General features: G+C 71.0%; 107 protein-coding genes, 2 pseudogenes and 1 riboswitch (2 of these 110 cut by a window edge). Of the genes and pseudogenes, 56 read left to right on the forward strand and 53 right to left on the reverse strand.

Going from position 1 to position 111,653, the window contains the following annotated elements; genetic code table 11:
- The 3 genes from ACIQWG_RS24665 to ACIQWG_RS24675 all read left to right on the forward strand — a co-directional run.
- Positions 1-209, forward strand: the 3' portion of a protein-coding gene (locus tag ACIQWG_RS24665; RefSeq protein ID WP_404099573.1) for a glycosyltransferase family 2 protein. The gene continues 772 nt to the left of window position 1, outside the view; 209 of the gene's 981 nt are visible here — the last part of the coding sequence; its start codon lies beyond the left edge, outside the window; the stop codon is at positions 207-209.
- A complete protein-coding gene (locus ACIQWG_RS24670) occupies positions 209-1,567 on the forward strand; it encodes a polysialyltransferase family glycosyltransferase (protein WP_404099575.1) in 1,359 nt (452 codons plus the stop codon). Before ACIQWG_RS24665 ends, ACIQWG_RS24670 begins: the two co-directional genes overlap by 1 nt.
- 175 nt (positions 1,568-1,742) lie before the next feature.
- Positions 1,743-2,924, forward strand: coding sequence for an acyltransferase family protein (locus ACIQWG_RS24675; RefSeq protein ID WP_404099578.1), 1,182 nt, complete (start codon positions 1,743-1,745; stop codon positions 2,922-2,924).
- A 152-nt stretch (positions 2,925-3,076) separates the two neighbouring features.
- On the opposite strand, the gene ACIQWG_RS24680 is transcribed toward ACIQWG_RS24675, so the two are convergent.
- Both ACIQWG_RS24680 and ACIQWG_RS24685 read right to left on the reverse strand, forming a co-directional pair.
- Positions 3,077-4,420 carry an alpha-2,8-polysialyltransferase family protein gene (locus ACIQWG_RS24680; protein ID WP_404099581.1) on the reverse strand — a complete coding sequence of 448 codons (1,344 nt, stop codon included), beginning with the start codon at positions 4,418-4,420 and terminating at the stop codon, positions 3,077-3,079.
- Positions 4,417-5,403: a glycosyltransferase family 2 protein gene (locus ACIQWG_RS24685; RefSeq protein WP_404099584.1), complete on the reverse strand. Its 987-nt coding sequence runs from the start codon at positions 5,401-5,403 to the stop codon at positions 4,417-4,419. Before ACIQWG_RS24685 ends, ACIQWG_RS24680 begins: the two co-directional genes overlap by 4 nt.
- Positions 5,404-5,663: 260 nt before the next feature.
- On the opposite strand from ACIQWG_RS24685, the gene ACIQWG_RS24690 reads away from it, so the two are divergent.
- From ACIQWG_RS24690 to ACIQWG_RS24700, 3 genes are all read left to right on the forward strand, one after another.
- Positions 5,664-6,680: a helix-turn-helix domain-containing protein gene (locus tag ACIQWG_RS24690; protein WP_404099587.1), complete on the forward strand. Its 1,017-nt coding sequence runs from the start codon at positions 5,664-5,666 to the stop codon at positions 6,678-6,680.
- 77 nt (positions 6,681-6,757) lie between these two features.
- Positions 6,758-7,567, forward strand: coding sequence for a helix-turn-helix domain-containing protein (locus ACIQWG_RS24695; RefSeq protein WP_404099589.1), 810 nt, complete (start codon positions 6,758-6,760; stop codon positions 7,565-7,567).
- Between the two features lie 85 nt (positions 7,568-7,652).
- Positions 7,653-8,135: a hypothetical protein gene (locus tag ACIQWG_RS24700; RefSeq protein WP_404099592.1), complete on the forward strand. Its 483-nt coding sequence runs from the start codon at positions 7,653-7,655 to the stop codon at positions 8,133-8,135.
- Between the two features lie 10 nt (positions 8,136-8,145).
- Here the strand turns inward: ACIQWG_RS24700 and ACIQWG_RS24705 are convergent, their stop codons facing one another.
- Positions 8,146-8,796 carry a TetR/AcrR family transcriptional regulator gene (locus tag ACIQWG_RS24705; protein WP_404099595.1) on the reverse strand — a complete coding sequence of 217 codons (651 nt, stop codon included), beginning with the start codon at positions 8,794-8,796 and terminating at the stop codon, positions 8,146-8,148.
- Between the two features lie 86 nt (positions 8,797-8,882).
- Between ACIQWG_RS24705 and ACIQWG_RS24710 the strand changes: the two genes are divergently transcribed.
- The gene (locus ACIQWG_RS24710) at positions 8,883-10,280 is read left to right on the forward strand and encodes an FAD-dependent oxidoreductase (protein WP_404100348.1); all 1,398 of its coding nucleotides are present in this window, start codon (positions 8,883-8,885) and stop codon (positions 10,278-10,280) included.
- 19 nt (positions 10,281-10,299) lie between these two features.
- On the opposite strand, the gene leuE is transcribed toward ACIQWG_RS24710, so the two are convergent.
- Positions 10,300-10,947, reverse strand: coding sequence for a leucine efflux protein LeuE (leuE, locus tag ACIQWG_RS24715; protein ID WP_404099597.1), 648 nt, complete (start codon positions 10,945-10,947; stop codon positions 10,300-10,302).
- Between the two features lie 49 nt (positions 10,948-10,996).
- Positions 10,997-12,577 carry a methylmalonyl-CoA mutase gene (locus ACIQWG_RS24720; RefSeq protein ID WP_404099599.1) on the reverse strand — a complete coding sequence of 527 codons (1,581 nt, stop codon included), beginning with the start codon at positions 12,575-12,577 and terminating at the stop codon, positions 10,997-10,999.
- A gap of 122 nt (positions 12,578-12,699) precedes the next feature.
- Here ACIQWG_RS24720 and ACIQWG_RS24725 point away from each other — a divergent pair, with 122 nt between their 5' ends.
- Entirely contained in the window at positions 12,700-13,545 is an 846-nt protein-coding gene (locus tag ACIQWG_RS24725; protein ID WP_404099602.1) for a L,D-transpeptidase family protein, read from the forward strand.
- A 201-nt stretch (positions 13,546-13,746) separates the two neighbouring features.
- Here the strand turns inward: ACIQWG_RS24725 and ACIQWG_RS24730 are convergent, their stop codons facing one another.
- The 6 genes from ACIQWG_RS24730 to ACIQWG_RS24755 form a co-directional block, all read right to left on the reverse strand.
- Positions 13,747-14,835, reverse strand: a complete 1,089-nt coding sequence (locus ACIQWG_RS24730) for a hypothetical protein (protein ID WP_404099604.1) — start codon at positions 14,833-14,835, stop codon at positions 13,747-13,749.
- The gene (locus tag ACIQWG_RS24735) at positions 14,835-15,497 is read right to left on the reverse strand and encodes an RNA polymerase sigma factor (protein ID WP_404099607.1); all 663 of its coding nucleotides are present in this window, start codon (positions 15,495-15,497) and stop codon (positions 14,835-14,837) included. The genes ACIQWG_RS24730 and ACIQWG_RS24735 overlap by 1 nt, the downstream gene beginning before the upstream one ends.
- A gap of 443 nt (positions 15,498-15,940) precedes the next feature.
- Entirely contained in the window at positions 15,941-16,792 is an 852-nt protein-coding gene (locus tag ACIQWG_RS24740; protein ID WP_404099610.1) for an ABC transporter permease, read from the reverse strand.
- A complete protein-coding gene (locus ACIQWG_RS24745) occupies positions 16,789-17,769 on the reverse strand; it encodes an ATP-binding cassette domain-containing protein (RefSeq protein WP_404099612.1) in 981 nt (326 codons plus the stop codon). Before ACIQWG_RS24745 ends, ACIQWG_RS24740 begins: the two co-directional genes overlap by 4 nt.
- A gap of 168 nt (positions 17,770-17,937) precedes the next feature.
- Positions 17,938-18,570: a PadR family transcriptional regulator gene (locus ACIQWG_RS24750; protein WP_404099614.1), complete on the reverse strand. Its 633-nt coding sequence runs from the start codon at positions 18,568-18,570 to the stop codon at positions 17,938-17,940.
- Positions 18,571-18,771: 201 nt separating this feature from the next.
- On the reverse strand, positions 18,772-19,203 hold the full coding sequence (locus ACIQWG_RS24755) for an ester cyclase (protein WP_404099616.1): 432 nt from the start codon (positions 19,201-19,203) through the stop codon (positions 18,772-18,774).
- Positions 19,204-19,429: 226 nt separating this feature from the next.
- On the opposite strand from ACIQWG_RS24755, the gene ACIQWG_RS24760 reads away from it, so the two are divergent.
- Positions 19,430-20,272, forward strand: a complete 843-nt coding sequence (locus ACIQWG_RS24760; RefSeq protein WP_404099618.1) for an NAD(P)H-binding protein — start codon at positions 19,430-19,432, stop codon at positions 20,270-20,272.
- 16 nt (positions 20,273-20,288) lie between these two features.
- On the forward strand, positions 20,289-21,017 hold the full coding sequence (locus ACIQWG_RS24765) for a class I SAM-dependent DNA methyltransferase (protein WP_404099620.1): 729 nt from the start codon (positions 20,289-20,291) through the stop codon (positions 21,015-21,017).
- Positions 21,018-21,080: 63 nt separating this feature from the next.
- Here ACIQWG_RS24765 and ACIQWG_RS24770 read toward each other — a convergent pair whose 3' ends face one another.
- The 4 genes from ACIQWG_RS24770 to ACIQWG_RS24785 all read right to left on the reverse strand — a co-directional run bounded on the left by ACIQWG_RS24770 (position 21,081) and on the right by ACIQWG_RS24785 (position 24,677).
- The gene (locus ACIQWG_RS24770; RefSeq protein WP_404099622.1) at positions 21,081-22,709 is read right to left on the reverse strand and encodes an FAD-binding oxidoreductase; all 1,629 of its coding nucleotides are present in this window, start codon (positions 22,707-22,709) and stop codon (positions 21,081-21,083) included.
- A gap of 77 nt (positions 22,710-22,786) precedes the next feature.
- Positions 22,787-23,248, reverse strand: coding sequence for a nitroreductase family deazaflavin-dependent oxidoreductase (locus ACIQWG_RS24775; RefSeq protein ID WP_404099624.1), 462 nt, complete (start codon positions 23,246-23,248; stop codon positions 22,787-22,789).
- Between the two features lie 111 nt (positions 23,249-23,359).
- On the reverse strand, positions 23,360-24,202 hold the full coding sequence (locus tag ACIQWG_RS24780) for a BTAD domain-containing putative transcriptional regulator (RefSeq protein WP_404099626.1): 843 nt from the start codon (positions 24,200-24,202) through the stop codon (positions 23,360-23,362).
- Between the two features lie 40 nt (positions 24,203-24,242).
- Positions 24,243-24,677, reverse strand: a complete 435-nt coding sequence (locus ACIQWG_RS24785) for a SnoaL/DnrD family polyketide biosynthesis methyl ester cyclase (RefSeq protein ID WP_404099628.1) — start codon at positions 24,675-24,677, stop codon at positions 24,243-24,245.
- A 202-nt stretch (positions 24,678-24,879) separates the two neighbouring features.
- On the opposite strand from ACIQWG_RS24785, the gene ACIQWG_RS24790 reads away from it, so the two are divergent.
- A complete protein-coding gene (locus tag ACIQWG_RS24790; protein ID WP_404099630.1) occupies positions 24,880-25,740 on the forward strand; it encodes a class I SAM-dependent methyltransferase in 861 nt (286 codons plus the stop codon).
- 548 nt (positions 25,741-26,288) lie between these two features.
- On the opposite strand, the gene ACIQWG_RS24795 is transcribed toward ACIQWG_RS24790, so the two are convergent.
- The 6 genes from ACIQWG_RS24795 to ACIQWG_RS24820 all read right to left on the reverse strand — a co-directional run bounded on the left by ACIQWG_RS24795 (position 26,289) and on the right by ACIQWG_RS24820 (position 31,669).
- The gene (locus tag ACIQWG_RS24795; RefSeq protein WP_404099632.1) at positions 26,289-27,326 is read right to left on the reverse strand and encodes an acyltransferase domain-containing protein; all 1,038 of its coding nucleotides are present in this window, start codon (positions 27,324-27,326) and stop codon (positions 26,289-26,291) included.
- On the reverse strand, positions 27,323-28,429 hold the full coding sequence (locus ACIQWG_RS24800) for a ketoacyl-ACP synthase III family protein (protein WP_404099634.1): 1,107 nt from the start codon (positions 28,427-28,429) through the stop codon (positions 27,323-27,325). Before ACIQWG_RS24800 ends, ACIQWG_RS24795 begins: the two co-directional genes overlap by 4 nt.
- Positions 28,426-28,704 (reverse strand): acyl carrier protein, encoded by a 279-nt coding sequence (locus ACIQWG_RS24805; protein ID WP_404099635.1) that lies wholly within the window; start codon positions 28,702-28,704, stop codon positions 28,426-28,428. The genes ACIQWG_RS24800 and ACIQWG_RS24805 overlap by 4 nt, the downstream gene beginning before the upstream one ends.
- Positions 28,705-28,797: 93 nt before the next feature.
- Positions 28,798-30,021 carry a ketosynthase chain-length factor gene (locus tag ACIQWG_RS24810; protein WP_404099637.1) on the reverse strand — a complete coding sequence of 408 codons (1,224 nt, stop codon included), beginning with the start codon at positions 30,019-30,021 and terminating at the stop codon, positions 28,798-28,800.
- The gene (locus tag ACIQWG_RS24815; protein ID WP_404099638.1) at positions 30,018-31,289 is read right to left on the reverse strand and encodes a beta-ketoacyl-[acyl-carrier-protein] synthase family protein; all 1,272 of its coding nucleotides are present in this window, start codon (positions 31,287-31,289) and stop codon (positions 30,018-30,020) included. The genes ACIQWG_RS24810 and ACIQWG_RS24815 overlap by 4 nt, the downstream gene beginning before the upstream one ends.
- The gene (locus tag ACIQWG_RS24820; RefSeq protein ID WP_404099640.1) at positions 31,286-31,669 is read right to left on the reverse strand and encodes an antibiotic biosynthesis monooxygenase family protein; all 384 of its coding nucleotides are present in this window, start codon (positions 31,667-31,669) and stop codon (positions 31,286-31,288) included. Before ACIQWG_RS24820 ends, ACIQWG_RS24815 begins: the two co-directional genes overlap by 4 nt.
- A 238-nt stretch (positions 31,670-31,907) precedes the next feature.
- Here ACIQWG_RS24820 and ACIQWG_RS24825 point away from each other — a divergent pair, with 238 nt between their 5' ends.
- Genes ACIQWG_RS24825 through ACIQWG_RS24850 form a run of 6 tightly spaced genes read left to right on the forward strand, consistent with a single transcriptional unit; the run spans position 31,908 to position 38,420 of the window.
- Complete coding sequence (locus ACIQWG_RS24825; RefSeq protein WP_404099642.1) at positions 31,908-32,693, forward strand: SDR family NAD(P)-dependent oxidoreductase; 786 nt, start codon at positions 31,908-31,910, stop codon at positions 32,691-32,693.
- A gap of 47 nt (positions 32,694-32,740) precedes the next feature.
- Complete coding sequence (locus tag ACIQWG_RS24830) at positions 32,741-34,093, forward strand: SRPBCC family protein (protein ID WP_404099644.1); 1,353 nt, start codon at positions 32,741-32,743, stop codon at positions 34,091-34,093.
- Between the two features lie 42 nt (positions 34,094-34,135).
- On the forward strand, positions 34,136-35,458 hold the full coding sequence (locus ACIQWG_RS24835) for an activator-dependent family glycosyltransferase (RefSeq protein ID WP_404099645.1): 1,323 nt from the start codon (positions 34,136-34,138) through the stop codon (positions 35,456-35,458).
- Positions 35,459-36,076, forward strand: a complete 618-nt coding sequence (locus tag ACIQWG_RS24840) for a dTDP-4-dehydrorhamnose 3,5-epimerase family protein (protein ID WP_404099647.1) — start codon at positions 35,459-35,461, stop codon at positions 36,074-36,076.
- Positions 36,040-37,011, forward strand: coding sequence for an NAD-dependent epimerase/dehydratase family protein (locus tag ACIQWG_RS24845; RefSeq protein WP_404099648.1), 972 nt, complete (start codon positions 36,040-36,042; stop codon positions 37,009-37,011). Before ACIQWG_RS24840 ends, ACIQWG_RS24845 begins: the two co-directional genes overlap by 37 nt.
- 56 nt (positions 37,012-37,067) lie before the next feature.
- On the forward strand, positions 37,068-38,420 hold the full coding sequence (locus ACIQWG_RS24850) for an NDP-hexose 2,3-dehydratase family protein (protein ID WP_404099650.1): 1,353 nt from the start codon (positions 37,068-37,070) through the stop codon (positions 38,418-38,420).
- Between the two features lie 97 nt (positions 38,421-38,517).
- Here ACIQWG_RS24850 and ACIQWG_RS24855 read toward each other — a convergent pair whose 3' ends face one another.
- The gene (locus tag ACIQWG_RS24855; RefSeq protein ID WP_404099652.1) at positions 38,518-39,627 is read right to left on the reverse strand and encodes a DegT/DnrJ/EryC1/StrS family aminotransferase; all 1,110 of its coding nucleotides are present in this window, start codon (positions 39,625-39,627) and stop codon (positions 38,518-38,520) included.
- Positions 39,628-39,828: 201 nt separating this feature from the next.
- Here ACIQWG_RS24855 and rfbA point away from each other — a divergent pair, with 201 nt between their 5' ends.
- Entirely contained in the window at positions 39,829-40,704 is an 876-nt protein-coding gene (gene rfbA / locus ACIQWG_RS24860) for a glucose-1-phosphate thymidylyltransferase RfbA (protein WP_404099653.1), read from the forward strand.
- Between the two features lie 12 nt (positions 40,705-40,716).
- Here the strand turns inward: rfbA and ACIQWG_RS24865 are convergent, their stop codons facing one another.
- Together ACIQWG_RS24865 and ACIQWG_RS24870 are read right to left on the reverse strand one after the other, a co-directional pair.
- Positions 40,717-41,433 (reverse strand): class I SAM-dependent methyltransferase, encoded by a 717-nt coding sequence (locus ACIQWG_RS24865; RefSeq protein ID WP_404099655.1) that lies wholly within the window; start codon positions 41,431-41,433, stop codon positions 40,717-40,719.
- Positions 41,434-41,494: 61 nt separating this feature from the next.
- The gene (locus ACIQWG_RS24870) at positions 41,495-42,274 is read right to left on the reverse strand and encodes a cyclase family protein (protein ID WP_404099657.1); all 780 of its coding nucleotides are present in this window, start codon (positions 42,272-42,274) and stop codon (positions 41,495-41,497) included.
- A gap of 209 nt (positions 42,275-42,483) precedes the next feature.
- On the opposite strand from ACIQWG_RS24870, the gene ACIQWG_RS24875 reads away from it, so the two are divergent.
- From ACIQWG_RS24875 to rfbB, 5 genes are all read left to right on the forward strand, one after another.
- Positions 42,484-42,918 carry a nuclear transport factor 2 family protein gene (locus ACIQWG_RS24875; RefSeq protein WP_404099658.1) on the forward strand — a complete coding sequence of 145 codons (435 nt, stop codon included), beginning with the start codon at positions 42,484-42,486 and terminating at the stop codon, positions 42,916-42,918.
- A gap of 45 nt (positions 42,919-42,963) precedes the next feature.
- Entirely contained in the window at positions 42,964-43,734 is a 771-nt protein-coding gene (locus tag ACIQWG_RS24880) for an SDR family NAD(P)-dependent oxidoreductase (RefSeq protein ID WP_404099660.1), read from the forward strand.
- Positions 43,735-43,757: 23 nt separating this feature from the next.
- Complete coding sequence (locus tag ACIQWG_RS24885) at positions 43,758-45,095, forward strand: P450-derived glycosyltransferase activator (protein ID WP_404099662.1); 1,338 nt, start codon at positions 43,758-43,760, stop codon at positions 45,093-45,095.
- 64 nt (positions 45,096-45,159) lie between these two features.
- Positions 45,160-46,488 (forward strand): activator-dependent family glycosyltransferase, encoded by a 1,329-nt coding sequence (locus tag ACIQWG_RS24890; RefSeq protein WP_404099663.1) that lies wholly within the window; start codon positions 45,160-45,162, stop codon positions 46,486-46,488.
- Positions 46,476-47,447: a dTDP-glucose 4,6-dehydratase gene (rfbB, locus tag ACIQWG_RS24895; protein ID WP_404099665.1), complete on the forward strand. Its 972-nt coding sequence runs from the start codon at positions 46,476-46,478 to the stop codon at positions 47,445-47,447. The genes ACIQWG_RS24890 and rfbB overlap by 13 nt, the downstream gene beginning before the upstream one ends.
- A gap of 191 nt (positions 47,448-47,638) precedes the next feature.
- Here rfbB and ACIQWG_RS24900 read toward each other — a convergent pair whose 3' ends face one another.
- Positions 47,639-48,628 carry a Gfo/Idh/MocA family protein gene (locus tag ACIQWG_RS24900; protein ID WP_404099667.1) on the reverse strand — a complete coding sequence of 330 codons (990 nt, stop codon included), beginning with the start codon at positions 48,626-48,628 and terminating at the stop codon, positions 47,639-47,641.
- Positions 48,629-48,789: 161 nt separating this feature from the next.
- On the opposite strand from ACIQWG_RS24900, the gene rfbH reads away from it, so the two are divergent.
- The gene (rfbH, locus tag ACIQWG_RS24905; protein ID WP_404099669.1) at positions 48,790-50,094 is read left to right on the forward strand and encodes a lipopolysaccharide biosynthesis protein RfbH; all 1,305 of its coding nucleotides are present in this window, start codon (positions 48,790-48,792) and stop codon (positions 50,092-50,094) included.
- A gap of 16 nt (positions 50,095-50,110) precedes the next feature.
- On the opposite strand, the gene ACIQWG_RS24910 is transcribed toward rfbH, so the two are convergent.
- Positions 50,111-50,929: a BTAD domain-containing putative transcriptional regulator gene (locus ACIQWG_RS24910; protein ID WP_404099671.1), complete on the reverse strand. Its 819-nt coding sequence runs from the start codon at positions 50,927-50,929 to the stop codon at positions 50,111-50,113.
- Positions 50,930-51,163: 234 nt separating this feature from the next.
- On the opposite strand from ACIQWG_RS24910, the gene ACIQWG_RS24915 reads away from it, so the two are divergent.
- From ACIQWG_RS24915 to ACIQWG_RS24925, 3 genes are all read left to right on the forward strand, one after another.
- Positions 51,164-51,376 carry a hypothetical protein gene (locus ACIQWG_RS24915; protein ID WP_404099673.1) on the forward strand — a complete coding sequence of 71 codons (213 nt, stop codon included), beginning with the start codon at positions 51,164-51,166 and terminating at the stop codon, positions 51,374-51,376.
- The gene (locus tag ACIQWG_RS24920) at positions 51,373-53,640 is read left to right on the forward strand and encodes a TOMM precursor leader peptide-binding protein (RefSeq protein ID WP_404099675.1); all 2,268 of its coding nucleotides are present in this window, start codon (positions 51,373-51,375) and stop codon (positions 53,638-53,640) included. Before ACIQWG_RS24915 ends, ACIQWG_RS24920 begins: the two co-directional genes overlap by 4 nt.
- A 342-nt stretch (positions 53,641-53,982) precedes the next feature.
- Entirely contained in the window at positions 53,983-55,125 is a 1,143-nt protein-coding gene (locus ACIQWG_RS24925; protein ID WP_404099677.1) for a sensor histidine kinase, read from the forward strand.
- Between the two features lie 52 nt (positions 55,126-55,177).
- Here ACIQWG_RS24925 and ACIQWG_RS24930 read toward each other — a convergent pair whose 3' ends face one another.
- The 3 genes from ACIQWG_RS24930 to ACIQWG_RS24940 form a co-directional block, all read right to left on the reverse strand.
- Positions 55,178-55,783, reverse strand: coding sequence for a response regulator transcription factor (locus ACIQWG_RS24930; RefSeq protein WP_404099679.1), 606 nt, complete (start codon positions 55,781-55,783; stop codon positions 55,178-55,180).
- Between the two features lie 335 nt (positions 55,784-56,118).
- Entirely contained in the window at positions 56,119-56,808 is a 690-nt protein-coding gene (locus tag ACIQWG_RS24935) for a hypothetical protein (protein WP_404099681.1), read from the reverse strand.
- Positions 56,809-57,104: 296 nt separating this feature from the next.
- Positions 57,105-57,722 (reverse strand): RNA polymerase sigma factor, encoded by a 618-nt coding sequence (locus ACIQWG_RS24940; protein WP_404099683.1) that lies wholly within the window; start codon positions 57,720-57,722, stop codon positions 57,105-57,107.
- 301 nt (positions 57,723-58,023) lie between these two features.
- Here ACIQWG_RS24940 and ACIQWG_RS24945 point away from each other — a divergent pair, with 301 nt between their 5' ends.
- Positions 58,024-58,911, forward strand: coding sequence for a septum formation family protein (locus tag ACIQWG_RS24945; protein ID WP_404099685.1), 888 nt, complete (start codon positions 58,024-58,026; stop codon positions 58,909-58,911).
- 241 nt (positions 58,912-59,152) lie between these two features.
- A complete protein-coding gene (locus tag ACIQWG_RS24950) occupies positions 59,153-61,789 on the forward strand; it encodes an FG-GAP-like repeat-containing protein (RefSeq protein ID WP_404100350.1) in 2,637 nt (878 codons plus the stop codon).
- Between the two features lie 78 nt (positions 61,790-61,867).
- Here the strand turns inward: ACIQWG_RS24950 and ACIQWG_RS24955 are convergent, their stop codons facing one another.
- Positions 61,868-62,251, reverse strand: a complete 384-nt coding sequence (locus ACIQWG_RS24955) for a hypothetical protein (RefSeq protein WP_404099687.1) — start codon at positions 62,249-62,251, stop codon at positions 61,868-61,870.
- Positions 62,252-62,415: 164 nt separating this feature from the next.
- Between ACIQWG_RS24955 and ACIQWG_RS24960 the strand changes: the two genes are divergently transcribed.
- On the forward strand, positions 62,416-62,727 hold the full coding sequence (locus ACIQWG_RS24960) for a DUF1877 family protein (RefSeq protein ID WP_404100352.1): 312 nt from the start codon (positions 62,416-62,418) through the stop codon (positions 62,725-62,727).
- Positions 62,728-62,748: 21 nt separating this feature from the next.
- Here the strand turns inward: ACIQWG_RS24960 and ACIQWG_RS24965 are convergent, their stop codons facing one another.
- From ACIQWG_RS24965 to ACIQWG_RS24975, 3 genes are all read right to left on the reverse strand, one after another.
- Positions 62,749-63,360 carry a hypothetical protein gene (locus ACIQWG_RS24965; protein ID WP_404099689.1) on the reverse strand — a complete coding sequence of 204 codons (612 nt, stop codon included), beginning with the start codon at positions 63,358-63,360 and terminating at the stop codon, positions 62,749-62,751.
- A 117-nt stretch (positions 63,361-63,477) separates the two neighbouring features.
- The gene (locus ACIQWG_RS24970; protein ID WP_404099691.1) at positions 63,478-63,981 is read right to left on the reverse strand and encodes a hypothetical protein; all 504 of its coding nucleotides are present in this window, start codon (positions 63,979-63,981) and stop codon (positions 63,478-63,480) included.
- Between the two features lie 88 nt (positions 63,982-64,069).
- Entirely contained in the window at positions 64,070-65,677 is a 1,608-nt protein-coding gene (locus ACIQWG_RS24975) for a glycoside hydrolase family 20 protein (protein WP_404100354.1), read from the reverse strand.
- Positions 65,678-65,892: 215 nt separating this feature from the next.
- On the opposite strand from ACIQWG_RS24975, the gene ACIQWG_RS24980 reads away from it, so the two are divergent.
- From ACIQWG_RS24980 to ACIQWG_RS25010, 7 genes are all read left to right on the forward strand, one after another.
- Complete coding sequence (locus tag ACIQWG_RS24980; RefSeq protein WP_404099693.1) at positions 65,893-66,468, forward strand: 2-oxo-4-hydroxy-4-carboxy-5-ureidoimidazoline decarboxylase; 576 nt, start codon at positions 65,893-65,895, stop codon at positions 66,466-66,468.
- Between the two features lie 188 nt (positions 66,469-66,656).
- Positions 66,657-67,037, forward strand: a complete 381-nt coding sequence (gene sdhC, locus ACIQWG_RS24985) for a succinate dehydrogenase, cytochrome b556 subunit (protein ID WP_078504082.1) — start codon at positions 66,657-66,659, stop codon at positions 67,035-67,037.
- Positions 67,038-67,042: 5 nt separating this feature from the next.
- Complete coding sequence (locus ACIQWG_RS24990) at positions 67,043-67,525, forward strand: succinate dehydrogenase hydrophobic membrane anchor subunit (RefSeq protein WP_404099696.1); 483 nt, start codon at positions 67,043-67,045, stop codon at positions 67,523-67,525.
- Positions 67,526-67,547: 22 nt separating this feature from the next.
- Positions 67,548-69,302 (forward strand): succinate dehydrogenase flavoprotein subunit, encoded by a 1,755-nt coding sequence (sdhA, locus tag ACIQWG_RS24995; protein WP_404099698.1) that lies wholly within the window; start codon positions 67,548-67,550, stop codon positions 69,300-69,302.
- Positions 69,302-70,063 carry a succinate dehydrogenase iron-sulfur subunit gene (locus ACIQWG_RS25000; protein ID WP_404099700.1) on the forward strand — a complete coding sequence of 254 codons (762 nt, stop codon included), beginning with the start codon at positions 69,302-69,304 and terminating at the stop codon, positions 70,061-70,063. Before sdhA ends, ACIQWG_RS25000 begins: the two co-directional genes overlap by 1 nt.
- 245 nt (positions 70,064-70,308) lie before the next feature.
- Positions 70,309-70,785, forward strand: a complete 477-nt coding sequence (locus tag ACIQWG_RS25005; protein ID WP_404099702.1) for a hypothetical protein — start codon at positions 70,309-70,311, stop codon at positions 70,783-70,785.
- 21 nt (positions 70,786-70,806) lie between these two features.
- Complete coding sequence (locus tag ACIQWG_RS25010; protein ID WP_404099704.1) at positions 70,807-71,181, forward strand: hypothetical protein; 375 nt, start codon at positions 70,807-70,809, stop codon at positions 71,179-71,181.
- A 5-nt stretch (positions 71,182-71,186) separates the two neighbouring features.
- Here ACIQWG_RS25010 and ACIQWG_RS25015 read toward each other — a convergent pair whose 3' ends face one another.
- Entirely contained in the window at positions 71,187-72,098 is a 912-nt protein-coding gene (locus ACIQWG_RS25015) for a hypothetical protein (protein ID WP_404099706.1), read from the reverse strand.
- A gap of 182 nt (positions 72,099-72,280) precedes the next feature.
- On the opposite strand from ACIQWG_RS25015, the gene ACIQWG_RS25020 reads away from it, so the two are divergent.
- From ACIQWG_RS25020 to ACIQWG_RS25040, 5 genes are all read left to right on the forward strand, one after another.
- Positions 72,281-72,691, forward strand: a complete 411-nt coding sequence (locus ACIQWG_RS25020) for a VOC family protein (RefSeq protein ID WP_404099708.1) — start codon at positions 72,281-72,283, stop codon at positions 72,689-72,691.
- Positions 72,692-72,812: 121 nt separating this feature from the next.
- Positions 72,813-73,220, forward strand: coding sequence for a hypothetical protein (locus tag ACIQWG_RS25025; protein WP_404099710.1), 408 nt, complete (start codon positions 72,813-72,815; stop codon positions 73,218-73,220).
- 11 nt (positions 73,221-73,231) lie between these two features.
- A complete protein-coding gene (locus ACIQWG_RS25030) occupies positions 73,232-73,756 on the forward strand; it encodes a thiol-disulfide oxidoreductase DCC family protein (protein WP_404099712.1) in 525 nt (174 codons plus the stop codon).
- 192 nt (positions 73,757-73,948) lie between these two features.
- On the forward strand, positions 73,949-74,983 hold the full coding sequence (locus ACIQWG_RS25035) for a trypsin-like serine peptidase (protein WP_404099714.1): 1,035 nt from the start codon (positions 73,949-73,951) through the stop codon (positions 74,981-74,983).
- A gap of 37 nt (positions 74,984-75,020) precedes the next feature.
- The gene (locus ACIQWG_RS25040; protein ID WP_404099716.1) at positions 75,021-75,791 is read left to right on the forward strand and encodes a TetR family transcriptional regulator; all 771 of its coding nucleotides are present in this window, start codon (positions 75,021-75,023) and stop codon (positions 75,789-75,791) included.
- Between the two features lie 18 nt (positions 75,792-75,809).
- Here the strand turns inward: ACIQWG_RS25040 and ACIQWG_RS25045 are convergent, their stop codons facing one another.
- Positions 75,810-78,224: an MMPL family transporter gene (locus ACIQWG_RS25045; protein WP_404100356.1), complete on the reverse strand. Its 2,415-nt coding sequence runs from the start codon at positions 78,222-78,224 to the stop codon at positions 75,810-75,812.
- A 166-nt stretch (positions 78,225-78,390) separates the two neighbouring features.
- Between ACIQWG_RS25045 and ACIQWG_RS25050 the strand changes: the two genes are divergently transcribed.
- Positions 78,391-79,080 carry a response regulator transcription factor gene (locus ACIQWG_RS25050; protein ID WP_404099718.1) on the forward strand — a complete coding sequence of 230 codons (690 nt, stop codon included), beginning with the start codon at positions 78,391-78,393 and terminating at the stop codon, positions 79,078-79,080.
- Entirely contained in the window at positions 79,077-80,549 is a 1,473-nt protein-coding gene (locus ACIQWG_RS25055; RefSeq protein WP_404099720.1) for an ATP-binding protein, read from the forward strand. Before ACIQWG_RS25050 ends, ACIQWG_RS25055 begins: the two co-directional genes overlap by 4 nt.
- Before the next feature lie 14 nt (positions 80,550-80,563).
- On the opposite strand, the gene ACIQWG_RS25060 is transcribed toward ACIQWG_RS25055, so the two are convergent.
- The 4 genes from ACIQWG_RS25060 to ACIQWG_RS25075 form a co-directional block, all read right to left on the reverse strand.
- Complete coding sequence (locus ACIQWG_RS25060) at positions 80,564-80,971, reverse strand: ATP-binding protein (RefSeq protein ID WP_404099722.1); 408 nt, start codon at positions 80,969-80,971, stop codon at positions 80,564-80,566.
- A gap of 96 nt (positions 80,972-81,067) precedes the next feature.
- A complete protein-coding gene (locus ACIQWG_RS25065) occupies positions 81,068-82,624 on the reverse strand; it encodes an ABC transporter substrate-binding protein (protein WP_404099724.1) in 1,557 nt (518 codons plus the stop codon).
- A gap of 195 nt (positions 82,625-82,819) precedes the next feature.
- Positions 82,820-84,136 (reverse strand): metallophosphoesterase, encoded by a 1,317-nt coding sequence (locus ACIQWG_RS25070; RefSeq protein ID WP_404099726.1) that lies wholly within the window; start codon positions 84,134-84,136, stop codon positions 82,820-82,822.
- 57 nt (positions 84,137-84,193) lie between these two features.
- Entirely contained in the window at positions 84,194-84,433 is a 240-nt protein-coding gene (locus tag ACIQWG_RS25075) for an SCO4848 family membrane protein (protein ID WP_404099728.1), read from the reverse strand.
- A 91-nt stretch (positions 84,434-84,524) separates the two neighbouring features.
- Between ACIQWG_RS25075 and ACIQWG_RS25080 the strand changes: the two genes are divergently transcribed.
- Positions 84,525-85,811: a D-alanyl-D-alanine carboxypeptidase family protein gene (locus ACIQWG_RS25080; protein ID WP_404099730.1), complete on the forward strand. Its 1,287-nt coding sequence runs from the start codon at positions 84,525-84,527 to the stop codon at positions 85,809-85,811.
- Here the strand turns inward: ACIQWG_RS25080 and ACIQWG_RS25085 are convergent.
- The 3 genes and pseudogenes from ACIQWG_RS25085 to ACIQWG_RS25095 all read right to left on the reverse strand — a co-directional run bounded on the left by ACIQWG_RS25085 (position 85,759) and on the right by ACIQWG_RS25095 (position 88,035).
- Positions 85,759-86,787, reverse strand: coding sequence for a YihY/virulence factor BrkB family protein (locus ACIQWG_RS25085; RefSeq protein WP_404099732.1), 1,029 nt, complete (start codon positions 86,785-86,787; stop codon positions 85,759-85,761). The two genes, ACIQWG_RS25080 and ACIQWG_RS25085, sit on opposite strands and share 53 nt — an antisense overlap.
- Positions 86,775-87,035, reverse strand: a pseudogene (locus tag ACIQWG_RS25090) (GtrA family protein); the annotation flags it as partial. The pseudogene ACIQWG_RS25090 and the gene ACIQWG_RS25085, both read right to left, overlap by 13 nt.
- A 109-nt stretch (positions 87,036-87,144) precedes the next feature.
- Positions 87,145-88,035: pseudogene (locus tag ACIQWG_RS25095) on the reverse strand (decaprenyl-phosphate phosphoribosyltransferase).
- 379 nt (positions 88,036-88,414) lie between these two features.
- On the opposite strand from ACIQWG_RS25095, the gene ACIQWG_RS25100 reads away from it, so the two are divergent.
- Together ACIQWG_RS25100 and ACIQWG_RS25105 are read left to right on the forward strand one after the other, a co-directional pair.
- On the forward strand, positions 88,415-89,776 hold the full coding sequence (locus tag ACIQWG_RS25100; RefSeq protein ID WP_404099734.1) for an FAD-binding protein: 1,362 nt from the start codon (positions 88,415-88,417) through the stop codon (positions 89,774-89,776).
- Positions 89,777-89,873: 97 nt separating this feature from the next.
- Positions 89,874-90,629, forward strand: a complete 756-nt coding sequence (locus ACIQWG_RS25105; protein ID WP_404099736.1) for a decaprenylphospho-beta-D-erythro-pentofuranosid-2-ulose 2-reductase — start codon at positions 89,874-89,876, stop codon at positions 90,627-90,629.
- A gap of 268 nt (positions 90,630-90,897) precedes the next feature.
- Here ACIQWG_RS25105 and ACIQWG_RS25110 read toward each other — a convergent pair whose 3' ends face one another.
- Both ACIQWG_RS25110 and trpS read right to left on the reverse strand, forming a co-directional pair.
- Positions 90,898-91,476, reverse strand: coding sequence for a 2'-5' RNA ligase family protein (locus tag ACIQWG_RS25110; protein ID WP_404099738.1), 579 nt, complete (start codon positions 91,474-91,476; stop codon positions 90,898-90,900).
- 214 nt (positions 91,477-91,690) lie between these two features.
- A complete protein-coding gene (gene trpS / locus ACIQWG_RS25115) occupies positions 91,691-92,704 on the reverse strand; it encodes a tryptophan--tRNA ligase (protein ID WP_404099740.1) in 1,014 nt (337 codons plus the stop codon).
- 89 nt (positions 92,705-92,793) lie between these two features.
- On the opposite strand from trpS, the gene ACIQWG_RS25120 reads away from it, so the two are divergent.
- From ACIQWG_RS25120 to ACIQWG_RS25135, 4 genes are all read left to right on the forward strand, one after another.
- Positions 92,794-93,396, forward strand: a complete 603-nt coding sequence (locus tag ACIQWG_RS25120; RefSeq protein ID WP_404099742.1) for an RNA polymerase sigma factor — start codon at positions 92,794-92,796, stop codon at positions 93,394-93,396.
- A complete protein-coding gene (locus tag ACIQWG_RS25125; RefSeq protein ID WP_404099744.1) occupies positions 93,383-94,393 on the forward strand; it encodes a hypothetical protein in 1,011 nt (336 codons plus the stop codon). The genes ACIQWG_RS25120 and ACIQWG_RS25125 overlap by 14 nt, the downstream gene beginning before the upstream one ends.
- A 282-nt stretch (positions 94,394-94,675) precedes the next feature.
- Positions 94,676-95,293: a hypothetical protein gene (locus ACIQWG_RS25130; protein ID WP_404099746.1), complete on the forward strand. Its 618-nt coding sequence runs from the start codon at positions 94,676-94,678 to the stop codon at positions 95,291-95,293.
- Positions 95,290-96,006: a hypothetical protein gene (locus ACIQWG_RS25135; RefSeq protein WP_404099748.1), complete on the forward strand. Its 717-nt coding sequence runs from the start codon at positions 95,290-95,292 to the stop codon at positions 96,004-96,006. The genes ACIQWG_RS25130 and ACIQWG_RS25135 overlap by 4 nt, the downstream gene beginning before the upstream one ends.
- A 24-nt stretch (positions 96,007-96,030) precedes the next feature.
- Here ACIQWG_RS25135 and ACIQWG_RS25140 read toward each other — a convergent pair whose 3' ends face one another.
- Positions 96,031-97,479 carry a glycine hydroxymethyltransferase gene (locus tag ACIQWG_RS25140; RefSeq protein ID WP_404099750.1) on the reverse strand — a complete coding sequence of 483 codons (1,449 nt, stop codon included), beginning with the start codon at positions 97,477-97,479 and terminating at the stop codon, positions 96,031-96,033.
- Positions 97,480-97,510: 31 nt separating this feature from the next.
- Positions 97,511-97,608, reverse strand: a riboswitch (ZMP/ZTP riboswitch).
- Between the two features lie 161 nt (positions 97,609-97,769).
- Between ACIQWG_RS25140 and rocD the strand changes: the two genes are divergently transcribed.
- Together rocD and ACIQWG_RS25150 are read left to right on the forward strand one after the other, a co-directional pair.
- Positions 97,770-98,984, forward strand: a complete 1,215-nt coding sequence (rocD, locus tag ACIQWG_RS25145; RefSeq protein ID WP_404099752.1) for an ornithine--oxo-acid transaminase — start codon at positions 97,770-97,772, stop codon at positions 98,982-98,984.
- Between the two features lie 258 nt (positions 98,985-99,242).
- Positions 99,243-100,226, forward strand: coding sequence for an AraC family transcriptional regulator (locus ACIQWG_RS25150; RefSeq protein WP_404099754.1), 984 nt, complete (start codon positions 99,243-99,245; stop codon positions 100,224-100,226).
- A gap of 119 nt (positions 100,227-100,345) precedes the next feature.
- On the opposite strand, the gene ACIQWG_RS25155 is transcribed toward ACIQWG_RS25150, so the two are convergent.
- Together ACIQWG_RS25155 and ACIQWG_RS25160 are read right to left on the reverse strand one after the other, a co-directional pair.
- On the reverse strand, positions 100,346-101,530 hold the full coding sequence (locus tag ACIQWG_RS25155; protein ID WP_404099756.1) for a glutathionylspermidine synthase family protein: 1,185 nt from the start codon (positions 101,528-101,530) through the stop codon (positions 100,346-100,348).
- Between the two features lie 54 nt (positions 101,531-101,584).
- Positions 101,585-101,932 carry a hypothetical protein gene (locus ACIQWG_RS25160; RefSeq protein ID WP_404099758.1) on the reverse strand — a complete coding sequence of 116 codons (348 nt, stop codon included), beginning with the start codon at positions 101,930-101,932 and terminating at the stop codon, positions 101,585-101,587.
- A gap of 128 nt (positions 101,933-102,060) precedes the next feature.
- Here ACIQWG_RS25160 and ACIQWG_RS25165 point away from each other — a divergent pair, with 128 nt between their 5' ends.
- Positions 102,061-102,921: a hypothetical protein gene (locus tag ACIQWG_RS25165; RefSeq protein ID WP_404100358.1), complete on the forward strand. Its 861-nt coding sequence runs from the start codon at positions 102,061-102,063 to the stop codon at positions 102,919-102,921.
- Positions 102,922-103,167: 246 nt separating this feature from the next.
- Here the strand turns inward: ACIQWG_RS25165 and ACIQWG_RS25170 are convergent, their stop codons facing one another.
- Positions 103,168-104,556, reverse strand: coding sequence for a PLP-dependent aminotransferase family protein (locus tag ACIQWG_RS25170; RefSeq protein ID WP_404099760.1), 1,389 nt, complete (start codon positions 104,554-104,556; stop codon positions 103,168-103,170).
- Between the two features lie 47 nt (positions 104,557-104,603).
- Between ACIQWG_RS25170 and ACIQWG_RS25175 the strand changes: the two genes are divergently transcribed.
- A complete protein-coding gene (locus tag ACIQWG_RS25175) occupies positions 104,604-105,119 on the forward strand; it encodes a carboxymuconolactone decarboxylase family protein (protein WP_404099762.1) in 516 nt (171 codons plus the stop codon).
- Between the two features lie 61 nt (positions 105,120-105,180).
- Positions 105,181-105,933, forward strand: coding sequence for an isocitrate lyase/phosphoenolpyruvate mutase family protein (locus ACIQWG_RS25180; RefSeq protein ID WP_404099764.1), 753 nt, complete (start codon positions 105,181-105,183; stop codon positions 105,931-105,933).
- 3 nt (positions 105,934-105,936) lie between these two features.
- On the opposite strand, the gene ACIQWG_RS25185 is transcribed toward ACIQWG_RS25180, so the two are convergent.
- The 5 genes in view from ACIQWG_RS25185 to ACIQWG_RS25205 are tightly spaced (at most 55 nt apart) and all read right to left on the reverse strand, a layout consistent with a single transcriptional unit that may run on beyond the window.
- Entirely contained in the window at positions 105,937-106,896 is a 960-nt protein-coding gene (locus ACIQWG_RS25185) for an ABC transporter substrate-binding protein (protein WP_404099766.1), read from the reverse strand.
- 1 nt (position 106,897) lies between these two features.
- On the reverse strand, positions 106,898-108,847 hold the full coding sequence (locus tag ACIQWG_RS25190) for an ABC transporter permease (protein WP_404099768.1): 1,950 nt from the start codon (positions 108,845-108,847) through the stop codon (positions 106,898-106,900).
- The gene (locus ACIQWG_RS25195) at positions 108,847-109,968 is read right to left on the reverse strand and encodes a glycine betaine/L-proline ABC transporter ATP-binding protein (protein WP_404099770.1); all 1,122 of its coding nucleotides are present in this window, start codon (positions 109,966-109,968) and stop codon (positions 108,847-108,849) included. Before ACIQWG_RS25195 ends, ACIQWG_RS25190 begins: the two co-directional genes overlap by 1 nt.
- The gene (locus ACIQWG_RS25200; protein ID WP_404099772.1) at positions 109,968-111,497 is read right to left on the reverse strand and encodes a GMC family oxidoreductase; all 1,530 of its coding nucleotides are present in this window, start codon (positions 111,495-111,497) and stop codon (positions 109,968-109,970) included. The genes ACIQWG_RS25195 and ACIQWG_RS25200 overlap by 1 nt, the downstream gene beginning before the upstream one ends.
- Positions 111,498-111,552: 55 nt before the next feature.
- Positions 111,553-111,653, reverse strand: partial view of an aldehyde dehydrogenase family protein gene (locus ACIQWG_RS25205; RefSeq protein WP_404099774.1) — the 3' end only. The gene runs 1,426 nt beyond the window's last position; the window shows 101 of its 1,527 coding nt (coding positions 1,427-1,527); its start codon lies beyond the right edge, outside the window; the stop codon is at positions 111,553-111,555.

The raw sequence follows: 111,653 nt of genomic DNA on the forward strand, positions 1-111,653 counted from the left end.
ATTGCGCGATCATGGCTCATCACCTCGGACAAATCGAGAGGTTCGAACCCGCCGTGGCTCGAAAACTGCGCTCGATGAGCGCCGCCGCCCTGAAAAGGATGCCGCAGGACGTGCTCGCGGACGTCATGGACTCGATGGACGCGCAGCGAGCGGCCCGCCTGCGACGCGTGCGCCGCAGGGCGGTCGGGTCCCGGACGGTGGCCGCCTGATGCCTCGCACCACCCAGATCTTCTGCGCCTCCACGCTGTACGGCGCCGCGACCCTGGCCGCCGCCCTGGACGCCGGGCTGTTCGAGCCGGCCGACCGCCGGCTGCTGCTGGTCACCAACAACGCGACCAACCCCGAGATCACCCCGTCCGTCGACACGATGCCGGGCTTCGCCCAGCTGCGCGGGCGCTTCGACGAGGTGCTCTCCTGGAACGAGACCATCTCCCCGTTCCACCCCAGCGGCTGGTCGCCGCGCGAGAACGACATCCCCATGTGGGAGCGGTACGTACGGCTGCTGTGGAACCTCGGCGACGACGAGATCCAGCTGGCCGTGGAGTCCGTTCAGGTGAATCCGGCCCTGGCGTTGTGCCAGCTGTTCACCGGCGCTCCCGTCGATGTCTACGCGGACGGCCTCATAAGCTATGGCCCCACGCGCGACAAGATCGACCCGCTGGTCGGCACCCGGGTCGGCCGGCTGCTGCACCTCGATCTCGTCCCGGGCCTCACCCCGCTGCTGCTCACCGAGTTCGACGTCCCGTCCGAACTGGTGCCGTCCGAGGTGTTCCTGAAGGTGCTCGGCGAGCTCGCCGAGGCGGAGGCCGAACTGCCCACCGGCTCCGGCGGCGACCAGCCGGCGCTGCTGCTCGGCCAGTACCTCTCCGCGCTCGGCATCCTCACCGACGCCGAGGAGGAGGACCTGCACCTGGAGATGGTGCGCGGCGCCGTGGCGCTCGGCCATCGCAGGCTCGTCTTCAAGCCGCACCCGGTCGCGCCCGCCCGCTGGTCGAAGCTCCTGGAGGACGAGGCGAGCAGGCTGGGCGCGGAACTCATCCTCCTGGACCGGCCCGTGCTCGCCGAGGTCGCCTTCCAGCGGCTGCGTCCCGCGCTGGTCGTCGGCTGCTTCTCGACCGGGCTGTTCACCGCGGCCGGGCTGTACGGTCTTCCGGTCGCGCGGGTCGGCACCGATGCCGTGCTGGCCCGGCTCGCGCCGTACCAGAACAGCAACCGGGTGCCGCTGACCATCGTCGACGCGCTGCTGCCGGACATCGCGGACGCCGCCGCGGTGAACGGCTGGACGATGCCCGCGCGCGAGCGGGTGGACGAACTGGCCGCGCTGCTCAAGGCGGTCGGCTTCGCGATGCAGCCGAAGATCTACCCGGGGCTGCGCGGCGCCGCCGAGTCCTACCTCTCCAAGCATCTGAACCCGCACACCTGGCGCTACTTCAAGCGCAAGCGCCTGACCTCGCTGGCCCTGCCCGGGGCCGTGCCGGCCCAGCTGTCCTTCATCCCGCGTAACGCGACCGTGCGCCGCCTGGCGCGTCGGGCCCGAGCCCTGAAGCAGGTGACCGGCCGAAAGTAAACAGAAACAAGGGGTGGTTGTTCATCCGTGTGACACCTTTGCGCTCCCTGAGCGTCAACCGTCACTCACCTTTCACCCGTCCGAGGGACATAGCGTTCGGTCATCGTATGAAATGGCACCGTCCATCACGTACGACTGAACCAAGCCCCGAGGCTCCCAGGAGAAAGGCCCCAGGATGAGCGCGGCTGACCAGGCCACGGCCGGACACGTCACGGCCGACCAGGCCACGGCACCGCCGGGAACGTCGAAACCCCGGCTGAACCAGGTCATCGCCGCGCGGCCCCCCGTCCGGCCCCGCAGAGAGAGCCGGCTGCGCGCCCTGGACGGGCTGCGGCTGATGGCCGCGCTGATGGTGTGCATGTACCACTTCACCGGCAAGAACGGTGAAGTGGAGAACTCCTGGCACCAGTCCCCCGGGGAGATGTTCCCGACGCTGTCGCAGTTCTCCACCTACGGCAGCCTGGGCGTGCAGTTCTTCTTCGTCATCAGCGGCTTCGTGATCTGCATGAGCAGCTGGGGCCGCACCCTGGGCGACTTCTTCCGCTCCCGGATCTCCCGCCTCTACCCGGCGTACTGGGTGGCCATCGTCATGGTCACCGGCGCCGCGGTGCTGCTGCCGGTGGTCGTCCACCCGGTCCGGCCGGACGAGCTCCTGGTCAACCTCACGATGATGCAGCAGCCGCTGGGCGTGCCGCGGGTGCTCGGGGTGTGCTGGACGCTCTGGGTGGAGCTGAAGTTCTACGTGCTCTTCGCCCTGTTCGTGATCTGGAAGGGCGTCACCTACAAGCGCGTCGTCACCTTCTGCATCCTGTGGGTGCTGGCCAGCGCCTTCGCCCGGGTCGCCGACAACCCGCTCACCGACGAACTGGTCATGCGCGACCACGCCCCGTTCTTCATCGGCGGCCTCGCGCTGTACCTGATCCACCGCTTCGGCAGCGACCTGCTGCTGTGGGGGATCGTCGGTATGTCCTTCCTGCTGGGCCAGCGCTACTCGGTGACCGCGCTGTGGCACCCGGGCGCCCAGGGCGACTTCCACCGCAACCCGTACGTCATCCAGGCGATCGTCTTCTGCGCCTTCGCCGCCGTCGCGGTGGTGGCCCTGGGCTGGACGCACTGGGCCAACTGGCGCTGGCTGACCGTGGCCGGGGCGCTGACGTACCCCTTCTACCTGATCCACGAGCACCTCGGCTGGTTCTTCATCCGGGTGCTGCACCGGGGCCTCGGGCTCGGCTCCTACGAGACGCTGGCCCTGTCGGTGCTGAGCCTGTTGGTGCTGGCCTATCTGATGCACCGGTTCGTGGAGAAGCCGTTCGGGCCACGGCTGAAGCGGGCACTGCCGGCGGTGAAGCTCCGCTAGGGAGGCCCGAATCCGCTGCGGGCCGGTGGGGGCTGGTCGCGCAGTTCCCCGCGCCCCTTGCGGGGAGGCGCTGCGCGCCCCCGCCACAAAAAATGCGTTCGGCGCGTCCCCCGGATCGAGGGGACGCGCCGAACGCTTTTCGGGACCGTCCGTTACTTCTTGGTCGTCTGCCTCAGCTGCCGTACGGCCCTGCGGACCGCCGGGTGCCGGCGCAGTGCCTCCGCGCGGACCGGGCTGCCGCCGGGCAGGCGCAGGCTGGTGAGGCGGCGGCGCTTGAAGTAGCTCTGGTGCTGGGCCAGGTTGGCGGTCAGCCAGGCGGTGACCTCGTCGCGCAGGCCGTGGTGCTTGCGGGACTGCATGCAGTAGCCGACGCTGCGCACCAGCGGGGCCAGGTCCTCGGCCATGCCGGACAGTTCGAGCGGCGAGCCGAGCTCGGCGTTCTCCGCGTCGGGCAGGGCCGCGTCGATGATGGTCAGCGGGATGCGGTTGCTGTTCTCGTACGGCGTGATGCGTTCGAGGAGCAGGTCCGTGCCCACGCGGGCGACCGGGATGCCGTAGAAGGCGGCGGCGGTCATCAGGGCCGTCGAGAAGCAGCCGATGACGAGCTTCGGCTTCAGGTACGCGAAGACGGTCTCGGCGAGGACGGGCTCGTTCAGGACCGTGAGCCGTACGTCGAGTTCCTTGGCGACCGCTTCGAGGGACTCGTTGAACACCGCGGGCGCGCTCGGGTGCGGCTTGAACAGCACGTCCCGGTGACCGGCGCGGGCAGCGGCACGCAGGAAGCGGATGTGCAGCTGCTCCTCCTCGTCCTGGGTGATCAGGTCGATGGCCGAGAGGTACTGGCCGAGCAGGACGGCGGTGGGCGCGCCGTCGGCCGGGAGGCGCTCGGCGAGGATGCCGGCGCCGGACTCGCCGATCTGCGCGAGGACGTCGACGATGGCCTCGTTGGGCACGGCCTCCGGCTCGACGCCGTACTCGGACAGCAGCATGGGCGTCAGGCCCGGCACCAGGTCCAGGTGGAGGACGCGCTTGATACGGCTGCTCATGCCGTGCGGGATGCGGTTGCGGGTGGGGCCGTAGCTCATCAGGCCGTCCGCGTACACATGGAGCGGGCTGTCCGCGAAGATGTCCGCGACCGCGCGCGAGGGGTTGGCCTGGATGGACTCACAGGCGATCTGGACGGGCTCGTCGCCCAGGTTCCAGGCGAGGCGTACGGCCTTCTCCCACAGCAGGGTGTCCTGCCCGCGGGGCGACCAGCCGGCCGGGTGGTGCGGGGAGATGAAGTCGTTCCAGGAGCGCACCTCGTCGAACTCGGGGGCCAGCTTCTCGAAGCCGGCCATCTTGTTCAGCGGGGTGCCGACCTCGGGGACGGTGGCGGTGTTGCTGACGACCAGGATGCGGCGGACGCCCTCGCGCGGTCCGAACTGGCCGGCGCGTATGGCGGCGGTGACCGTCGCGGCCGCGTACTGCGTGGCCGAGAAGAAGATCTGGATCATGCCGCCACTCCCTTCATGCCACCCCGTATGCGGCGCAGCATGTACACGCGCTCCTCGCCCATCCCGACGAGAGCCTCTTCCAGCTCGTCCTCCGACATCCTGCCCAGCGCCTCGGAGGCCATCTGCTTCAGTTTGGCGGCGATACTGCGTTCGAACCGGCCCCGGCTGAGCAGCTGGTGGGCGATGACCACGCAGTAGTTGCGCAGCGCCTTCTTGCGCAGCCTGTCCACCTCGGGGTCGTCGGCGAGCTCGGCGAGGACGAGGTTGAAGGAGCGGAAGAAGTCCAGCTGGCGAACGTCACCGATCTGAGTGAGCGAGCTGGCCACACCCCGGCGGTAGAAGACGCCGCGCAGACTGGCGACGGCGTAGGACTCGGCCCTGCGGTGCAGGTCCCAGATCCAGGGGCGGTCCTCGGCGGTCTTCAGTCCGTCGTGGAAGCGCAGCATGCCCTTGTCGAGCAGGCGGCGGTGGTAGACGCCGGCCCAGGCGTAGGGGTAGTCGACCATGGTGGTGTCGTCGACCGGGAGGATCGAGGTGCGCGGGTCGAGCGGGGTGTGGCGGCGGCCCTCGGGAGCCCGGTGCACCTGCCGCTCGATGCCGGTGACCTGGACGTGGTCGGTGCGCACGAAGTCGACGTCGTATCGCTCGATGGCGTCCACGAGATCCGCGAGATAGCCAGGGGCCAGCCAGTCGTCGCCGTCGAGGAAGGTGAGGTAACGGCCTTCCGAGGCGTCGATGCCGGTGTTGCGGGCGGTGGCCAGTCCGCCGTTCTGCTCGTGCCGTATCACCCGGCTGTTCTTGAGTCTCTTCGACAGCGTCAGCAGCGCTTCGTACGTCTTGTCCTTGGTGGACCGGTCCTCGACGAAGATGAACTCGAAGTCGTCCCGTTCGTTGTTGACCAGGCTGGTCACCGTCTCGGGGACATATGACTCGATGTTGTAGCAGGGGACGATCACGGACAGTGTCGGGGGGCGGTTGGTCACGCGTACACCTGGGCTCTCTCCGGGGCGGATCCCTGCGACCGTAGGAGACCTTCGACGCCGGACATTGTCTCCCCGGCAGCCATCAGGTGAACGAAAAGTAACGTCCCGACCTCCTTTTTCGAGAATCAACCACCCGGCACCGTACTGGCGTCCCCATACGTATGATCGTCGATCTTCTGTTCGACGAATGAAACGTGACGGGTGCCGGGATCCAGGGGGAATTCGTGATCAGTACGGTGTTCGACAGCGGGGACTTACCGGTGGCCGAACGACTGGCCCGCTTCGACGACTTCCTGCGCCACAGCGATCATCCGATGGCGGTGACCAGCCACGCACCCGAGCTGTTCCGGGCGACGGCGCGGGCGGCGGAGCTCGGCCCGGTGAGCGTGGCGGAGCTGACCCTCTCCCCCGCCGTCGTCCGGCGCACCGAACGGCTGATCCAGCGGTCGGACCCGGAGCTGTGCTGTGTGGTCTTCCCCCGGCAGGGGGCCCTGCGCGTGGCGCACGCGGGTCGCGAGGCGGTACTGAGCGGGCGGGACTTCGCGCTCTACGACAGCTCGCGGCCGCTGCGGGTGGGGATCGCCGGCGGGGGAACGGCGACTCTGGTGCGGGCCCATGTGCCCCGTGCGCTGCTGCCGCCGAGGGCGAGACGGGCGCAGGGGCTGCTCGGCCGGCCGCTGACCGGGAGGAGGGGGGTGGGGGCCCTGCTCACCCAGTTCCTGGGCGACGCGATGCCGGGGGCCCAGACCGTGACGGGGACGGGCATGACTCCGGGGGGCGGGACCGGGGCACCGGACCCCGGCGACGGGCCGGACGCATCCCAGGAGCCCGCGCCACGACCGTCCGACGACACGGCACGCCTCGGTTCGGTGGCCGTCGACCTGCTGGCCGCGACCCTCGCCCATCACCTCGACGACGACACCCCGGTGCCGGAGCACTTCGGTCCCGGCGTGCTGCTGCTGCGCATCGACGCGTTCATCGAGGAGCGGCTACCCGAGCCGGACCTCTCGCCGGGGGTCGTCGCCGCCGCGCACCACATCTCCGTCAGCTATCTGCACCGTCTGTTCCGCACCCGCGAGACCACGGTCACGGAACTCATCCGGCGCCGGCGCCTGGAGCGGGCCCGCCGTGATCTCGGGGACGGGCGGCTGCGGGACCTGCCGATCCACCGCATAGCGGCCCGCTGGGGGTTCCGGGACCACGCCTCCTTCACCCGCGCGTTCCGCACCGAGTACGGGATCCCGCCCCGGGAGCACCGGCGGCAGAGTTCCGTCTGATGCAATCCCCCGTTCACCTTCGATACCTGGATGAACCCGTATGTTTCCCCACAACTGGGGATTCTGTGGGGGGATTCATGGGAAGAGTGACGGCCCCGTTCGGGGCTCGGCCTGTCGAACTCGGTGCCGTGGCGGTGTGGTGCGCGAGCACCGGGCCGCTGACCGTCCGGCGCCGGCCGTCCGCGCGGGACGCCGGCCGGCGCTACCACCTGGTGCTGCTGCCGGACGGCGAGGCGACGGTCGTACCGGCCGGCGCGGCGACCGTCCTGCCCGCGGGCGCCTTCTGCGTCGGCATACCGGAGGCACTGTTACCCCTGCCCCGGGGCAGTGCGGACGCGCTGCTGGGCCGCCGGCTGTCTAGCCGGGACGGGGTGGGGGCCGTCCTGGCCCGGTTCCTCGCGCAGCTCACCCGGGACGCGGGCGCGTTCCAGCCGTCGGACGGGCCGCGGCTGGGCACGGTCCTGTGCGATCTGGTCGCGGCCCTGTTCACGCTCGCACTGGAAGCGGGTCCGGCCCTGCCGCCGGACCCCCATCGGCGGACCCTCGTGTCCCGTGTCGAGGCGTTCGTCCAACGGCATCTGTCCGACCCGGAGTTGACTCCGACGGCCATCGCCGCCGCGCACGGCATCTCGCTGAGCTATCTGCACCGGGTCTTCCAGGGCGAGCACGAGACCGTCGCCGTCCTCATCCGCCGGCAGCGCCTGGAACGCGCCCGCTTCGACCTCGCCGACCCGGCCCAGGCCGGCACGCCCGTGCACACCATCGCCGCGCGCTGGGGCTTTCCCCGCGCGACCGACTTCGCCCGCGCCTTCCGTGCGGCGTACGGCATCCCGCCGACGGACTACCGGCGCAGCGCCACCGACCGCGGTGGACGCATTGCCACATGAGTGTGCTCTGCTCGCCAACGTCTCAACTGCCGCGCCCGGCAATGCTGTTGCTCGGTTCACTTCCTGCTCCTGAGAGAGGTTCGTGATGAGGAAACTGCGACTTGCCACCGTCACCGCGGTCAGCGCGCTTGCCATGGGGGCCGGCCTGGTACTCCCCTCAACCGCACAGGCGGCGCCCGCGTACTGGCAGTTCCAGAACGAGGAGTTCCGCACCTGCCTGACCGGCGGGTCCGGGTCCGCGTTCGCGACGAACTGCAACGGCAGCGACCGCCAGGACTGGGACTGGGTCGGTGGCGGCACCTGGAAGCAGCTGAAGAACCGGGAGACCGGTCTCTGTCTGATGACCGACAACAAGACGGACGTCAACGCCGTCTGGACCAGCGGCTGCGACAGCTCCGCCACCGGCCAGCTCTTCTACTACAGGGCCGACAACAAGCTGCTTCAGGGCCTGCTGGGCGGAAGCGACGAGTCGCTCGTGCGGACGAGCGACGTCAGGGACGCCGTCTACGCCTCGGACGCCGGCCAGGTCACCGGCTCCTACTACCGCTGGACCGGCACCCACAGCTGATCCGCCGGTCTCACCTGACTCCGTACCGCGCCTCAATCCCGGCGATCACCACCGCCAGCCCCTCTTCGAAGTGCCGGTCGTAGTCAGCGAAGATCTCCGCGCCCGCCTGAGCCGACAGTGGAAAGTCGGCCAACAGGCGGGCGCGTTCGCTTATGTCGTAACCCTCGCGGCGCTCGCCCGGCAGCGGTTCGACGCCCTGCTCCTCGGTGACGAACCCGAGGGTGTAGAGGTACGTCGTCGAGGTCGCGCGGACCGCCTGGGCGAGGGAGAAGCCGGCCGCCGTGAAGAGCCGCAGGGTGTCCTCCATCTGCTCGGCGTGCACGACGGCCGTGAACCGTGAGCCGCTGAACACCTTGGCACCGTCGCGGTAGCCGAGCAGCGCCGCGCGCAGCCCGCGGTTGGCCTTCAGCAGCCGCTCCCGCCAGGTGTCGTCGGGGTCGAGGGGTGTCCCGGCGATCATCCGGCGGTACATCTCGGTCGCCATCTCGTCGAGCAGCGCCTGTTTGTCCTTGAAGTGCCAGTACAGGGCCGGCGCCTTGACGTCGAGCTCCTTGGCGATGGCGCGGAGGGTCAGGCCGTCCAGGCCCACCTCGTTCAGGAGCCGCAGGGCGGTGTCGGCCACGCGGGTGCGATCCAGGGGCGCTCGTCGTTCCGTAGTCACGCTTGACAGCTTAACGGCGTTAAGGGCACTCTCGGAACCGACAGCACTTAACAGCGTTAAGGAGTTATGGCATGAACACAGACGGTATGCACGCGGACGTACTGATCGTCGGGGCGGGCCCGACCGGGCTGGCGCTCGGCATCGACCTCGGCCGGCGGGGCGTGGACGCGCTGGTCGTGGAGCGGGACGGGAGCCTGTTCCCCGGCTCGCGCGGCAAGGGCATCCAGCCGCGGACCATGGAGGTCTTCGACGACCTGGGGGTGCTCGACGCGATCCGCGCGGCCGGCGGCAGCTACCCGGTCGGGATGATCTGGCAGGACGGGAAGCGGACGGGCGAGCACCAGATGTTCGACCCGGCGGAGGCGACGGAGGACTCCCCCTACAGCGCGCCCTGGATGGTCCCGCAGTGGCGGACCCAGGAGATCCTCTTCGCGCGGCTGGCGGAGCTGGGCGGGAAGGTCGCGTTCGGCCGGGAGGTTGTCGGGCTGACACAGGAAGCGGACGGGGTGACGGTCGGCTTCGCCGACGGCACCAGCTTGCGCGCGCGGTATGTCGTCGCCGCCGACGGCGGGCGCTCGGCGGTGCGGCGGACCCTCGGCATCACCATGACCGGGGAGACGGTCGACCCGAACCCGGCGCTGGTGGCGGACGTCCGGATCACCGGCCTGGACCGGGACAACTGGCATCTCTTCCCGCCGCGGGGCGAGGGCGACGGCTTCCTCGCGATCTGCCCCCTCGCCGGCACGGAGGACTTCCAGGTCGCGGCCCAGTTCCCGGAGGGCTCGTCGGTGGACGTCTCCTTGGAGGGCGTGCGCAAGGTGGTCGCCGCCCGTTCGCATCTGGCGCCGCAGGACGTGACCGAGGTGCGGTGGGCCTCGAACTTCCGGCCGCGCGCGGCGCTCGCGGACCGGTTCCGGGACGGCCGGGTGTTCCTCGCGGGGGACGCCGCCCATGTCCACTCACCGGCCGGCGGCCAGGGACTCAACACGAGTGTGCAGGACGCCTACAACCTGGGCTGGAAGCTGGGCGCCGTCCTGCGGGACGGGGTCGACGAGGCTCTGCTGGAGACCTACGAGGAGGAGCGGCGCCCGGTCGCGGCCGGCATGCTCGGCCTGTCGACGAGCGTGCACCGCGGGGAGGTGCGGCGCGGACAGGCGACGCGCCAACTGGGCCTCGGATACCGGGATTCCAGCCTCACCGAGGAGACCCGCGAGACACCGGGCGCGATACACGCGGGCGACCGCGCCCCGGACGGGACGGTCGGCGGCACCCGGCTCTTCGACGCGTTCCGGGGACCGCACTGGACGCTGCTGGCGCTCGGTGCCGAGGCACCGGAGCTGCCGGAGGCGGTCGGCGTGGTCCGGGGGGTGGCGCAGGAGCCGTACGGCACGGGCCTGTTCCTGGTGCGGCCGGACGGCTATGTGGGCTGGGCCGGCGAGACGGGCGACGGACTGGCGAAATACCTTCGGCGGGCCGGCCTCTAGTCGCCGGCCGGGGCACCGGTCATGAACCGGCGAGCGACAGCTTCACCGCGAAGCCGAGGAACAGCGCTCCCGCCGCCGAGGTCGCGCCGGCCGACAGCCGCTTGCGGCGCCGGAAGGCGCTCGCCAGCCTGGTACCGCTGAAGATCAGCGCGCTGAGGTACAGGAAGCTCGCGAGCTGGGCGAACGCCCCGAGCACCACGAACGACAGCGCGGGATAGACGTACCCCGGGTCGACGAACTGCACGAAGAAGGCGACGAAGAACAGGATCGCCTTGGGGTTGAGCAGACTGATGACGAAGGCGCGGCGCAGGGGCCGCTCGTCGGCGACGGATTCGGACACCTCGACGGCGGCCTTCTCGCGCCGGGTCCGCCACATCGCCCAGGCGGCCCGCAGCATCCCGATCGCCAGCCAGGTCAGGTACCCGGCCCCGGCGTACTTCACTATCCCGAACAGCACGGCGTTCGCCTGGAGCAGCGAGGCGACCCCGGCGGCGGACAGGGTCATCAGAACGGTGTCCCCGCACCACACCCCGGCGGCGGCGGTGTACCCGGCCCGGATCCCGCGGCGGGCGGCCACGGACAGCACGTACAGCGAGTTGGGGCCGGGCAGCAGGACGATCAGGACGAGACCGGCCAGATAGGTGGGGAGATCGATGACACCGAACATGAGAAGGAGTGTGGCACGGGCCACCGACACTCCACCCGGGCGTCTCGGATCAGAAGACGTCCGACGGGACGTACGTCCCCCACACCTCCCGCAGGGCGTTGCACACCTCGCCCACGGTCGCCCTGGCCCGTAGCGCGTCCTTCATCGGGTACAGGACGTTGTCCTCGCTCCCGGCCGCCTTCCGCAGCGCGGCCAGCGCCGCGTCGGCCGTCCGCTGGTCGCGTTCCGCGCGGAGCCTCGCCAGGCGCTCCCACTGCTGGGCCTCGATGGCGGGGTCCACACGGAGCGGCTGGTAGGGCTCCTCCTCGTCGAGCTGGAAGCGGTTGACGCCCACGACCACCCGCTCACCGGAGTCGGTCTCCTGGGCGACCCGGTAGGCGCTCCGCTCGATCTCGCCCTTCTGGAAGCCCTGCTCGATCGCGGCGACGGCGCCGCCCAGGTCCTCGACCCGCCGCATCAGCTCGACGGTCGCCGCCTCCACGTCGTCCGTGATCCTCTCGACGGCGTAGGAGCCGGCGAAGGGGTCGACCGTCGCCGTGACGTCCGTCTCGTGGGCCAGCACCTGCTGGGTGCGCAGGGCCAGCCGGGCCGCCTTGTCGGTGGGCAGCGCGATGGCCTCGTCGAAGGAGTTGGTGTGCAGGGACTGGGTGCCGCCGAGGACCGCCGCGAGGCCCTGGACCGCGACCCGGACCAGGTTCACCTCCGGCTGCTGGGCCGTCAGCTGCACACCGGCCGTCTGGGTGTGGAAGCGCAGCATCAGCGACTTGGGGTTCCGCGCGCCGAACTCGTCCCGCATGACCCGTGCCCACACCCGGCGTGCGGCGCGGAACTTGGCGACCTCCTCCAGGATCGTCGTACGCGCCACGAAGAAGAAGGACAGGCGCGGTGCGAAGTCGTCGACGTCCATGCCGGCGGCGACCGCGGTCCGCACGTACTCGATGCCGTCCGCGAGCGTGAAGGCGAGCTCCTGCACCGGGCTCGCCCCGGCCTCGGCCATGTGGTAGCCGGAGATCGAGATGGTGTTCCACTTCGGGATCTCGGCCCGGCAGTACCGGAAGATGTCGGCGGTCAGCCGCAGGGAGGGCTTCGGCGGGAAGATGTACGTGCCGCGCGCGATGTACTCCTTCAGCACGTCGTTCTGGATCGTGCCGGTGAGTCGGTCCGCCCGGATCCCCTGCTCCTCGGCCACGAGTTGGTAGAGGAGGAGCAGCACGGCGGCCGGTGCGTTGATCGTCATCGACGTCGACACCTCGTCCAGCGGGATCCCGCCGAACAGCACCCGCATGTCGTCGATCGAGTCGATGGCCACGCCCACCTTGCCGACCTCGCCGTGCGCGATCGGGGCGTCGGAGTCGTGGCCCATCTGCGTGGGCAGGTCGAAGGCGACCGACAGACCGGTCGTGCCGTGCGCGATCAGGTCGCGGTAACGGGCGTTCGATTCCCGCGCCGTGCCGAAGCCCGCGTACTGGCGCATCGTCCAGGGGCGGCCGGTGTACATCGTGGGGTACACGCCGCGGGTGTACGGGTACGAGCCCGGTTCGCCCAGCCTCTCGGCCGGATCCCAGCCGGACAGCGCGGCCGGGCCGTAGACCGGCTCGATCGGCAGTGCGGACTCCGACTCACGCGCCATGGTGTGCCTCCCGAGGACCGTTCCCCCTGTGTCCCACCATGCCGTGTAGTTCGCGACCGGTCACGTGCGGGGAACATCTCAGGTGACATCGGGGTGGCAGGGGTGAGACACCGGGGGTCGGGATGCGTACCAAAGGCATGGTGCTGGGGAGAGCGAACGCCGTACTCGCCGCGGGAGCCGCGCTCACCGTGCTGCTGTGCGGTTGCACGGTGCGGGGCTCCGACGGGGAGCGGCACTCACCGATCCGCATAGAGCTCCCGGACGGCACGCCGTCCCCGAAGTCGGCGCCGCCCGACGACAAGTCCGGCACGACCCCGGCGCCGGCCGCGCCCGCGCCCGCGGTGCTGTGGCAGCGGGGCGACACCGGCCGTGACATACGCGAGCTACAGGCCCGGCTCCGGCAGATCGCCTGGCTCTTCGACGGGCCGACCGGGACCTACGACGATCTCACCGAGCGGGCGGTCGAGGGCTTCCAGGGCAAGCGCGGACTGCCCAGGACCGGGCGGACCGACGAGGTCACCTGGGAGCGGCTGCTGCGGATGACCCGCGAACCCGGCAAGTGGGACCTGTATCTGATGGGCGGGCAGCCCGCCGACGCGCCGGACGCGCGGTGCCTGACCGGCCGGGTGCTGTGCATCAGCAAGTCGAGCCGGACGCTGCGCTGGATGGTGGACGGGCGGACCGTCGCGGCGGTGCCGGTGCGGTTCGGGTCGCAGTACACACCCACCCGGGAGGGTGTGTTCACCGTCTACTGGAAGTCACGGCACCATGTGTCGACGCTCTACGACTCCCCCATGCCGTACGCGATGTTCTTCAGCGGCGGCCAGGCGGTGCACTTCTCGTCCGACTTCGCGGCGCGGGGTTACGCGGGTGCCTCGCACGGCTGCGTCAACGTGGCGGACGAGCCGGCGATCAAGGAGATGTTCGCGCGGGTGCGGACCGGCGACAAGGTCGTCGTCCACTGGTGAGGCGCACAGGGCGGGTGTGGGGCGCGGGCGGGACCGGGGGAACGTGTCCCGCCCGCGCCGATGCACGAGCCGCAGGTACGGGGGGAACCCCGGCTCTGTGCGACGGCCGATGACCAGTCGGCTCACTCTCATCAGCGCCGACGCGGCCGAAAACGTCACTCTGCGTCCGAAGAATTTTCCGACGATCGAAGAAATAGCAGGTCAGAGGCCCATTGCGGGGGAAGAGGCCGGCGGGGTCCGGTCCGGCAGGAAGCCGGTCACGAGCGACGGGAGCTGGGCGGCGCTGTGGGTGCGGCGGCCGTCGTGGCTCCGGGAGCGGTCCCCGTCGCCGTCACCGTCATGGTCCCGGCCCTTGCCGTGACCCTTCCGGTGGCCCTTGTCCTTCCCTCGGTCCTTGCCCTCGCCCTTCCCCTTGCCTCGGTCCTTCTCCTCGTCCTGGCCGTCGCCCTTGTCGCCGTCGTCGTCGCCGCGCTCGGCGCGGTCGCCGGCGGTGGCCAGGACGTTCTTGCAGAACTTGCGCACCCGTGCCGCACTGCCCGCCGCGCCTTCCAGGGAGCGCCGGCGGTCCAGGGACAGCGGCTTGCCGTCGCGCAGGGCGCGGCAGTAGGAGGTGACGGCCTTCCACCGGCCGCCGGATCCGCCCGGGTCCCCGCCGGCGGACTCGTGCTCCGCGGCCGGGCCGCCGCCGGGCGTCACGCCCTCGGGGGCGCCGGTGTCGGTGGGGGCCGGCGAGTCGTCGTCGGGGGTGGGCTCGGCCTGCGCGCCGGTCCCCGGTGAGGGCGAGATGAGCGGCCGTTCGGAAGGCACCGGCACCGAGGCGGTGACGGCCGGACGAGCCGGTTCGTTCGAGTCGAACGGTGTCGGCAGGACTCCGGTTCCGGTCGCGACCGCGACCCCGCCGACCATGCCGACGGCCAGCGCGGCGGCGAGACCGAGCCGTACCGGACGGGCCCAGCGGGGGCGACGGACGTCGCGTCCGGGGGCGCCGATCCGGACGAGCCCGACGTCGGGGGCATCGCAGACATCGGAGGCGTGCGGCCCGGGACCGTCACCGACGGCGGCGGAAACCTCCTCACGCTGCGCGCGAGCCGCCCGGAACGCGGCCAACGCCGCGTCCTCTCCCGGGAGTTCCTCGCTGGTCAGCGGGGGTTCGACGGTCAGTGACTCAAGCGTCTTGGCGAGCCGTTCAGCCTGGTCGCGATGGGTGGCGTCGACAGCCTCAAGTGGCTCTCCGCTCAGCAAGCGCTCCGCCGTTTCGCGGTCCAGCCATCTGTACAGCTCGTCGGCCATCACACATCCTTCTGCGTCCGCGAACGCGTATGCGTCACACTCGCGGACGTCACCGCACGACCGCGCGGTTCGGGCTGGGGAGGCAGGGCGTCAAGCACCCCGGAGGATTCCGGATCGTCGCCGAGCAGCTCGGCGAGCCGCTTCAGACCCCGGTGCGCGGCGGTCCGTACGGCGCCCGGGCGCTTGCCCAGCGTCTCCGCGGCCGTCTTGGCGTCGAGCCCCACGACCACGCGCAGGACGACCGCCTCGGCCTGGTCCTGCGGGAGCCGGGCGATGAGGGAGAGGGTGCCGTCGGTGGCCAGCGCCTCCATGGCCTCACCGGCGGTGTCGGACTCGGCGGCCTTCCCGGTCAGCTCGGTCTCGTCGCCGCCGATCGCGGGACGGCGGCCGCGCATGCGTATGTGGTCCAGCGCGCGGTTGCGGGCTATCCGGGCCGCCCAGCCGCGGAACCGGTCCGCGTCCCCGCTGAACCGCTCCAGGTCACGCGCTATCTGAAGCCATGCCTCGGAGGCGACGTCCTCGGCGTCCGGGTCGCCGACCAGCGTCCGCACGTATCCGAGCAACCGCGGGTGCACGGAGCGGTACACAGTCCGGAACGCGGTCTCGTCCCCGTCCTGCGCCGCAAGCACCGCGGCGGTCAACTCCGCGTCGTCCCCCAGCACTGGATACCTCAATTGGTGGTTGCGGTTCCAAGACCGCAGGTCGTTGCGGTGGTCTTACACCCTCCGCGTCCGGCGCGAAAGGCACGTTACGGCCTGAAACCGCTGCTCGTCCATGTCCGTACAACGTGCAACTACCCCGGAATCCGCGAAGTGTCCGCCCAGGTGTGACAGAAAACGCAGTCATGACGCTGTAGAAGATACGGGCCGCCGCGCGGCCCGTGCCGCGCGACGGCCGGGGCCTCTCCTGTGGGGGGTGGCGGCCCCGGCCGTCTCCGCGGTCCGGCGACGTGGCCCTCGTCCGCGCCCTCGCCCGTCCAGGCCCAGAAAAGCGCCCCCGTCGCCGATGTTCGCGACGGGGGCGATGAGAGAGCCACGGCAGCTCGGGGCCGGCCGACGGGGGAATGCAACCGACCCCGGCTGCCGTGGCTCGTTCGGGGGTGCCGTCAGGTGCGGCTCTTGGCGCGGTAGAGGTACATGGTCAGCGGGGCGAAGATCACCGTGATGACCGCACAGGCCAGCAGGACCCAGCCGATGTCGGAGCTGCTCGCGTCACCGTGGACCAGGCCGCGTACGGCGGTGGCCGCGTTGCTGACCGGGTTGACCTTGACGATCGCTTCCATCCAGCCGGGCATCGTGTCGGGCTCCACGAAGATGTTGCTGGTGAAGACCAGCGGGAACATGACCAGCATGCTGGAGCCGGACACCGTCTCGGGTGCCTTGGCGACCACGCCCAGGGCGGCGAAGATCCAGCTGACGCTCACCGCGAAGACCAGCAGGAGCAGCATCGCGGCCAGTACGCCGCCCACTCCGCCGTCGGGACGGAAACCCAGCGCCAGGCCGACACCCATCGTGGTGGTCAGCGCCAGCACATAGCGGACGATGTCGCCGAGGAGGCTGCCCACGATGGTGGCCGGCTGCCAGAACGGCATGGTCCGGAAGCGGTCGTAGATGCCCCGGGTGATGTCCATGTTGAGGGCGGTACCGGTGTAGACCGTCGGCATCACGACGGTCTGCACGAGGACGCCCGGCAGGAAGTACTGGAGGTATTCCTTGGTCGATCCGGCGAACGCGCCGCCGAACAGATAGGTGAAGGTCAGCAGGAAGACGATGGGCATCAGCGTGACGTCGAAGATCACGGCGACGCCGTAGTGCTTCATCTTCCGCATCGTCCGCCACGCCGAGACCCGTACGGCGGTCAGCGGGTTGGGGCGGGAGATGGTGATCTGGCTGGTGAGGGCCTTGCGCAGGGCGTCGGCGGGCACGCCCGCGGTGGCCTTCTCGGAAGTGAGGGTCATGCCGCGTCCTCCTGGTCGGTGCTGCTGTCTTCCGCGGGGCGGCCGGTCAGGGCGAGGAAGACCTCGTCGAGGCTGGGCCGGCCGAAGGCGAAGTCCGAGACGGCGATCTCGGAACGGGCGAGTTCGCCCAGGGCACGGGCCACCCGCTCGTTGTCGTCGGTCCGGACCGAGAGCGCGAACGGGTCGGACTCCTGGAAGACCGGCGCGGCGAGGGCCCGGGTGAGCAACTGGGAGGCCTCGGGGCGGCTTTCGGCTTTGACGAGCCGTACGTGCAGGGCTCCGGTGCCGACCGACGACTTGAGCTCGCCGGTGGTGCCCTCGGCGATGACCCGGCCGTGGTCGATGACGGCGATCCGGTCGGCCAGTTGGTCGGCCTCGTCCAGATACTGCGTGGTGAGCAGGATCGTGGTGCCCAGGGCCACCATGGCCCGCACGCTGTCCCACACCTGGTTGCGGCTGCGCGGGTCGAGTCCGGTGGTCGGCTCGTCCAGGAAGAGCAGGTCGGGGGTGACGACGAGGCTGGCGGCGATGTCGAGCCGGCGACGCATACCCCCGGAGAAGGTCTTGGACTGCCGTCCGGCGGCCTCCGTGAGGTCGAAGGCCGCGAGCAACTCCTCGGCCCGCTGCGCCGCCTGGACGCGGGAGAAGCCCAGCAGCCTGGCGAGCAGGGTCAGGTTCTCGGTGGCGGTGAGGTCCTCGTCGATCGAGGCGTACTGGCCGGTGAGACTCACCCGGCTGCGCACCGCATCGGCCTCCTTGACCACGTCGTGCCCGAGCACCCGGGCGGTTCCGCCGTCGGGGGTCAGCAGGGTGGACAGCATCCGGATCGTCGTCGTCTTGCCCGCACCGTTGGGCCCCAGCACGCCATACACGACGCCCTGGGGGATGGCCAGGTCGACGCCGTCGACGGCACGCGTCTCACCGAAGACTTTGACGAGGCCCGATGTCTCGATGGCAAGGGTGGATTGCGAACTCAATCTGTGACTCCTTGGTCCTGATGCGCCACGAGGGGCTGTGCGCCATGACTGGCGCACCGGGAGAGCCCCCGAGGACGGGGAGGGAGGAAAGGGCGGCGCTCCGGGTCAGTAATCAAATTTGACCACTGCTACAAGCTAGGGCACGGAAGGCCCACTATGCAAGTTTGATTAGTGAGGCGTGCGAAGACCCGTCAGTTCATCCGACGGCTCGGCGAAGGACCGCCAGGCGCCCGCCATCCCGAAGGCGCGCTCATGCTCGCCGGCCATCTCGTACTCCCCGGCCGTCACCCGTTCCAGCAGGTCACGGGTCCATTCCACGCTGAGGTCGGCATACCGCGTGCGCATCGTCCACAGCTCGCCCAGATGCGGTGGCAGCCCCCCGGCGCCGGCTCCCCCGGGCTCCTTGCGCAGTGCCGCGCGCTGTGACTCCAGGACAGCCAGCCGCGTGGAGAGCGCGGAGACGGCACGGTCACGGCTGAGCGCGGGCATCAGTGCGAGGCCCGCGCTGAGCATGTCGGCACGGTGCTCCGGCCGCTCCAGGGCGTCGACGAGCAGCCGGAAGAACTCCTTGTCCCCCTCGGGGGTCATGCTGTAGTCCACCCGCCCCGGCCAGTCCGCGATCTCACTGGCCGCCAGCAGGCCGGCCTTCGCCAGCTGCCGCAGGGCGTGATAGATCGAACCGGGCTTGACGTTGGCCCAGTCGTCGATCCCCCAGGACAGCAGCTCGGCGCGGACCCGGTAGCCGTGCGTACTGCCGAAGCCGCGTACCACCCCGAGGACCAGTAGCCTCGTCGCCGACATCGTCACCCCGTTCCGTCCGGTGCGGCGGTCCGCCTGCCTGCCGCCCGCCTGCGCGTCAGCATAGTGAGCGACCTGAGGGTCGGCGGAGGGCGCCGGACGCGGGCCGGTCCGGAACCGACACCTCGACCGGGGGCGCGGAGCACACCCGCGCCCCCGGGCTCCCGCCGGCGGACCGCGCCGGCGGCCGTACGTCCGGGCAGGTCAGGCGCTCGCTTCCAGCTCCACCTTCGGAACGTCCGGCAGCTTGCCCAACTGGACCAGCAGGGGGCGCATGTTGATGACGTCCCAGTGCTCCACGACCTTGGCGTCGGCGAACCGCAGCTCCTCCACCAGGTGCCAGCTGACGCGCTGTCCGGTCGGCTGCACGCCCATGAACTCGTTCTGGTGGGTGGCGGTCACGGTGATGCGCAGGGTGACCCGGTCCTCCTCGGCCATGATGCTCTTCACCTCGAGTTGGAGATCCGGGAACGCCTTCAGCCCGGCCTCCATGAGCTTGATCATGTCGGCGGAACTCACCTCGTTGTCCTCGGAGTAGTGCACGATGTCCGGCGACCAGTGCTTGGTGATCCCGCTCAGGTCCCACCGGTTCCAGGCGGCGACCATCTCCAGACACAGCGCCTTGCGCTCGGCCATTGACATGGTGATTCCTCACAGTCTCGCGGACGATGTCACGCCAGACTGCCCCTGACCCGCATGAGAACGGGTCCAGGATCGCTCCATTCCGCCTGGAGCGGCGCGGGCGGGTCCGGTCCATCGGGGCTCACGGGGCCCTCTAGCCCGGCACGACAGCCTTGGCGTCCTGGAACCGCCTCTCCGGCGGACTGTCGGGGAGCACCGCTTCGTTTGCCGAGGAGGGGCCTTGAACATCCTGTTGACCGGTGCCACGGGCAAGGTCGGCCGCTATGTCACGGAAGGCCTGACGGCCTCGGGGCATCACGTGCGGGCGCTCACCCGGACCCCCGGGACCGCCGCGCTGCCGGCCGACGTCGAGGTCGTCCAGGGCGACCTGGAGCAGCCGCAGACCCTGCCCGCCGCCCTGGAGGGCATCGACCGGATGTATCTCTTCCCGGTCCCCGAGACCGCGCACGAGGTCGCGGCGATGGCCCGGAAGGCCGGGGTCGGGCACATCGTCGTGCTGTCGTCCAGCTCGGTGCTGGAGGACGAGAGCAACCCCAGCCACCAGCACCACCGGGCGGTCGAGCGGGCCGTCGAGGACAGCGGGGCGGACTGGACCTTCGTACGCCCCGACGAGTTCGCCGGCAACGTGCTGTGGAAGTGGGGGGAATCCATCCGTACGCAGAGCGTGGTGCGCGCCCCGTACGGCAAGGCCGCCCGTGCCATCGTGCACGAGGCCGACATCGCGGCGGTGGTGGTGGCCGCACTGCTGGAGGACGGTCACGCGGGGGCGCAGTACCTGGTGACAGGGCCCCAGGCGCTGACGCAGATCGAGCAGGTCAGCGCGCTGGCGGAGGCGATCGGCCGGGAGATCCGCTTCGAGGAGCTGAGCCGTGAGGCCGGGCGCGAGGCGATGAGCGCCTATATGCCGCCCGAGGTCGTCGAGATGCTGCTCGACTACCTCGCGGAATCGGCCGTCACCCCCGGCCCGGTGTCCGACGCGGTGCGGAAGGTCACGGGCCGGGAGGCCCGCACCTTCGCGAGCTGGGCCGCGGACCACGCCGACAGTTTCAGCAGTGCCGGCTGAGGGAGGGGAATCCGCCATGTACGGACCGGGGATGGCCGAGATCTACGAGCTGCTCCACGAGGCGCGCGGCAAGGACTACCGGGCGGAGGCAGCCACCGTCGCGGGGCTCGTCCGGGCCCGTAATCCGGAGGCGGCCACGTTGCTGGACGTCGCCTGCGGCACCGGCGCGCATCTGCGTCACTTCGCCGATTTCTTCGACAAGGTCGAGGGCCTGGAGCTGTCCGACGCCATGCTGACGATGGCCCGCGCCGCGGTGCCCGCCGCCGTCCTGCACGGCGGGGACATGCGCGAGCTGTCCCTGGGGCGCTCCTACGACGCGATCACCTGCATGTTCGGCTCGATCGCCTATCTGAAGGACAGCGCCGAACTCACCTCCACGCTGCGTTCGTTCGCGGAGCACCTGGCGCCGGGCGGTGTCGTGGCGGTCGACCCCTGGTGGTTCCTGGAGACGTCCCTCGAACGCCATGTCAGCGGGGACACGGTGACCGTGGGGCGGCGGACGATGACCCGCGTCTCGTACACGAAGCGTGAGGGGCACACCTCGCACATGGTCGTGCACTACGTGGTGGCCGAACCCGACAGCGGCGTACGGCACTTCGCGGAGCGGCACGCCCTGACCCTGTTCACGCGGGCCGAGTACGAGGCGGCCTTCACCCGCGCCGGCCTGCGTGTCACCTTCGTCGAGGGGATCCAGTCGGGCCGTGGCCTGTTCCTCGCGGACCGGGCCGAGGGCGGGCGGTACTGAGCGAACTCGCGCACGCGTAAGGGGAGGTGGCCGCGGCGGCGGCCACCTCCCCTTGCGCCGTCGTCAGTCGGGCAGCCGTACGGACAGCGCGTGCCGGAAGACGTTGGTGGGGTCCCAGCGGGCCTTGACCTTCTGAAGGCGCGGGTAGTTCCCCTTGTAGTAGAGGGTGTGCCAGGGCACTCCCGAGGTGTTCCACTCGGGGTCGGTCAGGTCGATGTCGGGGTAGTTGATGAAGGTGCCCTCGGTGCGGTCGTCGGGCACCGGGACGCCTCCGGTGGTGGCGAACAGGTCGCGGTAGATCTCCCGGGTCCAGGCGACGTTGGCGTCGTCCTGCGTGGGGTCCATCCAGGTCGCGGACAGCCACACCTTGATGATGGAGTCGCGCTGGGCGGTGGCCGTGGCCGTCTCCCGTACGGAGTTGACCTTCGCGCCGTAGGAGTAGAGCGAGACCTCGCCCCACACCTGGGAGTCGGCGCTGAGGTGACGGTAGAGGGTGGCGGCCTGGGCGGCGGTCCACGGCTTGCGCAGATACGCGCCCTTGGACTTGGTCCGGTCGAAGCCACCGGTGTCGAACTTGTTGGCCAGCGTGGCGCGCAGCCACGGCTCGGTGCTCTTCTGGACGGCGGGCTCCACCCCCGTGCCCTCGTTGATGGCGGCCACGAAGTCGCTCAACAGCCCCTCGGCGCCGTCGAGTCCGCCGTCGATCTGGGCGTCCAGCAGGATCTGTCCACTCGCCTTGCTGTTGAGGTAGAAGACGCTGTGCAGACTGGCGTACGGGGTGTCGGCGGCGCTGTTGCGCTGGTGCCAGGCCCCGTGGTTGTCGATGATCCGGGTGAACGCCTTCTCGGTGAGGGCGGACCACTCCCAGGTCACGATGTGCCGCACGGTGGATTCGGGGGCCTTGGGCAGCAGGGCGGACGGATCGTTGCCGGTGGCCCCGGGGGTGCGGAACCAGTACCGGGTGACGATGCCGAAGTTGCCTCCCCCTCCCCCGGTGTGGGCCCACCACAGGTCACGGTTGGGGTCGTTCGCGGCGCTGGTGGCGACGACCTTGCGGGCCCGGCCGGAGGCGTCCACGACGACGACCTCGACGGCGTACAGGTGGTCGGCCACGACTCCGTCGCGGCGGGAGAGCGGGCCGTAGCCACCGCCGAGGACATGGCCGCCGACTCCCACCTGGGGGCAGACGCCGGCCGGGATGGTCACGCCCCAGTTGAGGTACAGGGTGCGGTACACCTCCCCGAGGGTGGCGCCGGGCTCCACGGCGAACGCCCGCTTGGCGGAGTCGTAGAAGACCTGCCTCATCTCGGACATGTCGATGACGGCACGGACGGCGGGGTCGTCCACGAAGCCCTCGAAGCAGTGGCCGCCGCTGCGCACGGCGATCCGCCGGCCCGCCTCCTGGGCCCGGTTCACCGCGTCGACGACCTGGTCCGTGTTGTGCACGACGTAGATGGCGTCGGGCTTGCCGCGGAACCGTCCGTTGAAGCCTCTGCTGACCAGGTCCTGGTAGCGCCGGTCCGTCCGGTCCACCTGGACCAGTCCGGTCCGGGCGCCGCACGCGCCGCCCTCCGCCGCGTCCTGGACGGCCGCCTCGGCGGTCGCGACACCCGGAACGGCCGTGGTCACCACCGTGGCGCCGCCGACCGCTGCCGCGCTGCCGAGGAATCCGCGGCGCGTGAATTCGTTCAACACAAACACCTTCCCTTTCCCTGCGATGAAATTTCTCCGAGAATTCAGCCGGGCCGGACACCACGGGCCGTCGGCGGTTACGGCTTGACGGGCTCCAGGATCACCACGGGAATAACCCTGGTGGTTTTCTTCTGGTAACTCTTGTACTGGGGGAAAATCCCGGTCATGAGCTTCCAGAGTTCCGGCTTCTCCTCGTCGTCCGCCGTACGGGCGCGCACGTCGAGGTGCTCCTCACCGATCTGGACATGGGCCTCGGGCGAGGCGACCAGATTGAGATACCAGAGCGGATGCTCGGGCTTTCCGCCGTTCGAGCCGACCACGATGATGTTGTCGCCGACGCGGCCGTAGATCACCGCGGTGCGGCGCAGCTGTCCCGACTTCCGGCCACGGGTGGTGAGGAGCAGGGTGTCCAGCCCGTACCACTTCTGGCCTTCCTTGCCGCCGCTGCGGTCGTAGCGGCGTATGTGCGCCGCCACCCAGCCCGTCGGGCTGTCGATGGGCGCCTCGTCCTGCTCCTGCGGCTCCTGCCCCTCCGGCATTGACCCCTCCCCAGCTAATCAAATTTGTCTAGATGCACCCTAGTCACGCCGGACCCGGCGGCGCAATCAAATTTGAGTACCGGCGCGTCCGCAGGGGCGTCAGTAGGGACGTCAGTAGGGACGTCCCCCGCCGAAGGCGGTGGCCGGCACGGCGAGCGGGGTGCGGCCCGCGGCGAAGCGGGGCTCGAATTCGGTGTCCGCGTTCAGCACCGCCTGGTGCAGCCGCTGCACCTGGGGCCCCGGCTCCAGACCGAGTCCCGCGACCAGTGCGCCGCGCAGCCGGTGGAAGACCTGGAGCGCCTGGGCCCTGCGCCCGCTGAGATGCAGGGCCCACATGTACTGGCCGTGCAGGCCCTCGTGCAGCGGGTTCTCCACCGTGAGGGCCGCCAGTTCGGCCAGCACCTCGCGGTACATGCCGAGCCGCAGCTCCACGTCGACCAGGTACTCGAAGGCGGCGAGCCGGGACTCCTCCAGCTGCCGGCGCCTGCTCTCCAGCACCCGCCCGGCCGGTACGTCCACCAGCGCGGGGCCCCGCCACAGCAGCAGCGCCTCGTTGAGGTCCCGCACCCCGGCCGCGTCGTCGCCGCGCGCCAGGGCGTCACGGCCGGAGGTCACCAGCCGCCGGTAGCGGTGCAGGTCGAGCGCTCCCGCCTCGGCGGCCAGCAGATATCCGCCCGCCCGGGTCACCAGGATGTCGCGGGCCACCTCGTCCGTGGTCAGCCCGGTGACCGTGGAGAACATCTTGCGCAGGTTCAGGATGTACGTCTGAAGCGTGGTCAGGCCGCTGACGGGTGGATCGTCGTCCCACAGGTCCCGCACCAGTGACGGAACGGGCACCACCTGTCCGGTGTGGACGAGCAGCATCGCCAACACGTTGCGCAGTTTCGGGGCGCTGGGAGCGGTCGTCTCCCCGTTCACCCGCACGTACAACGGCCCCAGAACACCGAATTCCATCGTGCTTCCCCCTACTTCGCCGACAGCTGGAAACCCCCCGTCACGGACGGCGGTGCTCCTTCTCCGGCCACGGCTCACCGAGCTGGCGGTAGGTGCCCTGGTAGTCGGGCCAGTCGCGGTGGTGGTGGATCTTTCCGTCGACGAAGTGGAGGAGGTGGATCTGCTCGCCGGAGAAGAGCCGCCCGGTGGGCGCCATGCCGACCATCTCACCGACGTGCCGCCCGTAGAGCACCAGTCGGGCACGCACCCAGTCGCCGTTCTCCTCCATGCCCACCTCTTCCAGGCGGGCGTCCTCGGAGAAGGTCCTCTTCACCCAGGCGACATTGATCGCGAAAAGCTCCGGGCCACGCAGATCGGTGAATTCCAGAGTTCCCGGGTTCATGTACTCCGGATGAATGTACTCGGCCACATCGTCGGTTTTCCCGGTGTTGTACGCCTCCACCATACGGCGAACGCTCGCTATCTGGTCGCTCACGCTTTCTCCTCCTGAATCGGTGCGGTACCTGACGGCATCAATTCTTAGGAGGCGGCACCGTCGGAAACAAGGGCCGACAGGTCTCCCTGGAACTTCTTTGCGTTTTGTCCAGCCACAGTCCAGTGGCACTCCAAGCCCCCTCCATCCGTGCCCGAGACAGGGCGGGAAAGGTGGTGAATCCACCGAGAGAGCGGGAGATTCAGTGGACACGTCGACCTACAAATCCGAAGTGGCGGCCGCCTTCAACAGCGCCGCGGCGTCCTACGACCGGCTCGGCGTGGAGTTCTTCACTCCGATGGGCCGGCGCCTGGTGGAACGCGCGGCCCCCGCGGCGGGCGAGCGGGTTCTCGACGTCGGCTGCGGCCGGGGGGCCTGTGTCTTCCCGGCGGCCGAACGCGTGGGGCCGAACGGCAGGGTGGTGGGCATCGACGTCGCCGAGGCGATGATCGAGGAGGCCGCGAAGGAGGCGGCGCTGCGGGAGGCCATCACGGTGGATCTGCGGGTGATGGACGGGGAGCACCCCGACTTCGAACCGCGCTCCTTCGACGTGGTCCTGGGCAGCTACAGCGTCATCTTCCTGCCCGACGCGCCCGCGGCCCTCGCCCGTTACGCGCCGCTGCTCGCGCCCGGCGGACGGCTCGCCTTCACCAGCCCGGTCTTCAGCGACGACACGTTCCCCTTCCTGCCCCCGGTGTTCACCGAGCTCATCCCGCGCGAGCTGCTGCTCGACCTGCCGCCGCAGTGGCAGCCCGAGCGCCTCCAGCAGCGCTTCAACAGCTGGCTCGCGGACCCGGCCGACCTCACCCGCACCCTTCAGAAGGCCGGCTTCCAGGAGGTGTCGGTCGTCGACGAGCCCGTCCACCTGGTGGCCGAGTCGGGCCTGGCGTGGGTGGACTGGTCCCACACACAGGGCATGCGCCTGCTCTGGAACCACCTGGCGGACGACAAGCGCCGGCAGCTGCGGGAGCGGCTGATCACCTCGCTCGACGCGATGCGGGACGGGGACGGGCCGCTGACCATCGACACGCCTGTGCGCTACGTGACGGCGACCGTCCGCGCCTGACCGCGCGACCGGGGCGTTCGGCCGTACCGCCTCACCCTCACCCCGCACGCGACCGATGCCCCGCCCCCGTGAAGAGACCTGGGCGGGGCGTCGGTTGTGTGCGGTCAGACGGTCGTGACGCGGCGTTCCCCCGGGGGGCGCGGGCCGTGGTCGTACGCCGCTGCCTGGCCGGACGACCCGGCCGGGGTCCTGCTCCGACCCCACCTCGACCAGCCGATGGCCGCCCGCAGACAACCCCTCCGGCGCGGGCCAGAAGAGCACCGCCGCCACCGGCCGCCGCGCCCCCGTCAACAGACCTGGGCGGGGCATCGGTTGTATGCGGTCAGACGGTCGTGACAGAGGGTTCCCGGGGGTCGCGGGCCGCGGTCATACGCCGCTACCCGGCCGGACGGCCTGCCCCGGCTCCATTTCCACCAGCCAATGGCCGCCCGCCGCCAGCAGATGGTCGCCCGCCGCCAATAGCCCCTCCCGCACGGGCCGGAAGAGCACCCACACAACCGACGCCCCGCCCCGTCAACACAGCGGGTCGGGGCGTCGGTTGTGTGGGGTCAGACGGTTGTGACGGGGCGTTCCCGGGGGTCGTGGGTCATCGCGCGGGCGATCGGGTGGCCTGCCGCCTCGATGCGTGCCACCGCGGCGTCCAGTGCGGCCCGGTCCGCTTCCGGTGGGCCCGGACGGGCGGGGAGCAGGGACACCACGGCACTGGTCCCCCGCCGGACGGCCGGGTGACGGCGGGCCACCTGGGACAGGCCCTGGCCCGGCCCCACCTCCACCAGCAGATGGTCGCCGGCCGCCAACAGCCCCTCGAGCGCGGGCCAGAAGAGCACCGGGGCCACCGGCTGCCCCGCCCAGAAGGAGGGGTCGTCGATGTCGGACTCGGTCAACGGAGCGGTGGTGTAGGCGGAGTGGACCGGCAGGGACGGCGCCCTCTTGTCCACCGCGGCGAAGACCTCGGCCGCGCCCCGGCAGGCGGGTTCGAGCATCGGACTGTGGAAGGCACTGAGCGACGGCACCCGACGGCAGATGAACCCGGCCTCCCGCAGCGCACGGTCGGCCTTGTCCAGCGGGCCGTCGGGGCCGGCCAGCACGGTCTGGCGCGGGGCGTTGACCGCGCCGACCACGACGTCGCCGCTGAGATACGGCGTCACCTCCGCGCTGGACGCGGCGACCGCGAGCATGCCGCCCGGCGGGGCGTCGGCCAGCCGTCGTACCCGGTCGAGCACAAGGCCGGTCGCGTCCCGCGGGCCGAACACCCCGGCCAGCGTCGCCGAAGCCACCTCCCCGATGCTGTGCCCCAGCAGGGCGGCCGGGCGCACGCCCCAGCTCAGCACCATGCGGCCCAGCGCGTGGTCCACGGCGAAGAGCAGCGGCTGCGAGCGGGTGACGTGGTCCATGTCCGTGGCGGGCCGTTCGGCCAGCCAGTCCTCGCGCAGCGGACCGCCCTCGGGGCCCGCCGCGTCGAAGAACTCGTCCATCGCCGCCGTGAACACCGGCTCGTGCCCGTAGAGCCCCGCCGCCATCCGCGGGTGCTGGGAGCCCTGGCCCGGCAGCAGCAGGGCGACGGGCAGCGGCTGTGCGGCGGTCATGCGGCGTCTCCCAGGTGTGTCGCGTCCGCCCAGTCGGGCCGTTCCAGCATTTCGACGACCGCGCAGGAGTAGGTGAACCCCGCGCCCACGCTCATCCACACGACCAGGTCCCCGGCGCCCAGACTCCCCGATCGGACCAGGTGGTCGAACCCGGCGATCTGGTCACCGGCGCCCAGGTGGCCGATGGTCCGGCTCCACTCCCAGGTGGTGCGCTCCTCCGCGATCCCGAAGCGCGCGAGATGCCCCGCCCGCAGCCGCTTGCGGCCCAGGTGGGGAAGGACGAAGCGGTCGACGTCGGCGAGCGTGACCCCGGCCGAGGCGAGGGCCCGCTCGACGGCGGCGTCCTGCGCGGCGCCGCTCGCCGCGATCACCTGCGTCACCCGGTGGGTGGCCAGGAAGTCCTTCTTGCAGGCGTCCAGGTCGACGACCGGCCGGTGGCTGAACGGGGCGCTGCCGAACGGGTCGTCACCGCGGTGCATCCCCTCCAGCTCCGGTACGGAGACGGTGGCCAGCCCCCGGATCCGGGCGAAGCCCTCCCGCGAGGACAGCACGAGCGCGGTCCCCCCGTCCCCGTAGAAGGTGCCGGAGTCGCTGCGCCAGCGGTCGAAGCCGGGCGGGCGGAAGGCGTCACCCGTCGTCACCAGCACCCGCCGGTCCGCCTCACCGGCCGCCGGGCCGGCCCGCAGGTGGTCGACCGCGAGCCCGAGCGCGGCCATGCCGCCGTTGGAGACCTGACCGACCTCGATCGCGGGGCACTGGTTGCCGACGGTGGTGCGCTGGATGTACGAGGCGGGCGCCCACAGGTCGTGCCCCTGGTAGAAGAAGCTGGCGTGCAGGATCAGCGACACGTCGTCGAAGCCGGAGCGCGCCAGGGCGGTCCGGGCCGCGCGGGCCGCCATCTCCGGCGCCGGCTCGTCCTGCGCCACGGCCACCGACACCATGCCGGTGGTCGTGGCCAGGGCCTCGTCGCACCGGCCGGCCGCGACGGCGTCCGCGACCGGGGTGCGGGGCGGCAGCCAGCTCGCGCACCCCGCGATCCGGATGTCCGGCGCCGGGACCTCCACGACGGGAGCGCCCCTCGCGCCAAGGCCCGCCTCGGTCATCCGGCGGCCTCCACCGCGGGCGTGCGGTCGGCGAGCGCGGCGTTGACGACGTCGACGAACGCCGCCGGGGTCAGCGCCTCACCGAGCGTCTCCTCGGGCAGCTCGACCTCGAAGCCGCGCTCCACCCTGCTGATCGCCTCCATGAGCGCCAGCGAGTCGTAGCCGAGCAGGGAGAACTCCTGCTCCGCGGCGGCGCTCGACAGGTCGACGGCCTCCTCCTCGCCCGCGCACTCCCGCATGATCTGGAACAGGTCCTCAAGGGTGAAAGTGGACATGACGTCTCCAAGGGGCGGCCCGTGGGCCGCGATGGGGCCGGCCGGGTGCGGCACGGCAGAACGGATGGGTTGTGGTGGTCCGGACGGCTGGGCTCAGGCCGCCGACGGGCGGCGTACGACCATGGCGCTGTTGAAGCCGCCGCGTCCCCGGGCCAGGACGAGCGCGGCGTCCGCGTCGACGGGCCGGGGAGAGCCGGTCACGAGGTCGATGTCGTAGCCCGTCGCCGGCCGGTCGACATGGACCGTCGGCGGGACGACGCCGTCCCGCAGGGCGAACAGGGCCGTGACGAGATCGAGCGGTGCGGCGCCCGAGTAGAGGCGTCCCGTCATGGTCTTGGGGACCGTGACCGGCACGCCTTCGGGCCCGAAGACCGCGGTCAGGGCCTGTGCCTCGACGCGGTCGGGTTCCGGTTCACCGGCGCCGTCCGCCAGGACGAAGGCGATGTCCTCGGGACGCAGACCGGCGTCGGCCAGCGCGCCGCGGACGGCCCGCTCCAGGTTGGCGGGCCGGCCCGAGCCGGGACGCGGGTCGAAGGTGGCGGCGTATCCGCTGATCTCCCCGTAGCTGCGGGCCCCGCGCTCGCGGGCCCGCTCCGCGTCCTCCAGGGTCAGCATCGCCCCGCCCTCGCCCGGCACATGGCCGTCGGCGGCGGCGTCGAAGGGCAGGTAGGCGCGGGTCGGGTCCTCGTTCTCGCTGAGGATTCCGGCGGAGATCTGCGCGGCGAGTCCGTACGGACACAGCGAGGCGTCCATGCCGCCCGTCAGCATCAGCGGGGTCCCCTTGCGGATCCGGCGCCGGGCCTGCGCGACCGCGTCGAGGCCACCGGCCTGGTCGGTGACGAGGACTCCGGTGGGGCCGCGCAGATCGTGCCGGATGGAGACCTGGCCCGAGTTGACCGCGTAGAACCAGGCGAACGACATGTACGCGCTGACGTGCTTGGGGTCCTTGCCCCACAGGTGGCCCAGTTCGCGCTGGCCGAACTCGAACCCGCCGGAGGCGCTGGCGGTGACCACCCCGCGCTCGTGCGCGGGCAGGCTGTCGGCGGTGAGCCCGGCGTCGGCGAGCGCCCAGTCGGAGCCCGCCAGGGCGAACTGCGTGGTGCGGTCGGTCTGCGGGACGAGACGGCTGGGGATGTGGTCCCGCACCGAGAACCCGGTGACCTCGCCGGCCAGCCGGGAGGGATAGGAGGACGGGTCGAAGTGGGTGATCCGCCCGATGCCGCTCTCCCCGCGCAGGGTCGCCGACCAGAACTCCTGCGCCCCGATCCCGTTGGGCGCGAGCACGCCGACTCCGGTGACCACGGCCGTGGTGGTCATGGGCGCCTCCCTTCCGTGGCGGTGAGCACCATCGCGCTCTGGAAACCGCCGAAGCCGCTGCCCACCGTCAGTACGGTGTCGGTGGGCTGGTCGCGTGCGGTCAACGGCACGTAGTCGAGGTCGAGTTGGGGGTCCGGCTCGTACAGTCCGGCCGTGGGGGGCACCACGCCGTGCCGGATCACCAGGGCGGAGGCGGCGGCCTCGATGGAGCCGACGGCGCCGAGCGAGTGGCCGATGACCGCCTTGATGGAACTGACCGGAACCCGGCGGGCGTGCTCGCCCAGGGCGTGCTTGATCGCGGCCGTCTCGTGGATGTCGTTCTGCCGGGTGGCCGTGCCGTGCGCGTTGACGTAGCCGACGGAGGCGGGGTCGAGCCGGGCGTCGTCGAGTGCGCCGGTGATGGCCGCGGCCATCTCCAGTCCGTCGGGGCGCAGTCCGGTCATGTGGTGGGCGTTGGCGCGCGCGGCGAAGCCGGCGATCTCGGCATAGACCGGCGCCCCGCGCCGCAGGGCGGACTCCCGCTCCTCCAGGACGAGGACGGCGGCGCCCTCGCCCAGCACGAAGCCGCTGCGGGTCCGGTCGAAGGGCCGCGAGGCGTGGTCCGGGGTGTCGTTGCGCGGCGAGGTCGCCTTGATGGCGTCGAAGCACGCGACGGTGATCGGCGCGATCGGGGCGTCACTGCCCCCGGCGATCATGATGTCGGCGCTGCCCTCCCTGATGAGTTCGACGGCGTGCCCCAGGGAGTCCAGGCCGGAGGTGCAGCCCGCCGAGACGAGCGCGGTGGGACCCTCGGCGCCGGCCTCCCAGGCCACTTCCGCCGCCATCGAGCTCGGCACGAAGTAGTCGTACAGGTACGGGGTTCCCGCCGCGTGGTCGACGAGCCACTGCTGCCCGCCGCCGCTGCGCGCGACGTACTCCTCCTCCAGTTTCTGGGTGCACCCCACGGCGGAGCCGAGGCTGACGCCGGTCCGGTGCGCGTTGCTCTCGTCGATCTCGACGCCGCTGTCGGCCAGTGCCTCGCGGGTGGCGACCAGGGCGAACTGGGTGGCGCGGTCCAGCCGCGCGGTGTCGCGCTCCGACAGGCCCGAGCGGGCCCCGTCGAAGTCGCACTCGGCCGCCATCCGGGAGCGGAACGGGCTCGGGTCGAACGCCGTGATGGTCCTGGTCGCGGAGACACCGGAGACGATGCGTTCCCAGAACGCCTTCGTGCCGATGCCGCCCGGGGCGACCACGCCCAGCCCGGTGACGACCACCCGACGGGTCGTCATATCTCCTCCTCGGTAGGGGCCGTGCCGTCGAGCGCCGGGCCCCGGAGCGCCGAGTCGCCGTCACGGCGGAGCCGCGCCACATACAGTTCGGGCCGGCTCTCGCTCAGGGCGCGCAGCGCACTGGCGTGGGGCTTGAAGTCGGCGTGCGAGACGGCCGCGCGGAACGAGGCGACGTCCTGCCACTCGGCGACGTTGACGTACTGGCCGGGGCGCTCCGTGTGCCGGGAGAGCGTGTGCCGGACGAAGCCCGGCTGCCGTGCCATGAACTCGGACGTCCGCGCGAACTCCTTCTCGAACACCTCGGGTTCGACATGCAAGGTGAAGGTGTTCACGAAGGTCACGGTGCCGGCGTCGTTGGCATCTGGCTCGTGATCCGTCATCAATGGCCTCCTCGTTGCCCGGTGTTGCCCGGGTTCATTTTTTGACCCGTTCGTGTGACCCGGCGTCGCTTGACATCGTGCGGTCCTTCGCGTCGTTCCAAGCTGCGTGTCCCGTCTCGCAGGCGGGTGGAAGGCCACTGGAGCCCGGGCCGGGCCGCGGGTCGAGCGCATTTCGAGCGGCCGCTGACACCCTCGCAGTCGTCCGAAAGCCCACCGCAGGGACCGCTGAGGAGCCTTCATGTCGCCAGCAGCAGAACGCGTCGCCGTCGTCACCGGTGCCACCAGCGGGATCGGTCTCGCCGTGGCCCGCAGCCTGGCCGAGGACGGTGCCCGGGTGTTCATCTGCGCCCGCGACGGCGACCGGGTCGCGCACACCGTCAAGGAGTTGCGCGAGGCCGGTCACGACGTCGACGGCGCCGCCTGCGACGTACGCGACACCGACCGGGTACGCGCCTTCGTCCAGGAGGTCAGGGACCGGTTCGGCCCGGTCGACGCGCTGGTGAACAACGCCGGCCGCAGCGGCGGCGGCCACACCGCGCAGATCCCCGACGAACTGTGGCTCGACGTGATCGAGACCAACCTCAACAGCGTGTTCCGGATGACCCGCGAGGTGCTGACGACCGGCGGCATGCTGGAGCGCGGCGCCGGCCGGATCGTCAACATCGCCTCGACGGGCGGCAAGCAGGGCGTCGCGCTGGGAGCGCCGTACTCGGCGTCGAAGCACGGCGTGGTCGGCTTCACCAAGGCCCTGGGCCTGGAGCTGGCGAAGACGGGCATCACCGTCAACGCCGTCTGCCCGGGCTATGTCGAGACGCCGATGGCCGAACGGGTGCGCCAGGGATACGCCGGCGCCTGGAACATCACCGAGGACGAGGTGCTGGAGAGGTTCGAGGCGAAGATCCCCCTCGGCCGCTACTCCACGCCGGACGAGGTCGCCGGGCTCGTCGGCTATCTGCTCTCGTCGACGGCCGCCTCGATCACCGCCCAGGCCATGAACGTCTGCGGCGGGCTCGGCAACTACTGACAGCGGGCCCGGCCGCGCGCGGCCGCGGGCAGACAGAGGGGATCAACATGGCGCACGAGGCGCACACGACCGAACACACGATCACGGTGGCCGCCGCCCCGGAGGCCGTCTTCGGCCTGGTGGAGCGGGCGGAGGACTGGCCGCACGTCTTTCCGCCGAGTCTGCACGTGGAGTACCTGGAGCGGTCGGGCGACGAGGAACGGCTGCGGATCTGGGCCACCGCCAACGGCGAGGTCAAGTCCTGGACCTCGCGGCGCACCCTGGACCGCGAGGGGCTGCGGATCCGGTTCCGCCAGGAGGTCTCCCAGGACCCGGTCGCGGCGATGGGCGGGGAGTGGATCGTCGAGGCGCTGCCCGACGGCGGCAGCCGGGTACGGCTGCTGCACGACTTCCGGGCCGTCGACGACCTGGAGCGCAACGTCAGCTGGATCCTGGAGGCGATCGAGCGCAACAGCACGGCCGAGCTGGCCGCGCTGGAGTCCGCCGCGCTGCGCACCGGCACCGACGAGGCGCCCTACACCTTCGAGGACGAGGTGCGCATCGACGCCCCCGCCCAGGAGGTCCGGGACTTCCTGCACGACGCGGCGCTGTGGCAGGAGCGGCTGCCGCACGTCGCCCGGGTGCTGCTGAAGGAGGACACACCCGACGTCCAGCACCTGGAGATGGACACCCGCACTCCCGACGGTTCGACGCACACCACGGCCTCGGTGCGGATCTGCCTGCCGGACGGGCGGATCACGTACAAGCAGTTGCAGACACCGGCCCTGATGTCGGTGCACACCGGGGAGTGGACGGTACGGGAGACCCCGTCCGGCTGCGTGGCGGTGTCCCGGCACACCGTGGTCGTCAACGGCGCGGCCGTCAGCAAGGTCCTCGGCTCCTCCGCGACCACCGCCGACGCCCGCACCTTCATCCGGGACGCGCTCGGCGGCAACAGCACGATCACCCTGCGGCACGCCAAGGAGTACGCGGAGCAGCGGGCCCGCACCGAGCCGGTGCCGCCCGCCGAGTACGCCTCCATCCAGCAGTTCTACGCACGGCAGATGCGGCTCCTCGACGAGGGCGACGGGGATGCCTGGGCGGACACCTTCACCGAGGACGGGGCCTTCGACCAGAGCTCGTTCACCGAGCCGGTGCGCGGCCGGGCGGCGATCGCGGCGGCCGTGCGCGAACGGCCCGCGGCACCGGCCGGCACGGTGCGCCGGCACTGGCTGGGCCTGCCGGCCGCCTGGCGGTTCCCGGACGGTTCGGTGCGCACGGGCTACGACGCCCTGGTCGTCTCGACCGCTGCGGGCGCCGCTCCCGTGATCCGGCTGAGCACGTCGTGCCAGGACGTCCTCGTCGCCGACGCAGGCGGCTGGCTGGTGCGCCACCGGTACGTCGGCCACGACGGGCAGTGAAGCGCGCCGCCCCGGCACCACCACTCGCGAAAAGGGAGATCGATGAAGGTCCTGTTCACCACGTTCGCCGCGAAGTCCCATATGCATGCCCAGGTCCCGCTGGCCTGGGCCCTCCAGACCGCCGGCCACGAGGTCCGTATCGCCAGCCAGCCGGATCTGGCGGAGGACATCACCCGGACCGGACTGACCGCCGTCTGTGTCGGTGAGCCGCTGCTCCTGGAGGAGCAGATGCAGCGGGTCAACGAGGGCCTGGGCGACGACGCCGAGATCATGGAGAGCCAGGCGGAAGCCGGGATGGACATGACCGAGACCCGTCCCGAGATGCTGACCTGGGACCACGTCCTCGGTGTGTTCACCTCGATGACGGCGATGGCCTTCCAGAACTCCTGCCCGGAACGCATGATCGACGACCTGGTCGCGTTCAGCCGCGAGTGGCAGCCGGACCTGATCGTCTGGGACACGCTGTCCTTCGCGGGGCCCGTGGCCGCGCAGGTGACCGGCGCCGCCCACGCCCGGCTGCTGTTCGGGCTCGATCTGCTGGGGCGGATGCGCGAGACCTTCCTCGACCTCCAGGCGGAACGGCTGCCGGAGCAGCGGGACGATCCGCTGCGCGAGTGGCTGACCTGGACGCTCGGCCGCTACGGCGCCGAGTTCGAGGAGGAGGTGGCGGTCGGTCAGTGGACCATCGACCCGGTGCCGCCGTCGATGCGGTTCCCGGTGAGGCAGCCGTTCGTCCCGCTGCGCTACATCCCCTACAACGGGCAGGCCGTCATCCCGGACTGGCTGCACGAGCCGCCGAAGAAGCGCCGGGTCTGTCTGACGCTGGGTGTGGCCCACCGTGAGGTGCTGGACGGCGACCGTGCCTCGATCGGCGAGCTGGTCGGGGCACTGGCGGAGCTCGACGTCGAGGTGGTCGCCACCCTCAACGAGAAGCAGCTCGCCGGTCTCGATCTGCCGGACAACGTCCGGGCCGTCGACTTCGTGCCGCTCAACGCGCTGCTGCCGACCTGCTCCGCGGTCATCCACCACGGCGGCTCCGGCACCTTCCAGACCGCGCTGGCGCACGGCGTCCCGCAGCTGATCGTGCCCGACATGGTCTGGGACACCATCCACAAGGCGAAGCAGCTGGAGAAGTTCGGCGCGGGGCTGTACCTGCATGACGTCGACCACTACACCGCCCAGGACCTGCGCGACCACGTGCTGCGTCTGCTGGACGAGCCGTCGTTCGCGCAGAACTGTGCGCGGATCCGCCGGGAGATGGTGGGGACGCCGAGCCCCAACGACATCGTTCCGCTGCTGGAGAAGCTCGTCGTGGAACACCGCGCGGCCCGCGACTCCCGCAGCACTGTTGGAGGGGAGCGGTAGATGACCTCCGCCGTGAAGTTCCGCGAACTCGCCGTCCGTGGCGCGTACGCCTTCACCCCGCCCGTCTTCGAGGACGACCGCGGCCTGTTCACCTCGCCCTACCAGGAGCCGGCGTTCGTGGAGGCCCTGGGGCATCCGCTCTTCCCCGTCGCGCAGTCCAACCACAGCAAGTCGCGGCGCGGCACCGTACGGGGCATCCACTACACCGTCACCCCGCCGGGCGTGGCCAAGTACGTGTACTGCGCCCGGGGCCGCGCCATCGACATCGTGGTGGACATCCGGGTCGGCTCGCCCACCTTCGGCTGCTGGGACTCGTCCGTGCTCGATCCGGAGAGTTTCACCGCCATGTACTTCCCGGTCGGTGTCGGGCACGCCTTCATCGCCCTGGAGGACGACACGGTGATGTCGTACATGCTCTCCGGGAGTTACGAGGCGCAGCACGAGATGTCCCTCTCCCCGCTCGACCCCGCGCTCGGTCTGCCGATCCCCCAGGACGTGGAGCCCCTGCTGTCCGCACGGGACACGGCCGCGCCCCTGCTCGCACAGGTGCGGGCGGAGGGCGGTCTGCCGGAGTACGACAAGTGCCGTCGGATCGAGGCCGCATTGTGGCGGCCCTGAGCGGTGGCCGGCCGACGGCCGGGGGGTCCCGGATCGCGGTGCTCGGGGCCAGTGGCTGCGTCGGCCGCTGTGTGAGCGCCGCGCTGGCGCGCGAGGGGCACGAGGTGCTCGCCGTCGCCCGGCGCGGCGGGCCCGCGGTGGCGGACCACGTCTTCGCCGGCCTGGACGTGGCGGCGGTCCCGTCCGCCGAGCTCGCGGAGCTGTTCACCCGAAACCGGGTGCACACGGTGGTCAACGTGACCGGCGGCTGGGGCACGACCGAGGAAGAGATGCGGTACGCCCACATCACCCTGGTCGACCGGCTGTTGACGGCCCTGACGCTGATGGAGGAGCGGCCGCGGCTGGTCCATGTGGGCTCCATCCACGAGTACGGTCCGGTGCCCGAGCCCCTCTCCATCGGCGAGGACCTGGAGCCCCGGCCGACCACGATGTACGCCAGGACCAAGCTGGCCGGCTCCGAGCTGGTCCTCGACAGCACCCGGGCCGGCCGGGTGGAGGGGCTGGTGCTGCGCGCGGTGAACGTGTGCGGGCCCCGCACCACCCGGGCCAGTTTCCTCGGGGCGGTCGTCGACAGACTGCGGGCCGCGGACCCGAGCGACCCGGTGACACTGCGGGTCGCGGACGCGCGGCGGGACTTCATCGATGTGCGCGACCTCGCCGAGGCAGTGGTCCTCGCCGTGGCGTCTCCGGCCACCGGACAGGTCGTCAACATCGGCCGCGGCGAGGCCTCCGCCATGCGTGAGCTGGTGGATCTGCTGGTCACCGCCTCGGGGCTGCCGCCGCAGGCACTGCGGATCGAGGACGGGCCGATCGCCAGCAAGGGCGGCGGCTGGACCTTGGCGGACATCCGGCTGGCGGGCGAACTGCTCGGCTGGAAGCCGCGGATCCCGCTCGCCGAGGCGATGCGGGCGACGTGGCAGACCCCCGCCGACTGAACCACCCCGGACGACCGGACGACCGCGTTCAACCCCCTCCGAGACGAGGAGTCCAGATGGCCGATGTGACGGCCCGTATCGCCAGGTCGGCCGCGGCTGTGGAGAGCCCGCTGACCGATCTCGCCGGATTCGACGACTGGTTCGCCGAGTATGGGGAGCAGATCTACACGACGGCCGAGCGGATACCGCTCGCGGCCCTCGACCAGTGGTACCAGACACCGGTGACCGGTGATCTGTGGCATCGCAGCGGCAAGTTCTTCACGGTCCACGGTCTGCGGGTGCACGATCCGGGCAACGCGGTGCCGTGGTGGGACCAGCCCATCATCGACCAGCCCGAGGTCGGCATCCTGGGCATCCTGATCAAGGAGTTCGACGGGGTTCCGCACTTCCTGATGCAGGCCAAGGCGGAACCCGGCAACCCCGGCGGGTTGCAGCTCTCCCCCACCGTGCAGGCGACCCGCAGCAACTACACCGGCGTCCACAAGGGCAAGCCCGTGCCGTATCTGGACTACTTCCGGGACACGTCACGGCACCGGGTGGTCGCGGACGTCCGGCAGTCGGAGCAGGGCTCGTGGTTCTACCGCAAGCGCAACCGCAACATGGTGGTGGAGACGACGACCGAGGTGGAGGTCCTCGAGGGCTTCCGCTGGTTCACGCTGGGGCAGTTGTACCGGCTGCTGTCGCGTGACGACATCATCAACATGGACGCGCGGACCGTGCTGGCGTGTCTGCCGCACACCTCCCGGGCGGACGGCTCGCTGCACCGGATGACCGACGTGCTCAGCTGGATCGCCGGCGCCCGCTCGCTGGCGAGCGTGCACACCGAGCGGGTCGCCCTCAACGCGCTGGACGATTGGCAGCACAGCGAGATGGGCTACTCGCACGAGAGCGGCGGCTTCTTCGACGTCATCGGGGTGTCCGTGACGGCCGCGGGGCGCGAGGTCGGCAGCTGGCGCCAGCCGATGATCGAGCCGCGCGGCACGGGCGTCATCGCCTTCCTGTACCGGGAGTTCGACGGGGTGCCGCATGTGCTGCTGCACGCCCGTACCGAGCCCGGCTACGCGGATGTCGTGGAGCTGGCGCCGACCGTGCAGTGCGTCCCGGAGAGTTACAGCTGGCTGCCGCCCACCGCCCGGCCCCGTCATCTCGACGAGGTGCTGGCCGCCGGGCCCGACCGCATCCGTTTCGAGGCCGTGCTCTCCGAGGAGGGCGGCCGCTTCTTCCATGCCCGCAACCGCTATCTGATCGTGGACAGCGACGTCCCCGAGGACCCCGGTCACCCCGACTACCGCTGGCTGACCATGGACCAGCTGACGCAACTGCTCCGGCACAGCCACTACCTCAATGTGCAGGCGCGGAGCCTGGTGGCGTGTCTGCGCGGTGTGGAGGCGTCCCGCTCAGTCGGCTGACCGCCGGCGCGGCACGCGCGTACGACAAGGCCCGGCGGGATCCTTCCGCCGGGCCTTCGGTGTGCGGTGTGTGCCGGGCCGTGGCCGCCGCACGGGCTCAGAGGCCGGCCAGCACGTCGCGCACGGCGCTGATCACCTTGTCCTGGACGTCCGGCGCGAGCGTCGGGTACATGGGCAGGGAGAAGATCTGACCCGCGAGTTCCTCGGTGACGGGCAGCGAGCCCGTGGGCCAGCCGAGGTGGGCGAACCCGGACATCGTGTGCACCGGCCAGGGATAGCTGATGTTGAGCTCGATGTCGTACGTCTTGAGCGCCTTGATGATGTCGTCGCGCCGGGGGTGGCGCACCGTGTAGACGTAGTACACGTGCTCGTTGCCGGGGACGGTGTGCGGCAGCACCAGGTCGGTGTCGCCGAGCCCCTCCTCGTAGCGGCGGGCGACGGCCTGCCGCCCCTGGACGTAGGAGTCGAGCCGGCGCAGCTTGCGCCGCAGGATCTCGGCCTGCACCTCGTCGAGCCGGGCGTTGTGGCCCGGGGTGCCGACGACGTAGTAGCGCTCCTCCATGCCGTAGTACCGCAGCCGGCGCAGCGCGCGGTGGGCGTCCTCCCGGGAGGTCAGCACGGCGCCGCCGTCGCCGTACGCGCCGAGCACCTTCGTCGGGTAGAAGGAGAAGGCGGACGCGTCGCCCGTGGTTCCGGCGAGCCGGCCGTCGCGGCGGGCGCCGTGGGCCTGTGCGCAGTCCTCGACGAGCAGCAGGTCGTGCTCGGCGGCGAGCCGCTCCAGCGGTGCCAGGTCGACGCACTGCCCGTAGAGGTGGACCGGCAGCAGACACCGGGTCCGCGGGGTGAGCACGGACGCCACCTGCTCGGTGTCCATGAGGTAGCTGTCCGGGTGGACGTCGACGAACACCGGGGTGGCGCCCACCGAGTCGATCGCGACCACGGTGGGGGCCGCGGTGTTGGACACGGTGACGACCTCGTCCCCGGGGCCGACGCCGAGCGCCTGGAGGGCCAGCTTGATCGCGTTGGTGCCGTTGTCGACTCCGACGCAGTGCCCCACGCCGTGATATCCGGCGAACTCCTGCTCGAAGCCGCGCACACTGTCACCGAGGACGAGCTGACCCGAGCTGAAGACCGTCTCCACGGCGTCCAGAATATCGGCGCGTTCGTTCTCGTATTCTCGCCGGTAGTCCCATACGAGAGTCGTCATCAAACCCTTTCCCTCCCATTTGCTGATGCCGTGCCGCAGGGCGTCACCATCCCCTCGCAGCACATCACATACCCGGGTCGATCCACAACCTTGATTTTCCTCTATTCCCACTCGAATTTCCCTGGACCAGAGACTCTTCTCCTTGCTGTCGAGCGAATCCGGTCGTTAGCATGAACAGAAATCGAGGACAGGGGCATACCCATGAAGGGGATTATTCTCGCCGGCGGTTCGGGAACGAGGCTCCATCCAATAACCGTCTCCGTTTCGAAGCAGCTTCTCCCGGTCGGCGACAAACCGATGATCTACTATCCGCTTTCGGTGCTGATGCTCGCGGACATCAGGGAGATCCTGCTCATCTGCACCGAGCGCGACCTGGACCAGTTCCGCAGGCTCCTGGGCGACGGCTCCCAGCTCGGCGTGCGGATCGACTACGCGGTGCAGAACCGGCCGGCCGGGCTGGCCGAGGCCTTCATCATCGGCGCCGACCACGTGGGCGACGACGACGTGGCCCTGGTCCTGGGGGACAACATCTTCCACGGCTACCACTTCTACGACCTGCTCCAGAGCAACGTCCGGGACGTACAGGGCTGTGTCCTGTTCGGTTATCCCGTGGAGGATCCGGAGCGCTACGGGGTGGGCGAGACCGACGCGTCCGGACGCCTCGTCTCCCTGGAGGAGAAGCCGATCCGGCCGCGCTCCGACCTCGCCATCACCGGGCTCTACCTGTACGACAACGAAGTGGTGGACATCGCCAAGAACCTCCGCCCCTCGGCGCGCGGAGAACTGGAGATCACCGACGTCAACCGGGATTACCTGGCCCGCGGCCGAGCCCGTCTGGTCGACCTCGGCCGCGGTTTCGCCTGGCTGGACGCAGGAACTCCGGAATCCCTGCTCCAGGCCACCCAGTATGTGCGGACCCTCGAAGAGCGACAGGGCGTGCGCATCGCCTGCGTCGAGGAGATCGCACTGCGCATGGGATTCATCGACGCGGAAAGCTGCCACCGACTCGGCGAGAAAATGTCGCAGTCGGGCTATGGCCAGTATGTGATGTCGGTGGCCCGCGAAATGTCGTCCTGACGGTCCGCTCGCTCAGCCGGATTCGCGTACACCGACGAAAAGGCCACGACCGGTGGGGCCGTCCTCCAGGAATTCCACGGAGCAGCCCGCGTCGGTGAACGCGGAGACGTACTCCTCCTTGGTGAACAGGGTCAGTACGTCGATCTCGGTGAACTGCTGGATACCGGCGGCGTCCCCCACGGTGAAGCGGACCTCCATGCGGGTGGCCCGGCCCTTGCGGGTGGTGTGCGAGATCCGCGCGATGGTGCGGTGCTCCTCACGGGCCAGGTCACCCGCGACATAGCCCTCGATGAAGTTCTCGGGGAACCACCAGGGTTCGACGACCAGGACGCCGCCGGGCTCCAGATGGCCGGCCATCGACCTGATGGCGGCCCGCATGTCGGCCACCGTCTCCAGATAGCCGATGGCGCAGAACATGCACGTCACCGCCGCGTAGGTGCGGTCGAGGGAGAAGTCGCGCATATCGCCGGCGTGCACCGTGACGCCGGGCAGCCGCTGCTCGGCGAGGCGGCGCATCGGCTCCGCGATCTCCAGCCCCTCGGCGACCTCGAACCGCGTGCTGAACACGCTGAGATGGGCGCCCGTGCCGCAGGCGACGTCGAGCAGGGAGTCGGCTCCCGGGCGGCGTTCGGCGATCAGCCGGGAGACGTCCGCCGCCTCCTCCCCCCAGTCCTTGCCCCGGCTGCGGTAGATGGCCTCGTACACGTCCGCGAGTTCCCGGCCGTACATGTGTGTCTCCTCCGTTGGTCGCCCTGGTGGGCGCGTCGTCCGCTGGGCCGCCGTGCGCTCCTCACTCGTCGAGCAGCGCCACCGCCCTCGTCCAGCCGGCGCCCGCGCCGGCGATCCGCACCGGGAAGCACGCGACCCGGAACCCGTGCGCGGCGGGCAACCGGTCGAGCCCGGCGAGCCGTTCGATCTGGCAGTACTCCCGGTCCCGCCCGATCATGTGGGCGGGCCACAGCACCGAGCGGTCACCGGTCTCCCGGTAGCGGGTGATGATGTCGCCGAACGGCGCGTCCAGGCTGAACGCGTCCGTGCCGATCACCCGGACTCCCTGGTCCAGCAGCAGATGCACGGCCGATCCGTCGAGCCCGGTGAAGTCCGTGAAGTACTTCTGCGTCCCCGACCACGCGTCGGCCCCGGTCCTGAGCAGCACGATGTCCATCGGCGAGAGGGTGTGGCCGATCCGGTCCAGCTCCCGCCGCACCACATCGGCACCGACCGCGCCCGTGCCCTGGTCACTCAGGTCGAGCACCACCGCGGGCCGGAAGAACCAGTCGAGCGGCATCTCGTCGATGTGCCGCGGCGGACCGTCCCGGTAGGAGGCGCGGGTGCCGTAGTGCGAGGGCGCGTCGACATGCGTCCCGGTGTGGGTCGTCAGCTGGAGCCGGTCGAGGGAGAGGAACTCGCCCTCCGGCAGCTCCGCCGGGTCGAAGTCGATCCCGAAGTGGTCGCGCATCTCCTCGCTCATGTGCGCGGCGGCCTCCTTCGGGCCGAGGACGTCGTGCACCACGGGATCGGGTTCGAACCCCGCCGCGTCCACGGGTGAGGACAGGTCGATGATGCGCACACGAGCCTCCCGGCGATGGATTCCAGCAAGTCAGCCCATGCTCACCAGCGCGGCTAGAGAAGCGTTGGAGCCTGACTGAACGGCCGCCCGTGCGCTCGCCCACCCCGCGCTCGACCGATCCTTAAGGGGCCGCTGCCACCGTCGTGACCTCACCGGGAGCTCGGGAACGCACCCGCCCCGGCACGCGGGAACAGCGGAAGGGACACGGCATGGCAGCACAGGCCCCGACGGCCCCGGCAGACGTCTACGCCGAGGTACAGCACTTCTACGCACGGCAGATGAGGCACCTGGACTCGGGCGAGGCCGAGATCTGGGCGGGCACCTTCACCGAGGACGGCTCCTTCCAGCCGCCCTCGCTCCCGGAGCCGGTACGCGGCCGGCCGGCCCTCACCGAGGGCGCCCGGCAGGCCGCCGCGGCTCTCGCGGCCGCCGGCGAGACGCACCGCCACTGGGTCGGCATGCTCACCGTCACCCCCGCGGACGACGGCTCGCTGACCGCCGAGAGCCAGGTCTCCATCATCGCCGTTCCGCAGGGCGGCCCCGCCCGGCTGCACCTGGTGTGCACCTGCCGGGACCACCTCGTGCGCGAGGCCGGCGAACTCCTGGTCAGGGAAAGGGTGGTGACCCGTGACGACCGGCCGTAGCGGGAGTCGACCGCGAATCGACCGGCCCGGCCTACGGTCCCGGGCATGAGCGCGACACAGGACTCGACAGCGCCCCGGGGCGTGATCGTCACCGGCGGCGGGACCGGGATCGGGCGGGCCACGGCCCGCGCCTTCGCCGACCGCGGCGACCGGGTACTCGTCGTGGGCCGTACGCCCGCGACCCTGGCCGGGACCGCCGAGGGATACCCCGGCATCAGCGTCCTCGCCGCCGACCTCACCGACCCGGACACCCCGCGGGCCGTCACCGACGCGGCGCTGGACGCGTTCGGCCGGATCGACGTGCTGGTCAACAACGCGGCCACCGGCGGGTTCGCCTCCCTCGCGGAGACCAAGCGGGAAACCGCCCAGGACCAGCTCGACAGCAACCTGCTGGCCCCGCTGCTGCTCACCCGGCACACCCTGGACGCCCTCGCGGCCGACGGCGGCGGAACCGTGCTGAACATCGGCTCGGCCGGCGCGCTGGGCCGCCGGGCATGGCCGGAGAACGGGGTGTACGGCGCCGCCAAGGCCGGGCTGGACTTCCTCACCCGGACCTGGGCCGTGGAACTGGCGCCCCGCGGCATCCGTGTCCTCGGCCTGGCGCCGGGCGTGATCGACACCGGTATCGGTGAGCGGTCCGGCATGTCGCAGGAGGCCTACGCGGGCTTCCTCCAGCAGATCGCCACGCGCGTCCCGGCCGGCCGCGTCGGCCGCCCCGAGGACATCGCCTGGTGGGCCGTCCAGCTCACCGACCCGCGCGCCGCCTACGCGACCGGAGTGGTGCTCGCGGTCGACGGCGGTCTGTCCCTCACCTGAACCACGCCCCGAAGGAGACTGCCGTGACACACACGGAGACCGACGAGACGACCACCGCCGAGACCCCCGTGGCGACCGAGGAGGCCCAGCAGACCGACAGCGAGCTCGGCCGTCACCTGCTGACCGCCCGCGGCTTCCACTGGATCTACGGCACCAGTGGCGATCCGTACGCCCTGACCCTGCGCGCGGAGAGCGACGACCCGGTGGTGCTGGCCCGCCGCATCCGGGAATCGGAGACACCGCTGTGGCAGAGCGGCGCCGGAGCCTGGGTCACCGGCCGGCACGGGTTGGCCGCCGAGGTGCTGGCCGATCCGCGGCTGAGCCTGCGCCACGCCGATCTGCCGGGCCTCCAGCGGCACGTGTTCTCCGACGCCTGGAGCAATCCGCTGCTGTGCCACATCATCCCGCTGGACCGGGCCTTCCTGCACGCGTCGGGCGCCGACCACGCGCGCTGGGCGAAGTCGGCGGCCCCCGCGCTGGGCGAGGCCGCGGCGGAGGGCCACCGCAAGAGCGCCGAGCGCACGCACCAGGAGACCGCCGACGGACTCGGTGCCTCCTTCGACCTGATGGCGGACTATTCCCGCCCGGTGGCCACCGAGGCCGCCGCGACGCTGCTCGGTGTCCCGGACGCGCAGCGCGAACGGTTCGCCCGCACGTGTCTGGCGCTGGGGGTCGCGCTCGACGCGGCGCTCTGCCCGCAGCCGCTGGTGGTCACCCGCCGGCTCATCGAGGCGATCGAGGACATACGCGCCCTCGTGGGCGACCTCGTCGCGGCGCGGCAGGCCGACCCGGGTGACGATCTGCTCAGCACGGTGTTGCGCGGCGGCTCTGCCGACGAGGACGCGCTCGCGGTCGGTGTGCTGACCGCCGTGGTGGGCGTCGAACTCACCGCCGGGCTCATCAACAACGCCCTGGAAGCGCTGCTCGCCCATCCCAGGCAGTGGGCGCTGCTCGGCGACAGCCCCGAACTGGCCGCCGGAGCCGTGGAGGAGACGCTGCGTCACGCGCCGCCGGTGCGGCTGGAGAGCCGGATCGCCGCCGAGGACCTCACGCTCGCCGGTCAGGACATCCCCGCCGGCGCCCAGGTCGTCGTCCACGTCGGCGCGGCCAACCGGGACCCCGAGGTGTTCCTGGCCCCGGACCACTTCGACCTCACCCGGCCCACGGGCACGGGGCAGTTGGCGCTGTCCGGCCCGCACACCTCCCTGTTCGGGGCGTTCGCCCGGCTCCAGGCGGAGACCGCCGTACGCACCCTGCGGGAGCGCCACCCCCGGCTCGCGCCGGCCGACGGCGTCCAGCGGCGGATGCGCTCCCCCGTCCTGGGCGGGGTGCTGCGGTTCTCCCTGACCAGCTCCGCGTGACGGTACGCCTCGTCCGGCGTACCGCGGCCGGGGTTTTCACAGAGCCAGAGAGAAAGGACCGCCCATGCGGGTTCTGCTGACGTCCTTCGCCTTGGACGCGCACTTCAACGGGTCCGTACCGCTCGCCTGGGCGCTGCGGGCCGCCGGACACGAGGTACGGGTGGCGAGCCAGCCCTCGCTGACGGGAAGCATCACGGCGGCCGGGCTGACCGCCGTCCCCGTGGGGGCCGACCCCGGGCTCGACGACATGGTCAAGGGGGTGGGTGACTCCGTGCTGTCCCACCACGCCGACCAGTCGCTGGACCCCGATGCCCCCGGTCAGCTCACCCCCGCCTTCCTCAAGGGCTGGGACGCGATGATGACCGCCACCTTCTTCGCCCTGGTCAACGACGATCCGATGGTCGACGAACTCGTGGCGTTCGCCCGCGAGTGGAAGCCGGACCTCGTCCTGTGGGAGCCGTTCACGTTCGCGGGCGCGGTGGCCGCGAAGGTGACGGGCGCGGCCCACGCGCGCCTGCTGTCCTTCCCGGACATGTTCATGCCGATGCGGCGGGCCTTCCTCGCGCAGCTCGGTCCCGCGGACGAGGACGCGGAGCCGGGATCGGCCCACACCGAGGACTCCCTCGGCCAGTGGCTCCAGTGGACGCTCGGCCGTTACGGCCTGCCCTTCGACGAGGAGGCCGTGACGGGACAGTGGTCGGTGGACCAGGTGCCGCGCAGCTTCCGGCCGCCGTCGGACGACCCGACCGTGGGCATGCGCTACATCCCGTACAACGGGCCGGCGCCCGCCGTCGTACCCGACTGGCTCCGCATCCCGCCGACGCGTCCCCGGGTGTGCGTCACCCTGGGGCTCACGGCCCGGACCTCCGAGTTCCCCAACGCGGTCCCGGTCGACCTGGTCCTCAAGGCGATCGAGGGGCTCGACATCGAGGTGGTGGCCACGCTCGACGCCGAGCAGCGGGCGCTGCTGACCCATGTCCCGGACAATGTGCGCCTGGTGGACCACGTACCGCTGCACGCGCTGCTGCCGACCTGCGCGGCCATCGTGCACCACGGTGGTGCCGGGACCTGGTCGACGGCGCTCGTCGAGGGGGTTCCGCAGATCGCCATGGGATGGATCTGGGACGCGATCGAGCGGGCGCGCCGCCAGCAGGAGCTGGGCGCCGGTCTCCATCTCCCCTCCCACGACGTGACGGTGGAAGGGCTGCGGAGCAGGCTCGTGCGGCTCCTCGAGGAGCCCTCGTTCACCTCGGCCGCCGCCCGGCTGCGGACCGAGGCGGAGTCCGAACCGACTCCGGCGGAGGTCGTCCCCGTACTGGAGCGGCTGACCGCCCAGCACCGCGCCCACGGGCGTCGACGTCTCGGAGGTGTGTCCGCGCCATGCGTGTCCTGATCACCGGCGGTGCCGGCTTCATCGGATCCCACTATGTGCGCTCCCTGCTGGCCGGCGACCTGCCCGGACCGCCTCCGGACCGGGTCACGGTCGTCGACCTGCTCACGTACGCGGGGAGCACCGACAACCTGCCGATGACGGACCCCCGGCTGGACTTCCGGCATCTCGACATCCGTGACCTCGACGCGCTCCTGGAGGTGTTCCCCGGTCACGACGCGGTGGTGCACTTCGCGGCCGAGAGCCATGTCGACCGTTCCCTGACCGGGGCCGCGGAGTTCGTACGCACCAATGTGCTCGGCACCCAGACGCTGCTGGAGGCGAGCCTGCGCTGCGGGGTCGGCACCTTCGTGCACATCTCGACCGACGAGGTCTACGGATCCATCGCCGAGGGCTCCTGGACGGAGGAGGAGCCGCTGCTGCCCAACTCGCCCTACGCGGCGTCGAAGGCGGGCAGCGACCTCGTGGCCCGGTCCTACTGGCGCACGCACGGGCTCGACGTACGCATCACCCGGTGTGCCAACAACTACGGCCCGCGCCAGCATCCGGAGAAGCTCATCCCGCTGTTCGTGACCGAACTGCTGGCCGGACGGACGGTGCCGCTGTACGGGGACGGCAACAACATCCGGGAGTGGCTGCACGTGGACGACCATTGCCGTGCCGTCCACGCGGTGCTGACCGGTGGCCGGGCCGGCGAGATCTACAACATCGGCGGCGGTACGCATCTGACGAACCGTGAGATGACGGCCATGCTGCTGGAGCTGTGCGGCGCGGACTGGTCTCGGGTGCGGCAGGTGCCCGACCGCAAGGGCCACGACCTGCGGTACGCGGTGGACGACTCGAAGATCCGTACCGAACTCGGCTACCGGCCGCGGCGGTCGCTGGACGACGGACTGCGCGAGGTCGTCGACTGGTACCGCGACCGCTCGGTCCGGCGGCCGGAAGCGGCCGAACCGGTCTGAGCCTGACTGCGACCACAGCGAGAGCCGGCCCCCGACGGGACCGGCTCTCGCTGTCGGCGCCGGTGTCGTCGGGGGCCGGACGGAACGGCGCGCGTCGTCCGAGGGGGGCGCGCCGTCCGAGGGGGGCCGTGGCATGCGAGGCTCCGCCGCGTGGCCCGGCCCGCCCCGGCCTGCCCGCGTCCGGCGGAGTCTCAGCAGCCGACGACCCGCGCGGCCTTGCGTACCTGCTCGACCAGGAGCGCCTGCCGCAGCAGCCCCTCGCGCAGCTCGGCCCGCCGGGTGCCCGACAGGGCCGCCGCCGCGAACGCGTCGAGCGCGTTGCCCACTTGGTGGTCGGCGGGGAGTGTCACCTCGGTGATCCTGTCCTGCTGTTCGAGACGGACCACCGGGCGGTGCTCCCTGGGCGGTGTGAAGGCGCGCGGCACGCTGATCCTGCCCCGGCTGCCCCACAGGGCGTACACGGACCGGTAGGAGTGCTGGAAACCGAAGTCGAGCTGGGCGCTCACCCCGTTCGCCGTGGAGAGCAGCGCGCTTCCCGCGACGTCGACACCGGTGGCCTCGTCGACGCGCAGACAGGCGCCGAGGACGTCGAGTTCCCCGCCGAGGTGGAGCTGGGCCGCGCGCAGCGGGTACACGCCGACGTCCAGCAGGGCGCCGCCGCCGAGGGCCGCGTTGTGCCGAAAGGACGCCGGAGCGGGCGGCGGTACCCCGAAGGAGCTGGAGAACACTCTCAGTTCGCCGACCTCGCCGGCCATGTCCCGTACCGCCGCGTGCTGGGAGTGGTGCAGGAACATGAAGTTCTCGGTGAGCGCCAGATCCGACCGGGCCGCCATCTCCACCAGTTCGGCACTCTGCGCGTAGCTGGTGCTGAGCGGCTTCTCCACCAGGACGTGCTTTCCGGCGGTCAGCGCCCGCGCGACCCATTCGTGGTGCATGCCGGGCGGCAGCGGCACATAGACGGCGTCGATGTCGCTTCGGTCCAGCAGCGCCTGGTAGCCGGTGACCGCCGCGCATCCGAACCGGGCCGCGATCCCCTCGCTCCGCGACCGGTCCCGGCTCGCCACGGCGACCAGCCGCACCGACCGGTGCTCCACGAGCGCGGGCAGGATCCGGCGCACCGCGATATCGGCACAGCCCAGAACCCCCATGCGGAGTACCGGTCGTGGAGTGTCCTCGGGCATCTGCCACCTCACCTGTCGGATACGTCGCCGACACAAGCTAGCCAGCGCAGGTCGAAAGCCCCTGGAAGCCCGCTGGAGCAGGACCTTTCCGGGGACTCCATGGCTCCTCGACCGAGCGGCGCCAGCATGGTCCCGAGGCATTCCTTACAGGAGGGACGGCTATGACGTCGGACACCAAGGCCCTGGTCCTGGAGCAGGTTCGCGAGTACCACCGGCAGCAGCAGCCGGAGAACTTCGAACCTGGGGTGACACCGATCCTCTCCTCGGGGGCGGTCCTGGACGAGGAGGACCGGGTCTCTCTGGTGGAAGCGGCCCTGGATCTGCGGATCGCGGCCGGGTCGCACTCCCGGCGTTTCGAGAGCAAGTTCGCCCGCCACATCGGCGTGCGCAAGGCGCACCTGGTGAACTCCGGGTCCTCGGCGAACCTGCTGGCGCTCTCGGCGCTGACCTCGCCCCGGCTCGGTGATCAGCGGCTGCGTCCGGGCGACGAGGTGATCACGGTGGCCGGCGGTTTCCCCACGACCGTGAACCCGATCTTCCAGAACGGTCTGACGCCCGTCTTCGTGGACCTCGAACTGGGCACGTACAACACGACGGCGGAACGCGTACAGGCCGCCATCTCGGACCGCACCCGGGCCATCATGATCGCGCACACCCTGGGCAACCCCTACGAGGTGGCGGAGATCCAGCAACTGGCCACCGATCACGAGCTGTTTTTGATCGAGGACAACTGCGATGCCGTGGGCTCGACCTATCAGGGGCGCAATACGGGCACCTTCGGGGACCTGGCCACCGTCAGCTTCTATCCCGCCCACCACATCACGACGGGTGAGGGCGGTTGCGTACTGACCAAGAACCTCGAACTGGCCCGGATCGTCGAGTCGTTCCGCGACTGGGGCCGGGACTGCTGGTGCGAGCCGGGCGAGGACAACACCTGCCTCAAGCGGTTCGACTACCAGCTCGGTGACCTGCCCAAGGGCTACGACCACAAGTACATCTTCTCGCACATCGGGTACAACCTGAAGGCGACGGACCTCCAAGGGGCCCTGGCGCTCAGCCAGTTGAAGAAGCTCCCGGAGTTCGGCGCGGCCCGCCGGCGCAACTGGCAGCGGCTGCGCGACGGGCTCGCGGACGTCCCGGGCCTGCTGCTGCCCACCGCGACCCCGGGCAGTGACCCCAGCTGGTTCGGGTTCGTCATCACGGTTCTGCCCGACGCCACCTACACCCGCCGCGACCTGGTCGCCTTCCTGGAGGAGCGGCGCATCGGCACACGACGGCTGTTCGGTGGCAACCTCACCCGGCACCCGGCGTATCTCAACACCCCGCACCGGGTCGCCGGGGACCTCCGCAACAGCGACATCATCACCGAGCAGAGCTTCTGGATCGGGGTGTACCCGGGCATCACCGAGGAGATGACCGACTACATGCGGGAGTCCATCGTGGAGTTCGTCGCCAAGAACAGCTGAACCGCCACCGGGCGGCTCAGCCGATCATCCGGTCGAGCATCATGTCCTCCCCGCACCCGGGCAGGTCCAGCCAGGGCTCCGCCGCGAGCACCGCCTGCTGAAGACGCTGGAGGCGCGGGGACGGAGAAAGGCCCAGTTCCTCGGCGAGCCGGCGGCGCAGCCTCTGGTAGACGTCGAGCGCCTGCCAGGAGCGACCCGCACGGTACAGCGCCGTCATGCACTGGGCGTGCAGGCCCTCGTGCAGCGGATGGCGCCCGGTGAGCTCGATCAGCTCGGCCAGCAGCTCCGCGTGGCGCCCCAGCCTCAGTTCCGCCTCCAGGCACAGCTCCAGCACGCCGAGCCTGCTCTCCTCCAGCCGGGCCACCTCGATGCTCAGCACGGGCCCGATGCGCACATCGACCAGCGCGGACCCGCGCCACAGGGCCAGTGCCTCACGGAAGTACGCCGATGCCCGCTCCTGCCGGTCCTCGGCGGAGGCGGCGCGCCCCGCGGCGACCAGGCGCTCGTACCGCGGTACGTCGACGGCGTCCGCGGGCGCCCGCCAGCAGTAGCCGCCGTACTGGGTGACGAGGACGTCCTTGGCCGACACCTCGGCGTCGGAGCCGTAGGCGGCGGTGAGTTGACGGCGGAGCTGAAGGATGTACGTGTGCAGGGTCGCGAGCGCGCTCTGCGGCGGCTCGGCACCCCAGATCTCCTCCATCAGGGTCCCGACGGGCAGCACCCGATTGGCGTGGATGGCGAGCAGCGCGAGAATCTGGCGGGGTTTCGCGGCCGTCGGCACGATCGAGCGCCCCCGCACCTCGGCCGTCAGCGGTCCCAGCAACCATATGTCCATGTCTGTCTCCCCCATGTGGTCGAAGGAGCACCGCGAAGAGCTCCTTGCTCATGGAGTCTTGTGGCTCCTTCGGCCATCAACCAGTGCGGAGGACCCGTACAGGCATATGAGAAACGTGTGCGCAAGATGTGTAAACCTCATATGGTCCCCCGTGCAGAACGCACTGGTATCGCCCGGCCCGGCCCGAAAAGATGGCGGCGCTGCGCAGGTCCCGGCCCGGGTCCGACGCACCCCATGGAGCAGGCAGTCGACAGCGACAAGGAGCACACGATGTCACGGATCACGCCCCTGCCGGACGGCGACGCGGACATAGCGAGGGCCATCGACGATCTCGTGATCACCGAGTTCGGCCACCAGCTCGCCGAGACACCCGACAGCCGTATCTGTATCTGCTGGATGCCCTCGCCCACCCCGTGGGCCAAGGACGGCGGTCCTACGTCTCGATGAGCCGGCCGGCCCCGGGCAACGGGCTTCCCAGGCTGGGGTTCGCACCGCATCTGCGGGTCGAATCGGTGCCGGGGGAGCCCGTCTTCCTGATGACGGAGGACCGGGTGACCACGCTGGGCGGAGCGCAGATCGCCCTGCTGGCCCCACTGCTCGACGGCAGCCGTGATCTGCCCCGTATCGTCTCCGACGCGGCACCGGTGCTGTCGGCCGACAGCACCGAACGGCTCGTGACCAGGCTGCTGGACGCGGGTCTGCTGCACACCTATCCGCCGGACGGAGCCGACGGCCCCGAGCGTGCCTATTGGGCGCTCACCGGTCTTCAGGCACCGCCCCGCGACGGCCGGGACGCGCTCCTCGCCCCGGTCGACCTCACCGACGACGCGGGAGGCGCGCTGCGCGACGCCGTGTCGGCGTCGGGGCTGCGCGCCGCCGCCGCGGGCGAGCCGGCCGACCTGACCCTGGCGCTGTGCCACGACTACCTCGACCCGCGGCTGAGCGCCCTGGACACGGAGCACCGCGCCGCGGGCCGCACCTGGCTGCCGGTGCGGGCCAGCGGCACCCATCTGTGGATCGGTCCCTTCCTCTCCCCCGGCGACGGCCCCTGCTGGAGCTGTCTCACGGACCGGCTCCGGCTGCGCCGGCGCGGCGAGGCGTACGTCCAGCACCGGCTCGGGCACAGCGGGCCCGCCGCGCACCGGCCGTCGTATCTGCCCGCGGGGCGTGCGGCGGCCCTGCAACTGGCGCTGCTCGAAGCCGGAAAGTGGCTCGCCGGGCACCGGAACGCCGATCAGGGCAGCCTGTGGCGGCTGGACACCCGCACGCTGGAGAGCAGCCGCCATCCCGTGCGGCGCCGCCCGCAGTGCTCCCGCTGCGGCGATCCCCTGCTGGTACGCGACCGGGTCTCGGCCCCGGTCGTGCTGTCCCCCCAACCGGTGCGGGACACCACGGGCGGCGGTCACCGGACGTTCGGACCGGACCGGATGCTGGAGCGCTACGGCCACCTCGTGGACCCCGTGACCGGTCTGGTCGGCGAGATCCGCCGGGATCCGCGCGGCCCGGAGTTCCTCAACTGCTTCCACGCGGGCGCCCAGCCGCCCTGGGACCCCGAACAACCGCCGCCCCCGCTCCACACCCCGCTGCGCAGCCCCGGCTCCGGCAAGGGGGTGACCGAACTCCACGCGAAAGCCAGCGCGTTGGGCGAGGCGCTGGAGCGGTACAGCGGCTACTTCCAGGGCGACGAGCCTCGCAGGCGCGGCAGTTACCGCGAGTTGGCACCCCTCGCCGTCCATCCGGACAGCGTCCAGCTCTTCGACCGGCGGCAGTTCGCGGACCGGGCGGCCTGGAACCGCGCGCACGGTCCCTTCCACCAGGTGACCGAGCCCTTCGACGTCGACGCCCGACTCGACTGGACGCCCGTCTGGTCGCTGACCGAGCAACGGCAGCGGCTGGCCCCCACGAGTCTGCTGTACTACAACGCCCCGGACGCGAGTACGGGTCTTTGCAGAGCAACCTCCAACGGAGCCGCCGCCGGGACCAGTCTGGAGGACGCCATCGTCCACGGCTGCCTGGAACTGGTGGAACGGGACGCGATCGCGCTGTGGTGGTACAACCGCACGCGGCAGCCCGCCGTTCCGCTGGACCAGCGGGATCCCTGGATCGCCCGGATGCGGGCCGTGCTCAGGGATCTGGGCCGGACGGTGTGGGCCCTGGATCTCACATCGGATCTCGGTATTCCCGTGGTCGCCGCCGTGTCGGCACGGACCGGAAAGGCGGCCGAGGACATCGTGCTGGGCTTCGGCGCGCACTTCGATCCCCAGGTCGCGCTGCGCCGGGCGCTCACCGAACTCAACCAGATGCTGCCGCCGTTGACCGGGGAGCCGGCCGACGGGGCCTCCGCCTACACCGGCACCGACCCGGAAGCCCTGGCCTGGTTCCGGCACGCCACCACCGCCAACCAGCCCTATCTGCTGCCCGCGGCACGCCGGTCCACCCGGCCGCCCGCGGCATCGCGGCCGGCCGCCGACGCCGCCGCACAGGTCCACGCCCTGGTCGCGCTGTTGCGCCGGCACGGTCTCGACGTACTCGTCCTCGACCAGACCCGCCCCGATGTGGAGCTGCCCGTCGCCAAGGTGCTGGTTCCCGGTCTGCGCCCGCACTGGGCGGGATTCGGCCCCGGGCGGCTGTTCGACGTACCCGTCACGCTCGGCCGGCTCACCCGGCCGACCGACTACGCGGATCTCAATCCACTGCCCCTGCACCTGTAACGGAATTCAATCCTCCCCTTTCTTGCGGCCTTCGCAGCGAACCTTTCCGCACCGCGAACGGTCTACTGCGACAAGGGGATTGGGAAGGGCGGCCACGCCGCAGAGCTCCTCAGCGAAATGGCACGCTCAGGTTAGAATCGATAGCGAGTTCCATCCTTGCACTATGCCGCGACAGGGGTGATCGCGGCACACCTGACTCGTCGACTCGTTCGGTCCGCCCGGGGGGTAAGAGAAGAGATGCAAGGTTCTGCCCAGCACAATGGTACGCGCGCCGAACGAGAGGACGCGAGAAGCAGGCACCTCGCTCTCGGCACCTCCAGCGCCATCACCATCGCGGTGCTCGTGGCCTTTTTCGGGGTCGCCGTGGGATATCTGCTGGAAGCCCATCTCTCACCGGCCGGGTTCACCGCGGGGATCGTGACCCTGCTCATCGTCTACGGTCTCCAACTGGCCCATTCCTTCGGGTATCTGTCTCCCCGGCTGAGTCGCCGGAGGTACTGGACCTTCGGACTCCAGGTTCTCCTCAGCTACTTGCCGTTCCTCACCTTCGCCGAGGCCTGGCTCGCCGCACCGGGCGTACTCGCCGGTTCCGCCCTGCTCCTGCTGCCCGCCCGCTGGAAGTGGCCGACGTTCGCGGCCATCGTGGCCTCGTCCAGCCTGCTGGTCCTGGAGAGCGGAACGGGCCGCGGCTCGCTCTGGTACGGCACCGTCGCGACCACGCTGACCGGACTGGTGGTGTTCGGGCTCTCCGAGCTCACCCGCCTCGTCCATGAGGCCCACCGCACCCGCGCCGAACTCACCCACATGGCCGTGGAGGCGGAACGGCTGCGCTTCTCGCGCGATCTGCACGATCTGCTCGGCATGAGCCTGACCACGATCGCCTTCAAATGCGAACTGGCGCGGCGGCTGCCGCCTTCCAAGCACGCCCGTCTTCAGCAGGAACTGACGGAGATCCTGGAAACCACGCAGCGGGCGTTCATCGACGTCCGGGCGGTCTCCCAGACCTACCGCGCCATGTCACTGGCGACCGAGGTCGAGACGGTCTTCGCCACGCTCAAGAACATGGGAGTGCACGCCGAGTTCCGGGGCAGCGCCGGACCGCTGCCGTCCGACATCGAGACGACCCTGGCGACGGTGCTGCGCGAGGCCGTCACCAACATGCTCCGGCACAGCCAGGTCGGCACCTGTGTGGTCCGGCTCCACCGCGAACAGGGCGCCGTCCGGCTGATGGTGGCCAACGACGGACTCGACGACCGCCCGCCCGCCGCCGTCGGCAACGCCCGGCCGGGAACCGGCCTGGACAACCTTCGCGATCGCATCGAAGCGGTGGACGGCCGGCTCACCGCGGAGGTCACCGACGGGAAGTGGTTCTCCGTGACGGCTGTCGTCCCGCTCCCGGCGAAGACAGCCGTGACCAGGCACCGGCTGCTGAGGCCCGTGCATCCCTGCGAGGCAGAGATACACGGTTCCGCGACGGTGGCCTGAGCACGGGCCCGGCCCACGGTACGACTCGTCGGACGCCTTTCGGATACGCCTGTCAGATCCAGCCGCCCTCGCGTGCGATCCGTACCGCGTCCATCCGGTTGCGGGCGCCCAGTTTGACCACGGCGCTGCTCAGATAGTTCCGCACCGTTCCAGGTGAGAGGAACAGCCGGCCGGCGATGGCCGCCGTGCCCTCGCCGGCGGCGGCGAGCTGGAGGACTTCCAGTTCACGTGGGGCCAGCGGCTGCGTCACGTCCTCGAGTGCCGCGACGGCCAGTTGGGGATCCACGACCCGCTTGCCGGCGGCCACCGCCCTTATGGCGCCGACGAGTTGTGCGGGGTCGGCGTCCTTGTGCAGGAATCCGGTGGCGCGGGTGGTCAGTGCCCGGCGCAAGGTGCTGGGATTGCCGAGTCCCGTCAGCATGAGGACCCGGCAGTCGGGTACGGCGGCGCCGAGCGCGGCAGCGGCGGTGATCCCGTCCATGCCGGGAAGGCCGATGTCGAGTACGGCCACATCGGGTCGCAGTGCGCGCGCCCTCGGCACGATCTCGTCACCGCGATCGACTTCGGCCACCACCTCGAAGTCCGCCTCCAGTGCCAGTAGTTCGGCCAATGCCCTGCGTAACATCACCATGTCTTCGGCGATCAGAATTTTCAGCATGGCCCCCCTCACATCGGCCGACTCCACGACTCCCCCGCTCCATACTCCCACCAGGAATGCGAGATCACCGCTTCGGTACGGCCCAACTCCTGTCCCGCCAAAGGAATTCCCGCACTATCGGGTTCAGGACAAGAGACCCAGGGGGTAATTTCCGCCATCGCGGCCGATATTCACACGGCATCAAAGTGGCCCTCTGCGGATGCCCGCCCGATTCGAGCCACCGGCGCGGAAAATGTCTTCTGTCGCTGAGCGCGCTGCCCCACCTGCTCCGCCGCCCCGCCGGAGCCCTACGACCTGACGGGCGGGACGGTGACCGCGCCGCGCCCGCGCCCGGTTCAGTCCTTCTTTCCGGCGTTGCCGCCGGACTTCTCCTTCTCGCCGCGGCTCGGCCCGTTGTCGGCCGCACCGCCCCGCTCGGCCTCGCCGGTGGCACCGCTCTTGGCGGCCCTGCCCGTCGGATCGCTCTGAGGCACGGGCCGCCCGGCGCAGTAGGCCGCCACCTTGTCCTCGCCGCCCGCCATGCCGACCAGCCGCTGCCAGGCCGTGGAGTCCATGGCCCGGCCGCTGTCCTTGAGCTGGTCGTAGGCGCGGCACTTGGCCTCGGTGTCCCGCGAGGTGGCCGGGTGGTCGGGCCGCGCGGAGCCGGCGGGTGTCGGCCGCTCGGTGGCCGGACGGTCGGGGGCGCCGGCGGACGGGGTGGCCCCGCCCTTGTCCTCGGCGGAGGAGTCGGACGAGCCGATCGTGGCGAACGCCACGCCGCCCAGCGTGAGGCTCGCGAGGAACACGGAGAGCGTGGTCCGCCCCGACAGGGCGAGGCGTCGCTGCTCGCGGGGCCGCCAGTCGTCCCGGCGCCGGGTGCGTGCCCGGTGCGCGCCCGCTTCCCGGGCGGCCCGGAACGCGGCCACGGCCCGCTGCTCACCCTCGGCGTCCGGCCGGTAGCCGCGCAGCACGGCGGCGGAGAGCAGCGCCTCCAGCTCGGCGTCGTCGAGCGCCAGGACCTGGCCGGAGACGGGGCCGGAGGTCATGCCGTCAGGGTGCACACGCCGACGGCCGGGGGACCCACCGCCGTTCCGCTGCTCACCCATGTCCGTTCCCGTTCCTGTCCGACCTTCTTGGCAGGCCATTTGTCGCGCTCGTGGCTGCGCGTGTTGCTTCTGTGACGGTGCAACCCGTGTGGCCTGCGTGACTCATGTGACAGTTGTGATTCACAGGCTCATGGAGCCTGTACGTCCCGCACGCCCCGTACGACTCACCGTCCACCCGGCTTCGGATCACCGAAGCGCCGGTGCACCGCCATGGCCGTCGCCGTCGCACTCACTGTTCATTTCGATTCCCCCAGCGTTCGGGGGCCCTCATCCGTCACACCTGCGACGCCCAGCTGCTTGGATAGACGTTTCAGCCCCCGGTACGCGGCCGTCCGCACGGCGCCCGGACGCTTGCCGAGGACACGGGCGGCGGCGGGGGCGTCGAGACCGACCACCACCCGCAGCAGCACCGCCTCGGCCTGGTCCCGCGGCAGCCCCCGGACCAGCTCCAGGGCGGCCTTGGTGGAGATCGACTCCAGCGCCTGGTGGTGCGTGCTGTGCGGACCCGGCAACTCCAGCAGGTCCTGCTCCAGCGCCGACGCCCGTGGCCGTACCTTCTGCCGGCGCAGATGGTCCAGCGCCCGATGGCGGGCGATGGTCGCGGTCCAGCCCCGGAACCCGGCACCGTCGCCCTTGAACCGGCCGAGGTCCCGGGCGATCTCCAGCCAGGCGTCGGACGCCACGTCCTCCGCGTCGTCGCCGACCAGCCCACGCAGGAACCCGAGCAGCGCCGGCTGCACGAGCCGGTACGCCACGGCGAACGCGGCCTCGTCGCCTTCCTGGGCCCGCGCGACGGCCGAGCCCAGCTCCCCGTCATGCGCGCGTACGCGGCGGGGTTCGCCTCCCTGGCCCAAGAACTGTCCTCGTCCGTACCGGTTCGCGGCGAAACGGCGCCCAACGGCGCGCCCACCCTTGCCCACGTCCTTTCACCGGCAACAGCGCCCGAGCACACAGAAGTGTCACAGGGTGCCCACGCAGCACCCGGGCCCCGGCCCGCCCCGGGCGGGCGATGGCCGGAACTCGTGGCCGACCGCCTACAACCATTGCGGCCCACCGGGAGTCACAGACGCCGCGACCATCGCACAGCTCCGCCACAGCAAGGGCATACGATGCGTCGCGACCCACCTCTGAGCTCATATAAAGGGATATAACGTCATGTCAATCCGCAGCCCATATCGCTCCCTTCGCGGCATATCCACCGTCGTAGCCCTGCTCGCGATCGGCGCGGTGGGATGCTCGGACGTCTCGGACGCCGTCGACAGCGCCAAGGACGGCGCGAAGAAGGTGGCCCGCCAGCGTTCGGTGTTCTCGCTGGCCACCGGCGACTGCTACAACCCGAACAGCAAGGGCGAGGGCACCGAGGTCCTCGTCGAGATCGTCCCCTGCGCCGAGGCGCACACGGCTCAGGTCGTCGGCGACTTCAAGATCGACCAGGGGTCCGCGTACCCCGGCGACGACGCGATCTCGGCCATCGCCGACAAGCGTTGCCCCGTCGAGGCGGGCAAGTTCGCCCCGGACACCTGGGCTCTGCCCAAGGGGGTCGCGGTCTTCTACTACACCCCGACCAAGGAGAGCTGGTCGACGGGTGACCGCGCGGTGAGCTGCACGTACACCCACGAGTCGGGCACGTTCAAGGGCTCGTTGGACACCTCGAAGTCCCTGAAGCCGGAGCAGAGCACGTTTCTGACCGGTTCGAACGGGGTCTACGACGCGTTCTGGGCGAACCAGCCCGAGAAGGACAACGTCGAGGAGGACCTGAAGGGCTACAAGGCGCAGGCCAAGGCCGTGGCGGACGCTCTCGACGCACACCTTCAGGGGCTGAAGGACGTCAAGGGCACCGAGGTCGGCAAGCTCCGCGAGCAGCTGACCAAGACCGCCGAGCACTGGGAGAAGGCCGCGAACGCCGCCGACGCCGACGCGTTCTACATCGCCTACGACTCCGCCTTCGGCGGCATCGACCCGAACAAGACGGTCGCCGCCCGCAAGGAACTGGGCCTGGCCACGACCGTCCCGGCCGACGACGCCGAGGTCTGGGCGGCCTGACGCCCCATCGGGCGACGGGGCCGGTCCCGCCGAGGGGTCGGCCCCGTCGCCTTGTCACCCGCCATAGCCGCTCATTGCCGCCTTGCTGCTGACGAGTAATGAATTTTCCCGCCCGTGCGCTGTCTGTAGATGCCACCTGTGTGACAGGTGATGCGATGGTGACCATTTGGTAGGGGTGGGGTAGTTGAGTCCTCGAAGGACCCATGCGTACAAACCGCTCGGTCTCAAGAGACGTGCGTGGCTGACGGTGGGAGCCGTCGTCCTGAGCGCCGCGGGGGTCGTGACGTACGCCGTCGCGGAGCCGTCCGCGCCGGCCGAGACCCAGCGGGACAGCCGCGGGCCGTCGGTCCACACGCTCAAGCTCAAGGAGCGCGGCTCCGGCCGCAAGGGGCTGTCCAGGCAGGACACCGACCGCTTCAGCGCGGTGGTGCTGACCTGGAACGACCCCGAGGCGAAGGCCAAGGGCACGCCCGAGGTGCGCACCCGGGACATCGAGACCGGCGAGTGGTCCGGCTGGCAGAAGGTCACCCTCGAACCGAGCCAGGCGGACGGCGAGGAGGGCACCCGGGCGGCCCTGCGCGGCGGCACCGAGTCGGTGTGGACCGGCGACTCCGACGGCGTCGAGGTGCGCGTCGTGAGCGCGGACGGCACCGAGGCGGCCGGCCAGCCCTCCGGCATGGACGTGAAGCTGCTGGACCCGGGCACCGACCCGAAGGGCGCGATACGCCCGGCCGCCTTCGTGGCGGAGGAGACCACGGCGCCGGCCACGCAGACCCCGACCCCGACGCCGACGGACCCGGCGACACCGTCGCAGTCGGCCACCCCGACCGACTCCCCGGCGCCCACGGACACCCCGACGGCGACCGGTACGCCCACCGGGTCCGCGTCCCCGACCGCCTCCCCCACCCCGACCAGCACGGTCCCGGCGCCCCGCCCCTCGAAGGTCGTCAAGCCGCCGATCATCACGCAGGCCGAGTGGGGCGCGTCCACCAACTACGACGGCAACCCGGAGTACGGCACCGAGATCAAGGCCGCCGTCATCCACCACACCGGCGTCGACGGCGACAACACCGTGTCCTGCGCCGACTCCCGGGCCCGGCTGCGCACCATCCAGCAGTCCCACTTCAGCCAGGGCTACTTCGACATCGGCTACAACTTCGTCGTCGACAGGTGCGGCCAGATCTTCGAGGGCCGCAGCGGCGGCACGGACCTGCCGGTGATCGGCGCGCACGACGCCGGGTTCAACACCAACACGGTCGGCATCTCGTACATCGGCAACTTCGAGACGGCCAAGCCCAGCCGCGCCGGCCTGGACGCCATCGCGCGGATCGTGGCCTGGAAGTTCGGCATGTACGGCATCGACCCGACCGGCAAGGTGGCGCTGACCTCGGGCGTGGACCAGGGCTACAGCGGCAACAAGATCCCGAAGGGCACCTCGGTCACGCTGCCGCGCGTCCTCGGCCACCGGGACACCAACAACACGGCCTGCCCCGGCGCGAACCTCTATCCGCAGCTCACCCGGATCGCCCAGGTCGCCAAGACCCCGGGCATCTCGCATGCCCTCGCCACCTCGGACTTCAACCGCGACGGCATCGCCGACCTGGTGGCCGGCACGCCCCGCGCGCTGAGCGGCGGCGGCACCCTGACCGTCGTCCCGGGCGGTCTCGCCGGTCCGGTGCCCGCGTCGAGGCGCACGCTCACCCAGAACAGCACCGGTGTCCCCGGCTCCCACGAGTCCGGCGACAACTTCGGCGCCGCCTCCGCCTGGGGGGACGTCAACGGCGACGGCTACGCCGACCTCGCGATCGGCGCGCCCGGCGAGGACGACACCAGCGGTCACGCGGACCGGGGCCAGGTCGTCGTCATGTACGGCCCGGCGCTGAACACCGGCTTCTCGTACACCACGTCGGGCACCGTCACGGCGACCGGCGCCAAGCTCGGCTCGACGGTCACGGTCGGCGACTTCAACGGCGACGGCAAGGCGGACGTGTTCTCGGCCGGCACCGGCAAGGGCGGCAACTGGCACGTACGGCTGACCGGCGGCGCGACGACGTCCGGGACGCTCACCACGGCCACCGCCGCCGTCGCCTACCTGGACGCCGCGACCGGCGACTTCAACCGGGACGGCTACGCGGACGTCGCCCTCAACTACCGCGACACGGGCGGCATCGGCCGCGTGGTCCGCTTCGCGGGCTCGGCGACCGGCCTGACCAAGGCCGGCGTGATCTCCGTCAGGGGCGGCCGCTCCCTCGCCGCGGGTGACGTCAACGGCAACGGCTACGACGACATCGTCATCGGCCAGCCGGTCGCGTCGGAGTCGGGCGGCCTCTCGGGCGGCCAGATCACCATGGTCCCCGGCACGTCGACCGGCTTCACCACGACCGGCATGACGACGATCCACCAGGACACCGCGAACGTGGCCGGCGGCAACGAGTCCGGCGACCTGTTCGGCGCCTCCGTCTCGGTCGGCGACTTCAACGCCGACGGACTCGCCGACGCGCTCACCGGCGTCCCCGGCGAGGACTTCCCGCGCGGCGGCGTGAACCAGGCCAACGCCGGTGACGTGCTGCTGGTCAGGGGCACCACGGCCGGCCTGACCGGCACCGGTTCGATCCGCCTCTCGCAGGACACGACCGGCGTCCCCGGCACCGCGGAGAGCAGTGACCTGTTCGGCTCCGCCGTGTCGCTGACGGACCTGTCCGGGTACGGCCGCGCGGCCCTGACGCTCGGCGCCGAGGGCGAGGACGGCACCGACGGCATCGTCCTGTACCTCCCGAGCAACAGCACGGGCCTCGGCTACAGCCAGGCGGTCATCCACAGCAAGACCGCGCTGGGCACGCCGACCGACGCCCACCTCGGACAGACGCTGACGCCGTAACCGGCCGAGAACGGCCTGACCTGGCCGGGATCCCGCCCCTTCACAGGATCCCGGCCGGGCCATGTCCGGCCCGTCGCACTACCGCAGCGTCGCGTCCCGGCACAGCAGCCGCAGCGACCCGTCACCCGCGAAGCAGCGCCGCGCCTCGTCGATCGGGTCCCACATCCGCCCGTCGGGCGTACGTATCCAGTGGTCGCCGCCGGTCGTCCACCATTCGGCGCCGGTCTGACGGGCGATCACCTCACCGGCGTAGGCACCGAAGCCGCGCAGGGTGCTCTCCACGGCGGCGTACGGTGTCCGCTCGCGGCGCAGGCTCTCGATCATCCGATCGACCCGCCACAGGCTCTGCTCCGAGTAGTCGAGCCGCAGCCGGGCTCCCTCGCGCATCGTCGCCACCGCGTCCGCCGCCCACCGCACCGGCTTGGTCGCGGCTGCGGGCCTGGTCTCCGCTTGAGTCGTCACACCCTGGAGAGCGTGTCCGACCTGCGATTCGTCACCCGGATCCGGCGATTTCCCGGGACCGGTGCAGGACCGCCGCACCGCGCTTCCACGACAGTCACAGGACTCCCGCAGGAACCAGGTTTACCCGGGAGTGACGCTTCGCCGCCCCCCGTGCGCTCCAGTCACTGATGAGCCCGGACGGCCCCCGCACCCGGGTGATCCTCGGCGGCCGCCCGGCCTTCCCCACCGACCCGACCCTGCCGCCGTTCCTGCTGCTCACCGCCGCCCAGGTGACCGGCGTCGCCGAGTTCCTCAGGGCGGCCGACTTCGACGACCTGTGGCGGCACGCGCGCACCCGGCTGCTGCGGCCCTACGCCGCACCGGACGCCGAACCCGAGGTGCGCGGCCTGTTCGCGGCGACCCACCGCGACCTGACCGCCTTCTACGCGCAGACGGCCCAGTACGGCGACGCGGTCGTGAAGTGGCTGCTGGACTGACCGGCCGGGGCGGGCCGCGCCTCAGCCCCTGCCCCGGGCCCGCCGCGACACCACGGCCCGCAGCACCCGCCGCCCCTCCGTCGACACCTCCAGCGCCCGGCGCAGCCCGCCCGCGCCATGCCCGGCGAGCAGTTCCAGGACGCTGACCTGGCGGCGCAGTTCGGCGGCGACGAGCGGCGACATGCCCTCCGTACGGCCCACGGCGGGCGTCCCGCCGGCCCGGACCGAGTCCAGGGCCTCGGGCGGAGCGCCGTCCGAGGCGAGGTCGTCCTCCGCGGGGTCGAGCAGCCGGTGTATCTGGAGGGAGGCGACGGAGCAGGCGTCGGCCCAGATCCGCGCCTCGGCGGCGGACCGTACGGCGGGGGCGGCGGCCAGCATCCGCCGGGCGAGCAGCGCGGCCTCGTCCTCGATGTCCGTGTCGTCCACGACCTCCGCGACGCCCAGCTTCCCGCGCACCTGCTCCAGCAGCTCGCCCCACTCGGCGGGGTCCCCGCCGCTCGCCAGGTTCGCCCACAGCGGCCGCAGCGCCTCGTCGTCACCGCCGAGCAGCGGCACGCATCGATCCAAACAAGCCAACCCGCTGACGGCCAGTCCGCGTTCGTCGGCCTGAGCGATCAGTTCCACCAGGCTCATCCACGCCTCCCTAAGCGGGTGAGTTGTGAGGGTCGGGGCCCCCGCACAGGCCCCTGGCAGGCACCGTCCTTAACGGAGCCCACACCTCCCCTTACTGCGTGCGACGACCCGGGATTGTCACAGGGGAACGACGCCGAGCCGGTCGAGCAGCCGGAAGAACAGGTTTTCGGCCAAGGGATCCGCCTCGGCGGTGAGTACGTCGACCACGGACTCGGCGTTCACCTCGTGTCCGGCCTCGACGGCCCAGGCGACGGCCCGCTCGGCGGCGTCGGGGGGTTCGAGGAAGTAGTCCTCCACCGTGAGCCCCTCGTCCGAGGCGCCGAGGAAGCGGGCCATCGCGGCCCGCGCCAGACAGGTCGTCCACGCCCCGCTCTCCGGCGCCGCCGCCTCCACCACCACCGACGCGCTGTCCATGACGTAGCCGAAGAGCGCGGGCGCCGCGGTCTCGCGGGCCAGGTCGTTCATGTTGCCGAGCTCGCCGTCGCCGCTCGGGTACTCCCACACCTGCCAGCCGCCGGGCGCCTCCTCGCGCAGGGTCAACCCCTCGGCTCCCGCCAGCGCGTCCAGCTCCGCGAGCGGTCGCTCCGCCCGGCCCACTACGTAGTACCCCCAGTAGCCCATCCCGGTTCCCCCTGGCTGATCGGTTCGGCTCGGGCCGAATACACCACAGTCGCACAGGGGTTCGCAGCAGGTTGGGTCAATCCACAGCTCAGTCCAGCCGGTCCGCGAGCGCCCTGAACTCGGCCCAGGTCAGTTTCGGCTTACCCGGGTCCCACAGCTTCTGCACCGTCGCCGCCAGCGGCAACCGGATTCCGGCCGCGACCTGTGCCTGCGTCTGGGAGTTCGCGAGATCGCACCAGACCGCGAAGGACCCGCCCAGGATCTGGCTGTCGTACTTGGCCGGCACGGCCGTCGTGCCCCGCAGGACCCGTGGCGTCCACTGCTCGTAGATCCGCTGGCCGGTCGGGTAGACGAAGGTCTGCGGCTCGCCGAGCACGTAGTAGAGGAACTCGTCGTTGTAGTTGATGACCTTCCGGCCCGTGCTCAGGTACTCCACCGGCAGCCGGGCCCCGATCTCCTTGCCCGTCCAGTAGGCCACCTGGATGTCCTTGTCGGGCTGGACCGAGGTGTTCCGGAAGAACCCGTCGTTCCAGGCCCGCGGGGTGCGCTCGTGGGCGCGGACGGTGGCGGCGCGGTCGTTGAGCCATCCGGTGGCGAGGTCGGCGACACCGGCGCCGGAGCCGTAGGCCTCCCGGGCCGCGGCGGCGAGCTGCGGGTAGGACGCCTCGGGGTTCGAGACCACCAGCGCCTGGTACTCGTCGCCGCCGAGGTGCCACTGGCTGCCGGGGAAGAGACCGGCGTACTCGTTGAGCAGGTCGTCGACGATCTCGGCGGACTCGGGCTTGGAGATGTCGACGGCGCCCCGGGTCGGGGCACCGCTCGCGTTGCGCAGCTGGAGATCCGGGTGCGCGGCGATGACGGCACCGAGATGCCCGGGCGAGTCGATCTCGGGCACGATCGTGATGTGCCGGCTCTCGGCCAACTGGACGATCTTCCTGACCTGCGCCTTGGTCAGATGCTGCTGGGAGACGATCTCGGGATGCGAGTCGGACGCGATCCGGAAGCCCTGGTCGTCGGAGAAGTGCAGGCCCAGCTGGTTGTACTTCAGATCGCCCAGCTCCCGCACCCGGTCCTCGATCCAGTCCGCGGTGAAGAACTTGCGGGCCATGTCGAGCATGAACCCGCGCACCGGCTTGGCGGGCTCGTCACGGACGACGCCCTCGGGGGCCGTACCGCCGTCGTGCACCTCCTGCTTGAGCGTCCGGGTCCCGTAGAAGACCCCCGCCTCGCCGGGCCCGCTGATCGAGACACGCCCGTCGCGCACGGTCATGGAGTACGACTCGGGGTCGGCGCCCTTGGCGCCCTTGAGCTCCAGCCGTACGTCCCCGGCGCGCACGTCGTCCTTCTCCCCGCCGTACGTCAGCCCCAGCTCGCCGGCGATGAGCCGCCCCTCGTCGGCGAGACCGGCGTCGCTGACGACGACCCGCTCCCCGCTCGCGGGACGCCAGCCGGGACCACGGGCGGCGGTGTGCGAGCGCACGGCCGGGATGGTCTGCGGGGCCTTGGAGAGCGCGTACGACCGGGTGGGTGACGGTGTGGGGCTGCTGCCCTGCTCGGAGCTGGGGGCTGCCTGGGAGGTGCCCGCGGCGGATCCCTGCTGCCGCGATCCGGCCGACTCGCCGTCGTCACCGCCCGCGAGGAGTCCGAGGCCGACTCCGGCCCCGACCGTCACGACGAGCACCGCGACGATCAGCACCCAGGTCTGCTTCAGGGCGCTCTTCGCCGGTGCCCGGCGCCTGTGCTTGTGCTGACTCACGGCGCCAACCTAGGCCCTGCGTCCATCCACGGCCGTCCACCCCACGTTCCGAAACTCTCCCGTTCGGCTGAAATTCGGGCATCCGTCGGACACGTCATGCCCACACTCGGTAACGTGGCGCCACTCCTCCCCCAGATTCCCCTACCGAAACCCACGTGACGCCCACACACCTTCCCGGCCGACTCGCCATACCGTCGCTGCCCGAGCAGACCCGCACTCCACCGTCCCCGGACGCGTTGGAGCCCTTCAACACCGCCGGCGCCGACGAGATCCGGCACACCCTGCTGACCTGCCTGAACAGCCCCCGCTGGGCCGACCGCATCGCGGCACACCGCCCCTACCCCGACGTCGGCTCCCTGCTGGCGGCGTCCGACGAGGCGGCGTACGACCTGACACCGGGGGATCTGGCGGAGGCGCTGGCGGAAGAAACGTTGCCCGCGCTGCCGGAAGGCGCCTACGCGGCGGCCCATACAGCCCTCAGTGCCGCCTACGCCGCATATGAGTCCAAATTCGGGCATGCCTTCATTATCTGCATGGACGGCCTGCGCGCGACGGAAGCGCTCGATCAGGTGCTGGCCGGGATCCGGTCACGTTTGGCGAACGATCCGGAGGAGGAGCGGGTGGTCGCGGCCGAGGAGCTCCGCCGCCTGGCAAAGGCGCGGTTGATTCACGCCCTGAGGGGCGCGGGGAACGGCGCGACAAGCCCCTACGGCGCCGCACCCGGCCTCTGAAGCGGACCGATCACCCCATTGGCCGCAAATCACCCATCCGCGTGCCACTTTGATCACACCACCAGACCCCGGCTCAGCCCAGCGCCAGCTCATCGCTACGATGCTGGGGGCCGGTGGACCGTACCCGGCCGGGCCCGACCGACAGCACAAGCCGGCAGGCCCCGATCCCCGCTCCCGGAGGAACTTCCGTGCCGGCTGGAACGCTGTACCGCGGCCGGGAAGGAATGTGGTCCTGGGTGGCTCATCGAGTCACCGGCGTCCTCATTTTCTTCTTCCTGTTCGTTCACGTGCTGGACACCGCTCTCGTGCGTGTCTCCCCCGAGGACTACGACAAGGTCGTAGCCACGTACAAGACGCCGATCGTCGCGCTGCTGGAGTACGGCCTCGTCGCCGCCATCCTCTTCCACGCGCTCAACGGCCTGCGTGTCATCGCCGTCGACTTCTGGTCGAAGGGCCCGCGCTACCAGAAGCAGATGCTCTGGTCCGTCGTCGGCCTCTGGCTGGTGCTGATGCTCGGGGCGATCTACCCCGTTCTCGGCCACGCCGCTCGTGAACTGTTCGGGAGCTGACGCGCATGTCCACCAGTGAGAAGTCCGCCACCGGTATCGGCCCGGTCGAGGGCGAGTCCCTCTACAACGTCGACAATCCGGCCCCCTACATCGAGGCCCCGCGCCAGCGCACCAAGAAGACCCCGAAGTCCACGCGGGGCAACTTCGAGCTGGCCGCCTGGCTGTTCATGCGTCTGTCCGGCATCGTGCTGGTCGTCCTGGTCATCGGCCACCTGCTGATCCAGCTCGTGCTGGACGGCGGCGTGTCGAAGATCGGCTTCGCCTTCGTGGCGGGCCGCTGGGCGAGCCCGTTCTGGCAGGTCTGGGACCTGCTGATGCTGTGGCTCGCGATGCTGCACGGCGCCAACGGCCTGCGCACGGTCATCAACGACTACGCGGAGCGCGCGAACACCCGCCTGTGGCTGAAGGGCCTGCTCTACACCGCCACGGTGTTCACCATCCTGCTGGGCACGCTGGTGATCTTCACCTTCGACCCGAACATCCGCTAGGCACGGGGCTGAGGTACTACTGATGAAGATCCACAAGTACGACACCGTCATCGTCGGCGCCGGTGGCGCGGGCATGCGCGCGGCCATCGAGTCGACGAAGCGCAGCCGCACCGCCGTGCTGACCAAGCTCTACCCCACCCGCTCCCACACGGGCGCCGCGCAGGGCGGCATGGCCGCAGCGCTCGCCAACGTGGAGGAGGACAACTGGGAGTGGCACACCTTCGACACGGTCAAGGGCGGTGACTACCTGGTCGACCAGGACGCCGCCGAGATCCTGGCGAAGGAGGCCATCGACTCGGTCCTCGACCTGGAGAAGATGGGCCTGCCGTTCAACCGCACCCCGAACGGCACGATCGACCAGCGCCGCTTCGGCGGTCACAGCCGTAACCACGGCGAGGCCCCGGTCCGCCGGTCCTGCTACGCGGCGGACCGCACCGGCCACATGATCCTCCAGACGCTGTACCAGAACTGCGTCAAGGAGGGCGTGGAGTTCTTCAACGAGTTCTACGTCCTGGACCAGCTGATCACCGAGGTCGACGGCGTCAAGAAGTCGGCGGGCGTGGTGGCCTACGAGCTCGCCACCGGCGAGATCCACGTCTTCCAGGCGAAGGCCGTCATCTACGCGTCCGGTGGCTGCGGCAAGTTCTTCAAGGTGACGTCGAACGCGCACACGCTGACGGGTGACGGTCAGGCGGCGGTCTACCGTCGTGGGCTGCCGCTGGAGGACATGGAGTTCTTCCAGTTCCACCCGACCGGCATCTGGCGCATGGGCATCCTGCTGACGGAGGGCGCCCGTGGTGAGGGCGGCATCCTCCGCAACAAGGACGGCGAGCGCTTCATGGAGAAGTACGCGCCGGTCATGAAGGACCTCGCGTCCCGTGACGTCGTCTCCCGCTCGATCTACACGGAGATCCGTGAGGGCCGCGGCTGCGGTCCCGAGGGCGACCACGTCTACCTCGACCTCACGCACCTCCCGCCGGAGCAGCTGGACGCCAAGCTGCCCGACATCACGGAGTTCGCGCGCACCTACCTGGGCATCGAGCCGTACACGGACCCGATCCCGATCCAGCCGACGGCCCACTACGCGATGGGCGGCATCCCGACGAACGTCGAGGGTGAGGTCCTCTCGGACAACACCACGGTCGTCCCGGGCCTGTACGCGGCGGGCGAGGTCGCCTGCGTCTCGGTGCACGGCGCCAACCGCCTCGGCACCAACTCCCTGCTGGACATCAACGTCTTCGGGCGCCGGGCCGGCATCGCGGCGGCGGAGTACTCGCAGAAGGCGGACTACGTCGAGCTGCCGGAGAACCCGGCGGAGCTGGTGATCGACCAGGTCGAGCACCTGCGTGCGGCGACGGGCACCGAGCGGGTGGCCGTGCTCCGCAAGGAGCTCCAGGAGACCATGGACGCGAACGTCATGGTGTTCCGCACCGAGCAGACGATCAAGACGGCGGTCGAGAAGATCGCGGAGCTGCGCGAGCGCTACAAGAACGTCTCGATCCAGGACAAGGGCAAGCGGTTCAACACCGACCTGCTGGAGGCCATCGAGCTCGGCAACCTCCTGGACCTGGCCGAGGTCATGGCGGTCTCCGCCCTCGCCCGCAAGGAGTCCCGCGGCGGTCACTACCGCGAGGACTACCCGAACCGCGACGACGTCAACTTCATGCGCCACACCATGGCGTACCGCGAGGTGGGCGACGACGGCACTGAGTCCATTCGTCTCGACTACAAGCCGGTCGTCCAGACCCGCTACCAGCCGATGGAGCGTAAGTACTGATGGCAACCCCCGTTATGGACAAGGCCGAGGCGGAGTCCGCGGCCTCCCCGTACATCACGGTCACGTTCCGGGTCCGCCGTTTCAACCCGGAAGTCTCCGCAGAGGCTGTGTGGGAAGACTTCGAGCTGGAGATCGACCCCAAGGAGCGCGTCCTCGACGGCCTCCACAAGATCAAGTGGGACCTGGACGGCACGCTGACCTTCCGCCGCTCGTGCGCCCACGGCATCTGCGGCTCGGACGCGATGCGGATCAACGGCAAGAACCGTCTTGCCTGCAAGACCCTCATCAAGGACCTCAACCCCGAGAAGCCGATCACGGTCGAGCCCATCAAGGGCCTGACGGTCCTGAAGGACCTCGTGGTCGACATGGAGCCGTTCTTCCAGGCGTACCGCGACGTCATGCCCTTCCTCATCACGAAGGACACGAACGAGCCGACCCGCGAACGCCTCCAGACGGCGGAGGACCGCGAGCGCTTCGACGACACGACGAAGTGCATCCTCTGCGCGGCGTGCACGTCCTCGTGCCCGGTCTTCTGGAACGACGGCCAGTACTTCGGCCCGGCGGCCATCGTCAACGCCCACCGCTTCATCTTCGACTCGCGCGACGAGGCCGGCGAGCAGCGGCTGGAGATCCTCAACGACAAGGACGGCGTGTGGCGGTGCCGCACGACGTTCAACTGCACGGATGCCTGTCCGCGCGGGATTGAGGTCACGAAGGCCATTGCCGAGGTGAAGAAGGCGCTGATCACTCGGCGGTTCTGAGTCTCGCAGATCTACATCAGGGCCCTGTTCCCGTCACTTCGGGAACAGGGCCCTCTGGTGTTTTTGGCTGGTTCGGGCTCCTACTGAAGGAGGCCTTCCGCAGTCACACTCCGATCGGGGAACGTCCCGCAGATGCGGGGTGTCGGGGGGAGAACACCGTGGCCACAGGTACGCCGGAGCCGGGGCACGTTACAGACGTTCCCCCGGCGCTGGGGCACGGGACCGCAGTGAAAGAAGCCCACTTCGTGGCAGCCCCCCTGCTCACGGCAGCAGCGCTCTCGTTGGCCGGCGTCGTCGCCGGAGCGGCGGACGAGTTCCTGTGGCCTGGTCCCACGCTGGTCCTGCTGGTGATCACCTCGATGACGTTGATCTTCAGCATGCAGCTCAGCTACAACGCGCGGTACTACTTCTACACATACGCCGAGCTTTGTGAGTGGTTCAAAGGGCAGGGGGACGGCTCCGCGCCCGAGCCCTACGTCCGGTCCCAACACCGACTCGCCATGCGCATGTGGGGGACACGCAACACCAGGGCAGTGCGCTTCTACAACGTCGGCACCTTGCTGCTCGGTCTTGGCGTCGCGGCCTCCCTGGCCCCGCCCGACTGCGGCAAACAGGCCGTATGGCGCTGGACGGCGTCGGTCATCGTGTTGGTCGGCTCGATTGCGGACGCCGCCTGGGTTCTCAAAATGAAGCCGCCTTCCGGAGCGGACGAGATCCCGTAATGCGACCGAACTGGAGGAAAAATGCTGCACGACGCGGTACTCCCTGGCGCACGCATACTGGGCGAACCATGCCCCGCCTGCGGTGCGGAACTCCAATATCGAGCCACCGGTGCTCCCCTGCACTCACTCAGGTCCGCCGTCCGACTCCCCGACGCCTACCAGCAGGCGGTCGAAGGCAAGGATGCCGTCCTGACCAAGCAACTGCGGTCGGCACTGGGCTCCGTGGTCCATCGGCACATCTGGCGGAGCGGACAGCAGATCCCCTGCCCGTTCCTCCACCTGTCTCCTTGGTTGCTGGCGCAATGCAAGGAGTCCAAGGACGTGGACGCATGGCTTGAGGCGCTGAAGCCCTGGCTCCCCACTGCCGGGACGCAAGGCAATGGTGCCCAGGACTGATGCCCCTATGGACTGCCTGTGTCACGGCCTCGCTGCCGGGCGCGCCGGTGGTCGTAAGGCAGATCGGCTCCCCGCTCGCCGATGAGCTGGTCCGAGACGCGGAGGAACATCTCCTCTTCGGCATCAGGATCGGCCGGGAGACTGTAGTGCAAAGCCTCCAGCAGGTCGAAGCGGTACAGGTCGTAGGCCACGTGCATCAGTCCCGCGTACGACTGGGCCGCCGTCACGGCGCCTTTGTACGCGATCGCGGCAAGGCCGAGGCCCAGGCCGCACAGCCACCATGACGACGGCTCGTCGTACAGCGCCAAGGCACCTGTTCCACTCAGCGCCAGGCATGACCAACAGAGGTTCACAGCCGCATCGAGGGCGTCACGGGAGGATCGCAGGAGCGCTGCGGCGCGCTCCGAGACTTGGAGGTACAACCGCGGCCATGAGGCCAGCGTTGCCAGACCGTACCGTTCCCCGGCAGAGATCTCTCCGGCTCGCAATGCGTTCCCCAGTGTGGTGGGCAACAGCACGTCCGCCGGTGGCTGAGCCGCGAGGCGACGCCGGGCATCGGCTTGTACACGCCGGGCGCCGGCACCGCGCACCGGCACATCGGCTCGCCTGGCCAGGGCGTCCCTACGTCGGCGCTGTAGTCCGATCATGAGGCTGGCGAGCACCGCCGTGAATGGCCAGCGGTCCCAGTAACCCTCGAGCACGCGCACGGCACGCACTTGGAACGGCTGGAGCAGAAGGCCCAGCATCAGCGCGCACACGGTGATCGTGAGGAGCACGCCCAAGGCGGTTGCCGGGCGCTCCGGCGGGACCGCACGCCAGTCGCTCCTGCCCTGGAAACTCCCCGCCCGCACCAGCGCCAACACCCCCGCGACGAACAGCGCGCACGGCGCGAAGTGCACCGACAGCACTCGTCGCACGAAGCCCGCCCTCCCCACACGCCACTGAGCGCTGTTCAGTATGGGGGGCGGACGTCCCCGGGCCGGAGGGAGGTACCGCTACAGCCGGCTCAGGATCACGCCGGCGAACACGTCCGGGGTGCATGAGTCGTACTCAGCGATCAATCCCCGATTCCGACCGATCATCGCCTTACCCTGACGATATGTCAGATGACGAGTCGTACGAGCATCTCGGGTTCGACAACGTACTGCTACCGGTCGGCGACCTCGCGGAAGCCGTCCAGTTCTACGAGCGGGCCGGGTTCACCGTCGGGTTTCGGCTCGATGAGGCCGGGATCGCGATCCTGAAGGTCGGGGGTGAGACGCCGGGGCTGTTGTTGCGGCAGGAGGAGGCCGTGGGGCATCGGCCGCCGCCGTGGCCGTCCCCGCGCGTGTGGCTGGAGGTGCCGGACGCGCGGGGCGCCGCGCGGGCGTTGGGCGGCAACGGCATCGACCCGCTCGACCCGCCCTTCTCCGTGGCGACCGGCTGGACCGTCGAGATCGCCGACCCCTGGGGGAACGTCATCGGGTTCACCGACTACTCCAAACGGCCGGAGCTCGCACGCAGGCCCTGACGGCGGTACCGGCCGGAGACGGCGTGACGCAGGCCTCAGTCAATTGAGTTGAACACGTTCAAACGCAGGGCCTACAGTCATCCCTGTCAGCGTTTTGAACGCGTTCAAGAAGGGGGAGGCCATGGACCGCACGGTCATCGCCTACGTCATCTACCTGGTCGTCAGCATCGCGCTCACCGTCTGGGTCGCCCGCACACTCAGCCGCAACGGACGGATCTTCCTCGCCGACGTACTGCGCGGCAACGAAAAGCTCGCCGACGCCGTCAACCACCTGCTCGTGGTCGGCTTCTACCTCGTCAACCTCGGCTTCGTCGCGCTGTATCTGAGCGACGACGACACCGTCCTCGACACCCGGGGCATCTTCGAGGCCCTGTCGACCAAACTCGGCGTGGTGCTGCTGGTGCTCGGCGTGATGCACCTGGCCAACGTCTACGTACTCAACAAGATCCGGCGGCGCGGGATGCTGGAGCGCCAGCAGGTGCCCCCGGTCGCACCGCAGGACTGGGTCGCCCCGTCGGCCGGGGCCTGAGCGGGGCCGGCATGGCAGTCGACCCAGCCGCCGGAAAGGCCCCCGGCGCAACCACCGGCACGGCCGCCCACCAGGCGGCCGGCGCCCCGGTCCGCGGCCTCACCGTCCTGTACGACGCCCAGTGCTCGCTGTGCACCTTCCTGCGCGACTGGCTCGTACGGCAGCCCCAGTTGGTGCCGCTGGAGATGGTGCCGGCCGGGTCCGAACGGGCCCGGCGGCGCTTCCCCGGCCTCGATCACGGGGCCACCCTCGACGAGATCACCGTCGTGGGCGACGCCGGGCAGGTCTACCGGGGCGGCGCCGCCTGGATCGTCACACTGTGGGCGCTGCGCGAGCACAGGGGACTCGCGCATCGCCTGAGCACCCGGTCCGGGGCGCCGCTCGCCAAGGCCGCCGTACTCGCCGCCGCCAAGTGGCGGGGCGGCCAGTGGGGCGGGCGGGCCTACCGACGGGACGACGGATGGACGTACGCCCCGAGTCGGGGCTGGACCTACAACCCGCCGGGATGCGCGGACGGCACCTGCGCCACCAAGTGACGGGGCCGGTGGCGGGACGGATCAACCCGGCCTGAACGGCTCGCCATTCCCCCTCGTTTCTGGCATGCACCCTTCCAAAAGCGCGCTCGGGTTGGCACTCTGCCTCAGGTTCTCCACTCCGCACTCGCACCGACTGTCGGTTGCCGGGCGGCCATCCGGTCGTCCGGTCCCCCCATCGCAGAAGGAGTACGCGTGAGAGGCATACCCCGGACTCGCCGGATCCCCCGTATACCCCGCCCCGTTCTCGGCGCCCTGGTCGGCGTCACCGCGCTGCTCACCGCGGGCACCCTCGCCACCCCGGCGGGCGCCGCGCCGAAGCCCGACTCCCCGAACGGCGTCCGCTCGGTGACGGCCGGCGCACAGCAGCAGGCCCGTGACTTCTGGACCGCGGAACGGATGCGCGAGGCGACCCCGCTCGACCTGGTGGACGTCAACGGCCACCACGACAGCGGCTCGGCGCCCCGCAAGGGCGCGGCGACCACCGTCGCGCCCACCGCCCCGGCCGCGGCGGCCGGTGAGCAGACCACCGGCATCGGCCTGATGGCCTTCCCGAACGGCGGCGGTCAGTGGACCGGCGGCGGAGCGGTCGTCTCCACCGCGGGACGAGTGTTCTTCAGCTACCAGGGCCGTACGGCGTCCTGCTCCGGCAACGCCGTCACCAGCAACAACAAGAGCACCGTGATCACGGCCGGCCACTGCGTGAAGCTGGAGGGCGCCTGGCACACCAACTGGGTCTTCGTGCCCGGCTACCACGACGGACAGGCCCCCTACGGCCGCTGGAGCGCGTCGAAGACGCTGTCCACCCCGCAGTGGACGGCGAGCGAGGACATCAACTACGACGTCGGCGCGGCCGTCGTCGCCCCGCTGGACGGCAAGCTGCTGACGGACGTCGTCGGCGGGCAGGGGCTGGCCTTCAACACCGGCTACAACCTGCGCATGTACTCCTTCGGCTTCCCGGCCGCCGCCCCGTACGACGGCGAGAAGTTCATCTACTGCAGCGGCACCACCAACCGGGACTTCCTGCTGTCCAACGACCACGGCATGAACTGCAACATGACCGGCGGCTCCAGCGGCGGCCCCTGGTTCACGCAGTTCGACGAGGCCACCGGCAAGGGCCTGCTGTCCTCGGTGAACAGCTTCAAGTACAACTTCCTGCCGAACCGGATGTACGGCCCCTACTTCGGCGCCGACGCCCAGAACCTGTACCAGACGGCACAGACCTCCTGACGGTCGGCCGAAACGGCACTCGTTAGGCTCTCGTTCCGTGTCCTCGAAGAACGACAGCCCTGAACAGGGCGACGCACCCAGCAAGTCCGAGCAGACCCGTGCCCTGATCCTGGAGACGGCCATGCGGCTGTTCCAGGAACGCGGCTACGACAAGACGACGATGCGGGCGATCGCCCAGGAGGCCGGGGTCTCCGTCGGGAACGCGTACTACTACTTCGAGGGCAAGGAACACCTGATCCAGGGCTTCTACGACCGGATCGCCGCCGAGCACCAGGCGGCGGTCCGGGACGTCCTGGCCCGCGAGACCGACCTGGAGGCACGGCTCGCGGGAGTGCTGAAGGTGTGGCTGGACATCGCCACGCCGTATCACGAGTTCGCGGTGCAGTTCTTCAAGAACGCCGCCGACCCCGACAGCCCGCTCAGCCCCTTCTCCCCGGAGTCGGAGCACGCGCGCGTGGAGGCCATCAGCGTCCATCGGCAGGTGCTGGCGGGTGCGACGAAGACCAAGGTGCCCGAGGAGCTCCGGGACGTCCTGCCGGAGCTGATGTGGCTCGCCCAGATGGGGCTCGTCCTGTACTGGATCTTCGACCGTACCGAGGGCCGCGAGCGCAGTTACCGGCTCGCCGAGCGGGGCGCCCGGCTGACCGCGCGGGGCGTGACGCTGGCACGGTTCCGGGTACTGCGTCCGCTGGTGCGCGAGGTGCACGACCTGTTCACGGACTTCCTGCCGGGGATGACCCACGCCATTCCGGACCCCGCCAAGAGGAAGGCCGACAAGGGGGCGCCCGCCGAGGACGAGCGCCCCTGAAACCGTCTCGCGCCGAGATCAGTTGACGGCGTCCACCTCGCCCTCGGCCAGCTCGACGTCGTACACCAGCGGCCCCTGCGTCACGACCACCTGTCCCGCCCGGGAGCCGTACGACTCGGCGCTCGCCGCCAGCAGATACGTCCCCGGCGCCGGCACCGAGACGATGTACGAGCCGTCCGCCAGGGACGTCACCCCGTCCAGCCGGCGCCCGCCCGTCGTCAGCAGCGTCACCGCGGCACCCTCGACCGGTTCACCGTCGGCGCCCCGGATGAACCCGTGGACCACCGAGGACCGGCCCGCCGGGACCGGTTCCGCCTCCTGGGCCACCGGCTCCTCCTCCTTCGGCTCGACCGCGAGGTGCGGCAGCCGCTTCTCCAGCCAGCCGGGCAGCCACCAGTTCGCGTTGCCGAGCATGTGCATCGCGGCCGGCACCAGGGCCGTACGCAGGATGAAGGCGTCCAGGGCGACCGCCGCCGCGAGGCCGATGCCCGCCATGGCGCCCTCCATGTCGCCGCTCAGCACGAACGCGCTGAACACGCAGATCATGATCAGGGCGGCCGAGTTGATGACCCGACTGGTCTCCGCGAGGCCGACGCGCACCGCGCGCGCGTTGTCCTTCGTGTGCACCCACTCCTCGTGCATCCGGCTCACCAGGAACACCTGGTAGTCCATGGAGAGGCCGAACAGCAGGGACAGCATGATGACCGGCAGGAAGGACGTGATGGGGCCCTCCTTGCCGACGCCGATCAGTTCGGTGCCCCAGCCCCACTGGAAGATCGCCACCAGGACACCGAAGGACGCGGCGGCCGCGATGAGGTTCATCAGCGCGGCCGTCAGCGGCACCACCAGCGAGCGGAAGGCCACCATCAGGAGCAGGAAGCCCAGCGCGATGATCGTCGCGACGAAGTACGGCAGTCGGTCCGCCGTCACCGACGCGAAGTCCTTGAAGACCGCCGTCACCCCGCCGACATGGGCCTCGGAGCCCGACTGCGGGATCACGTCGTCGCGCAGGCGGTCGATGAGCCGGTCCGTCCGCTCGGACTGCGGTGAGGTGGCCGGGACGACCTGGATCACCGTGACCCCGTTCGCGGGCGGCAGGGCGGCCACCTGGGCGACGCCCTCGGCCGACTTGATGCCGTTCACCAGGCCGGGCGGCGCGTCGCCCTCGACGACCACCTGGAGCGGGCCGTTGACGCCGGGGCCGAAGCCCTCGGCGAGCAGGTCGTAGGCCTGCCGGGTGGTGGTCGTCTCCTGGTGGTTGCCCTGGTCGGTGGCGCCGAGGCGCAGCGACAGCACGGGGATCGCGAGGACCGCCATGACGACGACGGCCATGGCCGCGACGGGACGCGGGCGCTTTTGGACGTACGACGACCAGCGCGCCGCGAGCCCGCTCGACTCGGCCGGTTCCGGTCCGGCGGCGGCGAGCCGGCGCCGCTGTGCGCGGCTGAGCACCCGCATGCCGAGCAGACCGAGCAGGGCCGGCAGCAGGGTGATCGCGGCGAGCACGCTGAGGACCACGGTGAGCGAGGTCGCGACGACCACGCCGTCCAGGAACCGCATGTTCATCACCAGCATGCCGGCGAGCGCGATGCACACCGTGCCGCCCGCGAACAGCACCGCCCGCCCGGAGGTGTTGAGGGCGGTCACAGCCGCCTCCTGCGGCTTCATGCCGCGCAGGATGCCGCGCCGGTGCCGGGTGACGATGAACAGGGCGTAGTCGATGCCGACGCCGAGGCCGATCAGCGAGCCGAGCAGCGGGGCCACTTCGGGCACGTCCGTGACGTGGCTCATCAGCATCGTCGCGATCATCCCGGTGCCGACGCCCGCGATCGCCACGACGATCGGCAGCAGCATCGCGAAGAGCGAGCCGAAGGCGAGGAACAGCACGACCGCCGCCGCGAGGATGCCGACCGCCTCCGCGATGCCCTGCGGCGGCTCCTGAGTGCGGGCGATGGCCTGGCCGCCCAGCTCGACCTGGAGTCCGCCCTGTTCGGCGGCCTGGGCCGTGTCGACGACGTCCTCGATCACCTCGATGGGGATCGCGTTCGCCTGCTCGGTGAAGGTGATCTGGGCGTAGGCGATCCGCCCGTCCCGGCTGATCTGCGCGGCCCCTTGTGCCGCGTAGGGGTCGGTGACCTCGCCGACCCCCTTCATGCGCCCGATCTCCGCAAGCGCGGGCTCGATCCGGGACCGTACGGAATCGTCCCGCACCGAGCCCTCGTCCACCTTCCACACCACCGTGTCGGTGTCGCCCGCGCGCTCCGGGAAGGCCTTCTCCATCAGGTCGTACGCGGTCGTGGAGTCCGTGTTCGGGAGGGAGAAGACGTTCGCGTAGTTCGTGCCCGCGGCCGAACTCGCCGCGCCCAGGCCGAACAGCGCCCCCAACCACAGCAACAGGACCACCAGCCGGTGCCGATAGCACCACCGTGCCAATGCCGCCACGCTCAACGCTCCTTATTCGGTGTCGGTCGGTCCCCCAGGTCCTGGGCAACAGGATTGGCGGCGCCGCGCGCGCGTGGCAGGCGTCGGCCATGACTCTCAAGGAACTCCAAAGCGGGGAAGCCGCCCGGTTGTCAGTGGCGCCGCCGATACTGGGGGCATGACGACGGGTTCTGGCACGGTGCTGGTGGTGGAGGACGAGGAGTCCATCGCGGACGTCCTCGCCATCGCCCTGCGCTACCACCGGTTCGAGGTCATGACGGCGGGCACGGTCCGCGAGGCGCTCTCCCTGGCCGAGCGCACCGGCCCCGAGGTGGCGCTGCTCGACGTCATGCTGCCGGACGGCGACGGGCGGGCGCTGGGGCGGCAACTGCGGGTCCGGCGGCCGGACATGGCGCTGGTGTTCCTCACCGCCCGCGACGCGCCGGCCGAGATCGTCGGCGCCCTCGGCTTCGGCGACGACTACATCACCAAGCCGTTCGACATCGACGTGGTCGTCGCCCGGATCACGGCCGTACTGCGCCGCACCCGCCAGGCGGACGTGCTCCCGCAGCGACCACCGCTCCGATACGGCGACCTGGAGCTGGACGAGACGACGTACTGCGTGCGCCGCGCGGGCCGCACCGTCGAGCTCACCCCCACCGAGTACGCGTTGCTGCGCTTCCTGGTGCGCAACGGCGGCCGGATCGTGCCCAAGGACCAACTCCTGCGCCACGTATGGCAGTACGAGCACACCCCGCCCGAGTCGACCGTCGTGGAGACCTACATCAGCTATCTGCGGCGCAAGCTGGACGTCCTGGGACCGCCGGTGATCACCACGCGGCGTGGCGTCGGATACGGGCTGGCATGAGTCCGCCCTGGATCTCGCGCGTCGGCCGCCGGCGCGGCATCCACTCGCTGCGCGGCAAGCTGACGCTGGCCAATGTGGCCCTGCTGGCCGTCGGCATCGCCGTCGCCACCGCGATCAGCCTGATGACGGCGCGTTTCTACCTGCTCGACAAGGTCGACACCGAACTGAAGAACGCGCGCACCACCCTGGGGAACGCCGGGTTCACCCTGCGGCAGATCGAGTCGCTGAGCGAACTGGGCATCGCGCTGGACAAGTTCCACGACGGTGGATCGCCGGACACGGATCCGCTGCCGAGCCCGTCCATGGTGTACGTCGCGGTCGGCGCCGCCGGGAAGCCGGTCGCCCTGGGCCCGCTGGAGCCGACCCCGCGCCAGTACGCGCTCGCCGCCGCCGCGCGGGACCCCGTCGCCCTCGCCGCCGACGAGGAGCCGAGGGATGTGAAGGTCGAGGGCGACCGGTACCGGATGGCCGGCGCGCGGCTGACGGACGGCACCGTGGTGCTCATCGCCATGCCGACCGAGGGCCTGCACGAGGGCATGGGCAAGGCGCTGCGGATGGACCTCGCCGTCGGCACCCTGCTGCTCGCCCTGCTCGCCTGCCTGACCATGTTCAGCGTGCGCCGCCGGATGCGGCCGCTGGAGGACATGGTGGAGACCTCGTCGGCGATAGCCGAGGGCGATCTGACCAGGCGCGTGCCCTCCAGCCGCGACCCGACGCTGGAGGTGGAGCAGCTGCGGGTCGCGCTCAACTCGATGCTGCACCAGGTGGAGTCGGCGTACCGCACGCGCGAGCGCAGCACGGCCCAGCTGCGCCGCTTCGTCGGTGACGCCTCGCACGAGCTGCGCACCCCGCTGTCCGCGATACGCGGCTACCTCCAGCTGTACGACAAGGGGATGCTGCCGGAGCCGGCCGAGCGCAAGCGGGTCTGGGAGCGGATGAACGGCGAGGTCGACCGCATGGGGCGGCTCGTGGACGAACTGCTCACCCTGGCCCGGCTCGACCAGCGACCGGAGCTGCGTTTCCGGAACGTCGACCTGAGCCGTCTGGTGCGTGACGCCGCCGACGATCTGCGGGTGCAGCAGCCCGAGCGGCCCATCACGGTCGGGGCCGACGGCGCCCTGCTGGTGCGCGCCGACGAGTCGGGGCTGCGCCAGGTGCTGGGCAATCTGGTGAGCAACGTGCGCATCCACACGCCCGCCGATGTGCCGGTGCGACTCGGCGTGGAGCGGGTCGACGGGGTCGTACGCCTGTGCGTCGAGGACAAGGGGCCGGGGCTGTGCGAGGAGGACGCGGCGCGGATCTTCGACCGGTTCTTCCGGGCCGGCGGGGGTGCGGGCAGCGGGCTGGGGATGGCGATCGTGCACGGTGTGGTCGAGGCGCACGGCGGAGAGGTGGCGGTGCGGACGGCGCCGGGCGAGGGGCTGACCGTCACGGTGGTCCTGCCGACGGGGGCGGCTTCAGGGTCCTAGCGCGCCCGGCGGTCTCATGGGTTCGCGTGGGCGAGGATCAGCGCCCACACCGTCTTGCCGTGGCGCCCCCGGCTCCACACCCCCCACGCGGCGGCCAGGTTCTCCACCAGGTGCAGGCCCCGGCCGGTCTCCGCCCACTCCCCCACCGCCCGTAGCCGGGGCTCCAGTTGACCCTCGTCCGACACCTCGATCAGACAGGAGCCGTCGGCCAGCGCGGTCACGGCGACCTCGAACTCCCGCTCCACCAACGGGCCGTGACGCACCACGTTGGTGGCCAGCTCGGAGACGAGCAGCACCGCGTCCTCCAGCGCCGGATCGCGCGGCCCGTGCCCCCAGTCGGCCAGATGGTCACGGACCCGGCGCCGGGCCAGACCCACGGACGCCGGGTGCCGGGGCAGCCGGAAGGCGTTGCGTCTCACCACGTTTGCTCCTCACCCCACGCACACCTCCGCCACATGGTGCAGCGCCGAGTGGCCCCACGGCATCCCCGGGGGGACTGTCAAGACCGCCGGATCGCGTCAGATCCAGCTGAGTCTCCAGAGGCGGAAGACACCGGTGCCGTCCGAGAGGTACTGGCCTCCCCCGATCTGCTCGCCGGAGACGACGTACTCCTTGGCCTGCCACAGCGGGATCACCGGGACGTCGCGGGCGACGGCCCGCTGGAGGGAACCGAAGTCCTTCACCGCCTCGCTGCGGTCGGCGTACTGCTGGCTGGCCGTGATCAGCTCGTCCACGGCCTTGTCGCTGTAGCCGGTGTTCATGGTGGCGCCGGTACCGACGAGCGGACCGCCGTAGGTGTCCGGGTCGGGGAAGTCGGCGACCCAGCCGACGGCGTACGCGTCGAGCTTGCCGCCGGCCCAGCGCTTCTGGAAGTCGGTCCACTCGTAGCCCTTGACGGTCACCTTGAACAGGCCGGTCGACTCCAGCTGCTGCTTGATCTCCGCCGCCTCCTCGGCTCCGGAGCCGCGGCCGGCGCCGTAGCCGTAGGTGAAGCGGACGGGCAGGCTCACGCCGGCCTGGGTGAGCAGGGCGCGGGCCTTGGCCTTGCTCAGCTGGGGGTAGGTGTCGAAGAACGACGTGGTGTGGCCGGTGATGCCCGTCGGGATCAGCGAGTACAGCGGGTCGACGGTGCCCTTGTACACGGTCGCGGCGAGCTTCTCGCGGTCGATCAGCCAGGCCATGGCCTGCCGGACGCGGACGTCGTGCAGGGGTGAGCCCTTGCGGGTGTTGAAGTACAGGTTGCGGATCTCGGAGCTGTCGGCCTCGGAGACGCGCTGGTCCGGGTCGGCGGCGTTCAGGCCCGCCAGCACGGCGGGCGGCAGCGTGCGCGTGGCGACATCGACCTGCTTCGCCTTCCATGCCCGGTCGAGGGCGTTCCCGTCGGCGTAGTAGCGCAGTTCGACCGGGCGGCCGTTGCCGCCGACCGCCCCCTTGTACGCGGTGTTGGGGGCGAGGGTGGCGCTCTTGCCCTTCGTATACGCGGTCAGGGTGTAGGGGCCGGAGCCGTCGACGGCGTTGTCGGTGCGCAGGGCGTCGGCCGGGTACTTCTCCCGGTCGACGATGGCACCCGCTCCGGTCGCCACCTTGAGCGGGAACGTGGCGTCGGGCGACGTCAGATGGAAGATGACCGTACGGCGGCCCGTGCTCACCGAGGCCAGGGTGTCCAGCAGGGAGGACGGACCGACGTCCGACTTGATCCGCTTGACCCGGTCGAAGGAGTACTTCACGTCCTCCACGGTCATCGAGCGCCCGCTCGGGAAGGTCAGGCCCTCGCGCAACTGGCACTGGTAGGTGGTGAGGTCGGAGCCGGCGAAGCCGCAGCTCTCGGCGGCGTCGGGCACGGGTGCCGCACCGCCCGGCTCGAAGGTGAGCAATGACTGGAAGACGTTGTTGAACAACGCCCAGGAACCCGCGTCATAGGCGCCGGCTGGATCGAGCGACGTGACGGCGTCCGTCGTACCGACCGTGATGGTCCTGTCCTCGTTCTGCTGCGACGGCAACAGTTGCCAGCCGCCCACTCCCACGGCCGCCAGTACCAGCAGCGTCGCGAGAATCCGCATGCGAACCGAACGCATGGGTGTGCCCTCTCCCCGGCCCTCGACGGGCCCCGCATGAGCAATGGAATACGCCACTCCCCTAAGTGGCGCGCACACCTAATCACACGGATTTCATCAGGGGGAAGGGGATTCTGACGACATGAGAAAGAACTTACCTACGGGCGTTTCCGGCAGATTTCACAGGGCGTTCACAGAGTCGGGGTGGCGTCCGGCTCAGGCCTGACGGGAAGCCAGCTCGATCACCGTGATGTCCGATTCGGCGCCCACGCGCGTGGGCGGGCCCCAGGCGCCCGCGCCCCGGCTGACGTACAGCTGGGTGTCCCCGTACCGCTCCAGGCCGGCCAGGGTGGGGTTCGCCAGCTCCGCGACGAGGTTGCCGGGCCAGAGCTGGCCGCCGTGGGTGTGGCCGGAGAGCTGGAGGTCGACGCCGTGGTCGACGGCGTCGTGGATCTGCACCGGCTGGTGCGCGAGGAGCACGCACGCGCGCGCTCTGTCCCGGTCGCCGAGGGCCTTGGCGAAGTCGGGGCCCTGGCCCTCGCTCTCGCCCGCCACGTCGTTGACACCGGCCAGGTCGAAGTGGGGCAGCTCGGTGCGCGCGTTCTCCAGCGGGCGCAGACCCAGCCGGCGAACCTCCTCGACCCACTGCTCGGCACCCGAGAAGTACTCGTGGTTGCCGGTGACGAAGTACGCGCCGTGCCGCGCCCTGAGCCCGGCGAGCGGGGCCGCGGCCGGGCCGAGGTCCTTCACGCTGCCGTCCACCAGGTCGCCGACCACGGCGATCAGGTCGGGCTGCGTGCCGTTGATCGTGTCGACGACCTTCTGCGCGAAGCCGCGGCCGAGCACCGGGCCCAGATGGATGTCGCTGACGACCGCGATCCGGAAGCCGTGCGCCGCGCGCGGGAGCTTGGCCAGCGGGACGGTGACCCGCTTCACCTTCGGGCCGTTCAGCACGCCGTACGTGCCGTAGCCGACGGTTGCGACGGCGGCCGTGGCGGCGGCGCCGGCGAGGACCCGGGAGACGAAGAGGCGACGGGTGGGTCCCGTGGTGTCCGGGGCGGAGGGCGGGCCGGACGCGGGCGGGGGTGGCTGGCTTTCGGCCGACTCCGGCTCGGGGGGCCCGGCCGCCGACGCCCCGGCGGGCACGGGCATCGGCTCGGGCACCGCCTCCGTCTCCGGCACCGACTCCCTGACCGCCTCCTGTGTGCGCGCCCGCCGTGCGAGCCGGCGGCTCAGCAGGGGTCGTACGACCTCACCCGCCAGCACACCCAGCAGCAGGTACATCGCCAGGGCCAGCCACAGGAAGCCCGGCCAGGCCAGGACCTGCTGGAGCCAGAACGGCGCGCCCGAGCGCTCGGCGACCAGGGCGCCAACCGTCAGCGCCCATCCACCCGCTATCACCACCACGCCCGCGCGGCGCACGAGCCCGGGTGCCCGGGTGGTGTCGCGGAACAGCCGACGCCACAGCCACCAGTTGCCCGCCACCAGGACGGACAGCACGAGCAGCGCGACGAGCGCGAAGACGATGACCACTCGGACGTTCCCTTTCGTCTGTGTGCTGAGTGAACGCCCGACGCGGTGGCCGAGTTCCTATGACGTCCGGCGCAGTGCGCGCACTCCGCGCAACCCGATGGCCCCTACGACCGTCCCCAATACGAAGGAGACGACGGCGAGCAGCAGATGCACCCAGAAGTACGCCGTGGGGTGACCGTCGTCGAACGCGAGCCCACTGCTGTCCTTGATCAGGTTTTTGACGAAAGTGACCCAGATGACCCAGCTCCACACCCCGAAAGCGAGCAGGAACCAGGAGACGGGGCGACTGAGCTTCATGAGTTCAGTATCGCGACCGGCTGTCCGGTCCTTCGAGCGGGGTGGGGGCAGAAACGGGACTTCCATGGGAACGGCATGTACGTTCTCGCTCGTGCCCGCACCCCAGAAGACCGCCAGGCGCGCCCTGCTGGTCACTTCCGCCGTCCTGTCGTCCCTCGCGCTGACCGCGCCCGTCTCCCACGCGGCTCCCAAGCCGACACCGAGCACGAGCCCGTCGGCCACGCCCCCGGCGAACATGTCGATCGTGGGCGGCGAGCGGCTCGGGCGGCCCGGCACCCAGGTGAACCTCGCGAGCGGCGTCCCCGTGCTGCCCAAGGACCTGACCGCCCGCTCCTGGGTCGTCGCCGACGCCGAGACCGGCGAGGTCCTCGCCGCGCACAACCCGCACTGGCGGCTCGCGCCCGCGAGCACCATGAAGATGCTGTTCGCCGACACCGTGCTGCCGAAGTTCCCGAAGACGACGAAGCGCAAGGTCGACCCGTCCGACCTGGCGGACGTCGGGTCGGGTTCCAGCCTGGTCGGCATAAAGGAGGGCGAGACGTACTCCGTGCACGACCTGTGGCTCGGGGTCTTCCTGCGTTCCGGCAACGACGCCGTGCACGTGCTGTCGAAGATGAACGGCGGCATCGCGAACACCGTCAAGGACATGAACGCGCACGCCGCGGAACTCCAGGCGCTCGACACCAACGTGGTGTCGCCCGACGGCTACGACGCCCCGGAGCAGGTGTCGTCGGCGTACGACCTGACGCTGATCGCGCGTTCCGGCCTCCAGAAGAAGGACTTCCGCGAGTACTGCTCGACGGTCAGCGCCAAGTTCCCGGGCGCGACGACGAAGAACAAGAAGGGCAAGTCGGTCCGCGGCACCTTCGAGATCCAGAACACCAACCGGCTGCTCTCCGGCGACAGCGACGTCCCCGTCTACCAGGGCATCGCGGGCGTGAAGAACGGCAACACCACCAACGCGGGCGCGACCTTCACGGGGGTCGCCGAGCGGGGCGGCAAGGTGCTGCTGGTGACGGTCATGAACCCGGAGAAGAGCGAGCACAACGAGGTCTACAAGGAGACCGCGCGGCTCTTCGACTGGGGTTTCCAGGCGGCCGGCAAGGTGCAGCCGGTGGGTGAGCTGGTGCCGCCGAGGAGCGCCGCGCAGGCGAGCGCCCAGCCGGGTGCGAACGACGCCGGGCAGGCCGGGGGCAGCGGAGCCGGCGAGAAGTCCTCCAAGGCGGCGGTGGGCGCCTCGGCCGCGAACGGTTCGAGCGGCATCGGGATCGCGCTCGGGATCACGGGCGGGGCACTGGTGCTGCTCGCGGCCGGCGCCTTCCTGATCAACCGCCGCTGGCCGCTGCCCGACCTGGTGCGCCGCCGGGGCCGCTCCTGACGTCGGGTTTTTGGGGCTCGGCGGCGGTGTCCTCGGACTCGGCGGCCGGGCCCTCGGCGTCGCTGTCCGGGGCGTCGGCCTCATCGGCGGGGGCCTCGGGTTCGTCCGCGTCGGCGGCTGCGATGTCGTCCTTGCTCGGCGTCGCCGTCCAGGCGGAGCAGAACACCACCAGCTTCGACGTGAAGTTGATCCACAACAGCAGGGCGACCGGCACTCCGAACGCGCCGTACATGCTCTTCGTGGCCACGCCCTGCATATAGCCGCTGAGCAGCAGCTTCAGCAGTTCGAACCCGATCGCGCCGATCAACGCGGCCACCATCAGCCGGCGACGCGGCGGCTCCACTCCAGGCAGCAGGGTCAGGACGTAGAGCAAGAGCAGGAAATTGGTGAGTACGGCCACCAGGAACGCGGCGATCTGCAACAGGACCCCGCCCCAGCCGCCCTCGTCGAGGCCCACCTGCCGGGTGGTCCAGCCGACCAGGGCGGAGGCGAGCGTGGAGGCCGCGACCGTCACCAGTACGGCGCCGCCGAGACCGACCAGGACGCCCGCGTCCTTGACCTTGCGCAGGAGGGGGTTCTCCTCGGCGTCGGGCAGCTCCCACACCGCGCGTAGGCACTCGCGCGTGGAGCCGACCCATCCGATGCCGGTGAACAGCAGCACGGCGGCGGCGATGAGGCCGACGGTGCCGGCGTTCTGGACCAGCGCGTCGATGTTCAACTGGTCGGCGATACCCGGCACCTGGTCGGTGAGCTTGTCCTCCAGCTTGTTCTGCTGCTCCTTGCTGAGCGTCGCGGCGGCGATCGCGGCGGCCAGGGTGAGCAGCGGGAACAGCGCGATGAAACTGGTGAAGGTCATCGCGGCGGCGAGCCGCGTCCACTTCACCCGCTCCATGCGCTCATAGGAGTGCCACGCGTGCGTGGTCATCAGCCAGGTCGCCGCCGACCCGACGACGGGAAGCCTCTTCAGCCAGTCCATGATCCGTCTCTGCCCTTCGCGGGGAAGACCAATGTCCGTGTGCCCCAAAACCGCAGGACGGTAGCCGACGCCATGCCGATTCCGGCCCCCGACACGGTGTCCACGCGCTGCGAGGTGTACCCGAGGCCGTAGTGGCTCACCGCGAGGCACAGCAGTTGTACGACCGCCCCGGCGACGCTCACCGCGACGAAGACGGCGTAGGGGCGCGGCCCCCTCGGGCGGGCGTGACGATAGGTCCCGCGCGCGTTGGTGGGGGTGGGGGTGGCGGTGGGGGTGCGCTGTGGGTCATGGGCCCCCGCCGGCTTCCCCACGCGCGCGTGCCGGCCGTTCGCTCCCGGCTCCCCCACGCGCGCGTGCCTACCAATCAGCCACCGCCAACCCGTACAACGTCAGCCACACCACGCCGATGAAGGCGAGCGCCCGGTCGCGCAGGACGACTTCCTCGGGCTCGCCCGCCGTCCCGCGGTCGGCGAAGAGGGCGTAGCTCAGGACCGCGAGGATGAAGGCGACCATGGACAGCTGACGCCAGGGCAGCAGGCCGGTGTGCGGGTCGCCGCCCTCCTCCAGGGCCCACAGGCAGTAGCCGAGGACGGCGCCCCCGGCCACCGGCTGCCAGACGAAGCGCAGATGGCCGGTGGTGTACGCGGTGAGCAACGCGCGCGTGGCGCCCGCCTCCCCTGCCATCTGCACGGCCTGGGAGTAGCGCTTGGCGGTCACCATGAACAGCGCCCCGAAACCCGGTGGTGATCAGCAACCACCGCGACAGCGGGATGCCGAGCGCGAGCCTGCCGGCCATGGCCCGCATCACGAACCCCGCGGTGACGACGGCGAGATCCAGGACCAGGACGTGCTTGAGGCCTACGCAGTACGCCAGTTGCATGCCGACGTACACCGCGAGCAGGACCGCCACCCCGGGTGAGGTCAGCAGGGCCGCGACGACCGGCGCGAGCACGGCGAGGACGCCTCCGACGACGTACGCGACCGGTACGGGAACCTGTCCGGCGGCGATCGGGCGGTGCCGCTTGGTCGGTGCCGCTTGGTCGGGTGCGCGCGGTCCGCTTCGGCGTCGCGGGCGTCGTTGATCAGATAGACGGCGGCGGCGCAGACGGTGAAGAGCGCGAAGATCAGGGCGAGTTGGATCAGAGCGTGGGTGGTGAAGAGCCGCCCGGCGGCGGCCGGGGCCGCGATGACCAGGAGCGCTGCTTCCGGGCCGCGTGCGGCACCGGTCAGGGGCGCGGCCTCAGGCACGGGCGCCTCCTCGCTCGCATCCAGGTCGCCCCCATGCGCGCGGTCAGTGCCCCCCGAGTGCGGGCCGAGGGTGCGTACGCGGGCTTCGACCTGCGCCGGGCGCGGGCGGCGCAATCACCCTTTTCACCCCCATGCTGACGAGCTGCGCCCCGGCCGTGAGCGCCGCGCCGCGCCACCAGACGCCCCGGCGTCCGCCGTCCACCGCGGCCCCGGCGAGGCCCGGCCCCTGTCGTCGAGGTGATCCATGGGGACTCACTGTTCACGCCCACCTCAACCGAACTACGACAATATTGGGCGACATCCCATTAATCACCCATTTCGGGGAGAGCAGGAATGTTTCAGAACTGATCGCCCATCGAGGGACGCTACGGTCGCCGACATGTCTGCCGACACCGTCTCCACCTCCGTCTCCGGCTGGGGCCGCACCGCCCCCACCAACGCCCGTGTGATCCGCCCCAGGACGTACGAGGAGGCCGCGACGGCCGTCCGGCACTGCGGGGCCCGCGGAGGCATCCCCAGGGGCCTGGGGCGGGCGTACGGGGACGCGGCGCAGAACGCCGGCGGCACGGTGCTGGACATGACCGGCCTGGACCGCGTCCACGCGATCGACGCCGACAACGGCATCGTGCTGTGCGACGCGGGCGTCTCCCTGCACCGGCTGATGGAGGTGCTGCTCCCGCTCGGCTGGTTCGTGCCGGTGACGCCCGGTACCCGCTACGTCACGGTCGGCGGCGCGATCGGCGCCGACATCCACGGCAAGAACCATCACGTCTCGGGCTCCTTCTCCCGCCACGTCCTGTCGCTGGAGCTCCTCACGGGCGACGGCGAGGTCCACGCGGTCGGCCGCGGCACGCCCCTGTTCGACGCCACCACCGGCGGCATGGGCCTGACCGGCGTGATCCTCACCGCGACGATCCAGCTCCAGCCGGTGGAGACCTCGCTGATGACGGTCGACACCGAACGCGCGCGGGACCTGGACGACCTGATGGCCCGCCTGACCGCCACCGACGACCACTACCGCTACTCGGTCGCCTGGATCGACCTGCTGGCGCGCGGCGCGGCGACGGGGCGGGCCGTTCTCACCCGCGGCGACCACACGCCCCTGGAGGCGCTGCGCGAGGGCACGCGCGCGCGTAGGGACCCGCTGGCCTTCCGCCCCACCCGCCTGCCGGCCCCGCCCGCCGTCCTCCCGGAAGGGCTGCTCGGCCGCCGTACCGTCGGCTGGTTCAACGAACTCTGGTACCGCAGGGCTCCACGCGCGCGTACCGGCGAACTCCAGAAGCTCTCCGCCTTCTTCCACCCGCTGGACGGCGTGCCCCACTGGAACCGGATCTACGGCCGGGGCGGCTTCGTGCAGTACCAGTTCGCCGTCGGGCACGGCCAGGAGGAGACCCTGCGCCGGATCGTGCGCCGGCTGTCCGAGCACCGCTGCCCGTCCTTCCTGGCCGTCCTCAAGCGCTTCGGTGACGCCGACCCCGGCCTTCTCTCCTTCCCCCTGCGCGGCTGGACGCTGGCCCTGGACATCCCTGCCGCCCTGCCCGGCCTCGGCGCGTTCCTCGACGCCCTGGACGAGGACGTGGCCACGGCGGGCGGGCGCGTCTACCTCGCCAAGGACTCCCGGCTGCGGCCGGAGCTGCTCGCCGCGATGTACCCGCGCCTGGACGAGTTCCGCGCACTGCGCGCGCAAGCCGATCCGCGCGGGGTGTTCGTCTCGGACCTGGCCCGCCGCCTGGGCCTGTAGCACCCGCAATGCGCCCCTCGGACTCCCGGCACTCCCGCTGCTTCCGGAAGTCCCGCAACTCTCCAGCCCCTCGGCCGTCAGACCTCTAGGAGCCGTCATGAAGGACGCCTTCGGCCTCCCCCAGTCCCTGCTCGTCCTCGGCGGTACGTCAGAGATCGCGCTGGCCACCGCGCGCCGCCTGATCACGCGCCGCACCCGCACGGTCTGGCTGGCGGGCCGCCCCTCGCCCGCCCTGGAACAGTCCGCGGCGGATCTGCGCGCCCTGGGGGCAGAGGTGCGCACGGTGGCGTTCGACGCCCTCGATCCCGAGTCCCACGAGACCGTGCTCGGCAAGGTCTTCGCCGAGGGCGACGTCGACATGGTGCTGCTCGCCTTCGGGATCCTGGGCGACCAGGCGCGCGACGAGCGCGAGCCGCTGAAGGCGGTGCGGGTCGCGCAGACCAACTACACGGGCGCCGTGTCGGCGGCCCTGGTCAGCGCCGGCGCCTTGCAGTCCCAGGGCCACGGCTCGCTGGTCGTCCTGTCCTCCGTCGCCGGCGAGCGGGCCCGCCGCGCCAACTTCATCTACGGCTCCAGCAAGGCCGGCCTCGACACCTTCACCCAGGGCCTGGGCGACGCCCTGCACGGCACGGGCGTCCACGTCATGGTCGTACGCCCCGGATTCGTCCGCTCGAAGATGACCGCGGACCGCGAGGAAACCCCCCTGGCCACCACCCCGGAGGCGGTAGCGACAGCGATCGAGACCGGCCTGCGCCGCCGCTCGGAAACGGTATGGGTACCCGGCACCCTGAGGCTGGTCATGTCGGCACTCCGCCACGTACCGAGGGGCCTGTTCCGCCGCCTACCGGTATAGGCAACGAATACGGCGCCGCAGACGCGCCCCTATAGGGGCGCGGGGAACTGCGCGACCAACCACGCATCACCGGCAGCCAACGCACAACCCGCGCGCCCACTCCATAGGGGCGCGGGGAACTGCGCGACCAGCCACGAATCACCCGCAGCCAACACACAACCCTCCGCCCCCTCCACAGGGGCGCGGGGAACTGCGCGACCAGCCACAATGCACCCGCGCACAACAACACACCCCCCGCGGCACCAGCACCACGGCCCAACCGGCGGAGCTACGCCGTAGGGATGGACCCCCGGTCCACACGCCCCGCCTGCGGCGGTACCACCGACCCCCCGAAGGCGAAGTCCCGCAGCTTGCGCCACACGCCGTCGGCGCCCTGTTCGTAGAGGGCGAAACCGGTGCAGGACCAGGCGGCCTCGTAGTCGGCGAGCTCCTCGAAGGCGCGGTCCATCGACTCGTCGTCGATGCCGTGGGCGACCGTGACATGCGGGTGGTACGGGAACTGAAGTTCGCGTGCGACCGGCCCGGAGGCGTCGCGGACCTGCTTCTGGAGCCAGGTGCAGGCCTCCGCGCCCTCGACGACCTGGACGAAGACGACCGGCGACACGGGCCGGAAGGTGCCGGTACCGGACAGCCGCATCGGGAAGGGGCGCCCGGCGGCGGCGACCTCGACGAGGTGTGCCTCGATCGCGGGCAGCAGCGAGGAGTCGACCTCTGTCGGCGGCAGCAGCGTGACGTGCGTGGGGATGCCGTGAGCCGCGGCGTCGCCGAAGCCCGCGCGCCGCTCCTGGAGCAGGCTGCCGTGAGGCTCCGGGACCGCGATCGACACGCCGATCGTTACGGTCCCCACGTCGTCTCCTGTTCGTCTGTCGTGAGCTCGCCCGTCGCGAGGTCTCGTTCCGCGGTGAGCTCGTGCCCTGTTGGTGAGCGTGAGAGGCCGCATGTACGGCCACTCGGCTATCGACTGTACGGCCACGACCGTGCTGCGGGCAGGCGCAACCGTAGTGATGTGCAGCGCTGTGCGGTGGTACGACCGGATTCCGGCCGTTTGCCGGGCTGCGGGGTCAGTGCTTGGCGGGCAGGAAGCCCACCTTGTCGTACGCCTGGGAGAGCGTCTCCGCGGCGACGGCGCGCGCCTTCTCCGCACCCTTGGCCAGGATCGAGTCCAGCGTCTCGGGATCGTCCAGATACTGCTGGGTGCGCTCCCGGAAGGGCGTCACGAACTCGACCATGACCTCGGCGAGGTCCGTCTTGAGCGCACCGTAGCCCTTGCCGTCGTACTTCTGCTCCAGTTCCGCGATTCCCGCGCCCGTGAGGGTCGAGTAGATGGTGAGCAGGTTGCTGACACCGGGCTTGTTCACGGCGTCGTAGCGGATGACGGTGTCGGTGTCGGTGACCGCGCTCTTGACCTTCTTGGCGGTGGCCTTGGGCTCGTCGAGGAGGTTGATCAGGCCCTTCGGGGTGGACGCCGACTTGCTCATCTTGATCGACGGGTCCTGAAGGTCGTAGATCTTCGCCGTCTCCTTGAGGATGTACGGCTTCGGGACGGTGAAGGTCTGGCCGAAGCGGCCGTTGAAGCGCTCGGCGAGGTCGCGGGTGAGCTCGATGTGCTGGCGCTGGTCCTCGCCGACCGGGACCTCGTTTGCCTGGTACAGCAGGATGTCCGCGACCTGGAGGATCGGGTACGTGAACAGGCCGACCGACGCCCGGTCCGCGCCCTGCTTGGCGGACTTGTCCTTGAACTGGGTCATGCGGGAGGCCTCGCCGAACCCGGTGAGGCAGTTCATGACCCAGGCGAGCTGGGCGTGCTCGGGGACGTGGCTCTGGACGAAGAGCGTGCAGCGCTCGGGGTCCAGTCCCGCGGCCAGCAGCTGTGCGGCGGCCAGGCGGGTGTTGGCGCGCAGCTCGGCGGGGTCCTGCGGGACCGTGATCGCGTGCAGGTCGACGACCATGTAGAACGCGTCGTGGCTCTCCTGCAAGGCCCCCCACTGGCGGACGGCGCCGAGGTAGTTGCCGAGGTGGAACGAGCCTGCGGTGGGCTGGATTCCGGAGAGCACGCGGGGTCGGTCTGAGGCCATGTTCACCATTCTCTCAGGTCCGGCGGGCCGGTCCGGAACTGGTCGGAAACAGATGGGAACCGATCCGTCTTCCGCGGTGTAACAAGAGTGTGAGAACGCGGGAGGGGGGCCGCATCGTCGATGAGGCCGCGGTGATCGCACGCGTACGCGCCGGAGAGCCGGAGGCGTACGCGCAGCTGGTGCGGGCCCATACGGGCATCGCGCTCAGGGCGGCCGCGGCGCTCGGGGCGGGTGCGGACGCGGAGGACGTGGTGCAGCAGGCCTTCGTGAAGGCGTACTGCTCGCTGGGCCGGTTCAAGGACGGCTCGGCGTTCAAGCCGTGGCTGCTGGCCATCGTGGCCAATGAGACGAGGAACACAGTGCGTACGGCGGCACGTCAGCGCACGCTCGCCGGGCGCGAGGCCGCGATGGCGGAGGCGGAGCCGCTGATACCGGAGTCGGCGGACCCGGCGATGGCGGCGTTGGAGATAGAGCGCCGCGCCGCGCTCCAGGCCGCCCTGGACAAGCTGAGCGAGGAGCACCGTCTGGTCGTCACCTACCGCTATCTCCTGGAAATGGACGAGTCCGAGACGGCCCAGGCCCTGGGCTGGCCCCGGGGCACGGTGAAGTCCCGGCTGAACCGCGCGCTGCGGAAGCTGGGGCGACTGCTGCCGGACTTTCAGCCTCGGGAAGGGGGTGATGAGCGTGGGTGACGGACGGAAGCCGCACGACGATGACGGGCAAAGGGCGTACGAGGGTGAAGGGCGGCGCGCGTACGGCAGTGACGGCGCCGGTGGCGGCGAGCGCGCCGGTGGCCGGGGCTCCGGTGATCGTGGTCGGCGTGACGACGTGGCCCGGCTGCCCGAGGAACTGCGGGCGCTCGGACGCTCGCTGGACACCCGGGGTGCGGGGGACGGCGCCGAGACGATGGTCGAGCGGGTGCTCGGGCAGATACTCGCCGAGCAGGTGCCCGTGCCGGTGGCCGAGCCGCCGGGTCCGGCGGAGCGACTGCGCGCCGTGCGGCGCTGGACGCGGGTGCGGTGGCGCTCGCTGACCGCGACGCTGTGCGGTCTGCTGACGGTGCTCGTGCTCACTCCCCCGGTGCGGGCAGCAGTCCTGGACTGGTTCGACTTCGCCGGCGTCGAGGTGCGGTACGACCCTTCGGCCATCCCCTCGCCGGGCGCCGAGGTCCCCGGCTGCGGCCGCTCGGTCTCGCTGGCGCAGGCCGGGCGCCGGGCCGGCTTCGAGCCCCTGATTCCGGCGGAGCTCGGCACTCCGGACGCGGTCGCGGTAAGGGGTGAGTCCGGGGGTCGGTTCGTGGTGAGCCTGTGCTGGCACGAGGACGGGCGCACGATACGGCTGGACGAGCGGCGGGCGAGCCTGGACATCGGCTTCGAGAAGACGGTGCGCGAACCGCCGGAGTGGATCTCGCCGGGCCCGGCCGCCTCGCACGGCACCTCACCCGACCCGGCCCTGTGGTTCGCCCGACCGCACCTGCTGACGTTCTGGCTGGTGGACGGTGCCGGGGAACGCTACTCACGCGAGGAGCGGACGGCCGGCCCGACCTTGCTGTGGACCCGTCGCGCCGAGGGCGAGACCGTGGCGCTGCGGCTGGAAGGGGTGGCGTCGAAGGAGCGCGCCCTGGAGGTCGCGCGGTCGGTCGGGAAGGCCTCTGAGGTGGCCGATCGCAATCAGCGGCACCGGCAGTAGCCGGTCCAGGAGATCGCGGTCCGGAAATGCTGGTTCGGAGTGGGAACCCAGACGGGTCGGGCGGTGTACCAGAAGTGACACGCGGCTCGGGGACGGGCCGCACGGGGATGGCTCGGGTTGGGGGTTCGGATGTGGGGACGTGGAGACGGGCAGGGGCAGGGCTGGAAAGGCCGGTGTCGTGAAGTCACGGCATTGACCGGGTCGTTGGCGGCGGCCCTCGCCCTTCTGGTGTGGGGAGCCGCGGCTCCCGCGTCAGCCGGAGGGCCGACGAGCGTGCTCCTGGTGTCACCGGAGAGCACGGAGACGGCCGCGCTGTACTACTCCGACGAGGAGTACGGCGAGTTGGAGCGACTGCTCGGCGCACAGGGCGAGGGCACCCGTGACAAGCCGCCGGAGGCCGAGCTGACGGCGGCCCGCCAGATCAATGTCACCTGGATGGCCCACGACGTGTCGCCGTGGCGGCTCGACCGGGTCTATCCGGCCCACAAGGGGCAGGACGTCTGGATACACACCGCGGCGGACCTGGACATCACTGCGAACGGCGCCTGGCACCGTGCCGATCACCCCTCTCAGCTGCGCGCCCTGTTCAAGAAGCTGGGTCTGATGGGTGAGCCGTCGTCCGCAGGGCACGCGGCGATCCCGCCGGGCGCAGAGTCGCCCGGGACGGAGGAAGGCGCGGCGGACTCGCCTTCCACGTCTGCGGCGGACTCCGTGGACGCGGTGACCGCTGTCTCCCCTGCCGCGTCGGGGTCCCGCGAGGGCACCGACTGGTGGTGGGCACTACCGGGCGCGGCGGCCGGAGCGGTGCTCGCACTGGTCCTGCGTCCCTACGTCACTCGGCTGCCCCTGGAGCGCCTGCGGGGTGAGCCGGGGCCGAGGCAGGAGCTCCGGGACGTATGAGGGCCGGCCTGACTGGGGCGGTACGCGCCCTGCTCGTGGCCGTGTCCGCGGGGCTCGCTCTGTGGCCGACGGCCGCCACCGCCGAGGCCGCCCCGCCGCAGGTGCGGGACGACCCCGACGTGGCGATGGTCGTCGCGGGCGGCACGGGCCACACCAGGTCGTTGCACTCCGGCGAGCCGGCCTTCGCCCGACTCTGGCAGCTGTTGCAGCCGACGTTCGTCGGGACGGAGCGGGTGTCCGAGGACTGGGTGGAGGGACGTCATCCGCCGATACGGATCACGGTGGTGTGGGGGCTGACGGGAGTGGGTGGCTGGCCGCAGACGGATCGAGCGCCGGGAGAAGATGTGGCCGTGCGGCGGCAGGACCAGTTGTTCGTGGCCGGGGACGGCACACCCTGGGTGCGCTCGGATCCCGCGCCGGACCTGGAGGACGACGATATCCGCTGGCATCGGGCACCTCGCTCGGTCTTCGAGCGGCTGGACCTGGCTGGGCTGGTCGGCGAGTCGGAGGACGCGCTCGCCGAGAGCACGGCGGCCGGGGGCGACCGGGCCGGTCCGGGGCTGGGTGATGCCGGATGGGCGGTGGCGGGGCTGGCCGTCGGGTTCGCGGCGGGTGTCGGCGGCACGCTGCTGATACGCCGCGCGGCGGCCCGGCCGGAAGCCGGACCGCCGCGTCAGGAGCCACGCCACGAGTTGATCGATCTGGACCTGTGAGGTCATCGGCGCGGCAGCGGGGCGTCAGCCCAGGTCGATCTCCGGGTACAGCGGGAAGCCGGTGACGAGGTCGGTCGCGCGGCGGGAGATCTCGTCGGCGATCTTCGGGTCCAGGACGTGCTGGGCCTTCGACGGGGCGCCCTTGCTGGTGGTGCCGGGCTCGGTGGTGGTGAGGACCCGGTCGATGAGGGCGGCGACCTCGTCCATCTCGCCGGTGCCCAGGCCGCGGGTGGTCAGGGCGGGGGTGCCGATGCGGATGCCGGAGGTGTACCAGGCGCCGTTGGGGTCGGCCGGGATGGCGTTGCGGTTGGTGACGATGCCGGAGTCGAGGAGCGCGGCCTCGGCCTGGCGGCCGGTGAGGCCGTAGGAGGAGGTGACGTCGATCAGGTTGAGGTGGTTGTCGGAGCCGCCCGTCACCAGGGTGGCGCCGCGGCGCATCAGGCCCTCGGCCAGCGCGCGGGAGTTGTCGACGATGCGCTGGGCGTAGTCCTGGAAGGAGGGCTGCCGGGCCTCGGCCAGGGCGACGGCCTTGGCGGCCATGACGTGCGGGAGCGGGCCGCCGAGGACCATCGGGCAACCGCGGTCGACCTGGTCCTTGAGGGAGTCGTCGCACAGGACCATGCCGCCGCGCGGGCCACGCAGCGACTTGTGGGTCGTGGTGGTGACGATCTGGGCGTGCGGGACCGGGTCGAAGTCGCCGGTGAGGACCTTGCCGGCGACGAGACCCGCGAAGTGGGCCATGTCGACCATGAGCGTGGCGCCGACCTCGTCGGCGATCTCGCGCATGATCCGGAAGTTCACGAGACGGGGGTACGCGGAGTAGCCGGCGACGATGATCAGCGGCTTGAACTCGCGGGCGGAGACACGCAGCGCCTCGTAGTCGATCAGGCCGGTGGTGGGGTCGGTGCCGTAGGAGCGCTGGTCGAACATCTTGCCGGAGATGTTCGGGCGGAAGCCGTGGGTGAGGTGGCCGCCGGCGTCCAGGGACATGCCGAGCATGCGCTGGTTGCCGAAGGCGCGGCGCAGTTCGGCCCAGTCGGCCTCGGAGAGGTCGTTGACCTGCCGGACTCCGGCCTTCTCCAGGGCGGGGGCCTCGACGCGGGCGGCGAGGACGGCCCAGAAGGCGACGAGGTTGGCGTCGATACCGGAGTGCGGCTGGACGTAGGCGTGGCGGGCGCCGAAGAGCTCGCGGGCGTGTTCGGCGGCGAGGGACTCGACGGTGTCGACGTTGCGGCAGCCGGCGTAGAAGCGGCGGCCGACGGTGCCCTCGGCGTACTTGTCGCTGAACCAGTTGCCCATCGCCAGCAGGGTGGCCGGGGAGGCGTAGTTCTCGGAGGCGATCAGCTTGAGCATCTCGCGCTGGTCGGCGACCTCCTGGCCGATGGCGTCGGCCACGCGCGGCTCGACGGCGCGGATCACGTCGAGGGCGGAACGGAAGGCGGTGGACTCGGTGGAGAGGGGCTCGGCGGGCATGGGGACCTCCGGACGTCGTGTGCAGCGATCACGGTGCGGCCCAGGCGCACGGCACTCGGTCTGGACGTCGGTCCAGGGGCCGCTCCCCGATGGTTGGTCCATCCCAGCGCGCCAGTCACGGCCCGTCGATCAGCCTACCGGCCGCGTCGGTGACCCATGGGCACGCGTCCATCATGCGAGCAACGATAGGAGGGGGCCGCAGAGCACGCGCACGGCCGGACTGGACAGTGGCCGCGAGCCTCGTGACTGCCGGGACACGAGCCCTCGCGGTGGCGGAAACGGAGAGCCCCGTGAGTACGTCGAGCACCACCGAATCCCTGATCGCCGAGATCGACGCGCACAGCGCGCACAACTATCACCCCTTGCCGGTCGTGGTGGCGACGGCCGACGGGGCCTGGATGACGGATGTGGAGGGGCGGCGGTATCTGGATCTGCTGGCCGGGTACTCCGCGCTCAACTTCGGGCACGGCAACCAGCGGATCCTCGCGGCGGCGAAGGCGCAGCTGGAGCGGGTGACGCTGACGTCGCGGGCGTTTCACCACGACCGGTTCGGGGCGTTCTGCACACAGCTCGCCGAGCTGTGCGGGATGGAGACGGTGCTGCCGATGAACACCGGGGCGGAGGCGGTGGAGACGGCCGTGAAGACGGCCCGCAAGTGGGGCTACCGGGTCAAGGGTGTCCCGGCGGAGATGGCGAAGATCGTGGTGGCGTCGGACAACTTCCACGGCCGTACGACGACGATCATCAGCTTCTCCACCGACCCGGAGGCGCGGGCGGACTTCGGGCCGTACACACCGGGCTTCGAGATCGTGCCGTACGGGGATCTGACGGCGATGCGGGGGGCGTTGACGGAGAACACGGTGGCCGTGCTGTTGGAGCCGATCCAGGGCGAGGCGGGGGTGGTCGTTCCGCCTGCCGGTTATCTGCCGGCGGTCCGGGAGCTGACGCGGGAGCGGAACGTGCTGTTCGTGGCGGACGAGATCCAGTCGGGGCTGGGGCGCACGGGGCGCACCTTCGCGTGCGAGCACGAGGGCGTGGTGCCGGATGTGTATGTGCTGGGCAAGGCGCTCGGGGGCGGGGTCGTACCGGTGTCGGCGGTGGTGTCGTCGGCGGATGTGCTCGGGGTGTTGCGGCCCGGGGAGCACGGGTCGACGTTCGGCGGCAATCCGCTGGCCTGTGCGGTGGCGCTGGAGGTGATCGCGATGCTGCGGACGGGGGAGTTCCAGGCGCGGGCGGCCGAGCTCGGCGCGCATCTGCACCGGGAGCTGGGCCTGTTGACCGGCACGGGGCGGGTGACCGAGGTGCGCGGGCGGGGTCTGTGGGCGGGGGTCGACATCGCGCGGGGCCACGGCACGGGACGCGAGGTGTCGGAGCAGTTGATGGACCGGGGCGTGCTGGTGAAGGACACCCATGGTGCGACGATCCGCCTCGCGCCGCCGCTGGTGATCGGGAAGGAGGACCTGGACTGGGGGCTGGCCCAGTTGCGGGGCGTGCTCGGGGTGTGAGGCACGGGTTCCCCCGCCGGGCGGCACGACCCCACGGGACGCTACCCGGCTCGGGCCCCCGCCGGAGCCGGACCGTGATTCCGGGGCGCCGGTGAGCCTGGGGCGGTACGTTCCGCACAGGACGCGTGACGGAGAGGCATGGTCGTCATGGGCGCAGTGGGGTCGGGGTCCGGGGCAGCCGGGGCCGGGGCGGCGGGGTCGGGGTCGCGGTCCGGGGCGGCGGGTGGTGGTCCCGGGTCGGCGGATGCGGGGCAGGGGGTGCTCTTTCGGGGTGGTGATGTCGAGGAGTTGCACGCGCTGGTCAGTGCGCGGTTCGCGCCGCATCGACTGACGGTGCTGGACGAGCATCCGGTCGACGGGCGGTTCCGGTGTGTGCACGAGGGGGGCGTGGCGCTGTATGAGCTGGGGTACGGGGCGGAGGTCGATGTCACGCCGGGTGAGCTGCCGGAGTTCTACAACATCCATGTGCCGCTGGCCGGGGACGGTGCCGTGACCGCGGACGGGGTGACGCTGTCGTCCGCGCTGAGCATCGTCAATCCGGGGCAGCGGCTGTCGATGCGATGGAGCGGGGAGACCCTGAACCGGGTGCTGATCGTTCCGCGGGCCACGCTCGACGGGGCGCTCGCCGTGCGGCTGGGTGAACTGCCGTCCGCGCCGGTGCGGTTCGCGCCGGTGCTGGATCCGCGGGTGGGGGCGGTCGGGGCGTGGTTGCGGGTGGTGCGGGCGTTCGCGGAGTTCGCCGATTCGGGGCTCGCGGCGCGGTCGCCGCTGGGGGTGGGGCACTTCGAGCAGTTGCTGGTGAACGGGCTGCTGGACGCACAGCCGCACATGCTCAGCGACACGGTGGCGGGCCGCGGACGGGCGGTGCTGCCCGGTGCGGTGCGGCGGGCCGCGGACTTCTGTGCCGAGCACGCCCATGAGCCCATATCCGTGGCGGACATGGCGGTGGCGGCGCGGGTGAGTGTGCGGAGCCTCAGGGAGGGGTTCCGGATGCATCTGGCCACGACTCCGCTGGCGTATCTGCGACGGGTCCGGCTGGACGGGGCGCGGCGCGAGCTGTTGGCCTTAGCGGACGGGCACGGGCTGGGGACGGTCACCGATGTGGCGTTGCGCTGGGGGTTCGCGCATCTGGGGCGGTTCACGGGGCACTATCGGGAGGTGTATGGGGAGACGCCGTCACAGACGTTGCGGCGGGGTTCGGGTTATCCACAAAAGGGTGCGGTTCCCGCCGTAAGCGGATAGCTGGGCGGCGCCGGCCGGGGCGATGCTGAAGTCCTGCCGCCCGGGTCGTGGACGGTGGTTCGGGGGAGCCGAACCGGGCGGCAGCATCGACGGAAAGGCGTCGGGGGAGGTACGCGGTCCTAGAGGATCACGTGGGGGACGAAGCGCGCGTACTCGTCCGTGATCAGACCGGATGACTCGCGGATGCCGAGGCCCGCCGACTCACCCTCGACCACCCACGCGCCGAGGACGACGTGATGGCCGTCGAAGGCGGGGAGCGGGGCCAACTGCTGGTAGCAGCAGGGCTCTTCGCGGACGACCGCCGCGGCTCCGGGTGCGTGGATGGTCACGCCCGCGCCCTCCCGGCCGAGCAGGGGCTTGGCCACGTAACCGGTGGTGGCGGCCAGTTCTCTCGGGCCGTCGAGATGGGCGGGGAGGAGGTTCGGGTGGCCGGGGTGGAGTTCCCAGAGGATGGCGAGGAGGGCCTTGTTGCTGAGGAGCATCTTCCAGGCCGGCTCGATCCACAGGGTGCTGCCGGTGCCGCCGCCGTTGTCGAGGGTGTCGAGGACGTGGTCGGCGAAGCGGTCCGTGGTGAGCCACTCCCAGGGGTAGAGCTTGAAGCAGCTGCGGATGAAGCGGAGTCGGTTGTCGACGAAGCGGCCGGAGAGCCGGTCCCAGCCGATCTCCTCCATGGAGATCCAGCCGGTGTCCAGGCCCGCCTGCTCGGCGGTCTCCTTCAGATAGGCGACCGTCATCATGTCCTCGCCGAGCTCGTCGGCGGAGGAGTACGCGAAGTAGAGGGGGCCGCCGGGCGGCAGCAGGGCGGACTGCTTCTGCCAGGCCGCGACGAGGCGTTCGTGGAGGGAGTTCCACTGGTCGGCGCCGGGGAAGCGGTCCTCCATCCAGAACCACTGCGGCGAGGCCGCCTCGACCAGTGAGGTCGGGGTGTCGGCGTTGTACTCCAGCAGCTTGGCGGGGCCGGTGCCGTCGTAGCGGAGGTCGAAGCGGCCGTAGACGGACGGCAGCTCGGCGCGGCGGCGCCAGGCCTCGGTGACCGCGGCCACGATGCGCGGGTCGGTGATGCCGAGGTCGGCGAAGCGGTTCGCGGCGACGATGTGCTCGGCCGCCGTCAGGCACATGCGGTGCAGTTCCTCGACGACCTCCTCCAGCGCCTCGACCTCCGGGAGCGAGAACTCGTAGTAGGCACTCTCGTCCCAGTACGGGCGCAGGGAGTTGTCGGGGTGGCGGGTGAGGGGGTAGATGAGCCCCTGCTCCTCGACGGTCTGCTGCCAGCCGGGGCGGGGCTCGATGCTGCGGCGCTCCACGTGGTACGGGTTCCTTGTACGGGTGCCTGGTAGGGGCCTTCGACGGGGATCCGGTCAGCCGCCGCCGCTGCCCGAGCAGCCGAAGCCGCCTCGGTCGACGGCCTCGCTGCGGCTGAAGGTGCCGAAGTCGGCGCGGCCGTCGTCGATGTCGGCGTCGTAGTACCAGGCGGCGTCGGAGCCGCGGGTCTTCTTCTTGCCGCCCTTGCCGTAGGAGGAGCTCGAACCGGAGCCGGACTTGCAGTTCCTGTCCGCGACGATCTTGTAGCCCTCGTAGGTGTAGCTGTCGCGGTCGACGCAGCGGCGGTCCGGGTCGGAGCTGCACGAGGTCAGGGCCGCGGCGATGACTCCCATGCCGCCGAGTACGACCGTGCTCGAACGCAGTCGGCGTCGCGTTTCCGCCATGTGTGTCTCCCCCGATGATCTGGTTGTCCGTGGTTCGTCAGGCGGACAGCCTAGAGATCGTCGGGAGTGGTGCTGTCGGCGGGTGTGCCGTTCCCTGACTCCCCTACAGTCGCTTTGTGCTGTTTGGGATGGTGTGTGCGCTGGGTGCGGCGGTCTGCTTCGGTGCGGCGACCGTGTTGCAGGCGATGGCCGCGCGGGCGGCGAGCGCGCAGGGGGGCGGGGGCGGCGAGGCGGGGGTGCTGCTGCGGGCGCTTCGGCAGTGGCGGTATCTGGCCGGGCTGGGACTGGACGGGCTGGGGTTCGTCCTGCAAGTCCTCGCGCTGCGGGCGCTTCCCATCTACGCCGTCGGGGCGGCGCTGGCGTCCAGTCTCGCGGTGACGGCGGTGGTCGCCTCGCGGCTGCTGCGGGTGCGGTTGCACCGGGGTGAGTGGGCCGCGGTGGGGGTGGTGTGTGCCGGGCTGGCGATGCTCGGGGTCTCGGCGGGTGAGGAAGGGGATCTGGGCGGGTCGGACGCGTTGAAGTTCTCGATGCTCGGGGTGGCGCTGGCGGTGTTGGGGGTGGGGCTGGCGGGTGGGCGGTTGCCGGAGCGGGGGCGGGGGCTGGTGCTCGGGTTGGCGGCCGGGTTCGGGTTCGGCGTGGTGGAGGTGGCGGTGCGGCTGATCGACTCGGTGTCGGTGCCTGAGCTGCTGGGGAACCCGGCGACGTATGCACTGCTGTTGGGGGGTGGGGCGGCGTTTCTGGCGTTGACGTCGGCGTTGCAGCGGGGGTCTGTGACGGTGGCTACGGCCGCGATGGTGATCGGGGAGACGGTCGGGCCGGCGCTGGTGGGCGTGGTGTGGCTGGGGGATCGCACGCGGGAAGGGCTGGCGTGGCTGGCGGTTCTGGGCTTTGTGGTGTCCGTGGCGGGGGCGTTGGTGCTGGCGCGATTCGGGGAGGCGCCGAGTTCATCCGGGGGTCGGGGCGGTGAGAATTCGGGGGGTGGGGGGTGAGCGTTGGTGGTGGTTGCGGTCCCGGGGGTTTCGCCCCTGCCGCCCCTACCCGTCCCGTTCCCGGGGGCTGCCGCCCCCGGCCCCCCCCGCTGTCGGCCCTGAACGGGCCTCGTCCTCAAACGCCGGACGGGCTGAGAGATCGCGGCCCGGCGTCGGGAGGACCACGCCAAGAGGGTGGGCGGGCGCTGGTGACAGCATGCCCCCGACGGCATGGACCCGGCCTCAAGAAGGACCCTCCCCGTCCCCTCACGGCAACACCCTCCCCAACGCCTCCAACGCCCCCGCCCACGCATGATCCGGCGGTGTCCCGTACCCCACGACCAGCGCGTCCAAGGGCTCCGTCGTGGACGCCTCGTGGCGGTAGGAGGTCAGGCCGTGCAGGGCCAGGCCCTGCCAGGTCGCCGCCTGGGTCACTGAGTGTTCCGTGCCGGGCGGGAGGCGCAGGACGGCGTGGAGGCCGGCCGCGATGCCGGTGATCTCGAGGTGGGGGGCGTGCGTGGACAGGGCGTGGACCAGGGCGTCACGGCGGCGCCGGTAGCGCAGGCGGGCGGCGCGGACATGGCGGTCGTAGGCGCCGGAGGTCAGGAACTCGGCCAGGGTCAGCTGGTCCAGCACACCGCAGGTGTCCGAACCGCCCTTCGCCTCGGTCACCTCCCGCACCAGCGCCGGAGGCAGCACCATCCACGCCAGGCGGAGCCCGGGGGCGAGGGACTTGCTGGCCGTGCCCAGGTAGACCACGTTGTCGGGGTCCAGGCCCTGCAACGCGCCCACCGGCTGGCGGTCGTAGCGGAACTCGCCGTCGTAGTCGTCCTCCAGCACGAGGCCGCCGGTGCGGCGCGCCCAGTCCACCACCGTCGCCCGGCGGTCGCGGTGCAGCGGGACCCCCATGGGGAACTGGTGGGCGGGGGTGAGCAGGACCGCCCCCTCGGTGCTCAACTCGGCCGGGTCGGTGCCTCGTTCGTCGAAGGGCAGGGGCGTCGTGCGCAGGCCCGCCGCCGTCAGTTGTCTCCAGTGCGGCGGGAGGCCGTACGACTCCACCGCCACCGTCCGCACACCGCGTGCCCGCAGCACCCGGGCGAGCAGCTGGAGACCGTGCACGAAGCCCGCGCACACCACGACGCACTCGGGGTCGGCGCGTACGGCCCGGGCGCGGGCGAGGTAGCCGGCCAGGGCGGCGCGCAGTTCGGGGTGGCCGCGGGGGTCGCCGTAGCCGAGGGCCTGGTTCGGGGCGGCGAGGAAGGCGCGGCGGGCCGCTCTGAGCCACTCCGCGCGGGGGAAGGCGGCGAGGTCGGGCGTGCCGGGGACCAGGTCGAGGACGGGGCGGGGGCGTTCGGGTCGCGGTGGGGCGGTGGCGGACGCCGGTGGGATCACCGCGCGGTCGGCGACCCGCGTGCCCGAGCCCTGGCGGGCGGTGAGCCAGCCCTCGGCGACGAGTTCGGCGTAGGCCTCGCCGACCGTGTTGCGGGCGATGCCGAGGTCGGCGGCGAGCGAGCGGGAGGAGGGCAGGCGGGTGCCGGGGGCCAGGCGACCGCTGCGCACCGCTTCGCGCAGGGCGTCGGTGAGGCTGCGGCGCAGTCCCGGTCCCGACGGTTCCAGATGGAGGTCGACGCCCAAAGTGGCCCAAGGTTTCGGCATGGAAGTGGACCATACTCCTGGGCTGCTTCGCTCCTAGGGTCGACACCATGACAACGATCGACAGCACCCCCGACGCCACGACGGTCCGGTACGCGGCCGAGCGGCCCGCCCGGCTGAACTGGGCCGAGCACGCCCCCGAGGTCTACAAGGCGATGGTCCGCGTCGACGCGGCCGCCCGTAAGGGCCTCGAACCCGGGCTGTACGAGCTGGTGAAGATCCGCGCCTCGCAGCTCAACCACTGCGCGTTCTGTCTCGACATGCACACCAAGGACGCCCTGGCGGCCGGCGAGAGCGTCGAGCGGATCATCCAGCTCGACGCGTGGGAGGAGTCGGCGCACTTCTACACCGAGAAGGAGCTGGCGGCGATCGAGCTGACGGAGGCCGTGACCGTCCTGACGGAAGGGTTCGTGCCCGACGAGGTGTACGACCGTGCCGCGGCCCACTTCGAGGAGGCCGAGCTGGCCCAGCTGATCTCGGCGATCGCGGTGATCAACGCCTGGAACCGGTTCGGGGTGACCTGCCGTATGGCGCCGGGGCACTACCGCCCGGGACAGCGTTCGTGACCCCACGCAACTGCAACCGGGTGATGGTCAGCTGCCGCATTCCTCCAGGGGGACACACACCATGACCGACGTCGACACCTTCCGGGCGCTCCACCGGCCCCGCTCCCCCGGCGAACCGCTGGTCCTGCCGGGCCCCTGGGACGCCGCGAGCGCCCGGATCTTCGTCGAGGCCGGGTTCCCGGCGCTGGCCACGCCGAGCGCGGGCGTCGCCGCCTCCCTCGGATACCAGGACGGGCGGACGCCGGCCGAGGAGATGTTCGCGGCCGTCGAGCGGATCGTGCGGGCCGTCGACGTCCCGGTGTCGGCGGACATCGAGGACGGGTACGGGATCGCGCCGAAGGAGCTGGTGGAACGGCTGCTGGCGACCGGTGCCGTGGGCTGCAACCTGGAGGACTCCACGGACGGTGTCCTCAAGGACCCGCGCGCGCACGCCGACTGGCTGGCCGAGGTGCGGCAGGCCGCCGCCGGCCGGCTCTTCGTCAACGCCCGGATCGACACCTTCATCCGCGCACACGACGACGGCGGCGGTTCGCGGGACGCCACCGAATCGGCCGTCGAACAGGCCGTCGAGCGCGCCGCGTTGTACGTGGCCGCCGGTGCCGACTGCGTCTATCCGATCGGCGCCCCCGTCGACGTACTGCCGCTGCTGCGGGCCGGGATCGAGGGGCCGATCAATGTGCACGGCACGGTGACCGGTGGCCCCGAACCCACCGAACTCGGTGAACTCGGGGCCACCCGGGTCACGTTCGGACCGGGCCTTCAGCGCCGGGCCGGGGAGGCGCTCCGCGAGATCACGGCCGGCCTCACGAAGTGACCGTCAGGACAGCCACGACTTCCATGTGGACTCGTGGTTGTCCGCCCACTTCTTCGCCGCCTCCTCGGGCGACAGCCGCTGCTCGGCGATCATCAGGGAGACCTCGTTCTGGTCCTCGGTCGTCCACTTGAACTTCTTCAGCAGGGCCGCCGCCTTGCCGCCGGTCTTCGAGAAGTCGGCGTTGAGGTACTTCTGGAGCGGGGTGTGCGGATAGGCGCAGGCGACCTTCTCCGGGTCCGCGTCGCAGCCCTCCTTGTAGGCCGGCAGCTTCACCTCGGTCATCGGGACCTTCTTGAACAGCCACTGCGGCTCGTACCAGTACGTCAGGAAGGGCTTCTTCTCCTTGGCGAACTGCTTGATCTGCGTGATCTGCGCGGCCTCCGAACCGGCGAACACCACCTGGTAGTCCAGGTCCAGGTTCTTCACCAGCGCCTTGTCGTTGGTGACATAGGACGGCGAGCCGTCCATCAGCTGGCCCTTGCCGCCGCTCTCGGCGGTGCGGAGCTGGTCGGCGTACTTGTTGAGGTTCTTCCAGTCGGTGACGTCCGGGTGCTTCTCGGCGAAGTACGTCGGGACGAACCAGCCGATGTGACCGGTGACCCCGAGGTCGCCGCCGGGCACGATCGTCTTCTTGTCCTTGACGTACCGCTGCTCCTCCTCCGGGTGGCCCCAGTCCTCCATGATCGCGTCGACCCGGCCCTGGCTGAGCGCGTCCCAGGCGGGGATCTCGTCGACCTGGACGGTGTCGACGCGGTAGCCGAGCTCGTGCTCCAGGAGGTACTGGGCGACGGCCACGTTGGCCTGGGCGCCGACCCAGGACTGCACGGAGAGCGTCACCGTCTTCGCGCCCTGGGCGTTGGCGAAGGGCGAGGCCTGCTTGGTCATGTCGGCGGCGCCACAGCCGGTCAGCAACGCCACGGCGGACGTGCCGGCCACGAGGGCGACAGTGCTACGAAGTCGCATGTCACGCTCCCTTCTTCGCGCGGCGTTCGGTCGGCTGGGTCACCCGGTCCAGCATCAGACCCAGGCAGACGATCGCGGCACCGGCCACCAGACCGGTCGCCAGGTCGCCGCGCGCGAGGCCGGCGACGACGTCGTAGCCGAGCGCGCCACCGCCGACCAGGCCGCCGATGATGACGACGGCGAGGACCAGGACCACGCCCTGGTTGACGGCGAGCAGCAGGGCGGGCCGGGCGAGCGGGAGCTGGACCTGGCGCAGTTGCTGGGCCGGGGTCGCGCCGAGCGAGCGGGACGACTCCAGGGCGGCCGGGTCGACCTGGCGCAGGCCCTGGGTGGTGATGCGGACAACGGCGGGCAGCGCGTAGACGACGGCGGCGGCGACGGCGGGGGCACGGCCCACACCGAACAGGGCCACCACCGGGATCAGGTACACGAACTGCGGCATCGTCTGGAAGACGTCCAGGACGGGACGGAGCATCCGCTCGACGCGGTCGCTGCGCGCGGCGGCGATACCGGTCGCGAAGCCCAGGACCAGGGTGACGGCGACGGCCGCGAGCACCTGGGACAGGGTGTCGAGGGAGGGCTTCCACACGCCGAGCACGCCGATCGCGGCCATGGCGAGCACGGCGGTGAGCGCGGTGCGCCAGGTGCCGATCAGCCAGGCCAGCGCGGCGACGATCAGCAGGACCGACCACCAGGGCAGCCACTGGAGGCCGTCACGCAGCGGGTCGAGGATCCAGGTGGTGAAGTGCGCCGCCCAGTCGGCGGTGCCGCCGACGACGGGCACACCGGAGTAGAGGTGGTCGGTCATCCAGTCGACGGCACGGTTGACCGGCTCGGCGATGTTCAGCGTCCAGGTGTCGGGCCAGTCGAGGCGGCCCGCGAGACGTCCGGCGACGGCGATGACGACGGTGCCGGCGAGGGCGTACAGCCAGAGCGCCCGGCCGTTCGGGTGGGGTTCCTGGCCGAGCTTCTCGCCCGCGGCGCCGGTCACCCGGTCCAGTACGACGGCGAGCAGCACGATCGGGATGCCGGCCGCGAGCGCGGCGCCGACGTCGACCGAGGCGAGTGCCTGGTAGACGCGGTCACCGAGGCCGCCGGCGCCGATGACGGACGCGATGACGGCCATGGACAGCGCCATCATGATCGTCTGGTTGAGGCCGAGCAGGAGTTCCTTGCGGGCCAGCGGGATCCGGGCGGTCAGCAGGCGCTGCCGTGCGGTGGCGCCGAGCGACTCGACGGCCTCCAGCACCTCGCTGTCGGCGCCGCGCAGACCGAGGGCGGTGAGGCGGGCCATCGGCGGGGCGGCGTAGACGACGGTGGCGAGGACAGCGGCGGGCACGCCGATGCCGAAGACCAGGACGACGGGCAGCAGGTAGGCGAAGGCCGGGAGCACCTGCATGGTGTCCAGGACGGGGCGCAGTATCCGGTTCATACGGTCCGACAGCCCGGCGGCGAGGCCCAGCAGCGCGCCCACGACGACCGAGGCGAGCACCGCCACGACCATCAGCGCGAGGGTCTGCATGGTCGGGATCCACATGCCGAGGAACCCGCAGGCCAGGAAGGCGGCACCGGTGCCGGCGGCCAGCTTCCAGCCCGCGACGCGCCAGGCGACGGCGGCCGCGGCGACGGTCACCCCGGCCCATCCGGCGGCGAGCAGCACCAGGTACACGGCGCGTACACAGATGACGACCGCGTTGCTGATGTGCCCGAGGAAGTAGAGGAACAGCGGGTGGCTGTCGCGGTTGTCGATGATCCAGTCGCTGACCTTGGTCAGCGGTTCGGAGACGTCGACGGTCAGGGCGCCCGGCCAGCTGCCGCTCGCCCAGCGGGCGTTGGCCAGCGGCACCAGGACCGCGGCGGCGAGCGCGAGCAGCAGCAGTTTGCGGACCACGGGGTGCTTGAGGAATCCGGGCAGGGCAGTGCGCGGGGCGGCGGCGGTGACAGTGGCCATCACACGGCCTCCTTGGGCTGCTCCGTCCCCGCGGTGACTGGCTGCTCCGTCCCTGCCACGACGCCGAGAAGCCGCTCGTGGTCGACCACCCCGAGACAGCGGCCGCCCTCCATGACCCGGGCGGGGGAACCGGTGCGCGCCACGGCCTCGATGGCCTCGGACACCGTCGCGTCCGGCGCGAGGGCGGGGCCCTGACCGGCCTCGTCCGCCGACGCGTTGCGCATGGCCGTACGGACGGTCAGGACCTGTTCGCGCGCGACGTCCCGGACGAACTCGCGGACGTAGTCGTCGGCCGGGGAGCCCACGATCTCCTCCGGGGTGCCCAGCTGGACGACCCGGCCGTCGCGCATCAGGGCGATGCGGTCGCCGAGCTTGAGGGCCTCGCTGAGGTCGTGGGTGATGAAGACCATGGTGCGGCCCTCCTCGCGGTGCAGGCGGACGACCTCCTCCTGCATGTCCCGCCGGATCAGCGGGTCTAGCGCGCTGAACGGCTCGTCGAAGAGCAGCACCTCGGGGTCCACCGCGAGCGCCCGGGCGAGGCCGACGCGCTGGCGCTGACCGCCGGACAGCTGGCCCGGCCTGCGGTGCTCCATGCCCTCCAGGCCGACCTTGGCCACCACTTCGGCGGCCCGCTCACGGCGCTCCGCCTTGCCGACGCCCTGGATCTCCAGGCCGTACGCCACGTTGTCCAGGACGGTGCGGTGCGGGAGCAGGCCGAAGTGCTGGAAGACCATCGCGGCGCGGTGGCGGCGCAGTTCGCGCAGCCGGGACTTGTCCATGGCGCGTACGTCCTCGCCGTCGATGGCGATGGTGCCGGCCGTCGGCTCGATGAGCCGGGTCAGACAGCGCACGAGCGTGGACTTGCCGGAGCCGGACAGGCCCATGACGACGAAGACCTCGCCCTTGCGGACGTCGAAGGACACATCACGCACGGCCGCCGTGCAGCCGGTGCGCTCGCGCAGTTCGGCCGGGTCGAGCGCGGTCAGCTCCGGGTCGTCGGGGACGCGGTGCGCCTTGGGGCCGAAGACCTTCCACAGGCCCTCGACGGCGAACACCGGCTCGGTCGGCGGCTTACGGGTCTCGGGAATATCGGGCGTCGCGGTACTGGTGGTCGTACTCATCACGCCTCACCTCCAATCAGGTCGACGGCCTTCTCACCGACCATGAGCACCCCGATCATCGGGTTCACGGCGGTCATCGTCGGGAAGACGGAGGCGTCGGCGATTCGAATTCCTTGCAGGCCGCGGATCCGCAACTGCGGGTCGACCACGGCCAGTTCGTCCTCGGCGGCGCCCATACGGCAGGTGCCGGCCGGGTGGTACACGGTGTGCGCGACCTTGCGCGCGTACTCGCTGAGCTCCTCGTCGCCGGTGACGTCGGGGCCGGGGCACACCTCGCGCTTGAGCCAGTGCGCGAGCGGCTCGGTCTTCGCGATCTCGCGGGCGATCCTGATGCCGTCGACGAGGGTGCGGCCGTCGTAGTCGTCCTCGTCGGTGAAGTAGCGGAAGTCCAGGGCGGGCTTGACCTCCGGGTCGGCGCTGGTGAGGTAGAGCCGGCCGCGGCTCCTCGGCTTGGGGATGTTGGGGGTCATCGAGACGCCGTGCGCGGGCCGCTGGTAGCCCAGCCGCTCCGGGTTGTCCGTGAACGGGATCTGGTAGAAGTGGAACATCAGGTCCGGGCCCGGGTGTTCGGGGTCCCGGCGCACGAACAGGCCCGCGTCGGAGTCCATCGCGGAGTTCTCCGGGATGGGGCCGTCGGTCTCCCAGACGATCACCGACTCGGGGTGGTCGAGCAGGTTCTCGCCGACGCCCGGCAGGTCGTGGACGACCGGGATGCCGAGGGCCTCCAGGTCGGCCTTGGGTCCGATGCCGGAGTGCATCAGCAGCCGGGGCGAGTCCACGGCGCCCGCGCACAGGACGACCTCGTTGCGGGCCCGGATCAGCGCCTCCTCGCCGTCCTTGGTGCGCACGTGCACGCCCTTGGCGCGGGTGCCGTCGAGCTCCAGCCTGTACGCCCAGGTCTCCAGCAGGATCGTGAGGTTCTCGCGCTCGTCCATCACCGGGTGCAGATACGCCACCGACGCCGAGGACCGCTTGTTGTTCTCGGGGTGGTAGGCGAGGTCGAAGAAGCCGACGCCGTCGGTGAAGGGCTGCTTGTTGAAGCCCTCGACGCGCGGGACGCCGAGCGCGTCCTGCGCCGCGTCGACGAAGTCACGGGCGATGGCGTTCCGGTCGTTCTCGTCGACGGGGACGATGTTGTTCTTCAGCCGGGCGTAGTACGCCTCCATCGGCACCGCGCCCCAGCCCTTGGCGCCCGCCTCCTCCCACTCGTCCCAGTCGGACGGCAGCGGCTTGAAGGCGATGAGGGTGTTGTGCGAGGAGCAGCCGCCCAGGACGCGGGCTCGGCTGTGCCGGATGTGCGAGTTGCCGCGGGGCTGCTCGGTGGTCGGGTAGTCGTAGTCCAGCTCGCCGCCGAGCAGGCCCATCCAGCGGCGCAGGGTGAGCACCTCGTCGCGGCCGACGTCGCTGGGTCCGCCCTCGATGACGGCGACCGTGACGTCGGGGTTCTCGGTGAGACGGGAGGCGATCACCGATCCTGCGGTGCCGCCGCCGATCACGACGTAGTCGTAGACAGGGGTGTTCTCGGACATGTCGGGATAGCTCCAGGGGACTTGCGAAGTCTTACGGGTCTGGGGGACCGGAAGGTCAGCCGGCGAACCAGCGGACGGGCTTCGGCGCGAGGTTCTGGTAGACGTGCTTGGTCTCGCGGTACTCGGCGAGTCCGGCGGGGCCGAGTTCGCGGCCCA

The organism is Streptomyces sp. NPDC098781, assembly GCF_044759995.1.
Taxonomy (GTDB): Bacteria; Actinomycetota; Actinomycetes; order Streptomycetales; family Streptomycetaceae; genus Streptomyces.

What these genes read in the sequence shown, in the direction of transcription:
- ACIQWG_RS24670 (WP_404099575.1), top strand. Translation starts at nt 209, where the DNA reads ATGCCTCGCACCACCCAGATCTTCTGCGCCTCCACGCTGTACGGCGCC.
- ACIQWG_RS24675 (WP_404099578.1), top strand. Translation starts at nt 1,743, where the DNA reads ATGAGCGCGGCTGACCAGGCCACGGCCGGACACGTCACGGCCGACCAG.
- ACIQWG_RS24680 (WP_404099581.1), bottom strand. Translation starts at nt 4,420, where the DNA reads ATGATCCAGATCTTCTTCTCGGCCACGCAGTACGCGGCCGCGACGGTC.
- ACIQWG_RS24695 (WP_404099589.1), top strand. Translation starts at nt 6,758, where the DNA reads ATGGGAAGAGTGACGGCCCCGTTCGGGGCTCGGCCTGTCGAACTCGGT.
- ACIQWG_RS24700 (WP_404099592.1), top strand. Translation starts at nt 7,653, where the DNA reads ATGAGGAAACTGCGACTTGCCACCGTCACCGCGGTCAGCGCGCTTGCC.
- ACIQWG_RS24710 (WP_404100348.1), top strand. Translation starts at nt 8,883, where the DNA reads ATGCACGCGGACGTACTGATCGTCGGGGCGGGCCCGACCGGGCTGGCG.
- leuE (WP_404099597.1), bottom strand. Translation starts at nt 10,947, where the DNA reads ATGTTCGGTGTCATCGATCTCCCCACCTATCTGGCCGGTCTCGTCCTG.
- ACIQWG_RS24720 (WP_404099599.1), bottom strand. Translation starts at nt 12,577, where the DNA reads ATGGCGCGTGAGTCGGAGTCCGCACTGCCGATCGAGCCGGTCTACGGC.
- ACIQWG_RS24725 (WP_404099602.1), top strand. Translation starts at nt 12,700, where the DNA reads ATGCGTACCAAAGGCATGGTGCTGGGGAGAGCGAACGCCGTACTCGCC.
- ACIQWG_RS24730 (WP_404099604.1), bottom strand. Translation starts at nt 14,835, where the DNA reads ATGGCCGACGAGCTGTACAGATGGCTGGACCGCGAAACGGCGGAGCGC.
- ACIQWG_RS24740 (WP_404099610.1), bottom strand. Translation starts at nt 16,792, where the DNA reads ATGACCCTCACTTCCGAGAAGGCCACCGCGGGCGTGCCCGCCGACGCC.
- ACIQWG_RS24750 (WP_404099614.1), bottom strand. Translation starts at nt 18,570, where the DNA reads ATGTCGGCGACGAGGCTACTGGTCCTCGGGGTGGTACGCGGCTTCGGC.
- ACIQWG_RS24755 (WP_404099616.1), bottom strand. Translation starts at nt 19,203, where the DNA reads ATGGCCGAGCGCAAGGCGCTGTGTCTGGAGATGGTCGCCGCCTGGAAC.
- ACIQWG_RS24765 (WP_404099620.1), top strand. Translation starts at nt 20,289, where the DNA reads ATGTACGGACCGGGGATGGCCGAGATCTACGAGCTGCTCCACGAGGCG.
- ACIQWG_RS24775 (WP_404099624.1), bottom strand. Translation starts at nt 23,248, where the DNA reads ATGCCGGAGGGGCAGGAGCCGCAGGAGCAGGACGAGGCGCCCATCGAC.
- ACIQWG_RS24780 (WP_404099626.1), bottom strand. Translation starts at nt 24,202, where the DNA reads ATGGAATTCGGTGTTCTGGGGCCGTTGTACGTGCGGGTGAACGGGGAG.
- ACIQWG_RS24795 (WP_404099632.1), bottom strand. Translation starts at nt 27,326, where the DNA reads ATGACCGCCGCACAGCCGCTGCCCGTCGCCCTGCTGCTGCCGGGCCAG.
- ACIQWG_RS24800 (WP_404099634.1), bottom strand. Translation starts at nt 28,429, where the DNA reads ATGACCGAGGCGGGCCTTGGCGCGAGGGGCGCTCCCGTCGTGGAGGTC.
- ACIQWG_RS24805 (WP_404099635.1), bottom strand. Translation starts at nt 28,704, where the DNA reads ATGTCCACTTTCACCCTTGAGGACCTGTTCCAGATCATGCGGGAGTGC.
- ACIQWG_RS24810 (WP_404099637.1), bottom strand. Translation starts at nt 30,021, where the DNA reads ATGACCACCACGGCCGTGGTCACCGGAGTCGGCGTGCTCGCGCCCAAC.
- ACIQWG_RS24815 (WP_404099638.1), bottom strand. Translation starts at nt 31,289, where the DNA reads ATGACGACCCGTCGGGTGGTCGTCACCGGGCTGGGCGTGGTCGCCCCG.
- ACIQWG_RS24820 (WP_404099640.1), bottom strand. Translation starts at nt 31,669, where the DNA reads ATGACGGATCACGAGCCAGATGCCAACGACGCCGGCACCGTGACCTTC.
- ACIQWG_RS24825 (WP_404099642.1), top strand. Translation starts at nt 31,908, where the DNA reads ATGTCGCCAGCAGCAGAACGCGTCGCCGTCGTCACCGGTGCCACCAGC.
- ACIQWG_RS24830 (WP_404099644.1), top strand. Translation starts at nt 32,741, where the DNA reads ATGGCGCACGAGGCGCACACGACCGAACACACGATCACGGTGGCCGCC.
- ACIQWG_RS24835 (WP_404099645.1), top strand. Translation starts at nt 34,136, where the DNA reads ATGAAGGTCCTGTTCACCACGTTCGCCGCGAAGTCCCATATGCATGCC.
- ACIQWG_RS24840 (WP_404099647.1), top strand. Translation starts at nt 35,459, where the DNA reads ATGACCTCCGCCGTGAAGTTCCGCGAACTCGCCGTCCGTGGCGCGTAC.
- ACIQWG_RS24850 (WP_404099650.1), top strand. Translation starts at nt 37,068, where the DNA reads ATGGCCGATGTGACGGCCCGTATCGCCAGGTCGGCCGCGGCTGTGGAG.
- ACIQWG_RS24855 (WP_404099652.1), bottom strand. Translation starts at nt 39,627, where the DNA reads ATGACGACTCTCGTATGGGACTACCGGCGAGAATACGAGAACGAACGC.
- rfbA (WP_404099653.1), top strand. Translation starts at nt 39,829, where the DNA reads ATGAAGGGGATTATTCTCGCCGGCGGTTCGGGAACGAGGCTCCATCCA.
- ACIQWG_RS24865 (WP_404099655.1), bottom strand. Translation starts at nt 41,433, where the DNA reads ATGTACGGCCGGGAACTCGCGGACGTGTACGAGGCCATCTACCGCAGC.
- ACIQWG_RS24875 (WP_404099658.1), top strand. Translation starts at nt 42,484, where the DNA reads ATGGCAGCACAGGCCCCGACGGCCCCGGCAGACGTCTACGCCGAGGTA.
- ACIQWG_RS24880 (WP_404099660.1), top strand. Translation starts at nt 42,964, where the DNA reads ATGAGCGCGACACAGGACTCGACAGCGCCCCGGGGCGTGATCGTCACC.
- ACIQWG_RS24890 (WP_404099663.1), top strand. Translation starts at nt 45,160, where the DNA reads ATGCGGGTTCTGCTGACGTCCTTCGCCTTGGACGCGCACTTCAACGGG.
- rfbB (WP_404099665.1), top strand. Translation starts at nt 46,476, where the DNA reads ATGCGTGTCCTGATCACCGGCGGTGCCGGCTTCATCGGATCCCACTAT.
- ACIQWG_RS24900 (WP_404099667.1), bottom strand. Translation starts at nt 48,628, where the DNA reads ATGCCCGAGGACACTCCACGACCGGTACTCCGCATGGGGGTTCTGGGC.
- rfbH (WP_404099669.1), top strand. Translation starts at nt 48,790, where the DNA reads ATGACGTCGGACACCAAGGCCCTGGTCCTGGAGCAGGTTCGCGAGTAC.
- ACIQWG_RS24910 (WP_404099671.1), bottom strand. Translation starts at nt 50,929, where the DNA reads ATGGACATATGGTTGCTGGGACCGCTGACGGCCGAGGTGCGGGGGCGC.
- ACIQWG_RS24915 (WP_404099673.1), top strand. Translation starts at nt 51,164, where the DNA reads ATGGAGCAGGCAGTCGACAGCGACAAGGAGCACACGATGTCACGGATC.
- ACIQWG_RS24920 (WP_404099675.1), top strand. Translation starts at nt 51,373, where the DNA reads ATGAGCCGGCCGGCCCCGGGCAACGGGCTTCCCAGGCTGGGGTTCGCA.
- ACIQWG_RS24930 (WP_404099679.1), bottom strand. Translation starts at nt 55,783, where the DNA reads ATGCTGAAAATTCTGATCGCCGAAGACATGGTGATGTTACGCAGGGCA.
- ACIQWG_RS24935 (WP_404099681.1), bottom strand. Translation starts at nt 56,808, where the DNA reads ATGACCTCCGGCCCCGTCTCCGGCCAGGTCCTGGCGCTCGACGACGCC.
- ACIQWG_RS24945 (WP_404099685.1), top strand. Translation starts at nt 58,024, where the DNA reads ATGTCAATCCGCAGCCCATATCGCTCCCTTCGCGGCATATCCACCGTC.
- ACIQWG_RS24965 (WP_404099689.1), bottom strand. Translation starts at nt 63,360, where the DNA reads ATGAGCCTGGTGGAACTGATCGCTCAGGCCGACGAACGCGGACTGGCC.
- ACIQWG_RS24970 (WP_404099691.1), bottom strand. Translation starts at nt 63,981, where the DNA reads ATGGGCTACTGGGGGTACTACGTAGTGGGCCGGGCGGAGCGACCGCTC.
- ACIQWG_RS24990 (WP_404099696.1), top strand. Translation starts at nt 67,043, where the DNA reads ATGTCCACCAGTGAGAAGTCCGCCACCGGTATCGGCCCGGTCGAGGGC.
- sdhA (WP_404099698.1), top strand. Translation starts at nt 67,548, where the DNA reads ATGAAGATCCACAAGTACGACACCGTCATCGTCGGCGCCGGTGGCGCG.
- ACIQWG_RS25000 (WP_404099700.1), top strand. Translation starts at nt 69,302, where the DNA reads ATGGCAACCCCCGTTATGGACAAGGCCGAGGCGGAGTCCGCGGCCTCC.
- ACIQWG_RS25010 (WP_404099704.1), top strand. Translation starts at nt 70,807, where the DNA reads ATGCTGCACGACGCGGTACTCCCTGGCGCACGCATACTGGGCGAACCA.
- ACIQWG_RS25020 (WP_404099708.1), top strand. Translation starts at nt 72,281, where the DNA reads ATGTCAGATGACGAGTCGTACGAGCATCTCGGGTTCGACAACGTACTG.
- ACIQWG_RS25025 (WP_404099710.1), top strand. Translation starts at nt 72,813, where the DNA reads ATGGACCGCACGGTCATCGCCTACGTCATCTACCTGGTCGTCAGCATC.
- ACIQWG_RS25030 (WP_404099712.1), top strand. Translation starts at nt 73,232, where the DNA reads ATGGCAGTCGACCCAGCCGCCGGAAAGGCCCCCGGCGCAACCACCGGC.
- ACIQWG_RS25050 (WP_404099718.1), top strand. Translation starts at nt 78,391, where the DNA reads ATGACGACGGGTTCTGGCACGGTGCTGGTGGTGGAGGACGAGGAGTCC.
- ACIQWG_RS25055 (WP_404099720.1), top strand. Translation starts at nt 79,077, where the DNA reads ATGAGTCCGCCCTGGATCTCGCGCGTCGGCCGCCGGCGCGGCATCCAC.
- ACIQWG_RS25065 (WP_404099724.1), bottom strand. Translation starts at nt 82,624, where the DNA reads ATGCGTTCGGTTCGCATGCGGATTCTCGCGACGCTGCTGGTACTGGCG.
- ACIQWG_RS25075 (WP_404099728.1), bottom strand. Translation starts at nt 84,433, where the DNA reads ATGAAGCTCAGTCGCCCCGTCTCCTGGTTCCTGCTCGCTTTCGGGGTG.
- ACIQWG_RS25085 (WP_404099732.1), bottom strand. Translation starts at nt 86,787, where the DNA reads ATGGACTGGCTGAAGAGGCTTCCCGTCGTCGGGTCGGCGGCGACCTGG.
- ACIQWG_RS25100 (WP_404099734.1), top strand. Translation starts at nt 88,415, where the DNA reads ATGTCTGCCGACACCGTCTCCACCTCCGTCTCCGGCTGGGGCCGCACC.
- ACIQWG_RS25105 (WP_404099736.1), top strand. Translation starts at nt 89,874, where the DNA reads ATGAAGGACGCCTTCGGCCTCCCCCAGTCCCTGCTCGTCCTCGGCGGT.
- trpS (WP_404099740.1), bottom strand. Translation starts at nt 92,704, where the DNA reads ATGGCCTCAGACCGACCCCGCGTGCTCTCCGGAATCCAGCCCACCGCA.
- ACIQWG_RS25125 (WP_404099744.1), top strand. Translation starts at nt 93,383, where the DNA reads ATGAGCGTGGGTGACGGACGGAAGCCGCACGACGATGACGGGCAAAGG.
- ACIQWG_RS25135 (WP_404099748.1), top strand. Translation starts at nt 95,290, where the DNA reads ATGAGGGCCGGCCTGACTGGGGCGGTACGCGCCCTGCTCGTGGCCGTG.
- ACIQWG_RS25140 (WP_404099750.1), bottom strand. Translation starts at nt 97,479, where the DNA reads ATGCCCGCCGAGCCCCTCTCCACCGAGTCCACCGCCTTCCGTTCCGCC.
- ACIQWG_RS25160 (WP_404099758.1), bottom strand. Translation starts at nt 101,932, where the DNA reads ATGGCGGAAACGCGACGCCGACTGCGTTCGAGCACGGTCGTACTCGGC.
- ACIQWG_RS25165 (WP_404100358.1), top strand. Translation starts at nt 102,061, where the DNA reads ATGGTGTGTGCGCTGGGTGCGGCGGTCTGCTTCGGTGCGGCGACCGTG.
- ACIQWG_RS25170 (WP_404099760.1), bottom strand. Translation starts at nt 104,556, where the DNA reads ATGCCGAAACCTTGGGCCACTTTGGGCGTCGACCTCCATCTGGAACCG.
- ACIQWG_RS25175 (WP_404099762.1), top strand. Translation starts at nt 104,604, where the DNA reads ATGACAACGATCGACAGCACCCCCGACGCCACGACGGTCCGGTACGCG.
- ACIQWG_RS25180 (WP_404099764.1), top strand. Translation starts at nt 105,181, where the DNA reads ATGACCGACGTCGACACCTTCCGGGCGCTCCACCGGCCCCGCTCCCCC.
- ACIQWG_RS25185 (WP_404099766.1), bottom strand. Translation starts at nt 106,896, where the DNA reads ATGCGACTTCGTAGCACTGTCGCCCTCGTGGCCGGCACGTCCGCCGTG.
- ACIQWG_RS25190 (WP_404099768.1), bottom strand. Translation starts at nt 108,847, where the DNA reads ATGGCCACTGTCACCGCCGCCGCCCCGCGCACTGCCCTGCCCGGATTC.
- ACIQWG_RS25195 (WP_404099770.1), bottom strand. Translation starts at nt 109,968, where the DNA reads ATGAGTACGACCACCAGTACCGCGACGCCCGATATTCCCGAGACCCGT.
- ACIQWG_RS25200 (WP_404099772.1), bottom strand. Translation starts at nt 111,497, where the DNA reads ATGTCCGAGAACACCCCTGTCTACGACTACGTCGTGATCGGCGGCGGC.